110 protein-coding genes and 2 tRNA genes (1 of these 112 cut by a window edge) are annotated in these 112,744 nt (G+C 60.1%); 56 read left to right on the top strand and 56 right to left on the bottom strand.

Going from position 1 to position 112,744, the window contains the following annotated elements:
* The 4 genes in view from AC1DF8_RS07810 to AC1DF8_RS07795 are tightly spaced (at most 3 nt apart) and all read left to right on the top strand, a layout consistent with a single transcriptional unit that may run on beyond the window.
* A protein-coding gene (locus AC1DF8_RS07810; protein WP_477995606.1) for a formate dehydrogenase beta subunit crosses the window boundary here: on the top strand, positions 1-1,269 show its 3' portion. The gene continues 288 nt to the left of window position 1, outside the view; only the last 1,269 of its 1,557 coding nucleotides appear in the window; its start codon lies off the left edge, out of view; it ends in the stop codon at positions 1,267-1,269.
* A gap of 3 nt (positions 1,270-1,272) precedes the next feature.
* A complete protein-coding gene (fdhF, locus tag AC1DF8_RS07805) occupies positions 1,273-4,152 on the top strand; it encodes a formate dehydrogenase subunit alpha (protein WP_113206189.1) in 2,880 nt (959 codons plus the stop codon).
* Complete coding sequence (gene fdhD, locus AC1DF8_RS07800; RefSeq protein ID WP_477995603.1) at positions 4,152-4,979, top strand: formate dehydrogenase accessory sulfurtransferase FdhD; 828 nt, start codon at positions 4,152-4,154, stop codon at positions 4,977-4,979. Before fdhF ends, fdhD begins: the two co-directional genes overlap by 1 nt.
* Positions 4,969-5,214 carry a formate dehydrogenase subunit delta gene (locus tag AC1DF8_RS07795; protein ID WP_477995601.1) on the top strand — a complete coding sequence of 82 codons (246 nt, stop codon included), beginning with the start codon at positions 4,969-4,971 and terminating at the stop codon, positions 5,212-5,214. Before fdhD ends, AC1DF8_RS07795 begins: the two co-directional genes overlap by 11 nt.
* A 104-nt stretch (positions 5,215-5,318) precedes the next feature.
* Here AC1DF8_RS07795 and AC1DF8_RS07790 read toward each other — a convergent pair whose 3' ends face one another.
* From AC1DF8_RS07790 to rocF, 5 genes are all read right to left on the bottom strand, one after another.
* A complete protein-coding gene (locus tag AC1DF8_RS07790) occupies positions 5,319-7,079 on the bottom strand; it encodes a methyl-accepting chemotaxis protein (protein WP_477995599.1) in 1,761 nt (586 codons plus the stop codon).
* A gap of 308 nt (positions 7,080-7,387) precedes the next feature.
* A complete protein-coding gene (locus tag AC1DF8_RS07785; protein WP_029868938.1) occupies positions 7,388-7,864 on the bottom strand; it encodes a chemotaxis protein CheW in 477 nt (158 codons plus the stop codon).
* On the bottom strand, positions 7,864-9,654 hold the full coding sequence (locus tag AC1DF8_RS07780; RefSeq protein ID WP_112970849.1) for a methyl-accepting chemotaxis protein: 1,791 nt from the start codon (positions 9,652-9,654) through the stop codon (positions 7,864-7,866). Before AC1DF8_RS07780 ends, AC1DF8_RS07785 begins: the two co-directional genes overlap by 1 nt.
* Before the next feature lie 351 nt (positions 9,655-10,005).
* Complete coding sequence (gene rocD / locus AC1DF8_RS07775) at positions 10,006-11,205, bottom strand: ornithine--oxo-acid transaminase (RefSeq protein ID WP_477995598.1); 1,200 nt, start codon at positions 11,203-11,205, stop codon at positions 10,006-10,008.
* Positions 11,206-11,218: 13 nt separating this feature from the next.
* On the bottom strand, positions 11,219-12,154 hold the full coding sequence (gene rocF, locus AC1DF8_RS07770; protein ID WP_477995596.1) for an arginase: 936 nt from the start codon (positions 12,152-12,154) through the stop codon (positions 11,219-11,221).
* 131 nt (positions 12,155-12,285) lie between these two features.
* Between rocF and AC1DF8_RS07765 the strand changes: the two genes are divergently transcribed.
* Positions 12,286-12,714: an Lrp/AsnC family transcriptional regulator gene (locus tag AC1DF8_RS07765; RefSeq protein WP_029868942.1), complete on the top strand. Its 429-nt coding sequence runs from the start codon at positions 12,286-12,288 to the stop codon at positions 12,712-12,714.
* A 7-nt stretch (positions 12,715-12,721) separates the two neighbouring features.
* Here the strand turns inward: AC1DF8_RS07765 and AC1DF8_RS07760 are convergent, their stop codons facing one another.
* The 3 genes from AC1DF8_RS07760 to AC1DF8_RS07750 form a co-directional block, all read right to left on the bottom strand.
* Positions 12,722-18,829 carry a translocation/assembly module TamB domain-containing protein gene (locus AC1DF8_RS07760; RefSeq protein WP_477995593.1) on the bottom strand — a complete coding sequence of 2,036 codons (6,108 nt, stop codon included), beginning with the start codon at positions 18,827-18,829 and terminating at the stop codon, positions 12,722-12,724.
* 109 nt (positions 18,830-18,938) lie between these two features.
* Positions 18,939-20,864 carry an autotransporter assembly complex protein TamA gene (locus AC1DF8_RS07755; protein ID WP_477995591.1) on the bottom strand — a complete coding sequence of 642 codons (1,926 nt, stop codon included), beginning with the start codon at positions 20,862-20,864 and terminating at the stop codon, positions 18,939-18,941.
* A 173-nt stretch (positions 20,865-21,037) separates the two neighbouring features.
* Positions 21,038-21,292 (bottom strand): YMGG-like glycine zipper-containing protein, encoded by a 255-nt coding sequence (locus AC1DF8_RS07750; protein ID WP_007822262.1) that lies wholly within the window; start codon positions 21,290-21,292, stop codon positions 21,038-21,040.
* A gap of 333 nt (positions 21,293-21,625) precedes the next feature.
* On the opposite strand from AC1DF8_RS07750, the gene hemA reads away from it, so the two are divergent.
* The gene (gene hemA / locus AC1DF8_RS07745) at positions 21,626-22,840 is read left to right on the top strand and encodes a 5-aminolevulinate synthase (protein WP_029868798.1); all 1,215 of its coding nucleotides are present in this window, start codon (positions 21,626-21,628) and stop codon (positions 22,838-22,840) included.
* An 18-nt stretch (positions 22,841-22,858) separates the two neighbouring features.
* Here the strand turns inward: hemA and dxr are convergent, their stop codons facing one another.
* A complete protein-coding gene (dxr, locus tag AC1DF8_RS07740) occupies positions 22,859-24,034 on the bottom strand; it encodes a 1-deoxy-D-xylulose-5-phosphate reductoisomerase (RefSeq protein ID WP_477995589.1) in 1,176 nt (391 codons plus the stop codon).
* Positions 24,035-24,427: 393 nt separating this feature from the next.
* On the opposite strand from dxr, the gene AC1DF8_RS07735 reads away from it, so the two are divergent.
* From AC1DF8_RS07735 to AC1DF8_RS07725, 3 genes are all read left to right on the top strand, one after another.
* The gene (locus tag AC1DF8_RS07735) at positions 24,428-25,075 is read left to right on the top strand and encodes a hypothetical protein (protein ID WP_113115375.1); all 648 of its coding nucleotides are present in this window, start codon (positions 24,428-24,430) and stop codon (positions 25,073-25,075) included.
* 57 nt (positions 25,076-25,132) lie between these two features.
* Positions 25,133-25,423, top strand: a complete 291-nt coding sequence (locus AC1DF8_RS07730) for a BON domain-containing protein (RefSeq protein WP_112545570.1) — start codon at positions 25,133-25,135, stop codon at positions 25,421-25,423.
* A gap of 102 nt (positions 25,424-25,525) precedes the next feature.
* Complete coding sequence (locus tag AC1DF8_RS07725) at positions 25,526-26,314, top strand: class I SAM-dependent methyltransferase (protein WP_477995587.1); 789 nt, start codon at positions 25,526-25,528, stop codon at positions 26,312-26,314.
* Here the strand turns inward: AC1DF8_RS07725 and AC1DF8_RS07720 are convergent, their stop codons facing one another.
* Complete coding sequence (locus AC1DF8_RS07720) at positions 26,315-26,476, bottom strand: hypothetical protein (protein ID WP_183849500.1); 162 nt, start codon at positions 26,474-26,476, stop codon at positions 26,315-26,317.
* 104 nt (positions 26,477-26,580) lie between these two features.
* Positions 26,581-26,829 (bottom strand): hypothetical protein, encoded by a 249-nt coding sequence (locus tag AC1DF8_RS07715; RefSeq protein WP_477995585.1) that lies wholly within the window; start codon positions 26,827-26,829, stop codon positions 26,581-26,583.
* 144 nt (positions 26,830-26,973) lie between these two features.
* On the opposite strand from AC1DF8_RS07715, the gene AC1DF8_RS07710 reads away from it, so the two are divergent.
* Positions 26,974-27,483 (top strand): DUF2937 family protein, encoded by a 510-nt coding sequence (locus AC1DF8_RS07710; protein ID WP_477995583.1) that lies wholly within the window; start codon positions 26,974-26,976, stop codon positions 27,481-27,483.
* Between the two features lie 5 nt (positions 27,484-27,488).
* Here the strand turns inward: AC1DF8_RS07710 and AC1DF8_RS07705 are convergent.
* Both AC1DF8_RS07705 and AC1DF8_RS07700 read right to left on the bottom strand, forming a co-directional pair.
* Positions 27,489-27,565, bottom strand: a tRNA-Arg gene (locus AC1DF8_RS07705).
* Positions 27,566-27,637: 72 nt separating this feature from the next.
* Positions 27,638-28,801, bottom strand: coding sequence for a M20 aminoacylase family protein (locus tag AC1DF8_RS07700; RefSeq protein ID WP_477995581.1), 1,164 nt, complete (start codon positions 28,799-28,801; stop codon positions 27,638-27,640).
* 156 nt (positions 28,802-28,957) lie between these two features.
* On the opposite strand from AC1DF8_RS07700, the gene AC1DF8_RS07695 reads away from it, so the two are divergent.
* On the top strand, positions 28,958-30,091 hold the full coding sequence (locus tag AC1DF8_RS07695; RefSeq protein WP_112970868.1) for a D-alanyl-D-alanine carboxypeptidase family protein: 1,134 nt from the start codon (positions 28,958-28,960) through the stop codon (positions 30,089-30,091).
* A gap of 9 nt (positions 30,092-30,100) precedes the next feature.
* Positions 30,101-31,261 (top strand): CobW family GTP-binding protein, encoded by a 1,161-nt coding sequence (locus tag AC1DF8_RS07690; protein WP_477995578.1) that lies wholly within the window; start codon positions 30,101-30,103, stop codon positions 31,259-31,261.
* A 12-nt stretch (positions 31,262-31,273) separates the two neighbouring features.
* Here the strand turns inward: AC1DF8_RS07690 and AC1DF8_RS07685 are convergent, their stop codons facing one another.
* The 5 genes from AC1DF8_RS07685 to AC1DF8_RS07665 all read right to left on the bottom strand — a co-directional run bounded on the left by AC1DF8_RS07685 (position 31,274) and on the right by AC1DF8_RS07665 (position 35,075).
* Entirely contained in the window at positions 31,274-31,498 is a 225-nt protein-coding gene (locus AC1DF8_RS07685) for a sulfurtransferase TusA family protein (RefSeq protein ID WP_113144861.1), read from the bottom strand.
* A 5-nt stretch (positions 31,499-31,503) separates the two neighbouring features.
* Positions 31,504-32,730 carry a L,D-transpeptidase family protein gene (locus AC1DF8_RS07680; RefSeq protein ID WP_112545562.1) on the bottom strand — a complete coding sequence of 409 codons (1,227 nt, stop codon included), beginning with the start codon at positions 32,728-32,730 and terminating at the stop codon, positions 31,504-31,506.
* Positions 32,731-32,924: 194 nt separating this feature from the next.
* The gene (locus AC1DF8_RS07675) at positions 32,925-33,878 is read right to left on the bottom strand and encodes an acetyl-CoA carboxylase carboxyltransferase subunit alpha (RefSeq protein WP_112545561.1); all 954 of its coding nucleotides are present in this window, start codon (positions 33,876-33,878) and stop codon (positions 32,925-32,927) included.
* 62 nt (positions 33,879-33,940) lie between these two features.
* On the bottom strand, positions 33,941-34,894 hold the full coding sequence (gene xerD, locus AC1DF8_RS07670) for a site-specific tyrosine recombinase XerD (RefSeq protein ID WP_112545560.1): 954 nt from the start codon (positions 34,892-34,894) through the stop codon (positions 33,941-33,943).
* Between the two features lie 4 nt (positions 34,895-34,898).
* Positions 34,899-35,075 (bottom strand): hypothetical protein, encoded by a 177-nt coding sequence (locus tag AC1DF8_RS07665; RefSeq protein ID WP_183849492.1) that lies wholly within the window; start codon positions 35,073-35,075, stop codon positions 34,899-34,901.
* A 148-nt stretch (positions 35,076-35,223) separates the two neighbouring features.
* Between AC1DF8_RS07665 and AC1DF8_RS07660 the strand changes: the two genes are divergently transcribed.
* From AC1DF8_RS07660 to AC1DF8_RS07645, 4 genes are all read left to right on the top strand, one after another.
* Positions 35,224-35,814 carry a shikimate kinase gene (locus AC1DF8_RS07660; protein ID WP_113013246.1) on the top strand — a complete coding sequence of 197 codons (591 nt, stop codon included), beginning with the start codon at positions 35,224-35,226 and terminating at the stop codon, positions 35,812-35,814.
* Complete coding sequence (gene aroB, locus AC1DF8_RS07655) at positions 35,811-36,941, top strand: 3-dehydroquinate synthase (RefSeq protein WP_113144860.1); 1,131 nt, start codon at positions 35,811-35,813, stop codon at positions 36,939-36,941. The genes AC1DF8_RS07660 and aroB overlap by 4 nt, the downstream gene beginning before the upstream one ends.
* Complete coding sequence (locus AC1DF8_RS07650; protein ID WP_112970874.1) at positions 36,941-38,251, top strand: HlyC/CorC family transporter; 1,311 nt, start codon at positions 36,941-36,943, stop codon at positions 38,249-38,251. Before aroB ends, AC1DF8_RS07650 begins: the two co-directional genes overlap by 1 nt.
* Before the next feature lie 64 nt (positions 38,252-38,315).
* Positions 38,316-38,795 (top strand): DUF2938 domain-containing protein, encoded by a 480-nt coding sequence (locus AC1DF8_RS07645; RefSeq protein WP_112545556.1) that lies wholly within the window; start codon positions 38,316-38,318, stop codon positions 38,793-38,795.
* 3 nt (positions 38,796-38,798) lie between these two features.
* Here AC1DF8_RS07645 and AC1DF8_RS07640 read toward each other — a convergent pair whose 3' ends face one another.
* Entirely contained in the window at positions 38,799-39,080 is a 282-nt protein-coding gene (locus AC1DF8_RS07640) for a BolA family protein (protein ID WP_112545555.1), read from the bottom strand.
* A 105-nt stretch (positions 39,081-39,185) separates the two neighbouring features.
* Here AC1DF8_RS07640 and AC1DF8_RS07635 point away from each other — a divergent pair, with 105 nt between their 5' ends.
* The 5 genes from AC1DF8_RS07635 to AC1DF8_RS07615 all read left to right on the top strand — a co-directional run bounded on the left by AC1DF8_RS07635 (position 39,186) and on the right by AC1DF8_RS07615 (position 44,690).
* Complete coding sequence (locus AC1DF8_RS07635) at positions 39,186-39,806, top strand: J domain-containing protein (RefSeq protein WP_112545554.1); 621 nt, start codon at positions 39,186-39,188, stop codon at positions 39,804-39,806.
* A 311-nt stretch (positions 39,807-40,117) separates the two neighbouring features.
* Entirely contained in the window at positions 40,118-41,110 is a 993-nt protein-coding gene (cobS, locus tag AC1DF8_RS07630; protein WP_112545553.1) for a cobaltochelatase subunit CobS, read from the top strand.
* 12 nt (positions 41,111-41,122) lie between these two features.
* Entirely contained in the window at positions 41,123-43,024 is a 1,902-nt protein-coding gene (cobT, locus tag AC1DF8_RS07625) for a cobaltochelatase subunit CobT (RefSeq protein ID WP_477995572.1), read from the top strand.
* Positions 43,025-43,046: 22 nt separating this feature from the next.
* Positions 43,047-44,051: an esterase-like activity of phytase family protein gene (locus AC1DF8_RS07620; RefSeq protein WP_477995570.1), complete on the top strand. Its 1,005-nt coding sequence runs from the start codon at positions 43,047-43,049 to the stop codon at positions 44,049-44,051.
* Positions 44,052-44,126: 75 nt separating this feature from the next.
* Positions 44,127-44,690: an ATP-binding protein gene (locus AC1DF8_RS07615; RefSeq protein WP_478153148.1), complete on the top strand. Its 564-nt coding sequence runs from the start codon at positions 44,127-44,129 to the stop codon at positions 44,688-44,690.
* A gap of 159 nt (positions 44,691-44,849) precedes the next feature.
* Here AC1DF8_RS07615 and AC1DF8_RS07610 read toward each other — a convergent pair whose 3' ends face one another.
* Positions 44,850-45,485, bottom strand: coding sequence for a VUT family protein (locus AC1DF8_RS07610; RefSeq protein ID WP_112970876.1), 636 nt, complete (start codon positions 45,483-45,485; stop codon positions 44,850-44,852).
* A 125-nt stretch (positions 45,486-45,610) separates the two neighbouring features.
* Complete coding sequence (rpmB, locus tag AC1DF8_RS07605) at positions 45,611-45,913, bottom strand: 50S ribosomal protein L28 (RefSeq protein WP_112545549.1); 303 nt, start codon at positions 45,911-45,913, stop codon at positions 45,611-45,613.
* Positions 45,914-46,154: 241 nt separating this feature from the next.
* Here rpmB and AC1DF8_RS07600 point away from each other — a divergent pair, with 241 nt between their 5' ends.
* Positions 46,155-46,928, top strand: a complete 774-nt coding sequence (locus tag AC1DF8_RS07600) for a DUF3108 domain-containing protein (protein WP_112545548.1) — start codon at positions 46,155-46,157, stop codon at positions 46,926-46,928.
* Positions 46,929-46,969: 41 nt separating this feature from the next.
* A complete protein-coding gene (gene yddG, locus AC1DF8_RS07595; RefSeq protein WP_477995568.1) occupies positions 46,970-47,863 on the top strand; it encodes an aromatic amino acid exporter YddG in 894 nt (297 codons plus the stop codon).
* Here the strand turns inward: yddG and AC1DF8_RS07590 are convergent.
* A complete protein-coding gene (locus AC1DF8_RS07590; protein WP_112545702.1) occupies positions 47,860-48,282 on the bottom strand; it encodes a cupin domain-containing protein in 423 nt (140 codons plus the stop codon). The two genes, yddG and AC1DF8_RS07590, sit on opposite strands and share 4 nt — an antisense overlap.
* A gap of 18 nt (positions 48,283-48,300) precedes the next feature.
* Entirely contained in the window at positions 48,301-49,071 is a 771-nt protein-coding gene (gene gloB, locus AC1DF8_RS07585) for a hydroxyacylglutathione hydrolase (RefSeq protein ID WP_112545546.1), read from the bottom strand.
* A 54-nt stretch (positions 49,072-49,125) separates the two neighbouring features.
* On the opposite strand from gloB, the gene AC1DF8_RS07580 reads away from it, so the two are divergent.
* The 4 genes from AC1DF8_RS07580 to AC1DF8_RS07565 all read left to right on the top strand — a co-directional run bounded on the left by AC1DF8_RS07580 (position 49,126) and on the right by AC1DF8_RS07565 (position 52,445).
* Positions 49,126-49,902 (top strand): class I SAM-dependent methyltransferase, encoded by a 777-nt coding sequence (locus tag AC1DF8_RS07580; RefSeq protein WP_112545545.1) that lies wholly within the window; start codon positions 49,126-49,128, stop codon positions 49,900-49,902.
* A 100-nt stretch (positions 49,903-50,002) separates the two neighbouring features.
* Entirely contained in the window at positions 50,003-51,100 is a 1,098-nt protein-coding gene (hisC, locus tag AC1DF8_RS07575) for a histidinol-phosphate transaminase (protein ID WP_183881270.1), read from the top strand.
* Positions 51,079-52,023, top strand: a complete 945-nt coding sequence (locus AC1DF8_RS07570; protein WP_478153145.1) for a prephenate/arogenate dehydrogenase family protein — start codon at positions 51,079-51,081, stop codon at positions 52,021-52,023. The genes hisC and AC1DF8_RS07570 overlap by 22 nt, the downstream gene beginning before the upstream one ends.
* Positions 52,024-52,025: 2 nt before the next feature.
* Entirely contained in the window at positions 52,026-52,445 is a 420-nt protein-coding gene (locus AC1DF8_RS07565; RefSeq protein ID WP_113144853.1) for a GNAT family N-acetyltransferase, read from the top strand.
* Here the strand turns inward: AC1DF8_RS07565 and AC1DF8_RS07560 are convergent.
* Positions 52,442-53,458: a DUF2125 domain-containing protein gene (locus AC1DF8_RS07560; RefSeq protein ID WP_477995566.1), complete on the bottom strand. Its 1,017-nt coding sequence runs from the start codon at positions 53,456-53,458 to the stop codon at positions 52,442-52,444. The two genes, AC1DF8_RS07565 and AC1DF8_RS07560, sit on opposite strands and share 4 nt — an antisense overlap.
* 49 nt (positions 53,459-53,507) lie before the next feature.
* Here AC1DF8_RS07560 and AC1DF8_RS07555 point away from each other — a divergent pair, with 49 nt between their 5' ends.
* Entirely contained in the window at positions 53,508-54,041 is a 534-nt protein-coding gene (locus AC1DF8_RS07555; protein ID WP_112545540.1) for a gamma-glutamylcyclotransferase, read from the top strand.
* On the opposite strand, the gene AC1DF8_RS07550 is transcribed toward AC1DF8_RS07555, so the two are convergent.
* From AC1DF8_RS07550 to AC1DF8_RS07530, 5 genes are all read right to left on the bottom strand, one after another.
* Complete coding sequence (locus AC1DF8_RS07550; protein ID WP_112545539.1) at positions 54,038-54,835, bottom strand: lysophospholipid acyltransferase family protein; 798 nt, start codon at positions 54,833-54,835, stop codon at positions 54,038-54,040. The two genes, AC1DF8_RS07555 and AC1DF8_RS07550, sit on opposite strands and share 4 nt — an antisense overlap.
* Positions 54,836-54,923: 88 nt before the next feature.
* Entirely contained in the window at positions 54,924-55,637 is a 714-nt protein-coding gene (locus tag AC1DF8_RS07545; protein WP_112545538.1) for a YdcF family protein, read from the bottom strand.
* Positions 55,638-55,703: 66 nt separating this feature from the next.
* Positions 55,704-56,726 (bottom strand): cell division protein FtsX, encoded by a 1,023-nt coding sequence (locus AC1DF8_RS07540; RefSeq protein ID WP_477995563.1) that lies wholly within the window; start codon positions 56,724-56,726, stop codon positions 55,704-55,706.
* Positions 56,719-57,378: a cell division ATP-binding protein FtsE gene (gene ftsE, locus AC1DF8_RS07535; RefSeq protein WP_007825071.1), complete on the bottom strand. Its 660-nt coding sequence runs from the start codon at positions 57,376-57,378 to the stop codon at positions 56,719-56,721. Before ftsE ends, AC1DF8_RS07540 begins: the two co-directional genes overlap by 8 nt.
* A gap of 53 nt (positions 57,379-57,431) precedes the next feature.
* Positions 57,432-57,767, bottom strand: a complete 336-nt coding sequence (locus tag AC1DF8_RS07530; protein ID WP_477995561.1) for a hypothetical protein — start codon at positions 57,765-57,767, stop codon at positions 57,432-57,434.
* Between the two features lie 39 nt (positions 57,768-57,806).
* Here AC1DF8_RS07530 and AC1DF8_RS07525 point away from each other — a divergent pair, with 39 nt between their 5' ends.
* The 3 genes from AC1DF8_RS07525 (at position 57,807) to AC1DF8_RS07515 (ending at position 59,375) form a co-directional block, all read left to right on the top strand.
* Positions 57,807-58,244, top strand: a complete 438-nt coding sequence (locus AC1DF8_RS07525; protein ID WP_477995560.1) for a hypothetical protein — start codon at positions 57,807-57,809, stop codon at positions 58,242-58,244.
* A gap of 109 nt (positions 58,245-58,353) precedes the next feature.
* Complete coding sequence (hpt, locus tag AC1DF8_RS07520) at positions 58,354-58,896, top strand: hypoxanthine phosphoribosyltransferase (protein ID WP_112545535.1); 543 nt, start codon at positions 58,354-58,356, stop codon at positions 58,894-58,896.
* Positions 58,897-59,015: 119 nt separating this feature from the next.
* Positions 59,016-59,375: a response regulator gene (locus tag AC1DF8_RS07515; protein WP_112545534.1), complete on the top strand. Its 360-nt coding sequence runs from the start codon at positions 59,016-59,018 to the stop codon at positions 59,373-59,375.
* A 57-nt stretch (positions 59,376-59,432) separates the two neighbouring features.
* On the opposite strand, the gene AC1DF8_RS07510 is transcribed toward AC1DF8_RS07515, so the two are convergent.
* The 4 genes from AC1DF8_RS07510 to argH form a co-directional block, all read right to left on the bottom strand.
* A complete protein-coding gene (locus AC1DF8_RS07510; protein ID WP_477995558.1) occupies positions 59,433-62,069 on the bottom strand; it encodes a TIGR02302 family protein in 2,637 nt (878 codons plus the stop codon).
* A gap of 168 nt (positions 62,070-62,237) precedes the next feature.
* Complete coding sequence (gene lysA, locus AC1DF8_RS07505) at positions 62,238-63,506, bottom strand: diaminopimelate decarboxylase (protein WP_477995556.1); 1,269 nt, start codon at positions 63,504-63,506, stop codon at positions 62,238-62,240.
* Positions 63,507-63,518: 12 nt separating this feature from the next.
* The gene (lptM, locus tag AC1DF8_RS07500; protein ID WP_112545531.1) at positions 63,519-63,713 is read right to left on the bottom strand and encodes an LPS translocon maturation chaperone LptM; all 195 of its coding nucleotides are present in this window, start codon (positions 63,711-63,713) and stop codon (positions 63,519-63,521) included.
* A 145-nt stretch (positions 63,714-63,858) separates the two neighbouring features.
* The gene (gene argH, locus AC1DF8_RS07495; RefSeq protein ID WP_477995554.1) at positions 63,859-65,262 is read right to left on the bottom strand and encodes an argininosuccinate lyase; all 1,404 of its coding nucleotides are present in this window, start codon (positions 65,260-65,262) and stop codon (positions 63,859-63,861) included.
* A 26-nt stretch (positions 65,263-65,288) separates the two neighbouring features.
* Here argH and tlpA point away from each other — a divergent pair, with 26 nt between their 5' ends.
* A complete protein-coding gene (tlpA, locus tag AC1DF8_RS07490) occupies positions 65,289-65,951 on the top strand; it encodes a thiol:disulfide interchange protein TlpA (RefSeq protein ID WP_112545701.1) in 663 nt (220 codons plus the stop codon).
* A 178-nt stretch (positions 65,952-66,129) separates the two neighbouring features.
* On the opposite strand, the gene AC1DF8_RS07485 is transcribed toward tlpA, so the two are convergent.
* From AC1DF8_RS07485 to AC1DF8_RS07455, 7 genes are all read right to left on the bottom strand, one after another.
* On the bottom strand, positions 66,130-67,011 hold the full coding sequence (locus AC1DF8_RS07485) for a 3-hydroxybutyryl-CoA dehydrogenase (protein ID WP_112970886.1): 882 nt from the start codon (positions 67,009-67,011) through the stop codon (positions 66,130-66,132).
* A 147-nt stretch (positions 67,012-67,158) separates the two neighbouring features.
* A complete protein-coding gene (locus AC1DF8_RS07480; protein WP_477995551.1) occupies positions 67,159-68,088 on the bottom strand; it encodes an electron transfer flavoprotein subunit alpha/FixB family protein in 930 nt (309 codons plus the stop codon).
* Between the two features lie 23 nt (positions 68,089-68,111).
* Positions 68,112-68,861 carry an electron transfer flavoprotein subunit beta/FixA family protein gene (locus AC1DF8_RS07475; RefSeq protein ID WP_477995549.1) on the bottom strand — a complete coding sequence of 250 codons (750 nt, stop codon included), beginning with the start codon at positions 68,859-68,861 and terminating at the stop codon, positions 68,112-68,114.
* Between the two features lie 183 nt (positions 68,862-69,044).
* Complete coding sequence (locus AC1DF8_RS07470) at positions 69,045-69,830, bottom strand: rhomboid family intramembrane serine protease (RefSeq protein ID WP_477995547.1); 786 nt, start codon at positions 69,828-69,830, stop codon at positions 69,045-69,047.
* Between the two features lie 37 nt (positions 69,831-69,867).
* The gene (locus tag AC1DF8_RS07465; RefSeq protein WP_113204395.1) at positions 69,868-70,446 is read right to left on the bottom strand and encodes a cob(I)yrinic acid a,c-diamide adenosyltransferase; all 579 of its coding nucleotides are present in this window, start codon (positions 70,444-70,446) and stop codon (positions 69,868-69,870) included.
* Positions 70,447-70,460: 14 nt separating this feature from the next.
* Positions 70,461-70,664 carry a twin transmembrane helix small protein gene (locus AC1DF8_RS07460; RefSeq protein ID WP_037101578.1) on the bottom strand — a complete coding sequence of 68 codons (204 nt, stop codon included), beginning with the start codon at positions 70,662-70,664 and terminating at the stop codon, positions 70,461-70,463.
* Between the two features lie 17 nt (positions 70,665-70,681).
* Positions 70,682-71,515, bottom strand: coding sequence for an SDR family oxidoreductase (locus tag AC1DF8_RS07455; RefSeq protein ID WP_477995544.1), 834 nt, complete (start codon positions 71,513-71,515; stop codon positions 70,682-70,684).
* A gap of 68 nt (positions 71,516-71,583) precedes the next feature.
* On the opposite strand from AC1DF8_RS07455, the gene AC1DF8_RS07450 reads away from it, so the two are divergent.
* Positions 71,584-72,555: a YihY/virulence factor BrkB family protein gene (locus AC1DF8_RS07450; protein ID WP_112545523.1), complete on the top strand. Its 972-nt coding sequence runs from the start codon at positions 71,584-71,586 to the stop codon at positions 72,553-72,555.
* Here AC1DF8_RS07450 and gluQRS read toward each other — a convergent pair.
* Complete coding sequence (gluQRS, locus tag AC1DF8_RS07445) at positions 72,520-73,401, bottom strand: tRNA glutamyl-Q(34) synthetase GluQRS (protein ID WP_477995542.1); 882 nt, start codon at positions 73,399-73,401, stop codon at positions 72,520-72,522. The two genes, AC1DF8_RS07450 and gluQRS, sit on opposite strands and share 36 nt — an antisense overlap.
* Between gluQRS and AC1DF8_RS07440 the strand changes: the two genes are divergently transcribed.
* Entirely contained in the window at positions 73,400-74,086 is a 687-nt protein-coding gene (locus AC1DF8_RS07440) for a DNA-3-methyladenine glycosylase family protein (RefSeq protein WP_477995540.1), read from the top strand. The genes gluQRS and AC1DF8_RS07440 overlap by 2 nt on opposite strands.
* Positions 74,087-74,198: 112 nt before the next feature.
* Positions 74,199-74,756, top strand: coding sequence for an HNH endonuclease (locus tag AC1DF8_RS07435; RefSeq protein ID WP_112545520.1), 558 nt, complete (start codon positions 74,199-74,201; stop codon positions 74,754-74,756).
* A gap of 9 nt (positions 74,757-74,765) precedes the next feature.
* Here the strand turns inward: AC1DF8_RS07435 and AC1DF8_RS07430 are convergent, their stop codons facing one another.
* Together AC1DF8_RS07430 and AC1DF8_RS07425 are read right to left on the bottom strand one after the other, a co-directional pair.
* Entirely contained in the window at positions 74,766-75,281 is a 516-nt protein-coding gene (locus AC1DF8_RS07430) for a disulfide bond formation protein B (protein WP_477995537.1), read from the bottom strand.
* 22 nt (positions 75,282-75,303) lie between these two features.
* Positions 75,304-75,894: a YqaA family protein gene (locus tag AC1DF8_RS07425; RefSeq protein WP_112545518.1), complete on the bottom strand. Its 591-nt coding sequence runs from the start codon at positions 75,892-75,894 to the stop codon at positions 75,304-75,306.
* Between the two features lie 195 nt (positions 75,895-76,089).
* Between AC1DF8_RS07425 and AC1DF8_RS07420 the strand changes: the two genes are divergently transcribed.
* Complete coding sequence (locus AC1DF8_RS07420) at positions 76,090-76,392, top strand: hypothetical protein (protein WP_477995536.1); 303 nt, start codon at positions 76,090-76,092, stop codon at positions 76,390-76,392.
* Between the two features lie 33 nt (positions 76,393-76,425).
* On the opposite strand, the gene AC1DF8_RS07415 is transcribed toward AC1DF8_RS07420, so the two are convergent.
* The gene (locus tag AC1DF8_RS07415) at positions 76,426-78,168 is read right to left on the bottom strand and encodes a cation:proton antiporter domain-containing protein (protein ID WP_477995534.1); all 1,743 of its coding nucleotides are present in this window, start codon (positions 78,166-78,168) and stop codon (positions 76,426-76,428) included.
* Positions 78,169-78,326: 158 nt separating this feature from the next.
* Between AC1DF8_RS07415 and AC1DF8_RS07410 the strand changes: the two genes are divergently transcribed.
* On the top strand, positions 78,327-78,629 hold the full coding sequence (locus AC1DF8_RS07410) for a hypothetical protein (protein ID WP_477995532.1): 303 nt from the start codon (positions 78,327-78,329) through the stop codon (positions 78,627-78,629).
* 110 nt (positions 78,630-78,739) lie between these two features.
* On the opposite strand, the gene AC1DF8_RS07405 is transcribed toward AC1DF8_RS07410, so the two are convergent.
* Both AC1DF8_RS07405 and AC1DF8_RS07400 read right to left on the bottom strand, forming a co-directional pair.
* Positions 78,740-78,824: transfer RNA gene (locus AC1DF8_RS07405), tRNA-Leu, on the bottom strand.
* 85 nt (positions 78,825-78,909) lie between these two features.
* On the bottom strand, positions 78,910-80,205 hold the full coding sequence (locus AC1DF8_RS07400; protein ID WP_112970896.1) for an MFS transporter: 1,296 nt from the start codon (positions 80,203-80,205) through the stop codon (positions 78,910-78,912).
* Positions 80,206-80,329: 124 nt separating this feature from the next.
* On the opposite strand from AC1DF8_RS07400, the gene AC1DF8_RS07395 reads away from it, so the two are divergent.
* Positions 80,330-80,908: a TetR/AcrR family transcriptional regulator gene (locus tag AC1DF8_RS07395; protein ID WP_477995530.1), complete on the top strand. Its 579-nt coding sequence runs from the start codon at positions 80,330-80,332 to the stop codon at positions 80,906-80,908.
* A gap of 53 nt (positions 80,909-80,961) precedes the next feature.
* Here the strand turns inward: AC1DF8_RS07395 and AC1DF8_RS07390 are convergent, their stop codons facing one another.
* Together AC1DF8_RS07390 and AC1DF8_RS07385 are read right to left on the bottom strand one after the other, a co-directional pair.
* Entirely contained in the window at positions 80,962-81,756 is a 795-nt protein-coding gene (locus AC1DF8_RS07390) for a class I SAM-dependent methyltransferase (RefSeq protein WP_477995528.1), read from the bottom strand.
* Positions 81,757-81,942: 186 nt separating this feature from the next.
* Complete coding sequence (locus tag AC1DF8_RS07385; protein WP_112545511.1) at positions 81,943-82,923, bottom strand: aldo/keto reductase; 981 nt, start codon at positions 82,921-82,923, stop codon at positions 81,943-81,945.
* Positions 82,924-83,145: 222 nt separating this feature from the next.
* Here AC1DF8_RS07385 and AC1DF8_RS07380 point away from each other — a divergent pair, with 222 nt between their 5' ends.
* Entirely contained in the window at positions 83,146-84,783 is a 1,638-nt protein-coding gene (locus AC1DF8_RS07380) for an AMP-binding protein (protein ID WP_477995526.1), read from the top strand.
* Here AC1DF8_RS07380 and AC1DF8_RS07375 read toward each other — a convergent pair.
* The 3 genes from AC1DF8_RS07375 to secA form a co-directional block, all read right to left on the bottom strand.
* Positions 84,780-86,057 carry a GNAT family N-acetyltransferase gene (locus tag AC1DF8_RS07375; protein WP_112545133.1) on the bottom strand — a complete coding sequence of 426 codons (1,278 nt, stop codon included), beginning with the start codon at positions 86,055-86,057 and terminating at the stop codon, positions 84,780-84,782. The two genes, AC1DF8_RS07380 and AC1DF8_RS07375, sit on opposite strands and share 4 nt — an antisense overlap.
* The gene (locus AC1DF8_RS07370; protein ID WP_477995525.1) at positions 86,058-87,473 is read right to left on the bottom strand and encodes a lipopolysaccharide biosynthesis protein; all 1,416 of its coding nucleotides are present in this window, start codon (positions 87,471-87,473) and stop codon (positions 86,058-86,060) included.
* Positions 87,474-87,632: 159 nt separating this feature from the next.
* Positions 87,633-90,350, bottom strand: coding sequence for a preprotein translocase subunit SecA (gene secA / locus AC1DF8_RS07365; protein ID WP_113144836.1), 2,718 nt, complete (start codon positions 90,348-90,350; stop codon positions 87,633-87,635).
* 248 nt (positions 90,351-90,598) lie between these two features.
* Here secA and AC1DF8_RS07360 point away from each other — a divergent pair, with 248 nt between their 5' ends.
* From AC1DF8_RS07360 to AC1DF8_RS07335, 6 genes are all read left to right on the top strand, one after another.
* Positions 90,599-91,483, top strand: a complete 885-nt coding sequence (locus AC1DF8_RS07360; RefSeq protein WP_113204405.1) for a peptidylprolyl isomerase — start codon at positions 90,599-90,601, stop codon at positions 91,481-91,483.
* A gap of 112 nt (positions 91,484-91,595) precedes the next feature.
* Complete coding sequence (argJ, locus tag AC1DF8_RS07355) at positions 91,596-92,837, top strand: bifunctional glutamate N-acetyltransferase/amino-acid acetyltransferase ArgJ (RefSeq protein WP_477995524.1); 1,242 nt, start codon at positions 91,596-91,598, stop codon at positions 92,835-92,837.
* Positions 92,818-93,624 carry a GNAT family N-acetyltransferase gene (locus AC1DF8_RS07350; RefSeq protein ID WP_112545137.1) on the top strand — a complete coding sequence of 269 codons (807 nt, stop codon included), beginning with the start codon at positions 92,818-92,820 and terminating at the stop codon, positions 93,622-93,624. Before argJ ends, AC1DF8_RS07350 begins: the two co-directional genes overlap by 20 nt.
* Positions 93,621-94,034: an 8-oxo-dGTP diphosphatase MutT gene (gene mutT / locus AC1DF8_RS07345; RefSeq protein WP_112970903.1), complete on the top strand. Its 414-nt coding sequence runs from the start codon at positions 93,621-93,623 to the stop codon at positions 94,032-94,034. Before AC1DF8_RS07350 ends, mutT begins: the two co-directional genes overlap by 4 nt.
* Before the next feature lie 126 nt (positions 94,035-94,160).
* On the top strand, positions 94,161-94,499 hold the full coding sequence (locus AC1DF8_RS07340; protein WP_112545139.1) for a hypothetical protein: 339 nt from the start codon (positions 94,161-94,163) through the stop codon (positions 94,497-94,499).
* Positions 94,500-94,568: 69 nt separating this feature from the next.
* Positions 94,569-94,736 (top strand): Flp family type IVb pilin, encoded by a 168-nt coding sequence (locus tag AC1DF8_RS07335; RefSeq protein WP_112545140.1) that lies wholly within the window; start codon positions 94,569-94,571, stop codon positions 94,734-94,736.
* A 15-nt stretch (positions 94,737-94,751) separates the two neighbouring features.
* On the opposite strand, the gene AC1DF8_RS07330 is transcribed toward AC1DF8_RS07335, so the two are convergent.
* Entirely contained in the window at positions 94,752-95,636 is an 885-nt protein-coding gene (locus AC1DF8_RS07330; RefSeq protein WP_477995520.1) for a methyltransferase domain-containing protein, read from the bottom strand.
* Between the two features lie 193 nt (positions 95,637-95,829).
* Here AC1DF8_RS07330 and AC1DF8_RS07325 point away from each other — a divergent pair, with 193 nt between their 5' ends.
* Genes AC1DF8_RS07325 through AC1DF8_RS07305 form a run of 5 tightly spaced genes read left to right on the top strand, consistent with a single transcriptional unit; the run spans position 95,830 to position 98,753 of the window.
* A complete protein-coding gene (locus AC1DF8_RS07325; RefSeq protein WP_409564437.1) occupies positions 95,830-96,591 on the top strand; it encodes a ComF family protein in 762 nt (253 codons plus the stop codon).
* A 32-nt stretch (positions 96,592-96,623) separates the two neighbouring features.
* A complete protein-coding gene (grxC, locus tag AC1DF8_RS07320; protein WP_112545142.1) occupies positions 96,624-96,881 on the top strand; it encodes a glutaredoxin 3 in 258 nt (85 codons plus the stop codon).
* A 9-nt stretch (positions 96,882-96,890) separates the two neighbouring features.
* Entirely contained in the window at positions 96,891-97,748 is an 858-nt protein-coding gene (locus AC1DF8_RS07315) for a carbon-nitrogen hydrolase family protein (protein WP_183849445.1), read from the top strand.
* On the top strand, positions 97,745-98,173 hold the full coding sequence (locus AC1DF8_RS07310) for a DUF1178 family protein (RefSeq protein WP_112545144.1): 429 nt from the start codon (positions 97,745-97,747) through the stop codon (positions 98,171-98,173). The genes AC1DF8_RS07315 and AC1DF8_RS07310 overlap by 4 nt, the downstream gene beginning before the upstream one ends.
* Before the next feature lies 1 nt (position 98,174).
* A complete protein-coding gene (locus AC1DF8_RS07305; protein ID WP_477995517.1) occupies positions 98,175-98,753 on the top strand; it encodes a DUF3291 domain-containing protein in 579 nt (192 codons plus the stop codon).
* 10 nt (positions 98,754-98,763) lie between these two features.
* Here AC1DF8_RS07305 and ubiG read toward each other — a convergent pair whose 3' ends face one another.
* On the bottom strand, positions 98,764-99,510 hold the full coding sequence (gene ubiG / locus AC1DF8_RS07300) for a bifunctional 2-polyprenyl-6-hydroxyphenol methylase/3-demethylubiquinol 3-O-methyltransferase UbiG (RefSeq protein WP_183849441.1): 747 nt from the start codon (positions 99,508-99,510) through the stop codon (positions 98,764-98,766).
* 167 nt (positions 99,511-99,677) lie between these two features.
* Positions 99,678-100,163: a BA14K family protein gene (locus AC1DF8_RS07295; RefSeq protein ID WP_477995515.1), complete on the bottom strand. Its 486-nt coding sequence runs from the start codon at positions 100,161-100,163 to the stop codon at positions 99,678-99,680.
* 403 nt (positions 100,164-100,566) lie between these two features.
* Between AC1DF8_RS07295 and AC1DF8_RS07290 the strand changes: the two genes are divergently transcribed.
* The 6 genes from AC1DF8_RS07290 (at position 100,567) to clpB (ending at position 110,216) form a co-directional block, all read left to right on the top strand.
* Positions 100,567-101,841: an aspartate kinase gene (locus tag AC1DF8_RS07290; protein ID WP_477995513.1), complete on the top strand. Its 1,275-nt coding sequence runs from the start codon at positions 100,567-100,569 to the stop codon at positions 101,839-101,841.
* 90 nt (positions 101,842-101,931) lie between these two features.
* Positions 101,932-104,199, top strand: coding sequence for a phosphoenolpyruvate--protein phosphotransferase (gene ptsP, locus AC1DF8_RS07285; protein ID WP_112545149.1), 2,268 nt, complete (start codon positions 101,932-101,934; stop codon positions 104,197-104,199).
* Positions 104,200-104,227: 28 nt separating this feature from the next.
* Positions 104,228-105,307, top strand: coding sequence for a peptide chain release factor 1 (gene prfA, locus AC1DF8_RS07280; protein WP_477995511.1), 1,080 nt, complete (start codon positions 104,228-104,230; stop codon positions 105,305-105,307).
* Positions 105,304-106,173: a peptide chain release factor N(5)-glutamine methyltransferase gene (gene prmC / locus AC1DF8_RS07275; RefSeq protein ID WP_112970913.1), complete on the top strand. Its 870-nt coding sequence runs from the start codon at positions 105,304-105,306 to the stop codon at positions 106,171-106,173. The genes prfA and prmC overlap by 4 nt, the downstream gene beginning before the upstream one ends.
* 346 nt (positions 106,174-106,519) lie before the next feature.
* Entirely contained in the window at positions 106,520-107,227 is a 708-nt protein-coding gene (locus AC1DF8_RS07270; RefSeq protein ID WP_477995509.1) for a DUF4167 domain-containing protein, read from the top strand.
* Between the two features lie 385 nt (positions 107,228-107,612).
* Positions 107,613-110,216: an ATP-dependent chaperone ClpB gene (clpB, locus tag AC1DF8_RS07265; protein WP_477995507.1), complete on the top strand. Its 2,604-nt coding sequence runs from the start codon at positions 107,613-107,615 to the stop codon at positions 110,214-110,216.
* A 68-nt stretch (positions 110,217-110,284) separates the two neighbouring features.
* Here the strand turns inward: clpB and AC1DF8_RS07260 are convergent, their stop codons facing one another.
* Positions 110,285-112,228 (bottom strand): peptidoglycan DD-metalloendopeptidase family protein, encoded by a 1,944-nt coding sequence (locus AC1DF8_RS07260; protein ID WP_477995505.1) that lies wholly within the window; start codon positions 112,226-112,228, stop codon positions 110,285-110,287.
* Between the two features lie 295 nt (positions 112,229-112,523).
* Positions 112,524-112,744, bottom strand: a 221-nt coding sequence (locus tag AC1DF8_RS07255; protein WP_477995503.1) for a hypothetical protein, incomplete at its 5' end; no start/stop codon positions are given.

Here is a 112,744-nt window from a genome sequence, read left to right as displayed (position 1 = left end):
CCGTTCCTGAAAGGCCAGACCCGTCTCACCTTTGCCCGCTGCGGCATTACCGATCCGCTTTCGCTTGACGATTATGAGGCCCATGGCGGGCTTGCCGGCCTTCGCCGCGCCATTTCGATGCAGCCTGCCGATGTCGTCAAGGAAGTGACCGATTCCGGTCTTCGTGGTCGTGGCGGCGCGGGCTTTCCGACCGGCATCAAATGGAAGACGGTGCTCGATGCGGCCGGTTCTCGCAAATATATCGTTTGCAATGCAGATGAGGGCGACAGCGGCACCTTCGCCGACCGGATGATCATGGAAGGCGATCCTTTCGTGCTCATCGAAGGCATGGCAATTGCCGGGCTTGCGACGGGAGCCACGAAAGGCTTCGTCTATACGCGCTCGGAATATCCGCATGCGATCGCCACGATGACGGAGGCGGTGGAGATTGCCCGCAAGGCCGGCATTCTGGGCGCTTCGGTGCTCGGCTCCGGCAAGACCTTCGACATGGAGATCCGCACCGGTGCAGGCGCCTATGTGTGCGGCGAGGAAACGGCGCTGCTCAACAGCCTGGAAGGCAAACGGGGCATCGTGCGCGCCAAGCCGCCGCTGCCGGCCCATAAGGGATTGTTCAACTGTCCGACCGTCATCAACAACGTGATCTCGCTCGCATCCGTGCCCGTGATCATGGACAAGGGGGCGGCCTTCTATCGCGATTTCGGCATGGGCCGGTCGCGCGGCACCATTCCGCTGCAGATTGCCGGTAATGTGAAATATGGCGGGCTCTATGAAACCGCCTTCGGCCTGTCTCTCGGCGATATCGTCGAGAAGATCGGCGGTGGTACGGCATCGGGACGGCCGGTGAAGGCGGTGCAGGTGGGCGGGCCGCTTGGTGCCTATTTCCCGCGGGCTCTCTTCGACACGCCATTCGACTACGAAGCTTTTGCGGCCAAGGACGGATTGATCGGCCATGCCGGCCTCGTCGTTTTCGACGATACCGCCGATATGTTGAAACAGGCGCGCTTCGCCATGGAGTTCTGCGCGGTGGAAAGCTGCGGCAAGTGCACGCCCTGCCGCATAGGCTCGACGCGCGGCGTCGAAACGGCGGACAAGATTGCCCAGGGCATAGAGCCCGAGAAGAACCGGGAACTGCTCGCCGATCTCTGCAATACGATGAAGTTCGGCTCGCTCTGCGYGCTCGGCGGGTTCACGCCCTATCCTGTCATGAGCGCCATGACGCATTTTCCGGAAGATTTTGCTCCGGTCCCTCTCATTGAAGCGGCGGAATAGGCCATGTCTCTCATTCATGAAATCGATTACGGAACGCCGGCTTCGAAATCCGAAACGATGGTGACGCTGACCATTGACGGCCGGCAGGTTACGGTTCCCGAGGGAACCTCGATCATGCGCGCCTCCATGGAGGCCGGCATTCAGGTGCCGAAGCTCTGCGCGACCGATATGGTCGATGCCTTCGGTTCCTGCCGTCTCTGTCTGATCGAAATCGACGGCCGCAACGGAACGCCCTCCTCCTGCACGACACCGGTGGCGTCCGGCATCGTCGTCCATACGCAGACGGAGCGGCTGAAGAATATCCGCCGCGGCGTCATGGAGCTTTATATCTCGGACCATCCGCTCGACTGTCTGACCTGCGCGGCCAATGGCGATTGCGAGTTGCAGGACATGGCGGGCGCCGTCGGCCTGCGCGATGTGCGCTATGGCTACGAGGGCGACAACCACGTCAAGGCGCGCAACAGCGGCGAGATCAATCTGAAATGGATGCCGAAGGACGAGTCCAATCCGTACTTCACCTATGATCCGTCGAAATGCATCGTCTGCTCCCGGTGCGTTCGTGCCTGCGAGGAGGTGCAGGGCACCTTCGCGCTGACGATCGAAGGGCGCGGGTTCGGCTCGCGTGTTTCGCCCGGTATGCACGAGCATTTCGTCGATTCCGAATGTGTTTCCTGCGGTGCCTGCGTGCAGGCTTGCCCGACGGCGACGCTGACGGAAAAATCGGTCATCCGCATCGGTCAGCCGGAACATTCGGCTGTCACGACCTGCGCCTATTGCGGTGTGGGCTGCTCCTTCAAGGCGGAAATGCGCGGCGAAGAGCTGGTGCGCATGGTGCCGTGGAAGGATGGTCAGGCAAACCGCGGCCACTCTTGCGTCAAGGGCCGCTTTGCCTATGGATATTCGACCCACAAGGACCGCATCCTCAATCCGATGATCCGCGAGAAGGTGACGGATCCCTGGCGCGAGGTGACCTGGGACGAGGCCTATGCGCATGTCGCTTCCGAGTTCCGCCGCATCCAGTATCAGTATGGACGTGAAGCGATTGGCGGCATCACATCGTCCCGCTGCACCAACGAAGAGACTTACCTTGTCCAGAAGCTGATACGCGCCGGCTTCGGCAACAACAATGTCGATACCTGCGCCCGCGTGTGCCATTCGCCGACAGGTTACGGGCTGGGCCAGGCTTTCGGCACCTCGGCCGGCACACAGGATTTCGACAGCGTCGAGCATTCCGATGTGGTCATTATCATCGGTGCCAATCCGACCGATGGTCATCCGGTCTTCGGTTCGCGCCTGAAGAAGCGGTTGCGGCAGGGCGCCAAGCTGATCGTTATCGATCCGCGTCGCATCGATATCGTCCGCTCGCCGCATGTCGAGGCCTCCTTCCATCTGCCGCTGAAGCCTGGCACCAATGTTGCCGTCATGACGGCGCTGGCGCATGTGATCGTGACCGAAGGCCTCTACGACGAGAAGTTCATCCGTGAGCGTTGCGACTGGTCGGAGTTCGAGGATTGGGCGGCTTTTGTGGCCGAGCCGCAGCATAGCCCTGAAGCTGTCGAGAAGTTTACCGGCGTGAATCCGGAAGACGTGCGCGGCGCTGCACGGCTTTTTGCGACCGGCGGCAATGGCGCCATCTATTACGGTCTGGGCGTCACAGAACACAGCCAGGGCTCGACGACCGTCATGGCAATCGCCAACCTTGCCATGGCAACCGGCAATATCGGCCGTCCAGGCGTCGGTGTGAATCCGCTGCGCGGCCAGAACAACGTGCAGGGTTCCTGCGACATGGGGTCCTTCCCGCATGAGCTGCCGGGCTATCGCCATATCTCGGACGATGCGACGCGCGATATTTTCGAAAAGCTCTGGGGCGTGAAGCTCAACAACGAGCCGGGCCTGCGTATTCCGAACATGCTGGATGCCGCCGTCGATGGCTCCTTCAAGGGGCTCTACATTCAGGGTGAGGATATTCTTCAGTCCGATCCGGACACGAAGCATGTCGCCGCCGGCCTTGCCGCCATGGAATGTGTCGTGGTGCAGGATCTCTTCCTGAACGAGACTGCGAACTATGCGCATGTCTTCCTGCCGGGCTCTACTTTCCTGGAAAAGGACGGCACCTTCACCAATGCCGAGCGCCGCATCAACCGCGTGCGCAAGGTCATGACGCCGCGCAACGGCTATGCGGACTGGGAAGTGACACAGAAGCTTGCTCAGGCAATGGGCCTCGACTGGCACTATACGCATCCGTCCGAGATCATGGACGAGATTGCCGCAACGACTCCGAGCTTCGCATCGGTCTCCTACGACTATCTCGAAAAGATGGGCTCGGTTCAGTGGCCCTGCAACGAGACACATCCGCTCGGGTCGCCGATCATGCATGTGGATGGATTCGTGCGCGGCAAGGGCAAGTTCATCCGTACGGAATATGTAGCGACCGACGAGCGCACCGGCCCGCGCTTCCCGCTGCTACTCACGACCGGCCGCATTTTGAGCCAGTATAATGTCGGTGCGCAGACACGCCGTACCGACAACGTCGTCTGGCACTCGGAGGACCGGCTGGAGATCCATCCGCATGATGCCGAACAGCGCGGTATCCGCGATGGTGACTGGGTGAAGCTCGGCAGTCGCTCGGGCGATACCACACTTCGCGCATTGATTACGGATCGCGTGGCGCCCGGGGTCGTCTATACGACCTTCCATCATCCGGATACGCAGGCAAACGTCATCACGACAGACTTCTCCGACTGGGCCACGAACTGCCCGGAATACAAGGTGACGGCAGTGCAGGTTTCGCCCTCCAACGGCCCGTCGGAATGGCAGGTCGAATATGACGAGCAGGCCCGCCAGTCCCGCCGCATCGCCAGCAAGATGGAGGCGGCGGAATAATGACGGAACGGCCGACCCGCATAAGCGTGACGGAAGTCGCCCGGAGAGGCGGTATCATGGCGCGGGGCGAGCGTATCGTGCCCGAGGAAGTGCCGATCGCCTTTTCCTATGGCGGCAGTTCGCATGCGGTCATGATGGGCACGCCCGATGATCTCGAGGATTTCGCTGTCGGCTTCAGCCTGACCGAGGGTATTATCAGTGATCGCAGCCAGGTCGCCGGTATCGAACTCCTGGAAGACGAGAAGGGTATCGACGTCCAGGTGACCCTCCTCGACGACGTCGAGGATGCACTGCGAAGGCGCAGGCGGAGCATGGCCGGACCCGTCGGTTGCGGCCTCTGCGGTATCGAGTCGATCGAGCAGGCGGTCCGCACCGTACCGGACGTGTCCAAGGCTGAGCTGTCGCTGTCGCATGCCGATATCGTCCAGGCGGTTGCGTTGCTCAATGAATCTCAGCCGCTGCATCGCGAGACGCGGGCCGTTCACGGCGCCGGCTTCTACATTCCTGGCAAGGGATTGATCGCCGTGCGCGAGGATGTCGGCCGGCATAATGCGCTCGACAAGCTTTGCGGCGCCGTTATCAGAGCCGGTGAAACAGGCGCTTCAGGCGCCGTTGCCGTCACAAGCCGCCTGTCCGTCGAGATGGTTCAGAAGACGGCGATCCTTGGTGCTCCCGTGCTGATCGCCATATCCGCGCCGACAGCACTTGCCATCCGCACGGCGGAGGAAGCCGGCATGACGCTTGTCGCTCTCGTGCGCGGAGAGGATTTCGAGATTTTCACCCACCCACATCGCTTGTCGCCCGGAAGCATCGCCGATGTCGCATGATACCAAGACCAAGCTTGTCTATATGGCAAACCAGATCGCAACCTTTTTCAAGACGCAGCCCGAAAGCGAAGCTGCGCAGGGAGTTGCGACGCACATCAACAAATTCTGGGAGCCGCGCATGCGGCGGCAACTCTTCGAAATTCTGGAAAAGGAAGAGAACGGCCTCGACGCACTCGTGCTGCAGGCTGTGCCCCTGATTCGCAAACCGGAACCGGCGGAACATCCAGTTCGATAGACCAATATCAGAGGGGCCGTTCTTCCCGGCGTCGGCCAAGGGTCATGATCATAAAGGGCTCGTGCCGCTCTTGCGGCGGCACGAGCTATCCGAATGAGGCCTGATCAGAATTCTACCCAGCTTTCGGCAGACGTCACCGCTGCGCCACGGGTTCTTGCAGTGCGGGCGACAAGATGCAGGGCCGGAGAAGTAGCTGGCTTCGTCAGATGCCTTGTCGCGGCGATATTGCCGCCGGGGAGTTGGAACTGCGAGACCAGCGTTCGCAGTGCATCGGCTTCCGCGGCAAGGTTCTGGCTGGCGGCCGTGCTCTCCTCCACCATGGCGGCGTTCTGCTGCGTTGCCTGATCGAGGCTGTTGACGGCCTGATTGATCTCCTTGAGGCCGGTCGCCTGTTCCCGGGAGCCTTCGACGATCGCTGCGACGTTTGAATTGATGCTGGCAACCTGAACGACGATTTCCTCCAGCGCCCTGCCGGTCTGTCCTACCAGTTCGACGCCGTTTTTCACCAATTCGCTCGATGTATTGATCAGCGCCTTGATCTCCTTCGCTGCTCTGGCAGAACGCTGTGCGAGTTCGCGGACCTCCTGGGCGACGACGGCAAAACCCTTGCCGGCTTCACCGGCACGAGCCGCTTCGACGCCGGCGTTAAGCGCCAGCAGGTTGGTCTGGAAGGCGATATCGTCGATGACGCCGATGATATTGGTGATCTCGCGGGAGGATTGCTCGATCTGGTCCATGGCCGAAACTGCCTTGCGCACGACCGTGCCGGATTGTTCCGCACTGTGTTTTGTCTGTCCGACCAGGCGGCCCGCCTCGTCGGCACGCTGGCTGGAATCGTTGACCGTGGTGGTGATCTCCTCCAGAGCTGCCGCCGTTTCCTCGACCGAAGCGGCCTGCTGTTCCGTCCGCTTGGAGAAAGAGTCTGCCGAGGAACCGATCTCGCGGGAACTGTCGGCGATAGCGGTGGCATTCTCACCAATGGTCTTCATCGTCCTGGAGAGTTTGTCGATCGTCGCATTAAAATCGTGGCGCAACTGCTCCATCGAAGGGACGAAGGCCGTGTCCAGCGTCCGCGTCAGATCGCCTTCTGAGAGCTGCCGCAGGGCCGTGCCGAGAAGGGAAATTGCGCTCATGCGCTGTGTCACGTCGGTTGCGAACTTAACGACCTTGTAGATCCTGCCATCCGCGTCGGCGATCGGATTGTAGGCGGCTTGGATCCAGATTTCCTTGCCGCCCTTACCGTAGCGGACGAATTCGTTGGCGATGAACTCGCCCTTTGCCAGCCGCGGCCAGAACTGATTGTATTCGTCGCTTCGCGCATAGGCTGGATCGCAGAACATGCTGTGATGCTTGCCAACGATCTCGGACAGCGAATAGCCAAGACCATTGCAGAAGTTCTCGTTGGCCGTGAGGATGTCGCCTGCGGGGGTAAATTCGATGACGGCCTGCGAACGTGAAATTGCCTCGAGCTTGCCGGCGTCCTCGACGGCGCGTTTCTTGGCCTCGGTGATGTCGGAGGCGATTTTCACGACCTTGAAAGGTTTGCCATGCTTGAAGACAGGGTTGTAAGAGGCCTGTATCCAGATCTCGCGACCGCCTTTTGCCAGGCGTTTATAGGCGCCGGCATCATATTCGCCACGGCCTAGGCGGGTCCAGAAATCCCGGTAGCTGGCGGTTGCCGCGTGGGCCGGTTCGCAGAACATGCTGTGATGTTTGCCGGCAATCTCGTTGAGATCGTAACCGAGCGCTTTGCAGAAATTCTCATTTGCCGTGAGAATGGCTCCGGTCAGGTCGAATTCGATAATCGCCTGTGACTTCGAGATAGCATTGAGAACATATTTCGAATTGGGTGATAGACCAAGCATTCCCGTCCCCTCTGAAATAGGACGCAGATATTCGCGCCCAACCCCTGAATTGAAGACCAAACAAGCATGGGTTCGCGGCGTGAAAATACGGCCGGGCAACAACCGTTATTTTCACCTATCACAAATCGTATCTTCTTGATGCTTCACAACCGATGATGATGGTGGACGGTAAATTTTCTGTATAAAAGGCAATACTAATAAATATATATTTTCGAGAGAAAATTACACGTTCAGATCGCATCGGATATGAACAAAAAACCGCCCGTGTGGGGCGGTTCTTGTCTCGGTCAAACTGCCTGGCGTGGCGATCAGGCGGCCAGTTCGTCCGTCTCGTTTTCCTTGAACATTTTTGCAAGATTCAGGAAGCAGATCATGCCATTTTCAGAAGCGATGATACCTTCGCAGAAAGCGCGGTCGAAGGACGCGGTCACTTCAGGAACGGGTTGCACCTGGCTGGAAGAAATCGTCAGGATATCGGAAACCCGATCGACCAGCATGCCGATGACCATATTGTGCACTTCGGCAACGACGATGGCGCTGCGCTCATTGGCAACAGTGCTCTTCATGCCGAGCTTGTAGGCGAGGTCGATGATCGGGATGACCGAACCGCGCAGGTTCATGACACCGATGACGTCGGCCGGAGAGTGCGGGATCGGCGTCGATGGCGCCCAGCCACGGATTTCGCGGATGGTCGTGGTCTTGACGCAGAATTCCTGATCATGGAGGCGGAAGGCAATGATTTCGAGCGTATCGCCGCTGAAGCTAGTGGAATTGATCGTGGCCATTAGAATTCTTCCCAACTGTCATAAGCCAGGGCAGAAGCGGATGCGCCCCCATTAGCGCGGACGAGCTTTGCCTTCACACCATACGATGGCTTTGCACCTTGCGAAGCATCGTTACGGTTATGGATGACATTAACGGAAGAGTGTTGCGCAAATCTAAACTGTGCAACGAGATTGCGGAGGTTTTCAGTCTCGGACGAAAGCCGGGCACTTGCCGCCGTCGTCTCCTCCACCATGGCGGCATTTTGCTGCGTGCCCTGATCCATGATGTTGACGGCCTTGTTGATTTCGACCAGTCCGGTCGACTGCTCTCGGGAGGACTCGACGATCGCTGCGACATTGATGTCGATATTGCCGACCTGCGTAACGATGCGTTCGAGCGACTGGCCGGTCTGACCGACAAGATCGACACCGCTCTTCACATGCTCCGAGGAAGCAGTGATGAGCGCCTTGATTTCCTTGGCGGCGCTGGCCGAGCGCTGTGCAAGTTCGCGAACCTCCTGGGCGACGACGGCAAAACCCTTGCCGGCCTCACCGGCACGCGCCGCCTCGACGCCGGCATTCAGTGCCAGCAGGTTGGTCTGGAAGGCGATCTCGTCAATCACGCCGATGATATTGCTGATCTCGCGTGAGGATTTCTCGATCTGGCCCATGGCGTCGACCGCCTTGCGGACGATGCTGCCGGAATGTTCCGCACCGCGTTTCGTTTCCGCAACGAGGCTGCCCGCATCGGCGGCGCGTCCGGCGCTGTCGGCAACGGTCTGGGTGATTTCATCGAGTGCGGCAGCGGTTTCCTCTACTGTCGCCGCCTGCTGTTCGGTGCGTTTGGACAGCACGTCGGCTGCTTCCTTCGTTTCGCGCGCACCGCTGGCGATCGCCTCGGCATTGAGGAGGACCGTGCGCATGGCGCTGCCGAGCTTGTCGATCGCGGCATTGAAATCGGTGCGGACCTTTTCCAGCGCGGGCGGGAAAGGATTTTCGACCCGCTTCGTCAGATCGCCTTCGGCAAGTGCGGTCAGGCCAGTGGCCAGATCATCGACGGCGCGGACACGCTCGGTGACGTCGGTCGCGAATTTGACGACCTTGAAGACGCGGCCGCTCATATCGAAGATGGGGTTGTAGGATGCCTGGATCCAGACGACCTTGCCGCCCTTGCCGATGCGCATAAACTCCGCGGCGACGAACTGGCCGGCGGCAAGCTTCTTCCAGAACTCCTTATAGGCGTCCGAGCGCACATAGGCCGGGTCGCAGAACATGCCGTGATGCTTGCCGCGGATTTCCTCCAGCCGGTACTCCATGACCGAGAGGAAATTCTCGTTCGCCTCCAGGATCTCTCCGTCAGGAGTGAACTCGATGACCGCCTGAGCCCGCGAGAGAGCGTCGATCTTGCCTTCTGCATCAGCGGCTTTCAGCTTGACGGCGGTCACGTCGCTTGCCAGCTTGACGATCTTATAGGGTTTGCCGCCCGACATCAGCGGGTTGTAGCTCGCCTGGATCCAGACTTCGCGGCCATCCTTGCCAATGCGCTTGTATTCACCGGTATCGAATTCGCCTCTGCCGAGCTTCTGCCAGAATTCCCGGTAGGCCGGGGAGGCAACATAGTCCGGCTCACAGAAAATACTGTGATGCTTGCCGACAATGTCGCTCAGCTTGTAGCCCAGCGCGCGGCAGAAATTCTCGTTCGCATTCAGGATTTTTCCCTGCAGGTCGAATTCGATCGTCGCCTGCGACTTCATGAGAGCTGTGACAATCGCGCGTGAATCCGGCGTCGCACCCAGCGAAAACAATGACATTCCGACCCTCCGATGTGTGGTTGCTACCAGCCGATCTCTCGGAGAATGGACCGGATTTGAGTAATGCGGACCTGCCACAACATCGCAGTATATCCGACAGTACTTGGAGTCTGTCCTGCTTCACAAACGAGGTGAATCGGTATCAATGTTATCGTGAATCTCGATCCTTGGCGCCAAGGCTCAGGATTATCTACATTCACATCGATTAAGTATGATTTTCAGGATTAATAATGAGTAACCAAATCCAGATTTAATCGGATTCTTGCGCCACTTTTACAAATTTTTATGGAGGAGAATTAGTTTTTCTCCTCCGGTAGATAGTAATGGTTGTAAGATAAATCTGGTTTTACTTTAGGTTATCGACTTTTCGATTTGCGAGACGGCCCAATCGACCTCTTCCCTGGTGATGACCAGCGGCGGCGCGAATCGTATCGTATGGTCGTGCGTATCCTTGGCGAGCAGGCCGCGATCTTTCAAGGCGTAGCAATATTGCCGGGCGCCACCGGCTTCCGGCTCCAGTTCGATCGCGAGCATAAGACCACGTCCGCGCACCTCCTTGACGATGTTGGAGCGGATCGAGCGAAGACCTTCGAGGAAATAGTTGCCCATCGTCTCGGCGTTCTCGATCATCCCTTCTTCGGTCAGCACTTTCAGCGCCGCGCGGGCGACCGCGCAGGCCAGCGGGTTGCCGCCGAAGGTCGAGCCGTGCTGGCCGGGCTTGAGCACGCCGAGGACTTCCGAATTCGAAAGCACGGCCGAGACCGGATAGAAGCCGCCGGAAAGCGCCTTGCCGATGAGCGTCACGTCGGCTTCAATGCCTTCGTGTTCTTCGGCGAGCAGCTTGCCGGTGCGCCCGAGACCGGTCTGGATTTCGTCGAGGATGAGCGTGACGTTGTTTGCCGTGCAGAGTTCACGCACGCGGGTGAAGTAACCAGCCGGAGGGATGATAACGCCAGCCTCGCCCTGGATCGGCTCGATCAGTGCCGCGACGGTATTCGCATTGATGGCCGTTTCGAAGGCCTCGGCATCGCCGAAGGGAACAATGCTGAAGCCCGGTGTATAGGGCCCGAAGCCGGTACGGGCATCAGGGTCCGTCGAAAAGCTGATGATGCTCAGCGTACGGCCATGGAAATTATTGGCGCAGACGATGATCTCCGCCTTGCCTTCCGGCACACCTTTTACCTCATAACCCCATTTGCGAACCGCCTTGATGGCGGTCTCTACGGCTTCCGCGCCGGAGTTCATCGGCAGGATCTTGTGGGAGCCTGTGAGTGCAGCCAGCTCCTCATAGAGATAAGCGAGCTGGTCGTTGCGGAAAGCGCGCGAGGTGAGCGTCAGACGGCCGGCCTGCTCGACCATGGCGGCAAGGATCTTCGGATGGCAATGACCCTGGTTGACGGCAGAATAGGCCGAGAGGCAATCGAGGTAGCGCTTGCCATCCGTATCCCAGACATGAACACCTTCTCCTCGCGTCAGCACGACATCGAGCGGCTTGTAGTTATTGGCTCCAAGACGCTGTTCGGTGGCGATGAGGTTCGACGAGATGTTCATGGCCGGTGCTCCCTTATGCGGCGCGTGTAGGACGATCGAAGATGCGGCGACCGAAGAGGCTTGCCGTCATCTCCACCATGATGCGGGCGCTCTTGCCGCGATCATCAAGGAAAGGATTGAGTTCGACGAGGTCGAGCGAGGAGACGAGGCCGCTGTCGGACAGCATCTCCATGATGAGGTGCGCTTCGCGGAAGGTGGCGCCGCCGGGAACGGTGGTGCCTACGCCGGGCGCAAAATCCGGATCGAGGAAATCGACATCGAAACTGACATGCAGCAGGCCGTTCGCCTTCTCGACCGTTTCCAGAATCTGGCGGAGGATCACGGCCACGCCCTGTTCGTCGAGAGAACGCATATCGAAGACATTGACGCCGTGCCTGCGGATTTCGACCCGCTCGGCCGCATCGACTGAGCGGATGCCCACCTGAAAGATCTTCTTCGGATCGACGAATGCGCGGTCCTTCGGCAGGATCTCTGCAAAATCCGCCAGGCCGCAGAAGAAGGCAACGGGCATGCCGTGAATATTGCCCGACGGCGAGGTCTCGGGCGTATTGAAATCCGAATGGGCGTCGAGCCACAGGACGAAGAGCGGGCGGCCTTTTTCGGCGGCATAAYGCGCCATGCCTGAGACGCTACCCATGGAAAGGCTGTGGTCGCCACCGAGGATCAGCGGGAAATGGCCGGCTTTCGCTGCGTCATATGTGGCTGCTTCGAGCGCGCGCGTGTAGGCGCCGACCACGCGGAGATTATGCGCTTTCGGATGATTGGGAAGGTCCCTGGCCGGGACGACGCTGAGATCGCCCGTATCGACGACCGTGTGGCCGAGCTCGGCCAGAGCCTTGTCGATGCCTGCGATACGCAATGCTGTCGGCCCCATGCCCGCGCCTCTGCGGCCGGAACCCTCCTCAAGGGGAACACCGATGAGGGCGACAGATTGAGATTGTACTTCCATTCGTAGGGCTCCGTTGTGAGGCCTGTTTTGGCCGATAGTGGGATAAAGACGCGGCGGCAAATAGATGGAAAAGTGTCAGAAATGGATTATGATTGCGCAGATTGATAAAGCTAATTTGACAAAGTGAAATCATGGACGACCTCGACAACGAGCTTTTGAGTGCGCTTCGGCACAATGCGCGAATCTCCGTTTCGTCGCTTGCGGCGCTGACCGGCGCTTCGCGTGCAACGGTGACTGCCCGCATCGACCGGCTCGTGGAAAACGGGACGATCGCCGGCTTTACCATCCGCACCGGTCATGAGACACGTTCGGCCGGCGTTCGGGCGATCGTCATGATCGAAGTGCATGGCAAGCTTGCCGACAAGGTTGCTGCCCAATTGCGTGGCCTGCCCCAGGTACGCGCATTGCACAGCACCAATGGCAAATGGGATTTCGTCGCCGAGCTCGAGGATCGGGACCTCGCCTCTTTCGATGAAACGCTGCGCCGGATACGTCTCGTCGACGGTATCAACACGACCGAAACCAACATTCTGCTCAAGACCAGCAAGACGAGCTTCTAGCCCGGCCTCAATACTCGTGTTCGTAGACGATCCCGGCTTCGCCCGATCCGTTGCCGCCGGCGGCACCGCGCAGCTTCACGCCGCGGCCGACATCGAGATTGATAATCGCCTTGGCACCGGCTTCTCCGCCCTGTTGCAGCTCGAAATAGGTCCGCTCGTTGAGATAGCGGCCGACGCTGACACTGGTCTGGCCCTTCGAGTCGGTGCTGATGTCGAGATCATCGACGCCGAGCTGGTTGCGCAGACCTTCGAAGAGCGAGGTCGAGCGGTTGCCGGCGAGCTGGCTGACGGCATCGGCAAGCTGGGCGATCTGCACCGGAGAAAGGCGTGACATGGACTGGCCGAAGATCAGCTGGGCCAGCACTTCATCCTGCGGCAGGGCCGGCGAGGAGGAGAAGGTGATAGCGGGGTCAGTCGCAAGGCCGGCAACATCGACTGTCAGCGTCGTGCTGCCAGAGGTGGAGGTTGCTTCCATGTCGAGGGCGGGCGTCAGGTCGCCGGCGAAAGTGATGCGGCTGCGGTCGGAGAAATCGAGGCGGCGGTTGAGGATCGTCAGACGCCCGCGGCGCATGGTGAAGGCGCCGGCAACTTCGGGTGCGGCAGCCGAGCCGCGGATCGTAATGTTGCCGCCGACTTCCGCGTCGATGCCACGGCCGCGCACGAAGATCTGCGAGGGCGCGTCGAGCTGGATATCCAGCATTATGGTCGAAGACTTTTCCCGTGGCTGCTGCTGCGCATTGTTTTTGAGCTGGGCAAGCACGGCAGGCGGCGCGTGGATGTGACGTATATCGATTTCGCGTAGCGACGTCGGCAGTCTCTCCGGCACGGTGATCGACGCCTTGTCGATGTGGAGCTTACCACTAAGCATGGGATTGGAGAGCAACGGTCCCTTTAGTCCGAGTGCCCCGTCCACGGTTGCGACAACCAAAGTGCCGTCGACATAGACTGCATGATCCAGACGAATGGAAAGGTCGGCGGGGAAGGTGCCGCTGATGCCGACCGAGCCGCTGGCCGAAATAGAGCCGCCGCTTGCGAGCCTGCCATTCAGCCGAGAAATGACGGCCTGCTGGCCGTTGAAGGTAATGGTCGCGCCGAGGCCTTCGAGGGCGAGGTTGCGGCGCACGTCGATCAGCTTTGCGCCATCCGTGGTGACCGTGCCGTTGATAACAGGGGCGGCCGTCGTACCGCTGACTTCCAGGTTCACATTGGCGACGCCTTCGGCAACGAGACCTTGCTGGGCGAGTTGTGCGCCGAGAACGGCGAAGGGAAGGCTGCCGTTGAAACGCATCGACATGGCGCGGTTGCCTGTCATTGCGAGATTGCCGCCGCCTCTCAGCGACAATCCGCCGTCGCCGGCAAGGCTGGTGTCGACCGTCAGGCGATTGTCGGCCAGCTTGCCGCTTGCGCCGATGGTGAGCGGGGCAAGGCCGGCGCTCCTCGTCTGGCTCGTTTCGGCATTCTTCCAGTCGACCTTGAAATCAACCGAGGGAAGGGGAAGTGCGCCGGAAGCAGTTGCGGTTGCGGAGATGGCTCCGGCCGCACCAAGGTTCGGAACAAAACCGTTGGCTACGGCAGCCGGGAGATTGGTGACGTCGGCCTTGGCGTTGACGCCCTTGATGGTCGTTCCGGCTATATCGAGATTGCCGGATGCCTTCAGCGAGACGCCGCCGCTGCCGTTGAGATTGGCATCGAAATCCAGCCGATCCTTATTGAGTTTGCCCGAAGCGGCGAGCGCCAGGCCGGAGAGGCCGGCAGTTCTCGTCTGTTTCGTCCCGGCGTTTTTCCAGTCGATCTTGAAATTGGCCGTCGGGGCGGTCAGTGATCCTGAGGCCGTGGCCGTCGCTGTGATGATGCCTTCGGCACCAATATCGGGGACGAAACCATTGGCGACGGCGGCCGGCAGGTTGGTGATATCGGCCTTTGCATCGATGCCCTGGATCGTGGTGCCTGCCAGCGCGAGATTGCCGGCGGCTTTCAGCGACACGCCACCCTTGCCATTGAGATTGGCGTCGAAATCCAGACGGTTGGTGACATATTTGCCGGAAGCGGCAAGCGCGAGGCCAGAAAGACCGGCGCTCTTGGTTTGGCGCGTTGCCGCGTTCGTCCAGTCGAGCTTGAAATCGACCACCGGCTCCGTCGGCGTGCCTGAGGTGACTGCAGTGCCGGAGATTATGCCCTCGGCGCCAAGACCGGGCACGAAGCCATTGGCGAGGTTTGCGGGCAGTCCGGCAATGTCAGCGTTGACGGCGAGGTCGCGAATGGCGGTGCCGTCGATCGTTACCCCGCCCTTCGCCTTCAGCAGCGCGCCATTGCCACTGCCGAGATTGGCGTCGAAATCGACCCTGTTGTTTTCATATTTGCCCGTGGCCCGGGCGGAAAGATCGGTGAGGCCATTGCTCTTTGTCTGGCGCGTTGCCGCATTGGCCCAAGCGAGATCGAAGGTGACTGCCGGTGTCGGCAACGAGCCCGAGGCCGACGCCTTGCCGGAAATCGTTCCTTCAGCGCCGAGATCGGGAACGAAGCCGTTGGCGAGATTGGCAGGAAGGTTTGCCAGGTCGGCGTCGACCTTGAGATTGCGCACCGCCGCCCCCGCAAGCTCGATATTGCCCGCCGCCTTCAGCGATAAGGTTTTCGGTCCGGTGAGGCTGGCATCGAAATCGAGTTTCTGGTCGGCAAAATGGCCTGTTGCCGCAAGATCCAGTCCGGTCAGGCCGGCGGTCTTGGTGTGCCGTGTCGTGGCATCCTGCCAACTGAGCTTGAAATCCGCAGCCGGTGCGGCAAGCGTCCCCGATGCCGAGGCGGTGCCCGAAATCGTTCCGCTGGCGTCCAGATCCTTCACGAAACCATTGGCGATATTGGCGGGGACATTTGCAAGCTCGGCATCGACCTTGATGTTGCCGATCGTGGTTCCGGTAATCGCGACGTTGCCGAGAGCTTTCAGCGATAATTTGCCCTTGCCGGTGAGTGCCGTATCGAAATCGAGCTTGTTATCCGCAAACCTGCCGGATGCGTTGAGCGACAGACCGGCAAGTCCGGCGCTCCTTGTCTGGCTTGTCGCGGCGCCTTTCCAGTTCAGCTTGAAATCGGCCGCTGGTGCCGCGGGCGTGCCCGTCGCGGTGACCGTCCCCGAAACCGTGCCTTCGGCCGCAAGATCGGGAACAAAACCGTTGGCGAGCTTTGCCGGAAGACTGACGATGTCCGCGTTGATATTGAGAATTGGGCCGTTCGGATCCGCAAGGCCAACATCACCCCCAGCCTTCAGGGATAGACCGTCAGCGCCGCTAATGCCGCCCTCGAAAGTCAGCTTGTTTTCGGCGAACGTTCCTGATGTGGAGACGCCAAGAGGGGCGATGCCGGCGCCCTTCGTATGACTGGTGGCCGCATCCTTCCAGTCGAGCTTGAAATTGACGACGGGAGCGGCTGATGTGCCGGTCACGTTGACCGTCCCTGAAATCGCGCCGTCAGCGGCGAGATTAGGGACGAAGCTGTTGGCGAGACTTGCGGGCAGGTCGGTGATGACGGCGTCGAGCTTCAGTGTCTCACCGGCAGAACCGGTAACCGATACCGAGCCGCTGCCGGTCTTCACGGTCAGACCGTTCAGACTGGCAACTCCCTTGGTGACGTTGACCTGCGCCGGCGATGCCAGTTCGACCGGAATGTTGCGTGGCTTTGCGGCGAAATGGTCAAGGCTGAGATCAATCATGCCGCCTGCGGACTGCACACTGCCGCCCGCCTGCAGCGGATTGCCGTCATAACCTGCATTCAGATTGAAGTCGGTGCGGGTCTGCTGCTGGGCGAAATCAAGCGCAATGCCGGTAAGCTTGTTGGTACCGATGCCGAACTCGTCGGCCCGTATCGTGCCGTTGGCGGCAAAAGCCTGGACATCGCTGACGGTCACGTCGATCGCAGGCTTTGCGATCGTCAGCGTGTCGCGGCGAATGCCGTTGCCGTTGGCGGCAATCTTGAGGGCGATCTTGCCGTCATTGCCGGTGATATCGACAGAGCCCTTGAGGTCGCCTTCCGCCTTCTGGCCGCCGAGGGCTGCAAGCAGGCCGATATCCGGGAAGTCAAAGGTCAGCACACCCGCCGGTGTCATGCCTGAGGAAAGCGTGAGATTGCCCGTCAGGCGATTGCTGCCGACATCGGCTGTCAGCGCGGGGATAGAAATCGTTCCGTTTTCGGATCTGACATCGCCGTTGATGCCAATCGGCTGGCCGTCGATCGTGCCCGTTGCGGCTACGCGGCCCTGCGGAGCGGCGGGATCGGCAGAGCCCGTCAGGTCGATGTTGAGATTGCCCACCTTGCGATCGGCCATCTGCAGGCTGGCGGCTTTTACATTGGCGGTGAGCGCAAGCGCCGGAAGCGTGCCGCTGGCTCTGACGCTATAATCCGCTTCCCCACTTGTGCCCGAGAGCAGCTTGCCGATGTCGGGAAGCTTGCCGGCGAGATCGGCTGTCAGCACGTCATCCTCGAGCGCAACGTTGCCGCCTGCCTCGATGGTCGGAGATTTGATCGTGATGTTCGACAGCGCCACCTTTGAGGGGATAGTGCCGGCGACCTGGGTCTCGAGATTGATCGGCGCATCGAACTTTTCAGCGACGGCCGGCGGTAGCGCGGCCGGCTGTACGACAAATTTCGCATTGCCGGTCAGTGTATTGTCAGCCAGGCGATAGGAGCCATTGAGATCGGCGCCGATATTGGCGCTTTCGATCGTCGTGCCGTTGAAGCCGATGCCGTTGCGTGAAATCTGAAGCGGAGCGACGAGTGTGATCGGGCCGCGAACGGCGCGGTTGAGGTTGGGCTCGGTGAATGTCGCGTCGCCGGCGACGAGACGCAGCTGGATATCGCCGGCGCCATTGGCGAGATTGAAGGCATCGCTCTTGGCCGTCAGTTTGACGTTGCCGATGTCGGCTTGCGGCATTGTGGCGGAATCCAGCGATCCGCTCGCATTGATGCGCACGGCCTGCGCCTGTCCGGTCATCGCCAGGTTGAGGCCTGAAATCATGAAGCGTGCTTCGCCATCGGCAAGCGGCCAGCGGAAATCGACAGGACCCGAGGTGCCCAGCACATTGGCATTCAGGCTGTTGTTGCCGGCAGGATCGAGTGTGCCGGATGCGGCGATGACGACGCTGCCGGTGGCGAGATTGCCGGTCTGAATATCGATCTTGCCGTGATCGTCGAAGGTGGCGGATACATCGATATTCGTCTGGCCTGCAAAAAGCGGCCGGAATGCCATGGGGAGCAACGAGCTCACATCGCCGCCGCCCTTGAGGTCGAGATGATGCAGGCCGTCGGGCGTAATCGCATGCTTGCCTTCCAGTGAGGCGCGCTGCTGGCCATCAAGGGCTGCCTGCAGCTTGCCGTTCCAATCCGAAATCGGGCCTTCGCCATTGAGCGCTATGTTAACGGCCGGGCTGCCGGGCAGACCGAGAAAGCCAGCAAGCAGGCCGCCCTGCGGTTCGGCAAGCTGGGCATTCAGCCGGAGGTGGCTGTTTGCCGGGGTAAATGCAACATCGGCGGAGAGTTTGGCGTCGGGAACCTGATGGCGGTTGACGTTGATAGTTGCCTCGCCGCCATCGCCATCGGCTCTGAGATTGCCGGTAGCGGCAAGCGAGAAGGCGCGTCCGGTCAGGGGCGCCGCGWGTGAAATATCCGGCAGGGCGATATGCTCGATATCGATCTTTATAGGTAGCCGAAAACCACTGCTGCCTTGTTCCTCCGGGGGCGCCGGCCTGGAAGGCAAGGTGAGTACCGGTTTACGGCGCACATCGATGGAGGCAACAGAGACCTGTTTGGCGCTGAACGTTCCGGTCAACAGCGCCAGGGGATTCCAGTCGATGGCAATACCACGGACTTCTGCGAATGTGCCGCGCGTGTCCGAGAGGGTAATCTCGGCAGCGCGCAACCCACCGGTCAGCAGGCCTTCGGGTTCCCGTACTGAGATCGTCATATCGCGGTTGGAAAGTGCCGAAGCGACATTTTCGGTGATGATGCGGGCGCCGAATGAGGTGAAGCCGAAAATCGCGAGAGCAATGACGGCAAGGATGAGCGCAGCGCCGAGGCCGTACCCGACAAGCCGCATTATCCAGTTCATGATTTTCGCCAACATTTGCATAAGAGCGGACACTATCCCGTTTTCATGACAGCTCACAGGTCGGAAAACACTGCGAAATCGGCATTCCAAAGGCATTCCCGTTTCCGGTCACGGAAATACTCCATCATTTCTAGAATGACTGGCCTATGCCGGCATAAATTCCATATTCAGTTCCACCGTCGTACTTGTTCAGCGGTACGGCAAAATCAAGCCGAAGGGGACCGAAAGGCGTTGCATAGCGGATACCGGCGCCCGCACCGGCCCTGATATCGGAAAAATCAGGCGCAATACTGTCCGAAACCGTGCCGACATCGATAAAGGGCACGACGCCGATCGTATCGGTAATCCTGATGCGAGCTTCGAAGGAGCCGATTACATAGGAGCGGCCGCCAGTCGCCTCGTCGTTTTCGTTGTAGGGCGAGATTTCCTGATAACCGTAACCACGCACGGAACCGCCACCGCCGGCGAAGAAACGCTGGGTGGCAGGAATATCCTGAACGCCGTCGCCGCCGATCAGCGTGCCGGCTGCAAGCTTGCCGGCAAGTACGACGCCGTCTTCGGCGCCGAGACCGAGATAGCCTGATATCGAGCCCTCGAAGGCCGAATAGACCGTGCCGTTCATGAACTCATAGCCCGGCTTTGCCGACAGCGTGGCGTGGTAGCCCCCGGTCGGATTGAATTTGTCATCACGGGCATCGCGATCATAGGTGATCGGCAGCGTGAAGGTCAGATAATTGTTGTTGCCGAAAGCGTCGTCGTCATTCTCGAAGCTCACCTCGCCGGCTGCCGAGATGGTATCCTGATCCGTCAATTCATAAGAGAGGCCAAGCGAGGCGGTGATAAGCTTTGCATTATAGGCATCCGGATTCTGCGTCTTGGCGACGATTCCGGCCTTCAGCGTGGCGGACGGATGGATGAAGCCCGGTTTCGTGAAGAGGATGCCGGCGGAGTAATCGAGATCGCCGAGGTCGGACGCTTCGCCGAGGCGCGAGACGGCGCCTTCGATGCGCAGCGATTCGGCCCCGCCGAACAGGTTGCGGTGGCCCCAGTAGCCGTTGACGCCGAAACCGTCGATCGTCGAATATTGCGCGCCGATGCCGAGGTAGCGCCGCTTACCTTCGGAAACCTCGATTGTCATGGGCAAGGTACCATCGGAAGCCAGTGCGTCGCTTTCGTGGATCGTCACGCTGGAGAACACGCCAAGCGCGCGCAGGCGCTCGCCTGCCTTCCTCAGCGCCTCCGGCGAATAGGCTTCGCCCTTCTGCAGACGGGAGTAGCGCTGGATGAATTCCGGCTTGACCCTTTCCTCCCCGGTCACGCCGACGTCGCCGATCGGAGCAACCGGACCGCCTTCGGCAGCGAGAACGATATCGACGGTGTTCCTGCTGTGGTCGGCGACCACGCGCCGCTCGGTCAGCTTGGCAAAGGGCCTTCCTTCGCTCTTCAACTGGTCGACGATCGTATCGCCAGCCTTGATGACGGCGAGCGAGCCGGCTTGCTCGCCCGGCGCGAGATCGTAATCGGCGGGATTGCGGTGCGCAGCATCGCCGCCGAATTGGACCTCATCTACGGTGAAGACCGGACCAGGGGCTATATCCACTTTGACCGGAACCGGCTTCGAGCGATCAAAAGTCGGGTTGGGCGGGAGATCGTCTATGTTGCGGCCATCGATGGTGATCGTCACAACGCCGCCGTAACGTGCCTTTTCGTAAAGTGTCGCGATCAGCCTCTCGCGGTCGTCACGGGCTTTGACGACAATGCCAAGATCGCCTGAAACCGGCCTGCTCTTGTCACCGACAAGGCGAGAGCTGTTTTCCAGGGCCTCTTTCAGGTCGCTATCAGCTGTGCCGGTCTCAAGGTCGATGTCATAACGCACCGGATCGGGGACCTGCAGGTTTTCGTCCTCGTCCTTGCCGAATATGGTGATGCCGAAAAGCTTGAATGCGTAAGCATTGCCCACGAGGACTGGTGAAAATGCAGCCGCCGCTGCGACCACCACCATGGCGACTGCTCGATACGCAATACCCGTTCTCAGGCCCGTCCCTCTAATCCGCATCCGCCGCTTTTTGGTTACATTAAAATGAAGCTCTGCGTTGCCCAGCCGATAACAAGCTTAGCGGCAAAATCGCGCCACGTGTACCAATTTAAACTGTTGGCGCACTAATTTAGTACAAAAAAATCCCGGACGAGGGTCCGGGATTTCCATTTTTCCCATTCTGATTGCAGATCTCAGCGGCAATCATCGATGTAGCGGCGACCATACCGGTCTCGATAGTAGCATTGGCCGGGCTGCTCTGCGACCCTGCCGATCAATGCGCCTGAAACGCCGCCGATTGCTGCGCCGACTGCCGCGCCGCGCACGTCGCCGGTGACCACGCCGCCGATAACGGCACCAGACGCTGCGCCGATGCCGGCACCTTGTTGCGTGGGTGTGCAGCTTGCGATCGAAAGGCCGATCAATGCGAGTACGAGGACTTTTTTCATTCTTCTCTCCGAGGTTTTTGGCGCCCCAGCGGGCGGATGTCGTCCCTAACCTGTTTTTTCGCCAGGCTAGCCCGAAAACTATGTCGCAAGAAGGGCTTGTCCACCATGATCGAGCTTTTTTCGAAAGGCGCGGGTTTCTTTCCACGATTAAAAGCGAATTTTTTTGCCGGAATTGACGCCGATCAATTTCCCCGATCACGGCTCGCATATTTTTTATCTGGAATCATTCAAAAGTCTGCGCCTTTTGCCGCAGTTGATGTTAAATCAGGGACGTAAGGGTTGACGTGCGGTTGCGGTCTCAGCAAGAAACAGCCGTACGAACTGGAGCATATGATGGATTTCGAAGCGTTTTTCAAAAGCGAGCTGGACGGGCTTCACGCTGAGGGCCGTTACCGCGTTTTTGCCGATCTGGAGCGCCATCGCGGTAACTTTCCGCGGGCAACCCGTCACACGGCAAACGGCGAACAGGAAGTGACCGTCTGGTGCTCCAACGACTATCTCGGCATGGGCCAGCACCCCAAGGTGATCGAGGCGATGAAAGAAGCCATCGATCACTGTGGCGCGGGTGCGGGAGGCACCCGGAATATCTCTGGCACCAACCACTACCATGTTCTGCTTGAGCGGGAGCTTGCCGATCTGCACGGCAAGGAAGCCGCACTGACCTTCACGTCAGGCTATGTTTCCAATTGGGCAGCGCTTGGCACGCTCGGCGCCAAGATCCCTGGCCTCATCATCTTCTCCGATGCCTTCAACCACGCCTCGATGATCGAGGGCATTCGCTACGCCAAGTGCGAGAAGGTCATCTGGAAGCACAATGACGTGGCCGATCTCGAAGCCAGGCTCGCTGCTGCCGATCCCAAGGCGCCGAAGCTCATCGCCTTCGAATCCGTCTATTCCATGGATGGCGATATCGCGCCGATCAAGGAAATCTGCGATCTCGCCGACAAGTATGGCGCGATGACCTATCTCGACGAAGTGCATGCCGTCGGCATGTACGGTCCGCGCGGCGGCGGCATCGCCGAGCGCGAAGGCCTGATGGATCGTGTCACGGTTATCGAAGGCACGCTCGCCAAGGGTTTTGGCGTCATGGGCGGCTACATCGCTGCATCTGCGGCGCTCTGCGATTTCATCCGCTCTTTTGCATCGGGCTTCATCTTCACGACGTCGCTGCCGCCGGCGCTTGCTGCCGGCTCGGTCGCGTCGATACGGCATCTCAAGGCAAGCCCGTTCGAGCGTGCTCGCCATCAGGATCGGGTGCGGAAGCTGCGTATGCTGCTTGACCAGCAGGGCATTCCGCACATGCCGAACCCGAGCCATATCGTGCCGGTCATGGTCGGCGATGCCGCCAAGTGCAAGTGGATCTCGGATCTGCTGCTCGACAATTTCGGTGTCTACGTGCAGCCGATCAACTATCCGACGGTGCCGAAGAAGACCGAGCGCCTGCGCATCACGCCGACACCGCTGCATTCGGACGCGGATATCGAACATCTCGTCAGCGCGCTGCATTCGCTCTGGTCGCGCTGCGCACTTGCCCGCCACGTCGCCTGATTTTTCAGGAGCAGGTTTTTATTGGATCAGCCCGGCAGCCCGCTGCCGGGCTTCCTTGTCTGCGGCGAACACATCGTCCATCGTCGCGGCCGCTGGCAGGCTGAGGAGATCGTCCATCACCTTTTCGGTGATCTCGGCCATGGCGAGGAAGGGAAGGCGGCCGTCGATGAAGGCTTCGAGCGCCACTTCCTTGGCCCCGTTCAACACCGCTCCCTGGACGCCGCCGCGCGTCATCGCCAGCCGGGCAAGCCGCAGGGCAGGGAAGCGTTTTTCATCCGGAGCCTCGAAGTCCAGCCGCGCGAGCTTGGCGAAATCCAGCCGCTCGATTGGTAGATTCGCCCGGCGCGGATGGGAAAGGGCGTAGCCGATTGCGGTGCGCATATCCGGTGCACCGAGCTGCGCCAGCACCGAGCCATCCGTATAGCCGACCATCGAATGGATGACCGACTGCGGATGGACGATCACCTCCACCTGCTCGGGGCGCAGGCCGAAAAGATGCTTCGCCTCGATCATTTCGAGCGCCTTGTTGAACAGCGACGCACTGTCGATGGAAATCTTCAGGCCCATCGACCATCTCGGGTGAGCACGTGCGCTCTCCACCGTAACATTGGCCATCTCCTCCAGCGAGGAGGTGCGGAAGGGGCCGCCCGATGCTGTCAGGATCACACGCTCAACGGCATGGCGCTGGTTTTCCTCCAGCACCTGGAAGATCGCATTGTGTTCGCTGTCGACGGGCAACAGCTTGCCGCCGCCGTTCCTCACGGACTCGATGAAAAGATCGCCGGCCGAAACAAGACATTCCTTGTTGGCGAGCGCGATATCGGCGCCACGGCGTGCCGCGGCAAGGGTGGGTGCCAGCCCGGCCGTGCCGACGATGGCCGCCATTACCCAGTCAGCTTCGCAGTCTGCTGCCTCCATCAGGCCGGATTTGCCGGCAGCGACTGCAATGCCGCTGCCCGAAAGCTCGCTCTTCAGTGATTCGTAATGTCGGTCATTGGCGATGACGGCCCGCCGTGCGCCTGATGATTTCGCCTGCTGGGCCAGCAATTCCACATTGCCGTGGCCCGTCAGGACGGAAATTTCGAAATTGTCCCGGCCGCCCATATGGTCGATGACATTCAGCGTATTCTGGCCGATCGAACCTGTCGAACCGAAGATACTGAGGCGCCGAGGCGCGATTTTGCCCGTCATCATGGTCGATTTCGCAAGAAATTGCATATTCGGCATCGGCTCTACAGGGGATCGCGGGAGGCAGCAAGTGTGCGGTGCAGCAAATTTCAACCCCAGAGGGGTTTACATGCCCCTGCCATGATGTGATCCTGATAACAGTCCCCAAGGGGATGATCATTTGCTACGGCTGATTACGGTCGAAAAAGGCAAATCCGCTGGGCACTGATGTGTCCGACGAGCAACCGGCAATTTATGCCACTGGCCACGGGCCAAACAAAAACCGGGCCAACAAAAATCGAAGACTGAACCGGGATTGCGTGTCCGCGCCGTCCTTCATTGCGTTCGATGCGAGCGCTTCCACGTCTGCTCTGCGCCTGTCGGCGCGCCCGGCGTGCTAGTTCAAAACGATGCGATATTATGACGAAGATAAAGATTGCCTGCTTTGTTTTTGCCCTTCTGCCGCTGACCAATCCGGTATTTGCGGATGATCTGCTGATCTGGTCACCGGTGAAGGTGTCCACCCGTTCCTACAAGACGACGGTCGGGTTTCGCCTGCCGATGGAATGGGAGACAAGTGCCGGCGCCGATCTTGCGCTCGCCTCCAACAAGGGCGGCGCACCGCTGCCGGATTCCGGCCAGGCAATGCTCTGGGGCAAGCTGCAGAAGGTGAGCGTTACACCGGCCGGCCGCGCGCAGCAGGATGTGACGCTGCAGGTCGATACCTTGCGCGGCAGCGGTGCGCTTATGCTCAGCCGCTCGCGGAGCTGGATATTGTCTGACACACTCGACATGCAGACGACACGTGCGGTGAGCTTCGGTTACAACGCCGTCGATGCACGGCAGGCAACAGTATCTGCCTCGCAGGCGGTGAAGCTGATCTATCCATGGACCGGCACATCGATTTCGGCCGGCAGCAGCATCGGGGATGCGAGTGGCGACTTTTCCAGCACTGTTGCCGTCAGCCAGAATATCCTGCCCAATCTCGGGCTGAGTGCGTCCGTATCCGATCCGCTTTCGACGGGGCGGACAGGAAATGTCAATTTGAATTATCAGCTTCGCTGGTAGGCGAAACCAAAGCTCCTTCCTCTGCGTTTCTTCCTCACAGTCAAGGAGGAGAGAACGATGGTGTTCAAGGAACAGACATTTCACGGCCAACAGCCCGAAGCTGAGGCAGAATACGCCAACCGCGCGACGCTGGAATCTGCGGTCGCCAATGCGCTGGCGGTCGCTGGCGGTATCGACGCATCCGATGTCGAAGTTACTGCCGAAGGCGACGAAATCGTGTTGAGCGGCAATGTCGGTACTGTTGATGAAATCGAGCGGGCAACAGTCATCGCAAGAACAGTCGAGGGCGTGCATACGGTTCGCAACCGTATTTTGCTTGCGAACTCGATGGTTAATGTTCGCCATTAACTATTAACCGAACATTAACTTTATGTAAGTTTATCCGTGCCGACCCCTGACCTAGGTTTGGACCTATTCCAGCCCCCGAAGTCAGGTATTTCGATGCATCAGATGGAAATGATCAATCGCCGAACGTGGAGCAGCCCGCTCTCCCGGCGCGACTATCGCAATAGCAGCGGGTTCATCAATGAAGGCGAGCGTATGGTGCTTGGTATTGGGCTTGCCAATGCCAGGGGCGGTCGCGTGCTCGATATCGGTGTCGGCGGCGGCCGTACGGCTGCACTTCTCGCCGGGGAGGCCAGCGAGTATGTCGGCGTCGACTATACGGCAGAGATGGTGACCCTCGCACGCTCCAACCACCCGGGTTTTCGTTTTGAGAATATGGATGCGCGCGATCTTTCGGCCTTTGCCAACGGCTCCTTCGATCTCGTCGTGTTCAGCTATAATGGCATCGATTCTGTCGATGCCGATGGACGCAGATCGGTCCTTCGTGAAGTCTCGCGCGTGCTGAAGGCCGGTGGTACGTTTGCTTTTTCGACCTTCAATCGCAACTGGCACGGTTTCGGCGAGAACCGCGCCCGCTCGTCCATTATCTGGTCCAACCATCCGGTGAAGCTGAGTTTCCGGCTTCTCAAGCATGCAATGGGTCTGGTGCGGGAGCGTCGTTTTGCGCCGTTGGAGCAGCGCGACGGCGAACATGCAATCCTGCTGCATCGCGCCCATGATTTCGGCATCATGGTCTACGCCACGACACCCGGCCAGCTACGCTCGCAACTTACCGAAAGCGGTTTTAACAGCGAGCCACTGCTCTTTTCGGTCGATGGACGCCCGCTTGGCGGCGAGACGCTGGCAGACGAGGAATATTTCCACGTCGTCGCGCGCAAACCGTCGCTCAGTTGATCAGCCGAAACGTTCGGTCAGGAACCCGGCTGGAGCCTTTTCGCCAACGAGCCGATCGGTCTTATGTGCGGTGATGGAGCCTTGCGGCTGATAGCTGATGGCGATGAGCAGACCGCAAACGATTGCACAGCCAATTGCAAGCAGGGTCATTCGAATATGCATGATGGATACTCCTATTTACCGGTAAAACGCGGGAAAAATTCCGAAGTTCCTCATGCTTCAGAACACAAGACCCCAGCCGGTTTTCCGGCCGGGGTCTTCACATCTTAGCGGCAGACACGGGTCTTCTTGATCACGGTCTCGCCGTGGCTATGGATGCGTTCCGTGCGGGTGAAGCAATCATGCGAAACGCGGCGCGGCGGCAGGTGATGACGATAGTAGGGACGGTCCGTCATGCGATGGTGCCCGTATCCGCCGTTGTCGGTTGTGATGGTGACGCTGGCAGCCTGGGACGGCAGAGCGCCGGCGAGAATCGTGGCCGCAGCAAATGCGGAAGCAATGATAATATTCTTCATGACAAGCCTCTCTTTCTAAGTGGGTCGGGAGATGAACTCGGACGAAGCGTAATCAGTTCAATCACATAGCGTTACCAATTGTGTCACGGGCAACCTTTGCCCGTTCGAAATCGTTGTCGTGTCGGAACAGCCGGAGACATCGTGATGGGACAGATTGGAAGGGGCGTCATACTGGCCGTTGGACTGGCCGGCGGCACGCTTTTCTCGCAGGCGCCGGAATTCGCCCAGCAGTATCGGCAACGCATCGGCGGGGCGATCGACGAGCTCAGGATCATCGTCGACGATTTCACGAAACAGGCTGCCGACCATCATCTCGATCGCCAGCAGGCACTCGATGTCTATGCCCGTTCCCCCGACGATTTCCTGCGTGATCGCGGCCTTTCCATGCGCAGCACACTGGAACGCTACGAGCGCCTCATGACCCAACAGTCAGATCTCGGCCGCGCGGCGCCGGTCGCAAAGCCCTTCATTCTCATGCGCAATGCCGACGACGGTATCCTTGCCAGTACGTGGCAGGACTTCGTACCGGGGGTCCCCGTCAGCGTCGCCGGTATTGTGTGGGCGGCAATCGGGTTCGTCGGCGGATGGATCGTCGCGGCACTGCTGCGGGTTGGCGCAAAACGCGCTGTGCAGTGGCGACCTGGATATCGGTGAGAGAATGGTGATCCCGACGCGATTCGAACGCGTGACCCCCAGATTAGGAATCTGGTGCTCTATCCTGCTGAGCTACGGGACCACTTGGATGCCATGCATACAAAAGGCTTGGCATTAAGCCAAGCCTTTTTGCAGTCTCTCATGTCGTTTCGTTTCAGGCGCCGAGGCGCTGTTCGGCAAGGCGCACCCAGTAGGAAATGCCGTGGGCGATGGCCTCATCGTTGAAGTCATAGGCGGGGTTATGCAAGCCGGCGGTGTCGCCGTTGCCGATGAAGATGAAGGCGCCGGGGCGGGCGTTCAGCATGTAGGAGAAATCCTCGCCGCCCATCATCGGGTCAATTTCGGGATCGACGTTGGCTTCGCCGGCAATGTCGGTGGCGATGGCGACAGCGTGTTCCGTTTCATCCGCATGATTGAAGGTCACGGGATAGTTGCGGTGGAAATTGATGTCGGCTTCTGCGCCGTGTGCGGCGCAAATGCCTGTCACGACTTCGCGCAGGCGCGCTTCAGCCTGATCACGCACTTCGTCATCAAGCGTGCGGATCGTGCCGGCGAAGGTCGCATCGTTGGGGATGACGTTATGGGCGAAACCGGCATTGAACTTGGTGACGGAGACGAYGACCGAGCGCAGAGGATTGACGCTGCGCGAGGCGATCAGCTGCAGGTTTGTCACGATCTGCGAGCCGATGGCGATCGGGTCGATCGTACGGTGCGGCTGTGCCGCGTGGCCACCGCGGCCCTTGATGGTGACGGTGAACTCGTCGGTTGCCGCCATGATCGGCCCCTTGCGAGTGGCGAACTGGCCGACGGGAAGACCCGGCAGATTGTGCATGCCGTAGACCTCTTCGATGCCGAAGCGCTCCATCATGCCGTCCTTGACCATCAGATTGCCGCCACCGCCGCCTTCTTCGGCCGGCTGGAAGATGACAGCGACATTGCCGTTGAAGTTGCGGGTTTCCGCAAGATATTTTGCTGCGCCGAGCAGCATGGCGGTGTGGCCATCATGGCCGCAGGCGTGCATTTTGCCAGGTGTTTTCGAGGCCCAAGGCTTGCCGGTGATTTCGGTAAGCGGCAGAGCGTCCATATCGGCGCGCAGGCCAACCGTGCGGCTGCCTTCACCCTTGCCCTTGATGAGGCCGACGACGCCGGTGCGGCCGATGCCGGTGACGATTTCGTCGACGCCGAATTCCTTAAGCTTTTCAGCAACGAAGGCAGCCGTATTTTCGACCGCGAAGAGAAGTTCCGGCCGCGCATGGATGTGGCGGCGCCACTCTGCAACTTCGTCCTGAAGTTCGGCGGCTCTATTCAGAATCGGCATTCTTGGCTTCCTGTGAATGAAATGCGTGGGGCCTGTCTGAAAGCATCACAAGGGCGTGATGCCTTGGAAATAACTTAGTCAATGACCTTTGCCATGTCATAGCCATATAGGGTAAATAGGGGAAGGTTTCGAGATAATTCCCTGAAGGACGAGCACTTGTCGACGCGCCACGATCGTTTGTTCGCCGCTTTGCGGCCCTTTTCCTTTATAGCGACAGCAACAGCGGTTCTTGTCTCGTCCGTTACACTTGCTCACGCCAATCCGCATATTCTCGTCGACGTGCAGACCGGCCGGGTGCTGGAGCACGAGGAGGCTTTTCGCAAGTGGTATCCGGCTTCGCTGACCAAGCTGATGACCGTCTATACCGTGTTCGATGCGATCCGCTCCGGCCAGATCAGCCTCGACACGCCCGTCGTCATGAGCAAGCGGGCCGCGTCCGCGCCGCCGGCCAAGATGGGCTTCAAGCCGGGCCAGAAATTTACGCTCGACAGCGCGTTGAAGATCCTGATGGTGAAGTCGGCCAATGACATCGCCGTTGCCGTTGCGGAAGCGGTCGGCGGCACCCAGGAAGCTTTCGTCGTGCGCATGAATTCCGAGGCGGCGAAGCTTGGCATGTCGGATTCGCATTTCGTCAATCCGAACGGCCTGCCGGGTAACGGCCAGTATACAACGGCCCGCGACCTGGCGATCCTGACGGTGGCGCTGCGCCGCGACTTCCCGCAATATGCCGGTTATTTCTCGCTGGAAGGCTTCACGAATGGCAAGCAGAACGTCCCGAACATCAACATGCTGATCGGCCGCTTTGCCGGCGCCGACGGCATGAAGACCGGCTTCATCTGCGCTTCGGGCTTCAACCAGATCGGTTCTGCGACGCGTAATGGCCGGACGCTGATTTCCGTCGTGCTCGGCACCGACAGCCTGGCGGCTCGCGCCGACGCCACTGCCAATCTGCTGCAGAAGGGCTTCACCACGCAGTTTGCGGCAAATGATACATTGGGTTCGCTGAGGCCTTATGGTCCGGGGCAGGACCAGGTGAATGACATTACAGCCGACATCTGCAGCGCCAAGGGCGCGAAGATACGCAGCGAAACGCGTGACGAGGTCGGCCGCATGAAGGTGCAGTCGCCCTATATTCACGAAATGGACCACGAGCCGCAATTCGTGTTTGCCGGCCTCATTCCGGGGCAGGATCCGCAGCCAGTTGCGCAGAACGACAAGATCGCCAAGGGCGACGCGGTCGAGGCGCTTGCCAATGTGCCGGTGCCGCTCCCACGGCCGAAATCCTTCTGAGGAAACATCATGAGCACGTTCAGCGACAAGATCCCGGTCACCATCCTGACCGGCTTCCTCGGTGCCGGTAAATCGACGCTTCTGAACCGCATCCTCAAAGATCCTGCCATGAAGGATGCGGCCGTCATCATCAACGAATTCGGCGATGTCGGCATCGACCATCTGCTGGTCGAAAGCTCCGGTGATTCCATCATCGAGCTCTCCGATGGCTGCCTCTGCTGCACTGTGCGCGGGGAACTGGTCGATACGCTGGCGAACCTCATAGATGCCGTGCAGACGGGCCGGGTGAAACTGGTCAAGCGCGTGGTCATCGAGACCACCGGCCTTGCCGACCCGGCTCCCGTCATGCAGGCGATCATGGGCAATCCGGTCATTGCGCAGAATTTCGAGCTCGACGGCGTCGTAACCGTCGTCGATGCGGTGAACGGTCTGCAGACGCTCGATAATCATGAGGAGGCGCGCAAGCAGGCGGCTGTTGCCGATCGACTGATCGTCTCGAAGCAGAGCATAGCCCGCGGCACGGATGCACTGATGGCACGTCTGCATGGCCTCAATCCGCGCGCCGCCATCATGAATGCCGACAGCGATGAGGCAGGCTCAGCGCGTATTTTTGTCAACGGGCTTTATGATCCCGGTACAAAGATCGCCGATGTCCGCCGATGGCTTCATGATGAAGACGAGCATGAGCACGAGGGGCATCATCATCACGACCATGGGCACGATCACGGTCATCACCGCCATCATCATGATCATGGCCACGAGCATCAGGACCCGCACGACGTCAATCGTCACGATGCTTCGATCCGCTCTTTCTCGATCATCGAGGAGAAGGCAATCGATCCGATGGCGCTCGAAATGTTCATCGATCTCCTGCGTTCGGCGCACGGGGAAAAGCTTTTGCGCATGAAGGCGATCATCGCGACGTCCGACCGGCCGGAGCGACCGCTGGTGCTGCATGGCGTTCAGAGCATCTTTCATCCGCCGGTGCGGCTTCCAGCCTGGCCGGATCCCGAGGACCGGCGCACGCGCATGGTGCTGATCACGAAGGATCTGCCTGAGGCTTTCGTGAAGGATCTTTTCGATGCGTTCGTGGGCAAGCCGCGGATCGATACGCCGGATCGGGCAGCGCTCAGCGACAATCCGCTCGCCATTCCGGGGGTGCGGATCTAACTGCGAAAAACCCTATCCCTTGCGGATCAGGAAACGATGGCCGCGTTCGGTCTTTTCCGTGCTGACCAGTTCGTGGCCGTCCTCATTGCAGAAATGCGGGATGTCAATGACGGCGAGCGGGTCGGTCGTGTCGACGAGGATCAGCGCACCGCTCGGCATGGCCATCAGTTTCTTGCGTGTCCTGATAACGGGAAGCGGGCATTTCAACCCGCGCAGATCGTAGAGAACGGCGTCCAAGCCGGTCAGTTCCTGGCCCAGAACTTCCAGAACGGCTTCTTGGTTGCGTCAGCGGTTTCTTGCGGCGCGGGTTCGGGCGCTGCATAGGCCAGCGGGTTCTGCATCGGCACCGGAATATTGGCCGGCAGCGCGGCGGCAACGGTCGTGGCCTGCGCCTGTGTCGTCGGCGTCGCAGTCGCTACGGTCTTTGCAGCAACGCTCTTTGCGGCCTGATTGGCCATCATGTCTTCGAGTTCGGCAACCTTGACCATGCGGCCGGCCTCAAGCGACGTGCCGGTTGGAGCATAGGCGAGTTCACGACCCTTGCGCTGCTTGGCGACCACAGCCTTGCGTTCTGCTTCCGTCGGGTCGTACCAGGCAAGCCCGTCATATTTCTTCAGCGCTGTCTGATAATCGGCATCATAGGTCTTGCCATAGGAGGCGAGCGCTGCCGTCAGCGCCGGCGGTGTCGACATGGCCGGGCAGGCGCCGGCCGGATTGAAGCTGCCGCCGTTCGTGGCCTGCTGGTTGAAGACGTATTTCTTCTCGCAGACATTCACTTCCGGCGGACGCTTGGTAACTTCGAAATTGTCGTAGCCGACCTTCAGCATCTTCCAGAAATCGTAATTCTGATCGAGACGGTGCTTGACCATGTTCTCGGCGGTCATGCGGAAGGGGAAGGCCTGAAGCTGCACGCTTTCCTGGCCGCCCTTGAAGGCGTCACGGGCGAAGGCGTAGATTTCCAGAACCTGCTGGTCGGTCATCGAGTAGCAGCCGGACGACGAGCAGGCACCGTGGATCATCAGGTCGCTGCCGGTGCGGCCGTTGACAGCATCATAGCGGTTCGGGAAACCGGTGTTGATCGCCAGATAATATTTGGAATTGGGGTTCAGGTTGGCGCGGCTAAGGTTGTAGAAGCCTTCCGGCGCCTGCCGGTCGCCGGTCTTGACCTTCGGACCGAGCTTGCCGGACCAGGCGCAGATCTTATAACCGGCGATCTTCTCGAACCGATTGTCCGTCTTCGCCTTCCAGACTTCCAGCGCACCTTCTTCCTTGAAAATGCGGATCATGATCGGCGAGTTGCGGTCCATGCTCTTGGCGGACATGTCGGCAAGGATATGGGCGGGAAGCGGCTGCTCCACCTTGTTCTTGACGGTCGAAAGGTCGATGCCTTGAGCCGATTCCAATGCATCATTGCAGCCGGTCAAAGCCAGCGCCATGAGCGAAACATAGGCAAAATGACGTATGCGCATTCAATCAGCCCATTCAATAATGCGACCCAACCCGCTTACGGAAACCGGGCGTAGCGCGGAATCATAGGCGGCTTATACTTGATAAATCCTTACCAGCCTATGACTTGCGCGGACGTGTCCCGCAAGCGCAATGTTACAGATAACATTATTGTGGCCAAGATTTGGCCCCAATCAGCTCTATCGGCCTGTGGAATTTACAGATTGCGGCCCATGGCGAGGAATTTCTGGCGGCGGTCGTTGCGCAATTGTTCGCCGGAACGGGGAGCCATTTCGGCAAGCGCATTGGCGATGACATCGCCGGTTGCGGCGATAACGCTGTCGGGATCACGATGCGCGCCGCCGAGCGGTTCGGGGATGATGCCGTCGATGACACCGAGCCCCTTCAGGTCCTCGGCGGTGATCTTCATATTGGTTGCCGCTTCCTTGGCGCGGGTGGAATCGCGCCAGAGGATCGAAGCGGCGCCTTCCGGCGAGATGACACTATAGATCGAATGCTCGAGCATGTAGACGCGGTTGCCGGTGGCGATCGCAATCGCACCGCCTGAGCCGCCTTCTCCGATGACGATCGAGATCAGCGGCACCTTGACGCCGAGGCACATTTCCGTCGAACGGGCGATGGCTTCGGCCTGGCCGCGTTCTTCGGCACCGACGCCGGGATAAGCGCCTGCGGTATCGACGAGGGTGATAACAGGAAGCTGGAAGCGGTCAGCCATCTCAAGGATGCGGATCGCCTTGCGGTAACCTTCCGGGCGGGCGCTGCCGAAATTGTGCTTCAGGCGGCTCTTGGTGTCGTTGCCCTTTTCCTGGCCGATGACGGCGACCGGCTGGCCACGGAAGCGGGCAAGACCGGCCTGGATGGCGGCATCCTCGGAAAATTTGCGGTCGCCGGCAAGCGGCGTGAATTCCTGGAAGAGCGTCTTGGCATAGTCGACGAAATGCGGACGCTGCGGATGGCGCGCGACCTGCGTCTTCTGCCAGGCATTGAGCTTGGAATAGATCTCGACGATCGCCTCGCGGACGCGGACTTCGAGCCTGCCGACTTCGTCGGAGGTGTCGATGCTTTCGTCTTCCGTCGCCAGCTTCTTAAGCTCGATGATCTTACCTTCGAGGTCGGAGATCGGCTTTTCGAAGTCGAGATAGTTGTGCATGAGGTGCGTTTCCGTTCCTTGTGCTCGGGGCAGTTTCCTGGTTCCGCCCCTTGTCGCCGGTCCTATTCGTGCTTTTTCGCCTGTTTTGCAAGGGGGTGGTGCGTATGGACGAGCTGCTGCAGACGTTCTTCCAGAACATGCGTATAGATTTGTGTCGTCGAAATGTCCGAATGGCCGAGGAGTTCCTGCACGACACGCAGGTCCGCACCATTTGCCAGAAGATGGCTCGCGAAGGCGTGTCTCATGACGTGCGGCGAAATCATCGACGGTGTGAGACCCGCGCGGATTGCCAGATTTTTGAGATCGCGGGCGAAGACCTGGCGGGGCAGGTAACCTTCCTTCGAGGCGGCAGGAAAAAGCCAGGGACTGTCCTGAGGCTGTTTTGATGCTGCGTTCTCGACTGCCAGCAGGCGACCGTAGGCTTTCAGCGCGGCAATGGCGGATTGGGAAAGGGGTACCAGCCGCTCCTTGTTGCCTTTGCCGCGGATCATCAGAAAGCGGCCCTCCTGATCGAGAACGCGGGCGGGAAGCGAGACGAGTTCGCTGACGCGCATGCCGGTGGCGTAGAGCAATTCCAGCAGCGCCAGCATGCGCAGGCGATGAAGCTGGCCGGGGGCCGGGTCAGCTGCTTCGGCCTCCGCCTGGGTGAGCAGCTTCGTTACCTCGCCGACGCCCATGGTCTTCGGAAGCGCCCGGCCTTTCTTCGGCGCATCAAGAATGCCGGTCGGATCGTCTGTGCGCAGGCCCTCGGCATAGAGGAACTTGTAGAACTGGCGCATGGCGGCAAGCCGGCGAGCCTGCGAGGAGGGCTTGAAACCCTGCGCGGATAGCGAGGCGAGATAGGCGCCGAGATCACCCGAACCTGCCTCGGTCAATCGGATGCTGCGACCGTGCAGAAAAGAGCGTAGGTCATCCAGATCGCGTTCGTAGGATTGCAGCGTATTGACCGCTGCACCCCGCTCGGCGCTCATCATTTCCAGAAATGATTCCACATGGACGCGGCCGAGATCCTTCATCGCGTCATTTCTTCGTGGTGTTGATCGTGCCGGTCGAAGGCGGGTTCACCCGTTCGGAGGGAATGCGGATCGTCACGTCCCGCTCCTGCGGCTCGACGAAGGTGACGAGCGCCCACATCGCTCCATAGATCAGTCCGGCAATGACCGCCAGGACGGACAGGAAACGGATCAGGGTCGGCATCCGACTACTCCTTAGAACTCTGCTTCTGTTATAAGAAGCATATTTGCAAGCGCAAGAAGCGGCATGGGTGTCATGATTCCCTTGCCCGCGACTTGACGCTACACCCGCATTTGTCGATACCGTTTGCAAACAAAGTGTGAATGGACCGATGAGTGAACCGCCAGTTTCCGTTGCAGACAGCCTGAGAGACAGAGCTCGCGCCGCGCTCGGTTCACGCAATCTGATCCTCGTCGGCCTTATGGGAGCCGGAAAATCCTCGGTGGGCCGCCTCGTTGCGCACCAGCTCGGCGTTCCCTTCATCGACAGCGATATCGAGATTGAGCGCGTTTCGCGCATGACGATCACGGAACTTTTCGCTGCCTATGGAGAGGAGGAGTTTCGCGCTCTCGAAGCGCGGGTCATGAAGCGCCTGCTCAAGGGCGGTCCGCGCGTCGTCTCCACCGGCGGCGGCGCCTTCATCAATGCCCGAACGCGCAGACATATCAAGAAGGGCGGCCTTTCGGTCTGGCTGAAGGCCGATCTCGAGGTCCTCTGGGAACGGGTCAACAAGCGTGACACACGCCCGCTCCTGAAGACTGAAAATCCGAAGCAGACGCTCGAAAATCTGATGAATGCCCGCTACCCCGTTTATGCCGAAGCCGATCTGACGGTGCTTTCGCGCGACGTACGCAAGGAAGTCATGGCCGATGAAGTGCTGAGGGCCGTGGTCGAGGCGCAGAAGGAAAGTGCAGTATCATGAACGCGATAACCCCCGGTTCCGCTGTCCGCAAAGTGCATGTGCCGCTTGGCGAACGCGCCTACGATATTATGATCGGGCCAGGGCTGATCGCCGGCGCAGGTGCCGAGATTGCCTCGCGGCTCAAGGGGCGCAAAGCCGCCATCATCACCGACGAACATGTGGCGCCGCTTTATCTCGACGCTTTGAAGGCAAGTCTGGATGCTGCAGGCATCGCCTCGGCGTCAGTCGTCTTGCCGGCCGGCGAGAAGACCAAGAGCTTCGAGCATCTGATCAATGTCTGCGACAAGGTTCTGGAAGCGCGCGTCGAACGCAATGACTATGTCATCGCACTCGGCGGCGGCGTCATCGGCGACCTCTCGGGTTTTGCTGCCGGTATTATCAGGCGGGGTGTGCGATTCGTGCAGGTGCCGACCTCGCTGCTGGCCCAGGTGGATTCCTCCGTCGGCGGCAAGACCGGCATCAACAGCCGCCACGGCAAAAACCTCATCGGCGTTTTTCATCAGCCGGACCTGGTTCTCGCCGATACCGATGTTCTGAATTCCCTGAGCGAGCGCGAATTCCGTGCTGGCTACGCCGAAGTTGCCAAATACGGCCTGATCGACAAGCCGGATTTCTTTGCCTGGCTGGAGAACAACTGGCAGGCAGTCTTTGCCGGTGGCTCTGCGCGCATCGAAGCAATTGCCGTCAGCTGCCAGGCAAAGGCGGATGTCGTCGTCGCCGACGAGCGTGAAAACGGCCAGCGCGCACTGCTCAATCTTGGCCATACGTTCGGCCATGCGCTGGAGGCTGCGACCGCCTATGACAGCAGCCGGCTTGTTCATGGCGAAGGGGTTTCAATCGGCATGGTGCTGGCGCATGAATTTTCGGCGCGCATGAACCTTGCGAGCCCGGACGATGCCCGCCGTGTCGAGGCGCATCTGAAGGCGGTCGGCTTGCCGACCCGCATGTCGGAAATTCCGGGCACTCTTCCGCCGGCCGAAGCGCTGATGGATGCGATCGCGCAGGACAAGAAGGTCAAGGGCGGCAAGCTCACCTTCATTCTCACACGCGGCATTGGCCAATCTTTCGTCGCCGACGACGTGCCGGCTTCCGAAGTGGTCAGCTTTCTCAAGGAAAAACATCCCTGATGTCAGTCGAGGGCACCCTGGCGTTTTTGTCGGTCTACTGGCCGGAGATCGTTTCGATCGTGGCCCTGGTGCTGATGTCTGCGTTCTTTTCGGGATCCGAGACCGCGCTGACTGCCGTTTCGAGAAGCCGGATCCATACGCTGGAAGCCAATGGCGATGAGCGTGCCGGTCTCGTCAGAACCCTCATCGAGCGTCGTGACCGGCTGATCGGTGCGCTGCTGATCGGCAATAATCTCGCCAACATCCTGTCGTCGTCGCTGGCGACAAGCGTGTTTCTGGGGATCTTCGGCAATTCCGGCGTGGCACTGGCAACGCTTGCCATGACCATCATCCTCGTAATCTTCGCAGAGGTTCTGCCGAAGAGCTGGGCGATCTCCAAGCCGGAGCGCTTTGCGCTCAACGTTGCAATACCGACACGGCTCTTCGTCGCCGTGGTCGGCCCGCTCTCTTCCTTCGTCAATGCGATCGTGCGCAAGATCCTTGGTCTTTTCGGCATCAACCTGTCGCGCGAAGTCTCGATGCTGTCAGCCCATGAGGAGCTGCGCGGCGCCGTCGACCTGCTGCATCGCGAGGGTTCTGTCGTCAAGGCCGACCGTGATCGTCTCGGAGGCGTACTCGATCTCGGCGAACTCGAGCTTTCGGATATCATGGTCCACCGCATGGCGATGCGGGCGATCAATGCCGACGATCCGCCGGAAGCGGTGGTCCGGGCGATCCTCGAAAGTCCCTATACGCGCATGCCGCTGTGGCGCGGTACGATCGACAACATCATCGGCGTCGTACACGCCAAGGATCTGCTCAGGGCGCTGGCCGAGCCGAATATGGAACCGCAGCAGCTCGATATCGTGAAGATCGCCCAGAAGCCCTGGTTCGTGCCCGACAGCACCAATCTCGAAGACCAGCTCAATGCCTTCCTTCGCCGCAAGCAGCATTTCGCAGTGGTCGTCGATGAATATGGCGAGGTGCAGGGCATCGTGACGCTCGAGGATATTCTCGAAGAAATCGTCGGCGATATCTCCGACGAACACGATATCGACATGCAGGGCGTAAGACAGGAGGCCGACGGTTCGATCGTCGTCGATGGCGGCGTGCCGATCCGCGATCTCAACCGCGCACTGGACTGGAACCTGCCGGATGAGGAGGCGACGACGATTGCCGGCCTCGTCATCCATGAATCGATGACCATTCCCGAGGAGCGGCAGGCCTTCACCTTCTACGGCAAACGCTTCGTCGTCATGAAGCGGGAGAAGAACCGCATCACCAAACTTCGCATTCGTCCCGCCGAGGAAGACGAAACGAAACCCGCCTGACCAAAATTTCCGTTGCCGGGCATCTGGAGATCTCCTGATGCCGGCTCATTCCGCAGGATCTGACATGTTCGACATCATCTGGCGCTCCGTCGTCATCGGCATCGGGGCAACCATCCTCATGGATCTCTGGGCGATCCTGCTCGCAAAGCTCGGTGTGACGCCGTCGCCGAACTGGGCGCCGGCGGGCCGCTGGTTCTGGCATCTCGGCAAGGGCAAGGTCTTCCATGACAATATCGGTGATGCTGCGCCCTATGCCAGCGAGCTGGCCCTCGGCTGGATCGGCCACTATGTCGTCGGCATCCTCTACGGCATCCTGCTGGCGATCTTTGTCGGCCCGGCCTGGTTTGCCGCCCCGACGTTCCTGCCGGCCTGGATCCTCGGTATCGTCACCGTCGGAGCGGGCTGGTTTCTGATGCAGCCTGGCCTCGGCCTCGGGTGGGCGGCTTCGAAGACGCCGAACCCTACCAAGGTTCGCGTGCTTAATTTGCTGGCCCACACCGTGTTCGGTTTCGGCCTTTACGCGACCGCTCTGATTATTCGCTGAGGACTACCAGCGCGTCGGTTCGCCGGGCGCTGCCGGCTCGACGGCCAATGCGTGAAGCCCGGCATCCAGTTCGGGCTTCAGGAGGTCGGTGATCGCCCTATGCCGTTGCAACCGAGACATGCCGACGAATTTTGCAGAGACGATGCGCACACGCATATGCGTCTCGCCCGCGCCTGTGATGTCCGGCTGGTGGCCGGCATGCAGATGGCTCTCGTTGATGACGGAAAGGCGTTCGGGTGCGAAGGTCGCCTTAAGCTTCTCTTCGATGCTGGTCTGCAGTGTCATCACCGGGTCTTCTGAGTTGACGAAAAAGGTTCCCACCAAGCCAGCAACATTCCCGTTTGTCAATTCTTGTTGTCATCGGTCTGCAGCCCCATAATTAGCGCCGTCATGAGACTTGATTCCAAATACTTCGACCGTATCCGTACGCGCCGCAGGCGAGAGCAGGAGCCCGAGCAGGCGCCTCCAACTTGCCAGTGGGACGGCTGCGACAAAAAAGGCACGCATCGCGCTCCTGTGGGACGCAATGCGGAAGGCCAGTTCTTTTTGTTCTGTTTCGAGCACGTCAAGGACTACAACAAGGGATACAATTATTTCTCCGGCCTCTCGGACGGCGAAATCGCGCGCTACCAGAAGGAGGCGATAACCGGTCATCGCCCCACCTGGACGGTCGGTGTCAACAAGGATGCCAAGAACAGCCCGCTGCATGCCGAAGTTCGCTCCGGCTCCTATTCACGCGTGCGTGATCCCTTCGGCTTCGTGAAGGAAGGCGGCGGCAAGGGCAGCGGCCCGCGTTTCCCGCAGGCCCGCAAGCTGAAATCGCTGGAAGCCAAGGCTTTCGATACGATGGGACTTGCGGCGAACGCCACCTCCGCCGAGATCAAGAGCAAGTACAAGGAACTGGTCAAGAAGCATCACCCCGATGCGAATGGTGGCGATCGCGGCTCGGAAGAGCGTTTCCGCGCCGTCATCCAGGCCTATCAATTATTAAAGCAGAACGGTTTTTGTTAATTCCCGTCCTTGCTCTTAAGCTTCAATCGGGTATGGTCCTCATCGGCTGAGGCCGCAGGCAACCGCGGCATACATATTTGTGCGTTTTCCCGACATCGCCTCTGCCGACCTTCCGGACGCGGCGTTTCTTGTCCGGGACTCTTTCAAGAATGCTCGCCAGCGGTCATCATCCCGCCGAGGTTTCGTTTCAGTCCCGGAGAAGTATCGCCGACGTTCCAACCTGACGGGCGCGGGACAAATATCGCGGCGTCGCGGTTGTGAAATGGCCTGAGACAGTATGGTCGGGTGCCACCGCCCGCCTTGGAGACATGATGAGCAAGATCGAACTTGATATTTCCGAACTGCCCGATACCACCGTTTCGGTCCGTGAGGCCTTCGGCATCGATTCCGACATCCGCGTTCCCGCCTATAGCAAGGGCGACGCCTATGTGCCTGATCTCGATACCGACTACCTCTTCGACCGTGAGACGACGCTCGCGATCCTCGCAGGCTTTGCCCATAACCGACGCGTGATGATTTCCGGCTACCACGGCACGGGCAAGTCTTCGCATATCGAGCAGGTCGCCGCGCGCCTCAACTGGCCGTGCGTGCGCATCAACCTCGACAGCCATGTCAGCCGTATCGATCTCGTCGGCAAGGATGCAATCGTCGTCAAGGATGGCCTGCAGGTCACCGAATTCAAGGACGGCATCCTGCCCTGGGCCTACCAGCACAATGTCGCACTCGTTTTCGATGAGTACGATGCCGGCCGCCCGGACGTGATGTTCGTTATCCAGCGCGTGCTGGAATCCTCTGGTCGCCTGACGCTGCTCGACCAGAGCCGCGTCATTCGCCCTCACCCGGCCTTCCGCCTGTTTGCGACTGCCAACACGATTGGCCTCGGCGATACGACGGGCCTCTACCATGGCACGCAGCAGATCAACCAGGCGCAGATGGACCGCTGGTCTATCGTCTCGACGCTGAATTATCTGCCGCACGACCACGAAGTGAATATCATCGCCGCCAAGGTGAAGAGTTTCGGCAAGGACAAGGAAGGCCGTGATACGGTTTCCAAGATGGTCCGCGTCGCCGACCTGACACGCGCTTCGTTCATGAACGGCGATCTGTCGACCGTCATGAGCCCGCGTACCGTTATCACCTGGGCCGAGAATGCCGAGATCTTCGGCGACATCGCCTTCGCCTTCCGGGTAACCTTCCTCAACAAGTGCGACGAGCTTGAGCGTCCGCTGGTGGCCGAGCATTATCAGCGCGCCTTCGGCGTCGAACTGAAGGAAAGCGCAGCCAACATCGTGCTGGGGGCATAAGGCCAGTCGATCATGGCATCTCGTGGTGACAATTCGAAAGCAAAGCCCGGCGCGCCTGTCGATGTCGAGCCGTTGCGGCGTGCGATAACCGGTTGCGTGCGCGCAATCGCCGGTGACGACCAGGTCGAGGTGGCTTTTGCCAATGAGCGTCCCGGTATGACGGGCGAGCGTATCCGTCTGCCGGAGCTTTCCAAGCGGCCGACAGCGCATGAACTGGCGGTGACGCGTGGGCTTGGCGATTCCATGGCGCTTCGTATCGCCTGCCACGACGAGAAGGTCCATTCGACCATGGCGCCGCAGGGCTCCGATGCTCGGGCGATCTTCGACGCTGTCGAACAGGCGCGGGTGGAATCGATCGGTTCGCTGCGCATGGAAGGCATGGCTGCAAACCTGCGTTCCATGACGGACGAGAAATACGCGAAGGCGAATTTCACCGGCATCGAACGACAGGAAGATGCGCCGATCGGCGAGGCTGTCGCCATGATGGTGCGCGAGAAGCTCACCGGTCAGAAGCCGCCGGCCTCGGCTGGCAAGGTACTCGACCTGTGGCGTTCCTTCATCGAAGACAAGGCCGGCAGCGAGCTCGACAATCTCTCCGGCGTCATCAACGATCAGCAGGCTTTCTCGAAGGTCATTCGCAATATGCTCTCGGCCATGGAAATGGCTGAGGAATATGGCGATGACGACAGCAATTCGGATGACGACGATCAGTCCAACGACAATGATCAGCCGACCGGTGACGAGCAGAACGAGGACGAGGTCGACGAGGATGCCGGCAGCGATGCGGCACCTGTCGAGGACAGCGAAGTCTCCGATGAGCAGATGGAGGACGGCGAGACTGAAGGCGCCGAAATCTCCGACGACGACATGATGGAAGAGGGCGAGGACGATTCCGAGACGCCGGGCGAAACCCGCCGTCCGAATACGCCGTTTGCCGATTTCAACGAGAAGGTCGATTACCACGTCTATACGGAAGAGTTCGACGAAATCATCACGGCCGAAGAGCTGTGCGATGCCGCCGAACTGGAGCGCCTGCGTGCCTTCCTCGACAAGCAGCTGGCGCACCTGCAGGGCGCTGTCGGTCGCCTTGCCAACCGTCTGCAGCGCAAGCTGATGGCGCAGCAGAACCGTTCCTGGGATTTCGATCTCGAGGAAGGTTATCTCGATACGGCCCGTCTGCAGCGCATCATCATCGACCCGACGCAACCTCTCTCCTTCAAGATGGAGCGCGATACGCAGTTCCGCGATACAGTCGTGACGCTGCTGATCGACAATTCCGGCTCGATGCGCGGCCGGCCGATCACTGTTGCGGCGACCTGCGCCGATATCCTGGCGCGCACGCTCGAGCGGTGCGGCGTCAAGGTGGAAATCCTCGGCTTCACGACGAAGGCCTGGAAGGGCGGTCAGGCGCGCGAGAACTGGCTTGCGAATGGCAAGCCGCAGACCCCAGGCCGACTCAACGACCTGCGCCATATCGTCTACAAGTCTGCCGACGCTCCATGGCGGCGCGCGCGCAGCAATCTCGGCCTGATGATGCGAGAAGGCCTGCTCAAGGAAAATATCGATGGCGAGGCGTTGATCTGGGCGCACAATCGCCTGCTGGCACGGCGCGAACAGCGCCRCATCCTGATGATGATTTCGGATGGTGCGCCGGTCGATGATTCCACGCTGTCGGTCAATCCGGGCAATTATCTGGAGCGACACCTGCGCGCCGTGATCGAGCAGATCGAGACGCGTTCTCCGGTCGAGCTTCTGGCAATCGGCATCGGCCATGACGTCACGCGCTACTATCGCCGTGCCGTGACGATCGTCGATGCCGACGAGCTTGCCGGCGCCATGACCGAGCAGCTAGCCGAATTGTTTGAGGATCATGCCACACAGCCGCGCGGTGGCCGTCTGCGCCGCGCCGGTTGATATAGTCTCGGGGAAGCTCCGTATGGCGTTTGAAAACCTGTCTCGCGTGGCTCTGGTCGCCCTCTGCCTCGCGACAGGGTACTCAAGCGCGCAAGCGGGTGCGGGCGAGCCTGCGAAGATCGTCAGCCGCAAGATTTCGGATTTCCATATCGGTCGCGACGAAACCCGTTTCGGTCCGCTGGAGTTTATCGGCGGGCTGGAGATGGTGTCGAGCAATTCGCTCTTCGGCTCGCTTTCTTCCATCCGCATGCGCCCTGACGGCAAGAGTTTCGTTGGCGTTCTCGATACCGGGCACTGGCTGACGGGCAGCATCGAACGCGATGCCAATGGTAGGCTCTCCGGTCTTTCCGGTGTCGAGATCACGCCGATGCGGGATCGGGTCGGCCGGACCTATGAGGGTAAGGGACATATGGATGCCGAGGGCCTCGCGCTGGATGGCGACAGGCTTCTTGTGTCCTTCGAACAGTATCATCGCGTCGACGTCTATCCGGATCCAGGTTTTCTCGACTCACGATCCCTGTCGACGGTCGGGATCCTCGTTCCCCGCGATGAGATGCGGTCGAACCGTGGAATTGAAACTGTCGTCGTGGCCCCTGCCTCAAGCCCGCTGAAGGGCGCGCCCCTGATCGTGGCCGAACGTAGCCTGGATGAGGACGGCAACCGGCTTGCGGCTATTCTGGATGGTCCGTTGAAAGGGCAGTTTACCGTCGAGCAGGACGGCAGCTTCGATGTGACTGACGGCGCTTTCCTGCCGGACGGCGATCTGCTTCTTCTGGAGCGGCGCTTCAACATGGCCGAAGGCATCGGCATGCGGATCCGCCGCATCAAGGGGGCGGATATCAAACCTGGCGCCATTGTGAATGGGGAACTGCTCGTCGAGGGCAATTTCAACTACAATATCGACAATATGGAAGGGATCGATACCTTCCAGGCAGCCGATGGCACGACGCATGTCATCCTGGTGTCTGACGACAATCACTCCATCCTTCAGCGCAATCTGATGCTGGAGTTCAGACTCATCGATTGAGTGGCCGTCGAATGGCTGTCACAACTCTGCGCTATTCGGTCCGTCCCTTGCGGATATCACCCCTTACGAGAGCGTATCATGCACATCCATATCACGGGCGCTTCGGGCTCCGGCACGACCACGCTCGGCCTGGCGCTGGCCGACATACTCGGCATCCGCCATCTCGATACCGACCATTTCTTCTGGATGCCGACCGATCCGCCCTTCACGACGCAGCGCGAAGTGAGCGCTCGCGTCGCGATGCTCCAACAGGAGGCGCGGCCCGATGCTGGCTGGGTACTTTCCGGCTCGGCCCTGAAATGGGGTGCGGACTTCGAGCCGCTTTATGATCTGGTCGTTTTCCTGACGATCGATCCAGTCTTGCGCATGGAGCGCATCCGCATGCGCGAGGATACCCGCTATGGCGAGCGGATCAGGCCCGGCGGCGACATGGCCGTGCAGAGCCGCGCCTTCATGGAATGGGCCCAGAGCTATGATACGGCCGGACCGGACCACCGCAGCCTCGTTGGGCATGAAGAGTGGCTGAGGACAGTGACGAGGCCAGTCCTGCGCCTCGACTCATCGCGTCCCCTGGGAGATCTTGTTGCTGAAGTACTGAACCACCCGGTGGTGATTGCAAAGCGCCCTCGGGCTTCGTGAATCCGTGGCCGGTGTTGCTATCAGCGCTCGGACTGGCTGCAGCAAAGCCTGCAGCCAGTCCGTCCAGCATTCATGGTCAGAGCGTTTTCCTGGGTCGCTCGACCAGAAACAATGTCCATCCAAGCGGGAGCAAGGTGACGGCTGATTGTGCGGCGGTATTTACCGTGCCGCAGCGGACTGCATCGGACGCAACACGTTCATGAGTGCGCCGTAGGGCAGCAGCATCACCAGGCCGACAAGCATCTTCACCAAGAAATCACCCAGTGCCCAGGAGATCCAGCGTGGGGCTTCCGTTGAAAGGACACCGAGGATCGGTGCGTTTTCCAGCGCGAACGGTTCGTTCGGGCCAAGGAAGACAAAGAAGGCGGCGAAGGACAGCGAGAAGAACATCACTGTGTCCAGCGCCGAACCGATCAACGAGCCGACGAGCGGGGCGCGCCACCAGGCCTGACGGCGTAGACGGTTGAAGACGGCGATATCGAGAAGCTGGCCAGCAAGATAGGCCGAGCCGGAGGCGATCGCGATACGCGGAACCGAGGTGAAGAAGGAAAGGGCGACACCGACGACAAAGCCGGCGAAAACCACTTTACGCGCAGCCTGTGGGCCGAACTGGCGGTTCGTCAGGTCGGTGATCAGGAAGGCGATCGGATAGGAGAAGGCGCCCCAGGTCAGAATGTCGGCAAGATTGATACCGGCAATCGTGGCGTTCAGTGGAAACTGGACGAGGAAATTGGAGGCGACAACGACAAGCGTCATCAGGGCGACATAGGCCAACGTATAGCGGGTCTTCAGCATTTTTTTATCCTGGGTGATGCCACCAGTTGGAGTAAAATTTAGGCCTAGAGGCTGGCAAAGCAAAAGGCCTGTCCGGATGTTATCCGTGCAAGCCTTTTGAAGCTTTCGAAAGACGTCGTCGAAGCTTAGGCTGCTACAGCAGCGGCTTCAGCGGTCTTCTTGACGATCTGACGGCGCAGCAGACGAGCGCGCATCGAAAGTTCGTTTTCGCTAGCCTTCAGCAGGAAGGCATCGAGGCCGCCACGGTGCTCAACGGAACGAAGAGCAGCAGCCGAAACGCGAAGACGGTAACGCTGACCGAGCGCGTCGGAGATCAGCGTAACCTGGCACAGGTTCGGGAGGAACCGGCGCTTGGTCTTGTTGTTGGCATGGCTGACATTGTTACCAGTCAGGACTGCCTTGCCGGTCAATTCGCACATGCGGGACATGGAACACCTATTCTTGTTTTTCTCGGGCCATTGGATGACAATCCGGCAACAACCAGCTGCGCAATCCATCAGGCCATGATTGGAAAGTTGCGGTTCTATAGTCAGACAGGCCGCGCCCGTCAAGCCAAACCTTGGCCTTTCCCGCAATTCTGTCAAAAAGCTGCTGTTTTCTTCGCGTTGCGGCAGGATTATAGACCGCAATGCAAGGGCGCAAGCGGCCCAGCAAGACAAGGCTCTCACTATGGCTCATCTCGGCAGACGAATAACGGCTTCGGCATTTGCGGCGCTTCTGGCATTGCCAGCGGGTGCAAGCGAGATACAGCACCGTACGGAGTACAAGGTCGCCCTTGCAGGGCTGACGATCGCGCGGGCAGCCTTCCTGACCAAGATCGAAGACGATCACAGCTACAATATTGACGGCGATATCAAATCGGCCGGTCTTGCCGATCTCGTCACCGATATCCTTGCCAAGACCAGTGTCAGCGGCGTGGTACGAAACGACCGCCTGCAGGCAGCAAAATACGTTCTCTATTACAAGACCGGCAAGAAGGTGCGGACCTATGAGGTCAGCTATCGCAACGGCAATATCGTCTCTGCTACCACCACACCCGAGCCGCGGCGGCCAAAGAACTGGATTCCGGTGACGCAGGGCGACATGCGCTCCGTGCTCGATCCGATTTCGGGCCTGATCTTCACTGGCGATACCAATGTGTGCGCCCAGAAACTGCCCATCTTCGACGGCGAGACGCGGATGGACCTCGTGCTTTCGCCGAAGGGCGACGAGGATTTCTCGACGGATGGGTTCAAGGGCAAGGCGACCGTCTGCAGCGTGCGCTTCATTCCGCGCTCCGGCTACAAGAAGGGCCGCAAGGATCTCGACTATCTCAGCAAGAGCAATCGTATGGAGATCTGGTTTGCCAAGGCTGAGGCGGCGAATGTATATGCTCCGGTCTACGTCCGCATTCCCACGGAATACGGAACGGTGACAATCACGGCGGTGAAGTACGGCGTGTGAGCAACTGACGGAGCTTTGACAAGTCTCCGCAAGGGGGACAGGTGAAACTTCGGGCAACGCTGATCGGTTTTACGGCCATTCTGATGTGGTCGTTCCTGGCACTCTTTACGGCCGCCTCCGGCAAGATGCCGCCGTTCCAGCTTTCCGCCATCTGCTTTGCCATCGGCAGTATTCCCGGCATTATCGTGCTCGCCTTCAACCCGTCGCGAATCGCGCTCCTGAAGCAGCCGGCAAAGGTCTGGATAACAGGCATTGCCGGTCTGTTCGGCTACCACTTCCTCTACTTCACTGCACTGAGAAATGCGCCGGCGGTTGAGGCTGGCCTGATTGCCTATCTGTGGCCGCTGCTGATCGTCGTCGGTTCGGCGCTGCTGCCGGGCGAGAAGCTGCGCTGGTACCACATCGTCGGCGCTCTGGCGGGTCTGTGCGGCACCTTCCTGATCGTCGGGCGCAACGGCATCGATTTCGACGGCGCATATGCGGTCGGTTATGGCGCGGCCTTCCTCTGTGCCTTCACCTGGTCCGGCTATTCACTGCTGACGCGGCGTTTCGATGCTGTCTCGACCGATGTGGTCACCGGCTTCTGCCTTGCGACATCAATTCTTTCGCTGCTCTGCCATCTGGGACTGGAGACGACGGTCTGGCCGCAAACGGGTTTCGAATGGATTGCGGTGGTCGGTCTCGGTCTCTTTCCGGTCGGCGCGGCCTTCTATGCCTGGGATCATGGGGTCAAGAACGGTGATATCCAGATTCTCGGCGCTGCAAGCTATGCCGCACCGCTGCTTTCGACGCTGATACTGACAGTCTTCGGAATTGCCGAACCGAGCTGGCGTATTGTGCTCGCCTGCCTGCTGATCACGGGCGGTGCGGTGCTCGCCGCACAGGAGATGTTCGGCCGCAAGCCACAAATGCAGCCTGTGGCGGAGCAGATCTAGGAACCGGGCTTCCAGTCCGGCGGCGCCATTTCGAATTTGGAGAATTCGAAGCCGGGCGCAACCGTACAGCCGACCAGCGTATAGTCGCCCAGGGTTTCGGCCGATTGCCACCAGTTGGCGGGAATGATTGCCTGCGGTCGCTCGCCGCCGGCGATATCCGTGCCGAGTTTCAGCGTCTCGCTGCTGCCACCATCTTCGGAACGATGGAGCGCCAGCGGCGCGCCGGCATAATAGTGCCAGACCTCTGCCGCGTCATGCACGCGATGCCAATGCGAGCGCTGCCCTTTGGCCAGCAGATAATAGATCGCCGTCGAATGGCCGCGCTCGCCGCCATTCGTGTCGCGGAAGGTCTGGACATACCAGCCGCCTTCGGGATGCGGCTGCATGCCGAGCTCGCGGATAATCTCCTCGGGTGACAGGTCCGTGCCAGCCATGTCCTAGAAATTGTCCTTGCGCTTGCGGATTTCGGCGAAGACCTCTTCGTTGGTCTTTCCTTCCATGAGCAGATTGCGGCGGATGGCAGGATCGGCGGCGCGCAGGAAGGGGTTGGTTTCCTTTTCGAGCCCCAGCGTCGTCGGAATGGTGAATTTGCCTTCGGCCCGCAGCGCTTCGATTTCTGCGGCGCGGCTCTTCAGGCGCTCGTTGTCAGGGTCGATGGTGACCGCAAAACGGGCGTTCGAGAGCGTATATTCGTGGCCGAAATAGACGGTGGTCTCATCCGGAAGGACGGCAAGCTTCTGCAGTGAGTGCCACATGTCGGCGGCCGGCCGTTCGAACAAGCGGCCACAGCCGAGCGCAAAGAGCGTATCGGCTGCGAAGAGCAGCTTGTCGTCGGGGAAGTGGTAACAGATATGGCCTGCCGTGTGGCCGGGCGTTTCGATGACATTGACCGTGTGGTCGCCAAAGAGGAAGCTGTCGCCGTCGCCCATCGTCTTGTCGAGGCCTGGAATGGCCACAGCCTCGTTAATCGGGCCGATGATCTCAAGGCCGTATTGTTCTTTCAGCGCCAGATTGCCTTCCACATGGTCGATGTGGTGGTGGGTCGTGAAGATATGGGTGATGTTCCAGCCGCGGCGCGCAGCAGCGGCTTCGACAGCTGCCGCATCGGGCGCGTCGATCGAAGCCGTCTGCCCAGTCTCCGTGTCATGGATCAGAACACCGAAATTGTCGCTGCGGCAGAGAAAAACATCTAATTCCAAAGGTTTCATCGCTCAAATAGTCCCTTATCCCTCGAACTGACCGGGAATGTAGAGGTTCCGGCCTTGAAGTCCAACCGGTCATTGATAACATTTGAGATAATGCACGCCGATATCGTCGATCTTCGCCAGTTCTATCATTCCGAGCTTGGGCGCATGGCCGAGCAGTCGATTGCCATGGCGCTATCATCGCTGTGGGTCCGGCTGCCGCAGGAACGGCTTGTGGGCATCGGTTATTCCGTGCCCTTCCTCGACCGGTTCCAGGCCGATACGGAACGCACCTTCGCTTTCATGCCGGCCGGGCAGGGGGCGGTGAACTGGCCTGTCGGCTCGCTCTCCTCCACAGCGCTGATCTTCGACGAGGAGTTGCCGCTGCCGGATTCTTCGATCGATCGCGTGCTGATGGTGCATTCGCTGGAATTTGCGGAAAGTCCGCGCGAGACCCTGAAAGAGCTCTGGCGGGTGCTGGCGCCCGGCGGACGGCTTGTTATCGTCGTGCCGAACCGGCGCGGTGTCTGGGCACGGATGGAGCATACGCCTTTTGGTTCGGGCCGGCCCTATTCGCGCGGTCAGCTGACCCATCTGCTGCGCGAGACCAATTTCACGCCAGGCGCCACGGCCGAGGCTCTGTTCTTCCCGCCGTCGAAACTGCGTGCCGTCTTGCGCCTGCGTCGCGGTTTCGAGCGGATCGGCCGTGCACTCTGGCCGGCTTTTTCCGGCGTCATCATCGTCGAGGCACAGAAGCGGCTTTATCAGGGCCTGCCGGTTGCTGCCCGCGCGTCCCGACGTGTCTTCGTGCCGGTGCTCGCGCCGCACGGCGTGCCGACGACGCGCAGCCGCTAGCACACCGCAGTACTCGACAAAAACGCCATTCCGCATTAATGCCACTCGAGTCTTTCGCCGGCTTTCCGGCGATTTCGAAGGTCGATCCATGAGCATTGAGATGAGCAAACCCGTTCCGCGTCCCGGTATTCTTGATATCGCTGCCTACGTGCCGGGCAAGGAGCATGCGCCGGGTGTCGCCCGCGTCTACAAGCTCTCCTCCAACGAGACGCCGCTCGGCGCGAGCCCCAAGGCAATCGAGGCATTCAAGGCAGCCGCAGGCAATCTCGAGCGTTATCCGGATGGACAGGCTCGTGAGTTGCGCGAGGCGATCGCTTCAGTGCATGGCCTCAACCCGGCAAATATTCTGTGCGGCAACGGCTCCGATGAGCTGCTTGCGCTGCTCTGCCATGTCTATCTCGGCTCCGGCGACGAGAGCATCGTCACCGAACACGGTTTCCTCATCTACAAGATCCAGACCATGGCGGCGGGAGCGACGCCTGTCGTGGTCAAGGAAAAGGATCATACGGTCGATGTCGACGCGATCCTTGCGGCGGTGACTGAGAGGACGAAGATCGTCTTCATCGCCAATCCCGGCAATCCGACCGGAACCTATGTCCCGGTCAGCGAAATCCGCCGCCTGCAGGCTGGGCTGCCGCAGCATGTCATGCTCGTGCTCGATGCGGCCTATGCGGAATATGTCCGTCGCAACGATTACGAATCCGGTATCGAGGTCGTTTCCTCGAATGCCAATGTCGTGATGACCCGCACGTTCTCGAAGGCTTATGGCCTTGCTTCCTTGCGTATCGGCTGGATGTACGCGCCGGCGGCGATCGTCGATGCACTGGACCGCGTGCGCGGGCCGTTCAACATGAATGCGCCGGCCATTGCTGCAGGGGCCGCGGCGATCCGCGACCAGGCTTTCATTCAGGAGGCCGTGTCCTTCAACCGGATGTGGATCGAGAAGCTGACGGATGCATTTCAGGCGCTCGGCCTCAAGGTTACGCCCTCGGTGACCAATTTCGTTCTCATCCATTTTCCCGATGTGGATGGAAGGCGCGCAGCGGATGCCGATGAATTCCTGACCAGCCGCGGTTATATTCTGCGTGCGGTGCGCGGCTATGGCTTCGCTAATGCGCTGCGCATGAGCGTCGGTCCGGAAGAGGCCAATCGCGGCGTCATCGAAGCACTTGGCGAATTCATGGGACGCAAGGCATGACTGTGCAGTTTGATCGCATCACCCTCATCGGCATCGGCCTGATCGGCTCCTCACTCGCCCATGACATCAAGCGTCTGGGATTGGCCAAGGAAGTGGTCGTCGCCACGCGCAGTGCCGAGACGCTGAAGCGCGCCGAGGAGCTTGGTCTTGGAAACCGCTATACGACCTCCTCGGCAGACGCGGTCAAGGATGCCGATCTCGTCATCGTTTCGGTGCCGGTCGGTGCCTCCGAAAGTGTGGCGAAGGAAATTGCCGGCACGCTGAAGCGCGGCGCCATCGTCACAGATGTCGGCTCGACCAAGGCGTCTGTTATCGCGCAGATGCAGCCGCATATGCCTGACCACGTGCATTTCATTGCTGGTCATCCGATTGCCGGTACGGAAAAGTCTGGTCCGGATGCCGGATTTCCGGGCCTTTTCGACGGGCGCTGGTGCATCCTGACGCCACTCGAAGGAACTGATCCGACAGCGCTGAAGACGCTACGCAATTTCTGGGAAACACTTGGCTCCCGAGTAGACGAAATGGACGCCCAGCATCACGACAAGGTGCTCGCCATCGTCTCGCATCTCCCGCATCTCATAGCTTACAATATCGTTGGCACGGCCGACGATCTGGAGACGGTGACGGAATCGGAAGTCATCAAATATTCCGCCTCCGGATTTCGCGATTTTACCCGACTTGCTGCATCCGACCCGACGATGTGGCGCGATGTCTGCCTGCATAATCGCGACGCGATCCTGGAAATGCTGGCGCGATTCTCGGAAGACCTCGCCTATCTGCAGCGGGCAATCCGCTGGGGTGAGGGCGACAAGATTTTCGAATTGTTTACTCGCACCCGCGCCATCCGCCGCTCGATCGTCCAGGCAGGCCAGGATGTGGATGCGCCGGACTTCGGCCGCCCGCACCCGCTGGAAAAGAAATAGTCATGGTGGAGATCGCCAAGGCTGGCCAGTCGGACAAGGAATGGCTGCTACGCGAGGATCATCGCGTTGGCGAAACCTGGGTTTCGCGTTGCATCGACCTCGGCGAATATCTGATTGCCCGCGAAGAGGGCGAGATCGTCGGCTTCCTGCGCTTCTCCCGCTTCTGGGGCAGGATCCCCTATATGGAGATGATCCGCGTTCTGGATGGCCATCGCCGGTCCGGCGTCGGCACGGCGCTGTTTCTCATCTGGGAAAAGGAAATGCGTGATAGTGGTGCTCGCCTTTTGATGACCTCGAGCGAGTGCGATGAAAGCCGTCCGCAGGATTGGCATCGTCGCAACGGCTTTTCTGAAACCGGGTCGATCGAACTGCCCGGCATTCAACTGGTGCCCGAGGTCTTCTTTCTCAAGAAGCTCGATTAAACCGGTGGGATCTTGCCGAGAGGGATAAAGCCGCTCACCGTCGCATTTCCGTGATCGACGACGAGATCGACCGACACCTTGTCGCCTCCACCGGCAAGCGCCTTCAGCAGCTTGGTTGCGGTATCGACCGTCGAGGCGATATCGGGGAAGGCCTCTTTGATGGTCTTACCCCAGGGACCGAGCTGTTCGATCTCCAGCTTGAACTTGCCGGACAGGAAGCCGTTCTCGTCGAAGGTGAACGGGCCGGAGACGGTCATCACCTTGCCATCGCCGATGTCGGCGACGATGCGGCGGAGTTGGCCCTGAGAGCCGTGGATGCCTTGTTCGTCAGTGCCGTCGATCATGCCGGCCTTGCCAATCAGCGTCAGGTCGGCGCTGGCGGAGAATTTCGGGAAGATCTGCGGCCAGTCCTTGAGGATCGCATTGGCGTTTTCGACCGAGATCGCGCCGTCAAGATCCGCTCCGTTCTGCCGCAGGTGGATTTCGGTGCGGGCGGCATCGAAATTGACGGTCTGTCCGGTAAAGGACGAGATGGTGACGGCCTTCAGCCCGTTGATGACGGTCGAGGTGCGGTCGATGCCCTGCGCCTTGGTGACGAGGCTCGATTGCAGATTGTCCCATTGGGCATTGATGGTCAGGCCCTGCGCGGTGCGGATTTCAGCCGGCGAGTCGAGTTCCCAGACGATATGGCCGGGGGCATAGACCTGGGCAGCAGAACGAAGCGCGCCGAAGGTGGCCGAGATGCCGTTGACGTTGTCGTCCACATCCACCTTGGAGCAGAAAAGTCCGATGCGGAAGGGAAAGCCGCGGAATTCGATATCGGAGCACTCGCCGCTGACGCCCGTGTCTGCGCGGGGAGCAATCGCGCTCAGCACTGTCTGTTTCAGCGCAGAGGCTGCATAGAACCAGCCGCCCGTATAGAGAGCGATCACCAGAAGGATAGCGCCGCCCAGGAACCAGAATTTCTTACCGCTGTTATATTGGCCGCTGCCGGATTGGCTTGACGCTGCCATGATGTTCTCCAATGGTGAGAGCGAAATCTGATTTGATCTGGCGTGCGATATGGACGAATTTTGGGTATTTGGCTACGGCTCGTTGATGTGGAATCCGGGCTTCGAATTCGTCGAGCGATCGCAAGCCCTGGTTTACGGCTATCGGCGCTCTCTTTGCGTCCGCTCCTTCGTACATCGCGGCAGCCGGGAAACCCCCGGTCTCGTTCTCGGCCTCGATAGAGGCGGCGCCTGCCGCGGCATGGCTTTTCGCGTGGCGCCGGATAAGTGGGATGAAGTGATCGACTACCTGCGCGCCCGCGAACTCGTCACCAATGTCTATCTCGAACGGCATCTGCCGCTGCAGCTTCCGGACGGCCGTAGCGCGCGCGCTGTCGCCTATGTGGTCGATCGCGCCCACGAGCAATATGCCGGCGCACTCGACGCATTCGCTGCGGCACGTGTCGTCAACGTCTCGGTTGGCCAGTCAGGGCCGAACGATGCCTATGTCTTCAACACGCTCGCGCATCTCAAGGAGATGGGCATTCGCGACCAGTGGCTGGAGCAGGTGGCAGAGGAAGTCACACGGCTGCGGGCTGCAGCTTAAGCCGTGACCGCTTTTGCCTTGCGCAACTCGGCCAGCCGTTCTGCCGCTGTCGGCGGCAACGGCACATGCGGGTTGCGTTCGACCGTGTCGATCAGGAGCTGATCGCTGGCGCTTTCCGTCACGTCGATCAGATGGGCGAAGAAAGCGTCAGGATCCATGCCGGGCATGATGGGCGGCAGGATCTGTACCTTGAAGTGACCGGGATAGCGCATGGTGCTGCGGCGCGGCCAGAACAGACCAGGATGCATCACGATGGGTACGACCGGCAGCTGCAGGTCGCGGTACATGCGGGCGATGCCGTATTTGTACAGCGGCTCGGCACCTGGCGGGCGGCGTGTTCCCTCGGGGTAGATGATGAGCTGGCGGCCGGTGGCAAGCTCTTCCTTGGTGCGTTTCAGAACCTCGACCATCACCTTGCCGCGGGCGCCGCGGTCGACCGGGATCATTCGCTGCTTCTTGGCGTACCAGCCGAAGAGCGGGATCCACATGAGTTCGCGCTTGAGGATGTAGACCGGATCGTCGAGGTTGGGCAGCAGCGCATATGTATCCCAGAAGGACTGATGCTTCGGCGAAATGATGTAGCTGCCATGAGGCAGGTTCTCGATGCCCTCGATCTCGAAGGTCGTTCCCACGATCACCCGCATCAGCCAGTGGTTCGAGCGCGCCCAGTTCTTGGGAACGCTGTAGGCGAGCTTGCGCGGAATGATGAAGTAGATCGGGGAGAGCACGATCATCCGCAGGATGAGGTTTGCATAGAAGATCGTGTTGAACAGAACGGAACGCAGGGCGATCATGAAACTTTCCCGAGGCACGGTCACGGGACCGGCCTACACGATATTGCCCGTCGGAAAAAGCGTCTGATTGCCTGAGCGCGCAAAAGTCTCAGCTTTGGCCCGCCAGGCTGGCGGAACGCAGGCCCGTATGGCGCAGGCCGACAATGTTGCGTGCACCGGCCAACAGTACCTTGGCGTATTCGGCCAGCATGACGCGCAAGGCGTTCGGATCAGTGAACCAATCGCGTGTCTTCAGATCGGAATTGACGACAGGATAGGCGATGAATTGGGTGTCGGGATCGACATAGGCGAGTTCGGCGAGGCTGCGCGGCATGTGGTAGTTGTTGGTGACGACGAGGATGCTCTTATAGCCCCTGGCATGAATCCAGTTCGACGCCTCCTCAGCATTGCCGATCGTATCGAGCGCGTCGTAGCCTATGTCGACACAGCAGGAAAAGAGATCGGCAGAGCCTTGGGTCATCCTGCGGATCTGCGCTGGCGTGGTGGAGGGATGCGCGCCCGAGATCAGCAACCGCTTGCCTGCACCTTTCTGCAGGAGCTCGACGGCTTGATCGATACGCTGGTAGCCCCCGGTCAGCACGATGATCGCGTCCGCCCGCGGCTCGGCGGGAGGCTTCAGGGTCGTCACCGAATCGGCAAAACGCAAAAAACCGCCGAAGATCAGCGCAGCAATCAACACGCAGGAAAAGCCCGTCCAACGCAAGACGCGACGGATCGGGCTACGCCGCGCCGAGACGCTCTCGGGGCGTTCAATCTCCGGGTCCGGGCGAATCGGATTGCGTGTCGTATGGCCCATCGTCATGAGTCGTGATTATACGCTGATTGCGGCGCAGAACAGACGCTTTCATGGCAAATCGGCATGCTGCGACTAATTCACGATGCCGTCCGCGCGCGTCGGATCGGAACGCAATGTATCGATTTCATAGATCGTGCGCATGACAGTGAGCCGCGCCGTCAACGTCGTGAGCAACGCAATCACGATCATCGTTGCCAAGATGCCGAGATAGCCGAGGGCACCGACCGAAAAAGTGCCGAAGAGGGCCGTTGCCTGATCGGTCTCTGGCGTGGCGATCGTCTTGCTCTGCAAGAAGCCGGCGCCGGCAAAAAAGAGCGCGGCCAGCGCACTGCCGATTGCTGAACCCTTGAGGCTGATTTTCAGGAAATGCTTCTGGAATTCCGTCGCGACGAACGAGCTCTCGGCACCGACGAAATGCAGGACTTCGACGATGTGGCGATTGCCGGAAAGTACGCCGCGCGTGGCAAAGACCACCGTCAGTACCATGGCGGCGAAAACGAGTAGCAGAATGCCGGTGCCGATCATGACCGTCGTGCGGGCCATGGCAACCAGCCGGTCGACCCAGGTACGGTGGTCATCAAGGAAGGCTTGCGGAATACTTTCCTTCAGAAGGTCGCGCATCGCCGCAAAGTCGGGTGGATGGCTCTCGTCGATGGTGATGATCACCAGACGCGGCACGGGAAGTTCCTTGATGTCCAGACCGCTGCCGAGCCACGGCTCCAGAAGGCGAGCAGTGGCGGCTTCATCGACGATTTGACCGCTCTTCGTGCCAACGAAGGTGAGCGCGATATCGCGGGCCTGAACGAGGGCCTTTTCCATGTCCAAGCTATCGTCGGGCTTGATCTGGATGGTGACTTCGCGGGAGATCTGGCTTTCCCAGCTTGCTGCAGTCGAACGGACCATGCTGACGCCACCGAGTGTCAGGCAGGCAAGGAATGCCATGATGGCGATGACAACCGTCAGTGCATTGCCCTGGATGTTCGATGGCGGCAGGATCGGTGCCGTGGGGCGCACGCGCATCTCCGGCCGCTTGGGCTGCTGGGCAGGGGCAGCGGCGGGCGCCTTTGCGCGGGTCCTGGTGGGCGGTTTAGTCATAAATATCGAGATGCCCTTCCGAGAGGATCATGCGGCGGGCTTCCACCTGGTCCATCAGCGAGAGATCGTGAGTGGCAATCACCACCGCGGTGCCCAGGCGATTGAGCTCCATGAAGAGGTTCAGCAGGCGCTTGGCCATCGGCGGATCGACATTGCCGGTCGGTTCGTCGGCAAGCAGCACTTCCGGCCGGTCCATCAGTGCGCGGGCGATTGCTGCGCGCTGCTTCTCACCGCCCGAGAGCACTGGTGGCAACACGTTGATGCGTTCGCCGAGGCCGACCCATTTCAAAAGTTCCAGCACATCGGTCTTGTAGGTGCTCTCATCCTTGCCACGCACGCGAAGCGGCAGGGCCACATTCTCATAGGTCGTCAGATGGTCGAGAAGGCGGAAATCCTGAAAGACGATGCCGACCCGGCGGCGCAGCAGCGGCAGCTCGGGCCGCGGGATCTCGGATATGTCGCGTCCGAACATGCGGATGAGGCCGCGGGTCGGCTGCAGCGACATGAAGAGCAGGCGCAGGAGCGTGGTCTTGCCGGCGCCGGACGGGCCAGTCAGAAATTGGAAGGACTTTTTCGGGATGTCAAAAGTCAGGTCCCGGAGGATTTCCGGGCCCATACCATATCGCAAACCGACATTCTCGAAGTGGATCAACGGGGCAGCTCAGTCTTTCGTGGTTTCACCGCATGACTTGTTAACCAACACCGTTAACAGCGGGTAAATTTTGCCGGAAAGACGCCCGTTTGATGGCGATCTTTGCGAAGCATTAACCATTGAAATTTACGACTGGGCTGGATTCGTTTCAATGCCAAGATTGTCTTGGGCAGCGAAACCATGTGGACATCCGAGAGGTCGCCACCATGGAAGCATCCTACTTCAGAAGACAGGCCGCCGGCCAGACCTATGATTTTCTGCCGCCGGATCCGGTTATTCGCCAGCCTCGGCGCATGCCGCGCAGAGATGACGTTGCCGATGCCGAGTTCGTTGTTGTCGGCAAAGCACGGCAGCAGGGTGGGTCCGGCAATGCCCGCGATACGACCCACAATCCCCGTCGCAGCGTCCCGCCCAGGGACCAAGCTCCAATGCCGCTTGCTACCGTCACCGCGATCGTGCGCAACATTGAGGTCTGGCTACAACAGGCGTCGCTGCAGGGCTTTGCTGCACTGGTCGCCTCGCTCTTCGTGCTGGTGTTCGGACTTGCCGGTGGATTTTCGTTTCTTTCGGAAAGTGGAGGGCCGCCGGCTGCTGCGCTTCACTTCTCGCATGTGACGATTACCCCACGCGACGCCAATGGCATGCGCATCCTGCTGATCAATGGCATCATCGAGAACGACAGCGGCGTGACGCAGCAGGTCAAGCCGATCCGCGCCGATCTCGTCGCCGACGACAGATTGACCGCCAGTATCGTCATCGAGCCACCGGCCGATGCCATTTATGCAGGTCAGAGCCGTGGCTTTTCAGCCCGTGTGCAGCATGTCGGCGGCAAGGTGCCGGATCTGCGGCTTTCCTTCATGCCCTGAGCGCCAAGGGCGTTTTTGGGTTGATCGACGGGAAAACCTGCTTCTGCGGGGTGTTTCGCCGGGATTAATGTGCTAACGGCTTACCCTTCATTTTACGGAGCAAGCCTTTATGCCTGTCGTGCGCGGAAAAAACATCGAACCGCTCTTCACTGCCGAGCAGATCGCCGAGCGCAATCATTCCCTGGCGCAGGATATCGCAGCCGGTCCGACCAAGGACCTGCTGGTCATCGCCGTGCTCAAGGGTTCCTTCATTTTTGCGGCCGATCTGCTGCGCGCCCTCCATGATACCGGCCTTGCTCCCGAGGTCGAATTCATCACGCTTTCGAGCTATGGCGCGGGCACGGTTTCGCAGGGCGTGCGTATCGTCAAGGATATCGACAGCGACGTGAAGGACCGCGATGTCCTGCTGATCGACGACATTCTTGAATCCGGCCGTACGCTGCGGTTTGCCAAAGAGCTGCTCTATGAGCGCGGTGCGCGCAACGTGACGATCGCCGTGCTGCTCGACAAGCGCGTGAAGCGCAAGGAAGAACTGGAAGCGGACTATGTCGGCTTCGAATGCCCCGACTATTTCGTGGTCGGCTACGGCATGGATGTCGCCTATGCCTTCCGCGAGCTGCCCTTCGTCGGCGTGGTTACCGGTGACGCATAAGCCGTCCTGCTTCAAGACGGCTTGTTAACCATTCCGTCGATCGGCCTGACATGTTTACCGATCGAAAAGGAACCGCATGCGATCTCCGTCGCGGGGCATGACGACGGAGCAATGCACAGATGGCAAAAATTCTGATCACGGAAGACGAGGATTCCCTTCGTACTTTCGTAGCCCGGGCACTACGCCTTGACGGTCATGAGACCGATGAAGCCGCCGATGGGGCGGAAGGGCTGGAAAAGCTGAAGGGCGGCAGCTACGACCTGCTGCTTTCCGATATCCGGATGCCGGTCATGGACGGCATCGAACTGGCTCATCAGGCGAAGGATGCCTTTCCGGCGCTGAAAATCCTGCTGATGACGGGTTATGCCGAACAGCGCGAACGCGCTGACGACCTGGCTGAGAAAATTATCGATGTCGTGCCGAAACCGTTCGCCTTGCCTGACATCCGCAAGGCCGTGGCGCGCGCCCTGGTCGCATAACATATTGCGGCGCGGCGTGCCCAAAAGGCACGCCAACTACCCTCACTCCTCTCAGCATCACTGAATATCCAGCAGCCGCTCGAGATATTGACGCTCGATCGCCTGGGTCGGATTGTTCCCGAGCTTTTCGCGGATGGCGTCGAGAATCYCCCGGGCGCGCTGGACGTCGATCTCGTCGGGTATCTTCACATCGTTGTTCATATCGGGGCCGAGATCGGTCTGGCGCGGGCGCCCGAGCGGATCGCGGCCGTTCTGGTTGCCCTGGCCGAGTTGGCCGTTGGGCCCCTGTTGTCCTTGCTGACCCTGCTGTGCCTGCATCATCTGGCTCATCATGTCGCGCGCGCCCTGCCGCAGGGCTTCTAGAGCCCGTCCCTGGCCTTCCACAGCGCTGCTGCCGTTGCCCTGGCCGAGGTCGCGGCCGGCGCCTTCCATTTCCCGCTGCGCCTGACCGAAGCCTTCGCCAGGCTTCATACCCATATCGCTGAGGCTCTTCTGCAGTTCCTGCAACTGCTTGCCGAGCGCATCCTGCTGGGAGCGCAACTGCTTCAATGCTTCACGCAGTTGCTCGGCCGTCATCTGGTCACCGGGCTGCTGACCTTGCTGCTGCTCCTGCTGGCCCTGCTGCTGTTGCTGCTGGCCTTCCTCGCCCGGCATCATGTCGTCCATGTTGGGGTCACCGCGCTGCATGCGGTCGCGAAGCTGCTGGTCGAGACGGAAGGTCTCGTCCATCAGCTTCTGCTGGTCGCGCAAGATCTTGCCGAGCTTGTCCATCTGCTGCGTCAGTTGGCTGTTTTCCTGCTGCTGGCCGCGTTGCGGGCGGGCTGTCTGCAGATTGTTCATCAGCCGCTGCAGTTCTGACAGCATCTGCTGGGCGGCATCACGATTGCCGGAGCGCGCCAGGTTTTCGATCTGGTCCATCATGCGCTGCAGATCCTGCTGGCGGAGGAAATTCTGGGCATTCTGGTTCGGCTGCATCGGCATGTTCTGCAGGCGCTGGGCGAGCTCGTTCATGTAGTCCTGCATCGCCTTGCGCAGTTCATCCATCAGCTTCTTGATTTCGGCATCAGGAGCATTGCGGTTCAGCGCATCGGCAAGGTTCTGCTGGGCGTCGCGCAACCGCCGTTCGGCCAGCGAAAGATCCCCTTCCTCGATACCGAGGGCGATGTCCCAGAGATATTGGGCGGTATCCTTGAGCTGCTCATCACCTTTGGCGATTTTCATGCGGGTCAACGCGGACTCTATCAGCAGGAAATGGGTGGTGTTCGGGATCGTCTCCTCGGGCCGGATCGTCAGGGCTTCGTTGAGCGCGATTGCTTCCTTCATCTTGCGAGTATCGAGAGCAAACGTCTGGCGCTCTTCGGCGACGGCTGCAGCCAGCGGCTCGCTGAAGGGTCGCGACGGCATGATCATCTCATAGGGCGGGCTGCGGCCCGTCTGTCCGGCGGCATCCTTGGCGGCGAGCGTGATGCGCACGCGTTTGCCGGCCAGCGGATGCTCGGTCAGGTTCTTGCTCGTCAGGCCCTTGCCGTCACGCGCATTGCGGCGAGGAATGTCCAGCCGGAATTCCGGCAGCGGATAGAGCGGGGTCGCGGCCGGATCGGATTCGACCGGCACGATCTCGGCATGAGCTTCTTGCACGCCGTAATCGTCCTTCACCGTAAAGCCGATCTCCAGAGCACCATTGACGGCGCGGCGCGGCATGCCGTCGAAGGCGATTTCCGGGGCCTTGTCGGGCAGCACGTCGAAATTCCAGGTGCGGCCGTTCGCCTGCAGCGCGCCGTTCTCCTCGAGCTTCATGATGTGCGTCTGCGCGATCAGTTGAGGTGCGACCGGCGCGCCGCCCGAGGGCTGTTCGGTATTGGGATTTGCGGCCGGTTGCGGCCGGGTGTCTTCCTGAACAGCAATTTCGTGGCTTTCGCCATTGGCCTTCCTGAACAGCACCTTCTCGTCCGATTGACCGCCGCTGACGCGCACCGTCAGGCTGGAAAACTGCGGAACGCCGATCGGTGTCTGTTCACTGCCATCGGCCGTCAGATAGATCGGCGCGCGGCCGGTATACGAAGGTGGGGTCACCCAGGCGTCGATACGCACGGCCGGATTGCTCGTAACCTGCGCGGGCGCAGGCTCAAATGCATCGGCGACGGAGCCGCCGTTGATGGACAGCGAATAACCGAAAGCGGTAACGACAAGCAGTGCCGGAATGGCGCGCAGTGCGAAGCGGTCGTGCCGCGCGATATCGGGTCGCGGCAGACCGGCGTCCAATGTCGCGATCTTCCGCGCCATGCGCGTCTGGTGTTCACGCCACAGGGCGCGGGAGAAGGGTGTGTCGAAGGCGGGCTCATCCTCCTGCACCATGACCGGCTGATGCGGCAGGCCATTGCGCTCTTCCAGCATGCGGTCGGCGTCGACAACGCGGGGCCAGCGAAGATTGCGGAACGGCAGGAGGGAAACGAGGAAGCCTGCAGCAAAGACGGTCAGGAAGAGGATGCGCAGCCAGTCCGGTACGATGCGGAAGAAGCCGAACCAGGAGACCGAGAGATAAATCGCCACAACCGAAAGGGCGGGTACCAGCAGCGGAAGAACCTGCTCGGCAAGAAGCACGATCCTGGCGAGGAGACGTTTTGCTGCCACAAGCCGCGCAAGAGAGGGTTGAAGCGCGAATGCGCCTTTCTTCTGCCTTGCGGGGCTTGTCATCAATCCGGTCTCCGCGATCTGGCGTTCAGGGAACAGAGGGCGCTTCCGGCGATTGCTGGGCAATACGCTCACGAAAGAAAAGGATAACACTCTTTGTGGCGAAGGCGAGGGCGAGGGCCCTTCAATACCGGTTTTTCACGTGTGGTCGCCAAAAAGTGATTGCGACCTTTAGTCCAGCCAGGCCGGGACGGAATCGAGACTGATCAGCTCCGAATAGGTGCGGCGGGGGCGAATCACATGGAACTCGTCGCCCTTGACCAGAACTTCAGGCACGAGAAGGCGGCTATTATAGGTGCCCGCCTGGACTGCGCCGTAAGCGCCGGCCGTGCCGATGGCCAGGAGGTCGCCCGGCTTCGGGGTCGCCATTTCGCGGTCAAGCGCGAGGTAATCGCCGGTCTCGCAGACGGGGCCGACAACATCGGCCCGGATGCGCGGCGCGTTGGCAGCCGAAATCACCACTGGACGAACCTCATGATAGGCCTCGTAGAGTGTCGGGCGGATGAGGTCGTTCATCGCGCCGTCAACGACCACGAAGGTCTTTTCGCCGCCGTCCTTCAAATAGATGACCTCGGTGACGAGGATACCGGCATTGCCGACGAGCAGGCGGCCCGGCTCAGTGACGATCTTGCAGTTCAGAGAGCGAAGCTGGTTCTTGACGACAGCGGCATAGGCTTCCGGCGAGGGCGGCGGGTTGTTGTCGTCCTTATAGGGGATGCCGAGACCGCCGCCGATATCGACGTGATGGATATCGTGACCATCGGCGCGCAACGTGTCGACCAGATCGTGCAACAGCTTGAACGCATCGTCGAAGGGCTGCAGCTCAGTGATCTGGCTGCCGATATGCATGTCGATGCCGGTAACCTCGATCCCGGGCAGGCTGGCGGCGCGAGCATAGATCGTGCGGGCGCGCTCCCAGGAGATGCCGAACTTGTTTTCCTTCTTGCCTGTCGAAATCTTCGCATGGGTACGGGCGTCGACATCCGGATTGATGCGGAAGGAAACAGGCGCCTTCTTGCGGGCGCGCACGGCACGCTGGTTGAGAACTTCGAGTTCCGGTTCGGATTCGACATTGAAGCAGTAGATACCGGCTTCGAGTGCGTAGTCCATCTCATTCGGTGTCTTGCCGACGCCGGAGAACATGATGCGGTTGGCGGGAATTCCCGCGGCAAGCGCGCGGCGCAGTTCGCCTTCGGAAACCACGTCGATGCCGGCACCGAGCCGGCCGAGCGTTTTCAGCACGGCCTGGTTAGAATTGGCCTTCATTGCGTAGCAGACCATGGAATCGACATCGCCGAAGGCGTCGGCGAAGACGCGGTAATGGCGCTCGAGCGTTGCAGTCGAATAGACGTAGAAGGGCGTACCGACCGCTTTGGCGATCTCGGGAACGGGAACGTTCTCGGCGTAGAGAATGCCGTCGCGATACTGGAAATGGTTCACTGGAGTCCGGCCTTAGAGAAGGGGATCGAGAATAAAGGGCTTGTCGACGGAGCCTGGCCGTTGCGTCGGTTTGGAAACATCGCCGCCCTTTGTCGCGTTTGCGCTCGGCGGATCGAGGTCACCCTTGCGGCCGCACCCGGCAACGGCGAGGCCGATGACGGCAAAAACCACCGTAAGGCGGATGAAATGCGGCAAGCTGGTCTGCATGGATATCCTCGTATCGGACACTGGGCGGGCACTGACTGGCATCTTCATAGCGAAGTTTGACAGCCTTGTGCACCCCGATTGTTGACGCTTTGTCCAGTGCGTGTTTCCGGGCGGGAGACCGTTCTCCATTTCGCCCGGAAATGCCTTAATTGCGCGCGCGCCAATAGGCGATCTGCTTCCTGACTTCCGAAGGTGCGGTGCCGCCAAAACTCTTGCGACTGGCGACCGAAGCTTCGACCGTCAGCACGTCATAGACCTTGTCGGTAATGGCAGGATTGATCCCCTGCAGATCGGCGAGCGGAAGCTCCGACAGATCGCAGCCCTTGCTTTCGGCAAGGGCCACGGCGCGGCCGGTGACATGGTGGGCGTCGCGGAAGGGAAGACCCGCCTCGCGCACCAGCCAGTCGGCGAGATCGGTTGCAGTCGAATAGCCCGAGCCAGCCGCCGCTTTCATTTTGGTAGTGTTGATCGTCATGTCGCGTACCATGCCAGTCATGGCGGCAATCGCAAGTTCCAGGCTCTCGGCTGCGTCGAAGACCTGTTCCTTGTCTTCCTGCATGTCCTTGGAATAGGCGAGCGGCAGGCCCTTCATGATCGTCAGCAGGGCGATCAGCGAGCCATTGATGCGGCCGGTCTTGGCACGCACCAGCTCGGCCGCATCCGGGTTCTTCTTCTGCGGCATGATCGAGGAGCCGGTCGAGAAGGCGTCGGAGAGACGCACGAAGCCGAATTGCGGCGTCGACCAGATGACGATCTCTTCTGCAAGACGCGACAGATGCACGGCGCAGATTGCGGCAATCGCCAGGAACTCGATGGCAAAATCACGGTCGGAAACGGTGTCGATCGAGTTGCGGGTCGGCTCACGGAAACCGAGAGCCCTTGCCGTCATGTGGCGGTCGATCGCATAGCCGGTGCCGGCGAGCGCTGCCGCACCGATCGGGCTTTCATCGAGATGTTCGATTGCGTGGCGAACACGCGAGCGGTCGCGGCCGAACATTTCCACATAGGCCATGCAATGATGGCCGAAGGTCACCGGCTGGGCTGTCTGCAAATGCGTGAAGCCAGGCATGACGCTGTCTGCATGTTCCTCGGCGCGATCGAGGAAGGCTGCGATCAAATCGGTCAGCATGGCCTCGGTTTTTTGCAGTTCTTCCTTCACCCAGAGGCGAAAGTCGAGCGCTACCTGGTCATTGCGTGAGCGGGCCGTGTGAAGGCGGCCGGCCGCTGGGCCGATCAGGGTCGCAAGCCGGGCCTCGACGTTCATGTGAATGTCTTCAAGCTGGCGGGAAAATTCGAAATTACCGCTTTCGATTTCTGACAGGATCGTGTTTAGCCCGTGAACGATCTTGTCCTTATCGTCGCCGGAAATTATGCCCTGATGGGCGAGCATCGTGGCGTGGGCGATCGATCCGCGGATGTCCTGGGCAAACAGCTTCTTGTCGAAATCGATCGAGGCATTTATCTCCTCCATGATCGCATCGGGGCCGGAGGCAAAACGTCCGCCCCACATCTGGTTGGAGGATTTGGTGTCCGTGTTGTCCTCGGCCATGGAAGATGCCCGTCCTGGAGAATGAAATGACGACGAAAAAACCCTTCGGCCTGCCGTCCGTGAAACTGATCGCAATCGCTGCCGTTGCTGGCATCGTTGCCGGTGCGGCAGCGGTATACGTGAAGGAGACGGGCATTGGCAATGGTATCGGCGATACGGCTTCGGCCGAGTGCCCGCTGACGAAGGAGCGCAGTGCCAACCTGAGCTCCCTCATGAAAGGCCAGGTTGCCGCCATGGTCGCCGCCAACCAGCCGAAGAAACTTCAGACAGTCGCGTTCAACGGCCCTGACGGCAAGCCGATGACGCTTGATCATTTCGCCGGCAAGACCGTGCTTCTCAATCTCTGGGCCACATGGTGCGTGCCCTGCCGCGAGGAGATGCCGGCACTGAACGCGCTGGAGAAGGATATGGGCAGCGACAAGTTCCAGGTCGTGCCTGTCAATATCGATAGTGGTGACGATGAGAAGCCGAAGGCGTTCCTGAGCGAAATCGGTGTCGATGCGCTGCAGCTTTACCGGGACAATACGATCGGCGTCTTCAATAGCCTGAAAAAGGAAGGACTTGCCTTCGGTCTTCCGGTCACGCTGCTGCTCGACGAAAAGGGTTGCCTGATCTCGGCCATGAACGGTCCGGCCGCATGGGATAGCGACGATGCCAAGGCGCTGATCAAGGGGGCGATCGGGTCGTAAGGACGCGGCTCAGGGGTCACCGGCGCCGCGGATGAGGAATACACCTGCCAGTCCGATCAGGACGCAGCACTGCAGCAGAAACATCGGCAATTCGCTCGACATGTTTTTTCCTCCCATTCACGGCAGGAAAGCATGTCGCGAGCCTTTGTTCCATTCGCCTATTTTAGTGATCAGGGACTTATCGGGTCGGAACCGGGGTTTCGCCGCGATAGTCATAGAAGCCGCGGCCGGATTTGCGGCCGAGCCAGCCGGCCTCGACATATTTCACCAGAAGCGGGCACGGGCGGTATTTGCTGTCGGCGAGGCCGTCGTGCAGCACCTGCATGATTGAAAGGCAGGTATCGAGGCCGATGAAATCGGCAAGCTGCAACGGTCCCATCGGATGGTTGGCGCCGAGCTTCATGGCGGTATCGATGGCATCGACCGTGCCGACGCCTTCGTAGAGCGTATAGATCGCTTCATTGATCATCGGCAGCAGAATGCGGTTGACGATGAAGGCCGGGAAATCCTCGGCGACCGTAACGGTCTTTTCCAGCGATGCGACGAATTCCCTGGCGGCGGAAAAGGTTGTTTCCTCAGTCGCGATGCCGCGCACCAGTTCCACGAGCTTCATGACCGGAACCGGGTTCATGAAGTGGATGCCCATGAAACGCTCGGGACGGTCGGTCGCGGCTGCAAGACGCGTGATCGACAGCGAGGAGGTGTTGGTGGCAAGGATCGCTTCCGGCTTCAGTACCGGACAGACCTGAGTATAGATCTTGCGCTTGACGCTTTCATCTTCGGTTGCCGCCTCGATCACGAGATCAGAGGGGGCGAGATCGTTGACATTGGCCGAGCCGGTAATATGGGAAAGCGCTGTGCTGCGCTCTTCATCGGTCATCTTGCCGTTCGTCACCTGACGCGCAAAATTGCCGTTGATGGTGGCAAGGCCGGACTCGATACGGTCTTGCGACAGATCGTAGATATGAACCTTGTATCCTGCGGCGGCCGAAACATGCGCGATGCCGCAGCCCATCTGGCCCGCACCAATGATACCAATATTCTTCAACACCGCGCTCATCTCCAACCCCCGCCCGGCATACACCCCCGCGCCGCCGGTATTTTTATATGAAATTGCCGGACGAAAGATCGCCCGGCAAAAGTAGTAGACCGATAGAAGACAATTTTCCAGTCATTCGCAAGTGCGAAAAGAAGGCAATCTGACCGATCAGAGGGCTTTTTCGAGCTCCGGCAGGACGTCGAAGAGATCGGCGACAAGTCCATAGTCGGCGATCTGGAAGATCGGGGCCTCTTCGTCCTTGTTGATCGCGACAATGACCTTCGAATCCTTCATGCCGGCGAGATGCTGGATGGCGCCCGATATGCCGCAAGCAATGTAGAGCTGCGGGGCGACGACCTTGCCGGTCTGGCCGACCTGCCAGTCGTTCGGGGCGTAACCGGCGTCGACGGCGGCACGCGAGGCGCCGACGGCTGCACCGAGCTTGTCGGCGACCGGCAGGATGACTTCCTTGAACTTCTCGGCGGAGCCGAGCGCGCGGCCACCGGAGATGATGATCTTGGCGGAGGTCAGTTCCGGACGTTCGGAGGCCGAGAGCGCGTCGGACACGAAGTTCGAAAGGCCCGGATCGGAGACRGCGGGGATTGCTTCGACGGCGGCCGCGCCGCCCTCGGAGGCGGAGGTGAAGGAAGCGGTGCGCACGGTGAGGACCTTCTTGGCGTCGGTCGCCTGCACCGTCTGGATCGCGTTGCCGGCATAGATCGGGCGCTTGAAGGTATCCGGCGAAATCACTTCGGTGATTTCTGAGACCTGGGCGACATCGAGGAGAGCGGCGACGCGCGGCATGACATTCTTGCCAGTGGAGGTCGCCGCGGCGACGATCGTGTCGTAGCTGCCGGCCAGAGAGACGATCAGGTCGCCAAGCGGCTCAGCAAGATTGTTGGCGAGCTCATCGCTTTCGGCGAGCAGCACTTTGGAGACGCCGGATAGCTTGGCAGCCGCGTCGGCGGCGGCCTTTGCGCCCTTGCCGGCGACGAGAACGTGGATGTCTCCGCCAATCTGTGCGGCAGCCGTCAGGGCCTTGGCGGTCTGGTCGGAAAGGGTTGCGTTGTCGTGGTCAGCCAGAAGAAGAATGGCCATGGTCGTAATTCCTTTCTCGAACTTTAGAGGACGCCGGCTTCGTTCTTGAGCTTGTCGACAAGCTCGGCGACCGACTTCACCTTGACGCCCGCCTTGCGGCCGGACGGCTCTTCCGTCTTCAGCACCTTGAGGCGTGGAGCGGTGGAAATACCGAAATCGGCCGGGCTCTTCTTGTCGAGGGGCTTCTTCTTCGCCTTCATGATGTTCGGCAGGGTGGCGTAACGCGGCTCGTTCAAGCGCAGGTCGGTCGTGACGACCGCGGGTAGCTTGACCTTGATCGTCTGCAGGCCGCCGTCGATCTCACGGGTAACGGTGGCATTGTCGCCCTCGATCGCGATCTTGGAGGCGAAGGTCGCCTGGGCGGAGCCGAGAAGGGCTGCCAGCATCTGGCCGGTCTGGTTGGAATCGTCGTCGATCGCCTGTTTGCCGACGATGATCAAGCCCGGCTTTTCGGCGTCGGCAACACCCTTGAGGATCTTTGCCACGGTGAGCGGTTCGACGGCGTCATCGGTTTCGACGAGGATGGCGCGGTCGGCGCCCATGGCGAGCGCGGTGCGGAGCGTTTCCTCGGCCTTGGCCGGGCCGATCGAGACGACGATCACTTCCTCGGCCTTGCCGGCTTCCTTCAGGCGAAGGGCCTCCTCGACCGAAATCTCGTCGAACGGGTTCATCGACATCTTGACGTTGGCAAGGTCGACGCCCGATCCATCCGGCTTGACGCGGATCTTCACGTTGTAATCGACAACGCGCTTGACTGGGACGAGAATTTTCATGGGGTCCTTCCTTCGAGCAGAGATGGGCCTTCAACAGAGACTTCTGGGAAAATGCGCGCTTGGGCGCCGCTCCGATTGTCGAATGGCGACATGGATACGCGTTTTTCCTCCAAATACAACGCTTCCGTGACGCAGCCGGTCGATTTGGATGGTAATATATTAACGTTTACGTTCACGTCAATATTAAAGCTTGTCCCGGCCCCAGGGCAGGCGCGGTGGCACGGGCATGCCCGAGGCAGTGACGCGAATGGGGATCGGCCGATCCTTGACGGCGCGCGGCGTCACGATCTGCCGGTCGAACAGCGGCACGCCTGGGCGGCGCATGACGAAAATGAGCAGGGCACCCGCGATGATGCCTCCGACATGGGCGCCCCACGAGACATTGCCGTCGGAATCGATCAACAGCATGAAGAACTGCTGGCCGACCCAGAGCAGGAGCGGGATGAAGGCGGGTAGCGGCAATGGCACGCGGAAAAAAACCAGCACCCAGACCCGCACGCGCGGATGCAGCATCAGATAGGCCGCCACCACACCTGAGATCGCCCCGGATGCACCGACGAGCGGGGCTTCCGATGTCGTCGACAGCAGGCCGTGGCAGAGGGCACCGGCGGCGGCGCAGGCGAGGTAGAAGATGAGGAAGCGCAGATGCCCCATTGCATCCTCGACATTATCGCCGAAGACCCAGAGGAAGATCATGTTGCCGGCAAGATGCCAGAAGCCCGTATGGATGAAGGAATAGGTGATGTAGGTGGCGGCTTCCGGCACGATCTCCAGTCCCGGCGCCAGCATCGCATGGCCGAAGATGATAGCCGGGATATAGCCGAGGCCGACGGTTGCGGCCTGGGCGACCTGCTCGCTTTCGACAGCCGTGAAGATCCAGGCGGCAATGTTTGCCGCCATCAGGCCGAGCGTGACCCACTGAACCCTGATGTGCTTCAGCGTATTGGCATCGTGCAGCGGTATGAACATGAAGGCCTGCCCCCGGGCGATCGTGACGGCTGCGAACCTACCTGTTTTTTCCGGGAACCCAAAGCACATCCGTCTTGCCGCCATCATTTGCATGGCGGGCCGCAACGAACAGGAAGTCGGAGAGACGGTTGACATATTTGAGGGCCGCGACGCCCACGATCTCTCCCTCGCCGCGGGCAAGTGCAACCATCAGCCGTTCGGCACGGCGCGCCATCGTCCGGGCAAGGTGCAGATGAGCGGCGGCAGGGCTGCCGCCGGGCAGCACGAAGGATTTCAGCGGGTCGAGATCGGCATTCAGCCTGTCGATATCGCGTTCCAGCCGGGTGACCTGGCTTTCCACGATGCGTAGCGGCTCATAAGCCGGCGGCTCGTCGGTTTCAGGCGTAGCCAGATCGGCACCGAGGTCGAAGAGGTCGTTCTGGATCAGCATCAGCATGGCATCGAGTTCGGGCAGGTCCGCCGTATGCAGCCTTGCGACGCCGATTACCGAATTGGTTTCGTCGATGGTGCCGTAGGCTTCGACACGCAGGTCATGCTTGGCACGTCGCGGGCCGGAGACGAGCGCGGTCGTGCCGTCATCGCCGGTTCTGGTGTAGATCTTGTTGAGCTTTACCATTGACGGCTTTCGGATCAGCTCGGGCGTCCGCCACCGGTCAACCAGAGCGTCAGCATGATCAGGATGACGGCGATTGCCTGCAGCAGCACGCGCAGCTGCATCAGCTTGTTGGAAAGGTTCGGATCGCCACCCTTCATCATGTTGAACAGGCCGCGGATCAGCACGAGGGCGACGAGACCCATGACGATGATCGCAATGACGTAGGTGACTGTGGACATGGCAGTCTCTTTTCTTTTCAGTCCGTCCAGCGCATCAGGCGGTAGAAGAGGTCGGACGGAAGCAGCCTCTTCAACAATATGCCCTGTTTAGCCGGAGTCGTTACGGGATAATGTGGCTTCGGATTTTTCGAGTTCAATGCACGTGTCAATACTGCGTAGACCGCCTCGGGGCCAAGCTTGTGGCGGTTGACCGGGCCTGAGCCTTCAAGGCGGGCGAGTTGCCGGCGGTATTCGACCGCATGGGGCGAGTTTTCCAGGTCGATATGTTCTTTGATCTTCGCCAGCGCGTTTGTGGTGAAGCGGCTGGTGATCGGTCCCGGCTCAATCAGGCTCACATGAATGCCGCTTCCCTGCAGCTCCATGCGCAGGGTGATGCTCAGGCCTTCGAGCGCGAATTTCGAGGCCGTGTAAGCGCCGCGATAGCGGTAGGGCACGAGGCCGAGGATCGAGGAGCATTGGACGATGCGACCCTGGCCGCGCCGGCGCATGAAGGGAATGATCAGCCTGGTCAGTTCGTGCCAGCCGAAGACATTGGTCTCGAACTGGTCGCGCAGGGCCTGCGTGGAGAGATCCTCGACTGCGCCGGGCTGCCCATAGGCGCCATTGTTGAACAAGGCATCGATCCTGCCGCCAGTGCGCTCGGCCACTGCGTCCACCAGCGCCGAGATCGTTTCAGGCTGCGTGTAGTCCATCAGCACGGCTTCGATGCCGTCTGCTTCGAGCGACGACAAATCCTCCGCCTTGCGTACTGTGGCGAAGACACGCCAGCCGTCGGCTTTCAGGGCGCGCGAGCAATAAGCGCCGATGCCGGAAGAGCATCCGGTCACGACGATGATGCGCGGGTCAGCCATTCAATGATTCCTGTACAAAATGGGACTCGTTTCCCATATTCGCGGAAAGGATACAATTGGGAAGCAGAATGCCGAAATTCCTGCGCACGTTCTACGATGTGGTGTACGACGCCATCTGCCACCTCATCGAGGACGATGGCTTTGCAATGGCAAGCCATGTGGCGCTTTCCACCCTGCTTGCAGTCTTTCCCTTCCTGATCTTCGGCACGGCGCTTGCCAATTTTCTTGGTGCCGACCAGTTTTCCACCACGGCCATCCATCTGATCTTCGATACGTGGCCTGAAGCGATCGCCAAGCCGCTGGCCGACCAGGTGGTGGAGGTCTTGACGATCCCGCGCGGCGGGCTGCTGACCATCTCCGTGCTTGCGGCTGCCTATTTCGCCTCGAACGGTGTCGAGGCACTCAGGATCTCGCTCAATCGCGCCTATCGCGTGCAGGAGACGCGCCCTTGGTACTTCACCCGCCTTGCGAGCCTCGGTTATGTCCTCATCGCCGTGATCATCTTTGCGGTCATCAGCATTCTGCTCGTGGCAGTCCCTGTCGGTCTTGATTATGCCCGCGACTGGCTGCTGCACAACGACTCGCTCGAATGGCTTCCCGTCACCATCCGCCAATGGCTGCCAGCCATCGTCGACACACTCGAAATTGTCTTCAGCTGGCGCATCTACGGCACGCTCGTCATGCTGACGATTGCCCTGCTCGTCGTCCATCTCTGGCTGCCCTCCGGCAAGCGTCGCGTATTCGACGTCGTCCCGGGCGTGTTCCTGACCTTGATATTCTGGCTCATCGGTGCGCTGATCTTTGCCTATTATCTTGCGACCTTCGCCAACTACACAGCCACCTATGCCGGTCTGGCGTCCGTCATGATCGTGCTGATCTTTCTCTATATGGTGGGTGTCATCTTCATCGTCGGCGCAGAGATCAATGCGGCGCTCATGAAGTTCCGGGTGTTGCGCAATTTCTCGCGAACCTTCTCGGTGGTCGGACGTGACCACGCCGCCGATTCAAAGCCCGACAAGACTGCGAATATCGGCGGCTGACAGCCCCCTGGCACGCAGTTCCGCAAGGCCGGTATCGCCTTCACTCTTGGAAAGTTTGCGGCCCTCTGCATCCACGATGAGACGGTGATGGTGATAGACGGGCTGCGGCAGGTCGAGCAGCTCCTGCAGCAGCCGATGCACCGAGGTGGCGTGGAAGAGGTCGAGGCCGCGCACGACGTGGGTCACGCCCTGCAGCGCATCGTCGATGACGACGGAGAGATGATAGCTCGAGGGCGCGTCCGAGCGCGAGAGAACGACGTCGCCCCAGGCGACGGGCTCGGCCAGGATTTCGCCCTTACGCTCATCGCCTGTCTCCATCCAGAACAGCGGTTCACCGATCAGGTCCAACGCCCTGCTCATGTTCAGCCGCCATGCATGTCTGAGACCTGAGCCCAGCATCGCGTCGCGTTCTTCCTCGCTGCGGTCACGATCGTCGGCTGGATAATGCGGCGTGCCATCCGGATCGCGCGGCCAGGGCTCGCCCATCCGCTCATAGGCGGTAACGCGTGCCTTGACCTCACCGCGCGTCAGAAAGGAGGGATAGACCAGCCCGCGTTCGATCAGCGAATGAAGGGCTGCCTGATATTCGGAAAAATGTTCCTGCTGGCGACGGACCGGCTGTACCCATTCAATGCCCAGCCACCTGAGGTCGGCGAATATGCCGGCCTCGAATTCTGGTGTGCAGCGGGTCAGGTCTATGTCTTCGATACGCAGCAGCAGCCGACCATCTGCGGCCCTGGCCATGTCGTTGTTCAGGAAAGCCGACAACGCGTGACCGAGATGCAGCTGCCCATTGGGGCTCGGAGCGAAACGGAAGACGGGTTTTTGACGCGGAGTCGTGATCATGCTTTCTTCTGGCATGGATTTGAAACGATCGCGAGGCAAGGTGCGGGTCATCAGCAATGAAAAGGATATTGAGGAGGGGCTTGCCGCTCTCTTTGTTCTCGATCCGCGGCTCGTGGCAATTGCCAGGCAGGCAGGCCCCGTTCCGCTCCGGCTGCGCGAGCCAGGATTTGCCGGCCTTGCCCATATCATCGTTTCGCAGATGGTATCGCGGGCGAGCGCCGAGGCGATCTGGCGGCGGATGCAGCCAGAGAGCGGAATGCTGAGCGCGCAATCTTACATATTGCTTCATCCCGATGCCTGGCGCGAGTTCGGTCTCTCTCGCGCCAAGGCCGATACACTGACGCGGATTGCGCAAGCGGTTGCTTCAGGACGAATCAATCTGGAGGCCATGATCCAAAAACCGCCCGGCGAAGCCCTCGCGGAACTGACGGCTCAGAAGGGAATCGGGCCATGGACGGCGGAGGTCTATCTGATGTTCTGCGGCGGTCATGTGGATGTGTTTCCAACTGGCGACGTGGCGCTTCAGGCGGCGGTCGCTGCGGCATTCGGTCTCGCTGAACGCCCGCAAGCCAAAGTCCTTGCAGGGCTTGCGGAAATCTGGTCGCCATGGCGTTCGGTCGCAGCCCGGCTTTTCTGGGCTTATTACGCTGCAAAAATGCGTCGGGACGTGCTGCCGGTCGCCTGACTGACCCCCTCCCTCAATTTGCCTTTATCCCCTGAATTTATTGGACTTCACAATCCTGTAACAACCGGCCTAATATACAAGTGCAGATGCCGAATCGATCCAGGAGGGCTCCTTGACGATTGCAGTCTCACCACAGGCCCTGCCAGCGCTCGTCCTGAACGCTGACTACCGGCCGCTGAGTTATTACCCCTTGTCGCTCTGGTCCTGGCAGGACGCGATCAAGGCGGTATTTCTCGACCGTGTGAACATTATCGCAGAATATGAGCATGAGGTTTCCTCACCGAGCTTCTCGATGCGGTTGCCGAGTGTCGTGTGCCTGAAGACTTACGTTCAGCCGTCCCGCAATCCCGCCTTCACCCGCTTCAACGTCTTCCTGCGCGACAGGTTCGAGTGCCAGTATTGCGGCGCTCACGACGATTTGACTTTCGACCATGTCATCCCGCGCGCTCACGGCGGCGAGACAACCTGGGAGAATGTCGTGGCAGCCTGTTCTCCCTGCAATTTGCGCAAGGGCAGCAAGCTTCCGAAGCAGGCTGGCATGCTCCCGGCGCAAAAGCCTTATCAGCCGACCGTGCAGGACCTGCACAATAACGGTCGGCTCTTCCCGCCGAACTACCTGCATGACAGCTGGCTCGACTACCTCTACTGGGACACCGAGCTGCAGCCCTGATCGAACCGACTATGCAGTCTTCTTCACGCTCCACAAGGCGAAGGCTGCGAGGACCAGGCTTGCGATCACATTCCAGCCGGCGAAGGACAAGCCCAGGACCCGCAGCGCTGCATCCGTGCAGGACGGGCCCTTGATCGTATTCAGTTCGCCCAGGAGATCGCCGGCATTGGTGGTCATGCTGCTGGCCGTGGTCGAGCAGGTGGCTGGACCGGGCCAGAAATGCCACTCGACGCCGGCGTGATAGACGCCCATGCCGGCGCCCACCAGCATGAGGATGCCGACGGCGAGGATGATGGCGCGCGTCATCCAGTTCGGCAGGCCGACGAGAGCCGCAACAGCGCCGACTACAGCGATTGGAATGCCATAATAATAGGGCTGGCGCTGCAGCAGGCAGAGCGCACAGGGAATATAACCGCCGATATACTGGAAGCCGAGCGCCGTGCCGACGACCACTGCCATGGCAATGGCGAGCAGCAGCGAGAGGGTGAAGCCCGGGCGGGCAAGCGGCGAGGTGGGGGCATTCATGGCGGAACTCCGCGAAGTTGGCTCAGTGGGCAAAATATCTGTAGGCTAGATATAGCACGATCACGACCGCCGCGCCGACGCCGACGATCTGGCCGAGGCGCTTCTCGATGAAGTGGCGGATCGGCTCGCCATAACGGCGCAGCAGCCAGGCAAGGAAGAGGAAGCGGGCGCCGCGGGCGATGATTGCCGAAACGATGAAGAGCGGCAGGCTGACGTGGATGACGCCGGATAGAATCGTGACGATCTTGATTGGCGGAAGGTGCGCCAGACCCGATGTGACGAGAAGCAGGAGGATCGTCTCGTAGGTGACGTAGGACTTCATCTGCTCGAATTGATCGAGCTTTCCATAGAATTCCAGCACCGGGCGCGCGACAGCCTCGTAGGCATAATAGCCGAGCGCCCAGCCGGCGATTCCGCCCAGCACCGATGCGATGGTAGCGACGATCGCGTAGCGATAGGAGCGTTCGGGCTTGGCAAGTGCCATCGGCAGGAAGAGCACGTCCGCGGGAACCAGAAAGACGGAGCTTTCGACGAAGGCGATGACGGCGAGCCAGACTTCGGCCGATTTCTTCGAGGCCAGAGACATGGTCCAGTCGTAAAGTCTGCGGAGCATCCGTTTCCTTTCCTTGTTGCGACGCACAAAGCATTAGGGGGCGATCGTGACGCTGTAAATGCTTGGTCTTCGGCTTGACGACGTTCGCGTTGAAAATTTTCGTGATCGACCTGGTCCCCTCCCAAGATTTAGCAGGATGGCAAGGGGGCGAATCTGCGGCAAGCTACCGGCAGATCGAAATACTGACGGCACCCCATGAGATTGAAGGTCATAGACGGCGGGCTCAGCGCCGCCAAAGAATGGAACAAGGAAGCGGAACACCGCCGGCCGGAACATGAGGATGTTCGGCGCGAGGCCGAGCGGCGTCTCGGTGCCAGCGGATATCACCGGTCACGGGTCATGGAATTTGCCATTGGTGTGCCGATGCCGTCATCACTCAGATACCTCGCCATGCAGATCGAATATGCTGCCGAGGCAATGTGCCGTCTCGATCGTATTCCAGCTGATTTCGATTCAGACCTGTACTGGCCGGCGCTGGATAGCACTACGACAGCGTGACAGGGGTTTGGCAACGACTAGCCCCCGGAGCGCTTACGACAGGTCCATGGATTTTTCCCACTGCTGGCGCATGACGTTCATTTCGGTGCGCTTCTGGGCCATTTCGCTGACGATGGCACGTAGGTTCGGATGACGCGACATGAACATGTTGAAATCGCGGCGCTCCAGCACTTCGAACTGGCAGAAATCGACGGCGATGACGTCAGCCGTACGGCGGCCGCCGCTGAGTAGCGCCATTTCACCGAAGAAGGCGCCGGGCTCCAGGCGAACCGAACCGCTTGCCAGCCTCACTTCGACCGCGCCGGAAGAAATGAAATACATGCTGTCGCCGCGGTCGCCGCGTCGGATCACACGTTCACCGGGTGGAGCAAGTCTAGCCTGGAAGAGCAGCAGCAGTTCCTCCAGTGCATCCTCGTCGACCTCTGAAAAGAGCGGGAAAGTATCGATCAGTTGCTGGATGCGCAGATGGTGTTGGCGTTCACGCTCCTCGCCGATTGCACGGATCTTCTCGAGTTCGCGGCTGAGAGTGTCCTGATTCTTGCGGCCGTACGTGTCGTAGACACGCGGCCATTTCGTCCTGATATGGCGGTTCAGGTTTTCCGCTACGAAGATGACCAGCGGATTAAGGGTGATGGAGAGGATCGCTGCAGCGAGGATCAGATCCTGCCCCTCATGCGGCAACAGACCGAGGGAGACACCGAGTCCAGCGAGGATGAATGAGAATTCGCCGATCTGAGCAAGGCCACCGGCGGCCGTCAGGCCCATGCCGATCGGATAGCGCAAGAAAGTTACGATGCCGAAGGCGATAATCGCCTTGCCGATGATAATCAGCGCCAAGGCACTGACGACGGCAAGCGGCTGCTTCACGATGATCGATGGATCGAAGAGCATGCCGACCGAGACGAAGAACAACACCGAGAAAGCGTTCTGCAACGGCAGGGAATCGGCTGCTGCTCGATGGCTGAGATGGGATTCGCTCATGACCACGCCGGCAAAGAAGGCGCCGAGCGCGAAGGAAACGCCAAAGATCGCCGCCGAGCCAAAGGCGATGCCAAGTGCGATGGCAAGCACCGCAAGAGTAAAAAGCTCACGCGAGCCGGTGCGGGCAATCAGCGTCAGAAGCCAGGGCACGATACGCGGGCCGAGGAAGATCGCCATGGCGGCAAAAGCTGCGACCTTCAGCAAGGTCAGCGCGATCGTGGCCCAGAGAGGCAGGTCGAGGCCGTGCCAGGCTTCACCCGCATGGCCACCCAAAAGCTCGGCCAGTGCCGGCAGAAGCACGAGCGCCAGCACCATTGCAAGATCCTCGACGATCAGCCAGCCGACGGCAACACGCCCACCGGCGGTGTTGACAAGGTTGCGTTCTTCCAGCGCCTTCAGAAGTACGACGGTACTGGCAACCGAAAGGCTGAGGCCGAAGACGATGCCGGCGCCGAGGCTCCAGCCCCAGAGTTCTCCGAGGCCGATGCCGAGCAGGGTGGCAAGGAGAATCTGGCCAATGGCGCCGGGTATTGCGATGCCGCGCACGGCAAGAAGATCGGATGCCGAGAAATGAAGGCCGACGCCGAACATCAGCAGGATCACGCCCATTTCGGCAAGCTGGCTCGCAAGCTCGGTATCGGCAACGAAGCCCGGCGTAAACGGCCCCATGACGACCCCGGCGGCAAGATAGCCGACAAGTGGCGGCAGCCTCAACCTGTCCGCGCCGTAGCCAAGAATTACTGCAAAGACGAAGCTTATGGCTACCGTCGCAATGAGTCCCGTTTCCTGGTGCATCAGCCCTCTCAAAATGCCGCAAGGCCGGCACTTTAGGACGAAGCGTCGGCAAAGTTAAAGAGTTGATTTGAATAGAATTGGCTTAAAGCGCTGCCTTTTTGGGCGGAACCACGAAGCTCCTGGGTCGTTGCCTATGCATGAAGACGAGGAGAAGAGATATGCGAAAGATCATCATCAACTGTGCAATCGCTGCCCTTGCCCTGGGCTCGGCTGCGGCGCCTGCGATGGCAGGCAGCGTTACAGTCACACGCGAGCGCGCCTATGACGGTTATGATCGTTACGACCGTGACCGAGACCGGGTCCGACCCGGCGTTACCATCAGTGATCGCGGCATTACGTTCGGCGCGGTGCGCGAACGTGATCGTTATCGCGATCGGGACCGTGACCGCTGCTACACGCGTAGCGTGAGCCGCGAGACTGAGGAAGGAACGGTGACAAAAACGGTCAGACGGTGTGACTAAACAGCCGGCTGAGGTCCTGCACTTCGTGGAACTTCAGCATCGTCGGCCATGGATGGTGCCTCGCCCTTCAGGGCGGGGCAAATATACTAGATCTGATATTTAGAGATATTTGGTGCCCCATGCCGGGGTCGAACCAGCACTTCTTTCGAAACTCGATTTTGAGTCGAGCGCGTCTACCAATTCCGCCAATGGGGCAGCGAAATACGAGGCGGCTGTCTAACATGCGTTCGCCCGCGCGTGCAAGACGGCGGGCGAAGTTTAGCCGCTTCGAATTTTGTGTTTAGTGGGCCACAGTTGCGCTTGCGCCGGTTAGGCCCGATTTCTTCAGCGTGATCGCCAGAACCGAGGCGAGCAGACAGAAGGCACCGGCAATGAAGAATGCCGGCAGGTAGCTTTCCAGCGCCGTACGCGACAGGCCGGCGCCGTAAGCAGCGGTTGCAGCGCCAAGCTGGTGGCCGGCGAAGACCCAGCCGAAGACGAGACCGGCTTTTTCACGGCCGAAGCGGTCAGCGGCAATCTTGACGGTCGGCGGCACCGTGGCGATCCAGTCCAGGCCATAGAAGACGGCGAAGATCGACAGGCCGTAGAACGAGAAATCGCTGAAGGGCAGGAAGAGCAGCGAGAGGCCGCGCAAGCCGTAATACCAGAAAAGCAGCCAGCGATTGTCGAAGCGGTCGGAAAGCCAGCCGGAGCCGATCGTGCCGAAGAAATCGAAGATGCCCATGACGGCAAGCACGCTGGCGGCTGCGACCGGCATAATGCCGTAGTCACCGCAAAGGGTCACGAAATGCGTCTGGATCAGGCCGTTGGTGCTGAGACCGCAGATGAAGAAGGTGGCAAACAGGATCCAGAAGGTCGAAGTCGTCGAGATTTCCCTGAGAACCGTGATCGGCGTTGCAAGGGCGGCGGCGAGTGTGCCGCGGGCGGGGGGCGGCGTCACCTGAGTTTCGCCGACCGAGGGCAGGTTTACGTCCGAGGGGCGGTCACGCATGAAAAGCAGCACGAGAAGAGCAGCAACCATGATCATCGCGCAGACGAAGAAGACCGTGGCGCGCCAGCCGTAGCGTTCGGTCAATTCCGCCATCAGTGGCAGGAAGACGAGCTGGCCGGTCGCCGAGCTTGCCGAGAGCATGCCGACGACAAGGCCGCGATGCTTGACGAACCAGCGGGTGGAAACCGTGGCCGCCAGCACCATGGCAGTCAGCCCGGTTCCGAAGCCGACGACGATGCCCCAGAGCGCCAGCAGATGCCAGAGCTTGGTCATGAACAGCGAGCCGACGAAGCCCGCGCCGATCAAGGCAAGGGCGAAGACAATGACTTTGCGGACGCCGAAATAATTCATGAAGGCGGCCGCAAACGGTCCCATCAGGCCGAAAAGGATCAGGCGGATGGCAAGTGCGGAGGAAATCTGCGAAGTTTCCCAGCCGAACTCGTTCTGCAGCGGCTTGATAAGCACGCCCGGCGCGCCCATTGCGCCGGCAGTTACCAGCATGGTCAGGAAGGTGGCTGCGACGACAACCCATCCATAGTGGATGTTTCGCCGGGCAAGGGTTGAAGCAAGTACAGCAGAGACCATGGGCAAATTCCGTTTGTGACGTCGGGACCATACAAGGCCGATTTACATGACGACCATCATATTTGTTGCATATTGATGATGGACATCATATAAATTGTCAAGCGACCATTTCCGGAGACGAAAAATGCGGGTTACCCGCGAGAAATTTGCAGAAAACCGCGAGAAGATCTTGACGGCAGCCAGCGTGCTCTTCCGCGAAAACGGGTTCGACGGCGTCGGCGTTGCGGACATCATGAAAGCCGCGGGTCTGACGCATGGCGGGTTCTACGGTCATTTCGAATCGAAGGACGATCTTGCCTTGGAGGTGAGCCGCAAGCTGATCGAGCGGGTGGAGGAACGCTGGCGTGAGTTGATTGTCGGCCATCCAGACCGTCCGCTTCAGGCGCTGCTCGATCATTACATCCATTGGCGCACGGTCGACGATCCCGGTGGAAGCTGCGTCTTTGCGTCGCTGATCCAGGAGGTCAGCCGCAGCGAAGGGGCGGTTCGTGCGACCTTCAGCGAGGGCTTGTCCACGCTGGTCGATGTGCTGAAGGAAGTGGTGCCCGGCGCGACTGAGGAAGAGCGCCGTGCCAATGCGACGACAACGCTTTCATCGATGATGGGGGCCGTCATTCTTGCCCGCGCGGTCGAGGACCGGGCGCTCGCCGAGCAATTTCTGGTCACGATGCGCCGCAGGCTCGATCCGGCGCAACCATCCTAGGTCATTCGCGCATTCCCGTTGCAAAACGGCTCCGCGCTTTTGCTGGAGTTGCTTCAGTCTCGGAAGGCGATCATCGCAAGGCCTTCGACGATTTCAGTAAAGGTGCCGTTCGGCGAGAGCGCTGCGAGTTCGCTGCGGAAGGCCGTCTCGAATTCTTCTGTCTTGTCGCCCAGCGCCTGTGGAGAGGTGACGGACATGGAGAAGGCGCGGCCGATTATGTCCTCCGTCCCGATTATCCGTTCGTTGACGATGCCGATGCGTTCGAGGTTGCGGAAGGGGGAGCGCAGCAGGACCGTCTCGTGGGGTCCGAATTCCGGCGCGCGGCGCAATTTGCGTTCGGCGTTTTTTTCCGGCGAATAGGTTTCTGACAGCTGATGCAGGACATCACGCCAATCCGGTGCGGCCGCGATATGCCTGTCGGAGAAGAGAACGACAGCGCCATCGCGAGCGATCAGCTTATCGAGTGCGGCAAGCGTTGTCGGGCGGTCCATCCAATGGAAGGCGCGGCCCATGACTGCAAGCTTCAACGGCGCCAGATCCTGGCCGAGATCGTAAGAGGAACCCTGGATAAGCCTTATAGTGACCGCGGCTTCGGACGCATTCTCGCGTGCTGCATCCAGCATTTCCGGCTCGGGATCAATCCCGATTACATCGGCGCCGGCGAGGCGTGCGAAGGCGATGCCGAGCGGTGCCGGGCCGCAGCCGAGATCAAGCAGACGATCACCGGGTTTCAGGCCGGTTCGTTCGGTAACACGTTCGATCAACCTGTCCGGATAGGGGACGCGGAAGCGGCTATAGTAGGTAGCGGTGGTGCGGAAGCGGCGAGCTTCGTAGGGAAAGATGGTCATGCGGCGGGCCCTCTGTTTGCCCGAAACGGCTAAGGCCTAAGTGTGACCGGCTCGTGATGATCTGCCTCAATGGTCGTGACCCAGCTGAGCACTGATATTCCATGCGCGGCGCTCGCCTGAAAGTCCCGACTTTGGAAATTGAAAGGGTCTCCCTCCGCACCAGCAGAGGGAGATTGCCGGCGCGTGTTATTTAAAGCCCGCAACATTGTGCGGGATATAGGGGGCTTCGAGTGCGGCAATGTCTTCGGCGCTGAGTTTCACGGTCAGCGCGCCGACGGCATCCGTGAGGTGTTGCGCCTTGGATGCGCCGATGATCGGCGCGGTGACGGCACTTTTCTGCAGGATCCAGGCGGTGGCGACCTGCGCGCGGGAGATGCCATGGCCCTTGGCAATTTCGGCAACCTTCTCGACGATCTTGCGATCGGCATCTTCAGCCTGCTTGTAGAGCGTCTTGCCGAATTCATCGGTCTCGCTGCGGTTGGTCTTATCGTCCCAGTCACGGGTCAACCGGCCGCGGGCAAGGGGACTCCAGGGAATGACGCCGATCTTCTGGTCTTCACAGAAGGGCAGCATCTCCCGTTCTTCCTCGCGGTAGAGCAGGTTCAGATGGTCCTGCATGCTGACGAATTCCGTCCATCCGTTGAGGCGGGAGGTATAAAGCGCCTTGGCGAACTGCCAGGAATACATGGAGGAGGCGCCGATATAACGCGCCTTGCCGGCTTTCACGACATCATGGAGAGCTTCGAGCGTTTCCTCGATCGGTGTCGTGTAGTCCCACCGGTGAATCTGGTAGAGGTCGACGTAATCGGTTCCGAGACGACGCAGGCTGTTGTCGATCTCGTCGAAGATCGCCTTGCGCGAGAGGCCGGCGCCGTTCGGGCCGGGGCGCATGCGATTGAAGACCTTGGTGGCGAGAACAATATCCTCACGCTTGGCGAAATCCTTGATGGCGCGGCCGACAATCTCCTCGGAGGACCCGTTGGAATAGGTATTGGCCGTGTCGAGGAAATTGATCCCGAGTTCAATCGCTTGCCGGAGCAATGCGCGGCTTCCTTCTTCAGGCAGGCTCCAGGCGTGGTTTCCACGGTCCGGATCGCCATAGGTCATGCAGCCGAGGCAGATCTTCGAGACTTCGAGACCGGTTTTCCCGAGTTTTACATATTCCATAAAAGTGCTCCGTGATGAATTTCAGCGGCTCCCCAGGCGCATGCGCATGATGTAGTGCAGAAATTGCCGAAGTCTCAGTGAGTACGCGGAGAATGTCTTCTGCAGTTAGCGCAATAATACGTGATGGGCAGGCGGGATGTCGTCCTATGCTTGCGGATTACAATGCTTGCACATTCGACCGGTGAGGTGTTAGCTGGTGCAGCATTTTACTGGATCATGCCTATGAAACTGCCGCCCGGCGATCGATATGACACGCTCTACCGCGATTTTTCCTGGCAGATATCAAAGGATTTCAATATCGGCCGTGCCGTCAGCGACGATTGGGCCGCGCGTGATCCGGATCGCGTCTGTCTCGAACATTTCAGTCCCGACGGCCACCATCTGTCTTTGACATATGGCGAGCTTGCCGCCCGCTCCTCATCCTTCGCCAATGCGCTGTCAGCACTTGGCATCGACAGGGGGGATCGGGTCGCGCTACTCCTGCCGCAATGTTTCGAGACGGTCGTTTCGCATGTCGCGATCTACAAGATGGGCGCGATCGCGCTGCCGCTGGCGCTGCTCTTCGGGGTCGAGGCCCTGGAATACCGGCTGAAGGCTGCGGGCGCGACAGCCGTCGTCACCAACGGCTTCGGGCTTGCACGCATCAACCAGATCCGCGACCGGCTGCCTGACGTCAAGCACGTCGTCTCGATCGAGGGAGAATCGGCTGGTACGCTCGGTTTTGCCGAGCTGGTCTCTGCCTATTCTTCCGCTTTCGAAATTGTGTCGTCAGGCCCGGACGAGCCAGCGCTGATGATCTTCACGTCGGGCACGACGGGGCCGCCGAAGGGCGCATTGCATGGTCACCGGGTTGTCGCCGGCCATATTCCCGGCATGCAGTTTGCCCATGAAGGTTTTCCGCAGGCCGGAGACAAGGTCTGGACGCCGTCAGACTGGGCCTGGGCGGGCGGGCTGCTCAATGCGCTGCTGCCGAGCTTGCTGCTCGGCGTGCCTGTCGTCTCCTCGCCGGCCCAGAAATTCGATGCCGACATGGCCTATCGCATCATGGCCGAGATGAGTGTGCGTAATGCTTTCATTCCGCCGACGGCGCTCCGGCTCCTGAAATCCGTCGAGGAGCCGCGCTCGAAATACGATCTCGTGCTGCGCACCATCGGTTCGGCGGGTGAATCGCTGGGGCGCGAAACCTACGAGTGGGCGCGCCGCACGCTTGGCATTACCGTCAATGAATTTTACGGGCAGACGGAGTGCAATTTCGTGCTGTCTTCGAGCTCTGCCTTCGGGGTGACCAAAGCTGGCGCGATCGGGCGAGCCTCGCCCGGCCACAGGGTTGCTATTGTCAGTGACGAAGGTGACGAACTGCCGGTCGGAGAGCAGGGGCAGATCGCAATCGCCAGCCCTGATCCAGTAATGTTTCTCGGTTACTGGAACGATCCCGATGCGACAGACAGGAAATATGCCAAGGGTTGGCTGCTGACCGGCGATATCGGCCGGCAGGACGCAGAGGGCTATGTCACCTTTGCGGGCCGCGACGACGACGTCATCACCTCATCTGGCTACCGTATCGGGCCTGCAGAGATCGAGGACTGTCTCATCGGCCATCCGGCCGTACAGCTTGCTGCCGCCGTCGGAAAGCCCGATGCGCTGCGCACGGAGATCGTCAAGGCCTATATCGTGCTTTCGCCGGGCTACAGCTCGAGCGCGGAACTGGCGGTGGAGATCCGGGACTGGGTGAAAACCCGGCTTTCGATGCACGAATATCCGCGCGAGGTCGAATTCGTCGATGCTCTGCCGCTGACGACGACGGGCAAGGTCATCCGGCGCCTGCTGCGGGAAAAGGCTGCGGCGGAAGCTAAAAGCTAACCGCGGCCGGCGAGCGACATGATCTTCTCGCGTAGCATCTTCGCCATGTTGCGGGTGCTGCGGTACATGTGAAGCTGAGCCGCGACCTGTCGCATGTCGCGGTCACCGTTCTGGGTGAGGCCGATCACCAGTGTGCCCATCTCCTCGCGTTCCTGCCAGAAGCGGCTCATGATCGGATGATCCGAGACCGCRCAGGAATCCGAGCGTACGACATTGGCGTCGTCGAGATGCCATTCGGTCAGTTCGCTCATTAGCAGCTTGCCTGGCGAATAGCGGGAGTAGCTCTCGTCGTAGGCAGTCTTCCAGGTATAGGCCTCGCCACCCATCATCAGTACGACCACGGCAGCAATCGCCTTGCCGTTAATGTCGATCGTGTGGATGCGGACGGCATCGACTTCCGCCAGATTGGAGACGGCCTCGCGGGCGAACGCGGTGTGATAGCGGTCGGTCACCAGCGCACTGCGGCGCTTGCCCTTCCAGCCGCCGGCCTCCAACGCGAGGAATTCCTCGAAGCGAAGGTGGATTTCGCGTGGCTGGCGGGCAACGGTGTGGACGACATTACCGAGTTCTTCGAGAAGCCGCCACTGACGACGCATCTCGCGCTGGTGAGAGGAGGATATGGTGCGGCCGAGATAGACCATGGCGTCGTCATCGCTTTGCAGCATCGGCCGCTCATAGGGATTGGCAACTGTCAGCGGCAGGTTGCGGCTGAGGGCCACCGCCTTTGCCATGCGCACGAAGATGCCGTTCAGCCGTACATCCGGCAGCACCAGTGTGCCCGGCAGGCCGAGGTCCGGCGTGACAAGACCTTCGAAGAGGTTGTCGAGCGTCTCCGCCGCTTCCTCTGCATCAACCAAGGGCGTGCCGAGCGGACCGAAACTGTTTGCCCAGCCGCGGATGATCGACGGGCCGACGGCAAAGCCGGGCTTGTCGACCGAGAAGGGCATGAGCAGGCGCATGCGGCTGCGATGTTCGTTCTCGTCGCGGATGATGGCGAAATTCACCTGCCGGTCTTCCAGACGCGGCATGGCAGGCGCCAGGAAACGGCCGCTGAAAAAGACGTTCGGTTCCATCGCGCGGTTGGAGAGGAAGTCCAATTCTTCCTGCAGATCGTAACCCAGCCTGCCGGGGTAAAGGCAGAGCTCGCGCCCCAGCCGGCCGATTTCGATCCGTGCTTCGGCCTGCGGCGCCTCGAACTTGAGCGCGGCGAGATCGTGAACCATGCGGTTCGCGTTGCTGTCGGTGCTCTCGGTGATGGGTGGTACACGTACCATCTATCGGGCTCTCATTTCTGGCGTTGCGATGGAAGGGGTTGCGAAGGCAAAAAGTGCGAAGCCGAGCGCACGACGGACAAAGACATGCAGCAGGATCGCTTCCACGGCCATGGCGGAGGCCGTGGCGATTGCCGTGCCGACAATGCCGTAGTGAGGGATCAGCAGGAGATTGAGGCCGACATTGGCGGCGAGTGCTCCGGCGTAAAGGGCGACACAGAGGTTCTGCTTACCCGCCATCATCAACAGCGTCTCGGCGGGACCGATCAGCGCCTTGGCAAGAATACCAGCCAGCAGGATCGCCATCAGCACATAACCGGCTGTAAAGGCGCCTCCGAAGAGCGACAAGAGCATATGACCGGCGGCCAGCACCGCGAGACCGGCGCCAAGCGCCGGCCAGAAAGTCCAGCGCGCGGCATCGATAGCCGCAACTGCGAGATCGGCTCGGTTGCCCTCGGCAATGATCGAGGAGAAGCGCGGGCCGGCGGCGGCCTTTACCGAGAAATTGATGAAATGTACCAGCGCCATGGTCTTGGCCGCTGCGAAATAGATCGCAACGTCGTGCGGCTCCAGAAAGATGCCGACGACGACGACATCGGAATTGGTCAGCAGGAAGCTCACGCCTTCGATGAGGAAGATCGGAAATGCGACACCGAGCCATTCCACGAAATCGACCTTGCGCGGGCCGGCATCGTAATGCTTGCGCATCCGATAGAGGGTTGCGGCATATTGGCCGAGTGCCGTGACGAAGGTCGCCGCGAGCGCTGCCTGCATGGCGGTGACTGCCGTATGCGGCGCGTCGAAGAAAATCGCAGCCAGCATGAAGAGGATGATGAGGATCGGCCTGACAATATAGACCGGGCTCAGCGCCATGACGGGCCAATGATTGGCCCGCGACGTGCCCTCGAGGATGTCGCCGAGCGCGATCATCGGCATCGCCATGAGGCCGAGGAAGATCGGAACCAGATAGTAGCTCTCGATCCTGTCGCCGAAGAAATGCAGGCCAAGCATGCCGGCGATGAGAACGGTCGTGCCCGAGACCATTGCAAAGATGCGCGCAATACCCGTCAGGCCGCGGATTTCGGCGAAGGCGCCGGCAGCGCGATATTGCGGCAGGAAGCGGACAATCGCGGTGTGGAAACCGAGGCAGGAAAGATCCCCGCATAGAACGACCAGCACCCAGACGAAAACGAAGATGCCGTATTCATATTCGCCCATCAGCCGGGCAAGTATGATCTGCGACAGGAAGGCGAGGGCCGCACTCAGAATGCGGATCGAAAAGGCGATCAGCGCCATACGCTGGGCGGCGGCCTTGTCGCCCCGTTCGGTCAGGACCGCGGCAAGCATGCGCCGCGCCCGGCCGGCGATCGGCCGCAGCCCCGCGGGCAGCATCTTTTCCGCTGTTTCTATGACCGCCATTCTGAACACGCAAAACTCTAAGGGCAGGGCATTCGCATGGCCAAGTCTTGCCAGACCAGGGTTAAGAAACGGTATGCCCTGCGAGGAGGTCTTGCCTGTGGCGGTGATCCATAATTGGGCGGAACTACCGAAGAAAAATGGCGCCCGAGGGCGCCATTCTCAAACCTGTTCGAAAGCACCGTGGCAGTGCTTGTATTTCTTGCCCGAGCCGCAGGGGCAGGCTTCGTTGCGGCCCACCTTACCCCAGGTCTGGGGATCGTCAGGATTGCGATTTTCCGGCGCCACGATCACTTCCTCTGCCTGGTAAGTCGTGTTGGCGAACTCGTCCTCGCCCGTCGTCGGGTCGAGGTGATGCGCCTGCATCAGCGGCGGTTCCGGCTGCGGCGGAGCCTGCTGCACCAGCTCGACGCGCATCAACTGCGCGGTCACAGCCTGGCGCAGATTGTTGAGCAGCGATTGGAAGAGCTCGAAGGCTTCAGACTTGTATTCCTGCAGCGGGTCGCGCTGGGCGTAACCACGGAAGCCGATGACCGAACGCAGGTGATCGAGATTGACGATGTGCTCGCGCCACAGATGATCAAGCGTCTGCATGACGACCTGACGCTCGACATAATGCATGATGTCGGGGCCAAAACGCTCGACCTTCTCGTTGAAGGCGGCGTTGGTGGCTTCCGTCAGGCGCTCGCGAATATCGTCCTCGCCGATCCCTTCCTCCTTCACCCAGTCCTCGACCGGCAGATCGAGATTGAGGATGTTGGTGACCTGTGTCTTCAGGCCTGCGGCATCCCACTGTTCGGCATAGGCGCGCTCGGGGATATGGGTGGTCACGAGATCGTCGACGACTTCGCGGCGCATATCGGACACAGTCTCGGAAATGTTCGGCGCTTCCATCATCTCGACACGCTGTTCGAAGATGACCTTGCGCTGGTCGTTCAGAACGTCGTCATATTTCAAGAGATTCTTACGAATATCGAAGTTGCGGGCTTCGACCTTCTTCTGCGCGCGTTCCAGAGCCTTGTTGATCCAGGGATGGACGATCGCCTCGCCATCCTTGAGGCCCAGCTTCTGCAGCATGCTGTCCATGCGGTCGGAGCCGAAGATGCGCATCAGGTCGTCCTGAAGCGAAAGATAGAACTTGGAACGGCCGGGGTCGCCCTGACGGCCGGAACGGCCGCGCAACTGATTGTCGATGCGGCGGCTTTCATGGCGCTCGGTGGCGATAACGTAGAGACCGCCGGCGGCAAGCGCCTTTTCCTTGAGCGCCTTGATTTCTTCGCGGATCGCCTCGACTTTCGCGTCGCGCTCGGCGCCCGGCTCGATTTCGGCGAGCTCATGCTCGAGACGCATGTCGAGGTTGCCGCCGAGCTGGATGTCGGTACCGCGGCCGGCCATGTTGGTGGCGATCGTCACCGCACCCGGCACGCCGGCCTGGGCGACGATATAGGCTTCCTGTTCATGATAGCGGGCGTTCAGAACTTGGAAGTTCGTGAAGCCCTGCTTGCGCATCAGCTCGGCCAGGAATTCCGACTTTTCGATCGAGGTCGTACCGACAAGCACCGGCTGGCCGCGCTTGTGCGCGTCCAGGATCTCGGTGATGATCGCCTTGTACTTCTCCTCGACGGTCCGGTAGACCTCGTCGTCTTCGTCGATACGCTTGATCGGCAGGTTGGTCGGCACCTCGAGAACGTCGAGATTGTAGATGTTGCCGAATTCTTCCGCTTCCGTCTGGGCCGTGCCGGTCATGCCGGCAAGCTTGGCATACATGCGGAAGTAGTTCTGGAAGGTGATCGAAGCCAGCGTCTGGTTTTCCGGCTGGATTTGCACCTTTTCCTTGGCTTCCAGCGCCTGATGCTGGCCTTCCGAATAGCGGCGGCCCGGCATCATGCGGCCGGTGAATTCGTCGATGATGACGATCTCGCCGTTGCGGACGATGTAGTCCTTGTCGCGCTGGAAGAGCTTGTGAGCCTTCAGCGCATTGTTGATGTGGTGAACGATCGCGACGTTTTCGATGTCGTAGAGCGAGGCGCCCTTCAGGAGGCCGGCCTGCTTCAGCAGGTTTTCCAGCTTCTCGGTGCCGACTTCGGAGAAGTTCGCCGAACGCTGCTTTTCATCGATCTCATAGTCTTCCGGCGTCAGTAGCGGAATGTAAGTGTCGATGGTGTTGTAAAGGTCGGAGCGATCGTCGAGCGGGCCGGAGATGATGAGCGGTGTGCGCGCTTCGTCGACCAGGATCGAGTCCACTTCGTCGACGATCGCGAAGTTATGGCCGCGCTGGACCATCTGGTTCGTCTCGTACTTCATGTTATCGCGCAGATAATCGAAGCCGAGTTCATTGTTGGTCGCGTAGGTGATGTCGCAATTGTAGGCGTCACGGCGCTCCTCGTCGGAAAGGCCATGGACGATGACCCCCGTTGTCAGGCCGAGGAAGCCGTAGAGACGGCCCATGGTCGCTGCGTCGCGCTGAGCGAGGTAGTCGTTGACGGTGACGACATGCACGCCTTTGCCGGCGAGTGCGTTCAGATAGACCGGCAGGGTCGCGACCAGCGTTTTACCTTCGCCGGTCTTCATTTCGGCGATGGCATTGGAATGCAGGATCATGCCGCCGACGAGCTGTACGTCAAAAGGTCGCATGCCGAGAACGCGGCGCGAGGCTTCGCGAACGACCGCGAAGGCCGGAATCAGGATGTCGTCCAGTGACTTGCCTTCTGCGAGGAGCGCGCGGAACTCCACCGTCTTTGCGGCAAGCTGCTCGTCCGTCAGCGCCTTGGTCTTCTCTTCAATAGAGTTGATTGCGGCGACGTTCGGCTGGAAGGACCGCACGCGGCGATCGTTGGCTGAGCCAAATAACTTGCGGGCAATACCGCCAAAGCTGACCATATGACTGGTCCTTTCTGAATATTCTTCCCCGACGTTTCTTATTCGCCACCCAGCCGAAAAACAGGCGCACGCTTGAAAACGCCCGGAAACTGTTCTGGACGCGAGGTTGCGTGACAGATAAGAGGGGGGGCAAATGATGTCAACGGATTTGGCTGATATAGAAAGGCCACATTCCGGTGTTGAAGGCTGTTTTCGGGCTGGATTCACGAAAGCTGAAGCCGGCGGCTATAATTGTGAAGGGTTATTTGATGTTGAGCAGTAAAAAACTTGCCGCGCTGGCGTTTACCGCCCTCGTGGCGTTTCAGGCTCCCGCCTTTGCCGATGACGCTGTCGTCGCCAAGGTCGGCAATCTGGAAATCCATCAGTCGGAACTCGATCTGGCTGTCGCCAATCTCGACCCACAGCTCGCGCAGCTTCCCGATGACCAGAAGAAGGTCGCCGCACTTTCGGCCGCCATCGACGTGAAGCTTCTGGCTTCCGACGCGACCGCCGAGAAGCTCGACCAGACCGACGACTTCAAGAAGCGCATGCAGTACCTGACCGACCGCGAGCTTCACAACGCCTACTTCAAGAAGCATGTCGTCGATACCGTGACCGATGCCGACGTCAAGGCGCGCTACGACAAGGAAGTTGCCGCCCTGCCGAAGCAGGAAGAGGTTCACGCCCGCCACATCCTCGTCAAGACCGAGGACGAGGCCAAGGACGTCATCAAGCAGCTCGACGCCGGCAAGGATTTTGCCGAGCTCGCCAAGGAAAAGTCCACCGATCCGAACAAGGATGACGGCGGCGACCTCGGCTACTTCACCCGCGGCCGCATGGTCAAGGAATTCGAGGATGCTGCTTTCTCTCTCGAAAAGGGCACCTATTCCAAGACACCTGTGAAGACCGACTTCGGTTATCATGTGATCAAGGTCGAGGATAAGCGCGACGCTCCGCCGCCGCCGTTCGAACAGGTACAGGACCAGGTTCGTCAACTCGTCATGCGTGACAAGTATCTTGCGCTTCTGAACGATGCGAAAGCCAAGGCCAAGGTCGAGATCATGGACGAAACGCTTCGCAAGGGTTACGAAAACGCGAACAAGCAGCCAGAGCCGGGCGCCGAGCCCGTGCCGGCACCGGCGCCGCAGCAGTAATCATCAGCATTTGGGCCCGGTTCTTCCGGGCCCTTCACTATCATCGTCGCATTTCCGGATGGCGGACCGGCTTCCACTTCGCCTGGAAATGCATATTGGCAGGTCTCATTCTATGTCCGCTACCGTTTCTCCGCTTGCCCCGAAAACCTTTGCCTCGCTGCCCGCGCTTCGCGGCGTGCGCATGGCGACCGCTTCCGCCGGCATCAAATACAAGAACCGGACGGATGTGCTGATGATGGTCTTTGATGCGCCGGCTGCCGTTGCCGGCGTTTTCACCAAGTCGAAGTGCCCTTCCGCTCCGGTTGATTTCTGCCGGACCAACCTGCCGCACGGGACGGCACGCGCCGTTGTCGTCAATTCCGGCAATGCCAACGCCTTTACCGGCCTGAAGGGCCGCGCCGCGACCGAGCTCACGGCAAAGTCCGCCGCTGCCGCCGTCGGCTGCCGCGAAAATGAAATCTTTCTCGCGTCGACCGGCGTCATTGGCGAACCGCTCGACGCCAGCAAATTTGCCGGTGTGCTCGACAAGATGCACGCCGATGCGACGGGCGATTTCTGGTTCGAGGCCGCCAAGGCGATCATGACCACCGACACCTATCCGAAGGTCGCGACCCGGACGGCTGAAATTGGCGGTGTGAAGGTGACGATCAACGGTATCGCCAAGGGAGCCGGCATGATCGCGCCCGACATGGCGACCATGCTCTCCTTCGTCGTTACCGACGCTGCGATCGATTCCCCCGTACTGCAGTCGCTCTTGTCTGCCGGCGTCGAACCGAGCTTCAATTCCATGACGGTTGATAGCGACACCTCGACCTCGGACACGCTGATGCTGTTTGCGACAGGTGCAGCAGCGACCGACGGACAGGCTCGGATCACAAGCGCGGACGATCCGCAGCTCGGCGCATTCCGTTCGGCGCTCAACGACCTTCTCAAGGACCTGGCAATCCAGGTTGCCCGCGACGGCGAGGGGGCGACGAAGATGCTCGAGATCACCGTCACCGGCGCCGAGAGCGATGCCGCCGCCAAGACGATCGCCCTTTCCATCGCCAATTCGCCGCTGGTCAAGACTGCTGCTGCCGGCGAAGATGCCAATTGGGGCCGGATCGTCATGGCTGTCGGCAAGGCCGGCGAAATGGCCGATCGTGACCGGCTCGCCATCTGGTTCGGTGATGTGCGTGTTGCCGTCAATGGTGAACGTGACCCCAGCTATTCCGAGGATGCTGCCTCGGCTGTCATGAAGAAGCAGGATATTCCTGTGAAGGTCGACATTGGCCTCGGCTCCGGCAAGGCCACGGTCTGGACCTGCGACCTCACCAAGGAATATGTTGCGATCAATGGCGACTACCGGAGCTGATCGTTCGTTGATGCAGGCATCCCTTCAGAAGCAGAACCTGCCGCTGGTCCGGCGGCTGGAGGCCGTGGGCTTTCGCGCCTGGCCGGCCGCTTCCGTGCAATATGACGGAAGCTGGCAGGTTCGCCTAACCGCCGGCCATCCCTCCAACCGCCTGAACTCCATCGTGCCGCTCGATCCGTCCGACCATCGTGACGTCGAGATCAGGCTGGAGAAGGCAAGCCGTAAATTCGAGGCCTATGGCCGCTCCGCCGTGCTGCGCGAGACACCGCTTGCATCGCCTGTTCTGATCGACATGATCAAGGAACAGGGTTGGAAACGTTTCGATGAGACGGCCGTCATGGTCTGCGATCTCTCGCAGGCCGATCTGCCCGATACGCTCGATCACCTTCCAACACATGACGTTGGCCGGTTCGTCGATGCCAATCTCGCCGTCGACCAGGCGTCACCTTCGATGAAGCCAGCGCTTGCCGAGATCATTTCTGCAATCAAGCCGCCGTCCGGTCTCTTCATGATCGAGGATACAATCCAAGGCTCGCTGGCAACGGTCCTCTGCGTGCAGGACAATGATCTTGCCGGCATTATGTCGCTGTCGGTCGCCGATAGCCATCGCCGCAAGGGGCTTGGTATCGAGATCCTGACGTCGGCTTTGCGCTGGGCGCGGATGCGCAGCGCTCGTACAGCCTGGCTGCAGGTGAAACTCTCCAATGCGCCGGCAATCGCGCTCTATGAGCGTCTCGGCTTCCGTGATGCCTATCACTATTGCTATTGGCGGGAGCGTTGCGAATGAGCGAAGCCGGAAGGAAATTGCTCCTGGTCGCAGCCTGTGCGCTGATCGATGCGGATGGGCGGATCCTTCTGGCGCAGCGGCCGGAGGGCAAGTCGCTTGCCGGCCTGTGGGAATTTCCAGGCGGCAAGGTCGAACCCGGCGAGACGCCCGAGGAAACGCTGGTGCGCGAACTGAACGAAGAGCTCGGTATCTCGACGAAGGTGCCATGTCTTGCGCCGCTGACCTTCGCAAGCCACAGCTACGATACGTTCCACCTGCTTATGCCGCTCTATGTCTGCCGCCGCTACGAGGGCATTCCGCATGGTCGTGAGGGCCAGGCAATCAAATGGGTGCGCCCGCAGGCACTGCGCGATTATCCGATGCCGCCGGCCGATGAACCGCTCATTCCGGTGTTGCAGGATTTACTTTAGCTTTTGTTGATTATTGGGACGAAACGTCGATTTCGCCTGTGGATATTAATCGATCATTTAGCACCTTCTGGCAATGATCGGCCTCACTCAAGCAACTGGCGTGTGTGTATTTAAGGGCTTGACGTCATGGACGACGATTTCTGGAAAGCTGTGCGCGAAAAGGAACGCGCTTCTTCGTCTGCTTCACGCAGGACGGGGGCGCTCAATATTGCCCTTCTCTTCGGTACCGCTGTAGTGGCGCTGACCCTTATCCTGACGCCTATGCTGGCGGATTCTTCCAAGAAGAGCGTGCTTGCCAGCGCGCCGGCCGATTTCGACACGATCACCACCGGTTCCATTCCGAAGGTGGAGAATGGCGCGAAGAGCGAGAACGGCAAGCGCTATACAATCCGTCGCAGCGTGCTCCAGGATACGCCTGGCTCTGTCTGTGTCGTCCAGGGCTACGGTGTCGGCGCCGGCTGCTGAGGAAATCAGGCTTCCGTCGCCGGGGCTTGCGAATGTCGTTGCTGTCTTGCGTGCAAAAGGGTTGGGTTGATGGATTTGCTGAAGAAATTTCTGACGGACAGAAGCGGTGCGACGGCTATCGAATATGGATTGATCGCAGCGCTGATGGCGGTTGCCCTTATTGGAGGCCTGGGTGTGTTCACCGATGGCCTGCGCGGCGTGTTCAATACCGTCGAGAATAACCTGACAATCAACTGAGCTATCCGTCAGGCCTCACTGCCTCAGTTTCTGCTCTTCCACCTTCAATGCGTCAGCCAGCCTTGCCTTGGCCGATCCCGGTTTCAGGGGCTTCTGCTGGCTTTCATGCGGTGCCCATCCAGACACATAGATTATTGAAAATGTTGCGCGGATACGGCCGTCCGGGTCCGAAAAGCGCTCGGCATAGATTTCCGCTGCGCGCAGGAAGAAGGCACGCGTCAGCGGCTTGTGGCTGCGAGCAGACAGCGGATTCGTCATGCCCATCGCTTTCAGGTCACGCATCAGCGGAAACAGTGAATCATAGCGGACAGTGTAATTCTCCGCATCGATGACGGGCAGCGCAAAGCCTGCTCGCTGCAGCAAACCGCCGACATCGCGCACATCGGCGAAGGGGATGACGCGTGGGCTTGCCCCACCGGTCATCTCGATTTCAGTTGCGAGCAGCACCTCGCGCAGTTCCTGCAGCGTGCCGGCGCCAGGAATGGCGGCCAGGAACAAGCCGTCCGGTTTCAACGCGCGGCGAATCTGGATGAAAACACCGGGTGTGTCGTTGGTCAGGTGCAGGTTGAGTGGTGCAATCACCAGATTGGCTGATTGGGGCGCGAGCGGCACGTCTTCGAGCGGTGCTTCGAGAAAAGATTCACCGGCCGCGACATAGCGGATGTCGCTTTCCACGCGGGTGAGGCTGCCGACCTTGCCGGTCGCGATCGCCGCATGGGCGGCCGCACCCGTCGTGCCGTGCAGTTCTACCGCATGTTCGAAACTGCGCTCCACGACGGCGAGGCGGTCTGCCAGTTCCTCGGCGGCGATATCGAGCAGGAAGCCTGCTTTCGGGTCGTTGTTTGCGAGCGCGCGCCGACGGTTTGCGGCGATCTGCGCCTTGTCGAAGATGATATCCATGGCGATGTCCATATTCCCCCGTCCGGCAGGCGGCAAGGCGATTTTCCTTTGGCGCGACGCGCCAGTGCGTCTCGCGGCTCTTGAGCTCGGCCTGCCACGCTTTGGGTCTTCGTTTTATGCATGTCACTCTCGCAAAACCGCTACACACTTTTGTGCGACATGCTCTAGTCTGCCTCATATGGGGACGATCGAGATGAAAAGTGAGGCGGTGCGGATATGGGCGCAGTTTCTGCAGCCGTTTTCGATGCTTGCCGATCTTGTCTATCCGCCGGCCTGCGCGGCTTGTGGTGTTTCGACAGGCGGTCACCGCGGGCTCTGTGCCAAATGCTGGTCCGAGGTCCGCTTCATCGAGCGCCCTTATTGCGAGGTGCTCGGCCTTCCCTTTTCTCATGATCTCGGCGCCGGCATCCTGAGTGCTGAAGCGATCGCCAATCCACCTCCCTTCGATCGACTGCGTTCAGCAGCCACCCTCGATCACGCCGTTCGAACCTTGGTCCATGGTCTGAAATACCGCGATCGTACGGATCTCGCACCGATGATGGCCGCCTGGATGCTGCGCGCCTCGGACGGCATGGTCGAACGCTGCGACGCCATCATTCCGGTTCCCCTCCATCGCACCCGCATGGTTTCGCGCAAATTCAACCAGGCCGCAGAGCTTGCCCGACATTTGGCCGGGCTTGCCGGAAAGCCGCTATTGCCGGCAACGCTCCTGCGTGTGAAGCGGACCAGTCAGCAGGTCGGTCTTGGCTTGCGGGCGCGCGAAGACAATGTCCGTGGCGCTTTTGCAGTTGCCGCGGGCAGGGAAAGCGATGTCTTCGGAAAACGCATCGTGCTTGTCGACGACGTCTTTACGACAGGAGCGACAGTTGGTGCGGCAACGCGCGCGCTGCGCAAGGCGGGGGCCTCCGATATAACGGTTTTGACCTTTGCAAGGGCTATCGCAGAAACTATATGACAGAAAGAAAACAGCACTGTCTGGAGAGCTTCATGGTACCCGTTACCATTTATACGCGCCAATTCTGCGGCTATTGTGCACGCGCCAAATCTCTTCTTGAAGAGAAGGGGGTCGATTATGTCGAACATGACGCCACCTTCTCGCCCGAGCTTCGCCAGGAAATGCTTGGCAAGTCGAACGGCCGCACAACATTTCCGCAGATTTTCGTCGGCAGCACGCATGTCGGCGGTTGCGATGATCTCTACGCGCTCGATCGGGCAGGCAAGCTCGATCCGCTGCTGGCAGCCTGAGGAAGAGCGATGAGTTTCACGGCTGCCGCCATTCAGATGTGTTCCGGTGTCGATCCGGAGCGGAATGCCGCTTCGATGGCGCGTCTCGTCCGAGCAGCTGCCGCGCAGGGCGCCACCTATGTGCAAACGCCGGAAATGACCGGCATGCTGCAGCGTAACCGGGCTGCTGCAAAAGAAGTGCTGCGCGACGAGAGCAATGACATCATCGTCAAGACCGGCTCGGCGCTTGCGGCTGAGCTCGGCATCTATATGCATGTCGGCTCGACGGCGATTGCGCTCGATGACGGCAAGATGGCCAATCGCGGTTTCCTCTTCGGACCTGACGGAAAGATCCTGAACCGATACGACAAGATCCATATGTTCGACGTCGACCTCGACAACGGCGAGAGCTGGCGCGAAAGCGCCGCCTACCGGCCGGGGTCCGAAGCGCGCGTTCTGTCTTTGCCTTTTGCCGAGATGGGTTTCACTATCTGTTATGACGTGCGTTTCCCGCAGCTTTTCCGTGCGCAGGCGGTTGCCGGTGCCGAGGTGATGACCGTTCCGGCCGCTTTTACGAAGCAGACCGGAGAGGCGCATTGGGAGATCCTGCTGCGGGCGCGTGCCATCGAAAACGGCGTCTTCGTCATCGCGGCAGCGCAGGCTGGCCTGCACGAGGACGGTCGGGAGACATTCGGTCATTCCATGATCATCGACCCCTGGGGCAAGGTGCTCGCGGCGGCCGGCCCGACTGGCGAGGCCGTCATTTTGGCAGAGATCGATCCGGCGGCTGTGAAGGCCGCACATGACAAGATTCCAAACCTTAAGAACGGACGGGAGTTTTCCATCGAGAGGATTGCGGGGGGAATCTCGGGAGGCGTCGCAGCTTGATCCGCTATTCCCTCATTTGTGAGAATGCCCATGAGTTCGAAGGCTGGTTTTCAGAAAGCGCGGATTTCGACCGGCAGGTCGCAAGCGGGTTTCTGACCTGTCCCGTCTGCAATTCCGCCTCCATCTCGAAATCGCTGATGGCGCCGTCGGTCTCGACTGCACGCAAGAAGGACGAGATACAGTCTGTTGCCATGGACGTGGCTCGCCGCGAAGCCTTCCTGAAGCTCAAGGAAGCGGTTGCAGCGGTCAAGGCGAATTCGGAGGATGTCGGGACGCGTTTTCCCGAAGAGGCCCGCAAGATCCATTATGGCGAGGCGGATGCTCGCGGCATTATCGGCCAGGCGACACCCGATGAAGCGCAGTCGCTGGTCGAAGAGGGCATCGAGATTGCTGCCCTGCCGATCCTGCCTGAAGACGTGAACTGATATGGAGACTGCGCGGCTGGCCTTCTATAATTTCGGCCTGCATGTCGCACCTTCTGACAGCAGGGCCGTCGAAGGCTTCGTTCTTCGTGAACCTCCGAATTTCGAAGCTGCCGCCCGGGCGTGCGGCTTCATTGGCCGCTCAGGCTATCCCGGATATCCCGGCCCCAGAAGCTGGGGGCCGCAGGTTTTTCCGCGTTACATCGAGGGCAGCGGTTTCACCTCTGCGCCATCTTCCCTGTCATTATGGGCCGATATCGAGTCTCTGATGGCTTTCACCTATAATGGTGTTCATGCCGACGCCCTGAAACATGCCCGCAACTGGAATGTGAAGCAGACTTGGCCGCCGCTCGTCCTATGGTGGGTTTCAGTCTATCATCGGCCGGACTGGCAGGAAGGTGTGGAGCGTCTCGAATATCTTGCCGACCACGGCGCAAGCCCTAAGGCCTTCAACTTCAAACAGCCCTTTGGGCCTGACGGGGCGGAAATTGTGATCGATCGCGACCACGTCAAAGAGCTTGCCGCGCGCAATGCCGAGACGCAGAAGGATCTGCTCGCTTTCGTCCAAACTTTGAAGGTCTAGACCGTCGCGATCAAGCCGGCCGCTTTGCCAGCAACATGTAGTTCACATCCATGTCTTTCGACAGGTTCCACTGGTTTGCCAGCGGATTGAAGAAGACGCCTGTGCGGTCGATGATTTCGAGGCCGTTTGCGACGAGCGGTTTTTCCAGCTCTTCGGGGCGCACCAGCTTTTCATATTGATGCGTGCCGCGCGGCAGCCAGCGCAGGACATTTTCGGCGGCAAAAATGGCAAGCGCGGCCGCCTTCATGGTGCGGTTGATGGTGGCGACGAACATCAGGCCGCCCGGCCGGACCATGCCGGCGCAGGTATTCATGAAAAGCTCGACATCGGCCACATGCTCCACCACTTCCATGTTGAGCACGATATCGAAGGCCTCACCGGCCTCGGCGAGCTGCTCTGCGGTGACGGCCCGATAGTCGACCGTAACACCCGATGCCTTGGCATGGGTTGAAGCGATGCCGATGTTTTTTTCGGAGGGGTCCGCGCCGACTACTTCGGCCCCCATACGGGCAACCGGCTCCGACAGAAGGCCGCCACCACAGCCGATATCGAGCACGCGCAGGCCTTCAAGCGGTTTGGCACTCTTTGGATTGCGAGAGAAATTCTCCGCTGCCCTGTCGCGGATATAGGCCAGGCGAACAGGATTGAACTTGTGCAGCGGCTTGAACTTGCCGGTCGGGCTCCACCACTCGGCTGCCATGGCGGAAAAGCGATCGACTTCGCTCTGGTCGATTGTTGTTTTGGCCGCTTCGTTCATCTGCCGCTCCTTCATGTCCTGTCAGTGAAGTCGGATGATCGGTGCGATAAGTCAAGGGCGCTCAAGCCGCACCGGACGCTTGGTATACATCTTAACAAAACGAGCGAGCCTCAAGACATTAAAAAACCCCGCGTCTTCGCGGGGTTCGTATCAAAGGTCATGCAGATTCAGCGGCACTGACGGCGCGGGCCGTATGTGGGCTGGTAGGTGTTGTCATACGCGCGGTATGAGCGATAGCGGCTGTAGCAGTAATCGGCATGCGAACTGCCCGTCTGCACGCGCGGCTGCGAGGCTATAATGCCGCCGATGATTGCGCCGGCGGCCAAGCCCCCGATAATGGCGCCGGTGTTGTCATGGTGCCGATAATACCGGTCGCGGTAATAGCGGTCGCCATAATAGCGGCGGTCCCTGTCCCATCCGCGATCATAGCGATAACGGTCCGAATAGCGGTAATTGCGGCCCCAACCTTGATTATAACGAGGGCATTTCGTGAAGTTGTTGCAGCCCACCTGGAGAAGCTCGGCCTGGTCGCCGGCGGCTTGGGGTTGCACTGCCGACTGGACAGGGTTTGCCGTATAGGCCGGGCCCGCCCAAGCGGGCATTCCGGAGAATGCGGTTGCTATCGACAGTGCAAATATCGCTAATCTTCTCATTCTGCTCACCAGCTTTCTTGACGTATCTATTGCTGTTTAAACGCATTTCCGACCACTAAGTTCAATCGCCTTCATGCTCCGGTTTGACGGATATAGCGAAAGAGATGTTTTGCGTGGGCGGCGCGGACCGTTTCCGGCGAACTCCTGCCGTCTCCATTTCACCCTTTCCCCGCCCTTGCCACCCCTTGCCAAACTCGCTAAGAGACGCGCCAACTTTCGTCCTTGGTTGGCGGGGCCAGAAGCGTTCCAGAAACCAGTATTTCCGGGCTCTTCGGCCATTCGGCAGCCGGGGTTTTCTGATGCCCGGGAGGGCAATGCGTCTCCCGGCGGTTTGTGAACGCGTGGCGTACCGGAGAAGCAAATCCCGTTTCCGGCAGTGGCGCGCGGGTCGTGGTAGAGGCTTATGGCACGCATCGTTATGAAATTCGGCGGAACCTCCGTCGCTGATCTGGACCGCATCAAGAACGTTGCCCGCCATGTGAAACGTGAAGTCGACGCCGGCCATGAAGTGGCAGTCGTCGTTTCCGCCATGTCCGGCAAGACCAATGAGCTGGTTGGCTGGGTGCAAGGCACGCCGAAAGTGATCGGCGCCAACTCGCCTTTCTACGACGCACGCGAATATGACGCCGTGGTCGCCTCAGGTGAACAGGTCACGTCAGGCCTTCTGGCGATCGCTCTGCAGAGCATGGGCATCAACGCCCGTTCCTGGCAGGGCTGGCAGATTCCGATCCGCACAGACAACGCGCATGGCGCCGCGCGCATCATGGAGATCGACGGCACCGATATCATCAAACGCATGGGCGAGGGTCAGGTCGCGGTCGTTGCCGGCTTCCAGGGGCTTGGCCCCGATAACCGCATTTCGACGCTCGGGCGCGGCGGATCGGACACGTCGGCAGTGGCGATCGCGGCCGCAGTGAAGGCCGACCGCTGCGACATCTATACCGACGTCGACGGCGTCTACACGACCGATCCGCGCATCGAGCCCAAGGCCCGGCGCCTGAAGAAGATCGCCTTCGAAGAAATGCTGGAAATGGCGTCTCTCGGCGCCAAGGTTCTCCAGGTGCGCTCGGTGGAGCTTGCCATGGTGCACAAGGTACGCACCTTTGTGCGTTCGTCTTTCGAGGATCCCGATGCTCCGGGCATGGGTGACCTCTTGAACCCGCCCGGAACGCTGATTTGTGACGAGGATGAAATCGTGGAACAGGAAGTAGTCACCGGCATCGCCTATGCCAAGGATGAGGCTCAGATCTCGCTTCGCCGTCTTGCCGACCGGCCGGGCGTTTCCGCCGCGATCTTCGGGCCGCTTGCCGAAAGCCACATCAACGTTGACATGATCGTCCAGAACATCTCTGAAGATGGTTCGAAGACGGACATGACCTYCACCGTTCCCTCGGGAGATGTCGAGAAGGCCATCAAGGTCCTCTCCGACAACAAGGCGAAGATCGGCTACGACGTTGCACAGAGCGAATCGGGGCTGGTGAAGGTCTCGGTCATCGGCATCGGCATGCGCAGCCATGCGGGTGTTGCGGCGACCGCCTTCCGGGCACTTGCCGAAAAAGGCATCAACATCAAGGCAATTACAACTTCGGAGATCAAGATTTCGATCCTGATCGACGGTCCTTACGCAGAACTCGCTGTCAGAACTTTGCATTCCTGCTACGGTCTGGATAAGAATTGATTCCCAGCGGGCGGCCTGCCCCTTCAGGTTGAAGATGCGGCCGGTTCTTCTGTCCGCACCAAGCGTTTGTTTCGGGGAGCTTGAGACGCAATGAGAGACCTTTCCGGCGGTCCGCGCGTATTGCTCAAGCGGCTGCGCGAATTGATGGCGGAGCCGCTGGAGCCGCAGGAGCGACTCGACCGGATCGTGCGCCAGATCGCCAGCAACATGGTGGCAGAGGTGTGCTCCGTCTACGTGCTGCGGGCCGACGGCGTTCTCGAGCTCTATGCGACCGAAGGTCTCAAAAAAGAAGCCGTCCACCTTTCGCAACTGAAGATGGGGCAGGGTCTCGTCGGCACGATCGCCGCATCGGCCCAGCCGCTCAATCTTTCCGACGCACAGTCGCATCCGGCCTTCCGCTACCTGCCGGAAACGGGTGAAGAGATCTATCATTCCTTCCTCGGTGTACCGATCCTGCGGACCGGCCGCTCGCTCGGCGTTCTCGTCGTGCAGAACAAGGCGAGCCGCAATTATCGCGACGAGGAGCTGGAGGCGCTCGAAACGACGGCGATGGTTCTCGCCGAGATGATCGCGACCGGCGAACTCAAGAAGATCACCAAGCCGGGTCTCGAACTCGATCTCACCCGTTCGGTCACAGTCGACGGCGATACCTATAATGACGGCATCGGCCTTGGTTACGTCGTGCTGCACGAGCCGCGCATCGTTGTTACCAATCTCCTCAATGAAGATGCGGAGAAGGAAATCCGGCGGCTGGCGGAAGCCATGGGCTCGCTCAGGATCTCGATCGACGACATGCTGTCGCGCCGCGATGTCTCCATGGAAGGTGAGCACCGCGAGGTGCTCGAAACCTATCGCATGTTCGCCCATGACCAGGGCTGGGTGCGCAAGCTGGAAGAAGCGATCCGTAACGGCCTGACGGCGGAAGCGGCGGTGGAGAAGGTCCAGAGCGACACCAAGGCGCGCATGATGCGCCTGACCGATCCGTATCTTCGCGAGCGGATGCACGACTTCGAAGATCTGGCGAACCGGCTGCTGCGCGTATTGACCGGTTATACGGGTCGCACGACGGCTGAAGGCTTTCCGACCGACGCGATCATCCTGGCGCGTGCCATGGGGGCGGCGGAGCTTCTCGACTACCCGCGCGCCAATGTGCGCGGTCTGGTGCTGGAAGAAGGCGCGGTGACGAGCCATGTGGTGATCGTTGCACGCGCCATGGGCATTCCGGTCATCGGCCAGGCGGCGGGTGTCGTCGCTCTTGCCGAAAATGGCGATGCCGTCATTATCGATGGTGACGAAGGGCATGTGCATATCCGACCGATGCCGGAGCATCAGCGCTCCTATGAAGAAAAGGTTCGCTTCCGCGCCCGCCGGCAGGAGCAGTTCCGGGCATTGCGTTCCGTTGAGCCGGTCACCCGGGATGGTCAGCGCATTCAGCTTCTGATGAATGCCGGCCTGCTGGTCGACCTTCCGCAGTTGGCGGAATCGGGTGCGGAGGGCATCGGTCTCTTCCGCACAGAACTTCAATTCATGATCGCATCAACCATGCCGAAGGCGGAAGAGCAGGAGATGTTCTACCGCAATGTGCTGAAGCAGGCGGCGGGCCGTGTCGTGACTTTCCGTACGCTCGATATCGGTGGCGATAAGGTCGTTCCTTATTTCCGCGGCCACGAGGAAGAGAATCCGGCGCTCGGCTGGCGGGCAATCCGCCTGTCGCTTGACCGTCCGGGGCTGTTGCGTACCCAGCTGCGCGCCATGCTGAAGGCTGCGGCAGGCGCCGAGCTGAAGCTGATGGTGCCGATGGTGACCGAGGTTTCTGAGCTCAGGCAGGTGCGCGAACTTCTGCAGAAGGAAGTGCAGCATCTGTCGCGTTTCGGCCACGGTCTGCCGCGCAAGCTGCAGTTCGGCGCGATGCTGGAAGTGCCGGCGCTGCTCTGGCAGCTCGACGAGCTGATGGATGCGGTCGATTTCGTCTCGGTCGGTTCCAACGATCTCTTCCAGTTCGCCATGGCGGTCGATCGCGGCAACGCGCGGGTGTCGGAGCGCTTCGATCCACTGGAGCGGCCGTTCCTGCGGATTCTGCGCGATATCGTGCGCGGTGCCGATCGCAATAAGACACCGGTGACGCTCTGCGGCGAGCTGGCAGGAAAGCCGCTTTCGGCCATGGCGTTGCTGGGCGTCGGTTTCCGCTCCATCTCCATGTCGCCGGCTTCGATCGGACCGGTCAAGGCGATGCTGCTGGGCCTCGATGCCGAGGCTCTCACTAAGGCCGTTAACGAGGCGCTGGACGACCGGAATGCGACCGTGCCGATGCGCGAAGTGCTTGCCCGCTTCGCCGAGAGCCACAATATTCCCCTTTAGACATATATAAGAAGAATTGGAGCAAGGGGTGGCGAAGCTTCCCATTGAAAAGATGCGCGAGCTTGAGCGCCGGTTCGGCGAGATCGAAGCGCGCATGTCGGCCGGCCCTTCGGCCGATGTTTATGTAAAGCTCGCGTCCGAATATTCAGAGCTGCAGCCGGTCGTCACAAAGATCCGTGCCTATCAGAAAGCACTCGGCGAACTTGCCGATCTGGAGGTGCTGCTCGAGGACAAGTCCGTGGATCGCGACATGCGCGAGCTCGCCGAACTCGAGCTGCCTGACGTGAAAGAGCGGATCGAGGCGCTGGAGAACGAAATCCAGATCCTGCTGCTGCCGAAGGATGCGGCCGATGAAAAGAGCGCGATCCTGGAAATCCGCGCCGGCACCGGCGGCAACGAGGCTGCGCTTTTTGCCGGTGACCTTTTCCGCATGTACGAGCGCTACGCGTCGACACATGGCTGGAAGGTGGAAGTGCTGTCGTCAAGCGAGGGCGAAGCCGGCGGCTTTAAGGAAATCATCGCTACAATCACCGGCAAAGGTGTCTTTGCCAAGCTGAAGTTCGAATCCGGCGTGCACCGTGTGCAGCGTGTGCCGGAGACGGAAGCCGGCGGGCGCATCCACACATCGGCGGCGACGGTTGCGGTTCTGCCCGAGGCCGAGGAGATCGATATCGAAATCCGGCCAGAGGATATCCGCATCGATACGATGCGCTCGTCGGGTGCGGGCGGCCAGCACGTCAACACGACGGACTCGGCGGTGCGTATCACGCACTTGCCGACAGGTATCGTTGTGACCAGCTCGGAAAAATCGCAGCACCAGAACCGCGCCAAGGCCATGCAGGTGCTTCGGTCGCGTCTTTACGATGCCGAGCGGCAGAGGGCCGATAGCGAACGGTCTGCCGACCGCAAAAGCCAGGTCGGATCCGGCGACCGTTCTGAGCGCATCCGCACCTACAATTTCCCGCAGGGTCGTGTGACCGACCATCGTATCAACCTGACACTTTATAAACTCGACCGGATAATGATCGGCGAGATCGACGAAGTGGTGGATGCGCTGCTTGCCGATTATCAGGCGAGCCAGCTCGCGCAGCTTGGCGAACAGCAATGACCGCATCCGGGCCGACGGTTTCCGAAATGCTTGCCGAGGCCCGGCGCCGTTTCACGGAAGCCGGCATAGCTGATCCGCAGACCGATGCGCGGCTGCTGATTTCGGGATTGTTGAAGCTCTCGCCGACCGAGATGCTGACCGCAGGCCGTGACGTGGTTTCGGAAGAGCAGGCGGGAACCATCGGTCGGGCGATCGAAAGGCGGTTGAAACACGAGCCGGTGCATCGCATTCTCGGAGAGCGGGAGTTCTACGGCCTGCCGCTTTCGCTGTCCGCCGGCACGCTGGAACCGCGACCGGATACGGAAATCCTCGTCGATACGATCATTCCTTATCTGCGCGACCTTGCAAAGACGGAGGACAATCTCCACATCCTTGATCTAGGAACCGGGACCGGAGCGATTTGTCTTGCGCTCCTGAGTGAATGCCCGGAAGCATCAGGCATCGGCAGCGACATTTCGACCGATGCACTTGAGACGGCAAGATCAAACGCAGAAAGAAACGGATTGCAGGATCGATTCACGACCATTCGGTCGAACTGGTTCGAGAACATCCACGGGACGTTTCATGCGCTTGTCTCAAATCCGCCCTATATTGCTTCCAATGTTATTCACGATCTCGCTCCCGAAGTGACGAAATTTGATCCAGCTGCAGCTCTGGACGGCGGCTCGGATGGGCTTGACGCCTACAAAGCCATAGCAAAAGATGCCGGAAGGTTCGTACGGCCAAATGGGATCGTCGGACTTGAAATAGGCTATGATCAGCGAAACGATGTGACGGCGATCTTTGAAGCGGAAGGCTTCAAGTGCCTCAAATCCGTGAAAGACTATGGTCAGAATGACAGAGTGCTCGTGTTCTCGCCGGCATGACCGGCGACAAATTGCAGCATCGAACTGGACATTGTTGCTATTGCGAAGAAAAAGGCTTGGATTTCCCGAGGAAGCAATATAGGTTGCCCTCACGCGTTGGGCGCATAGGAATGAACGAGATTCGTTCGGTACTTGCTCAGCTTCGGGGGTCTGCTCTTTTAAACGAGAGTTTCAAAAGTTGAACACGACCCAATGCGTGAATCAGTCAAACTGACTTGAAGACAAGCGGCAGGTCGGCGCGAAGGCGCACTATGCTTGCGGCACGAAGGCCCTGATCCGGATAGACCGGTCTTGGCGGTTGGTGCCATGTATCCAATCACAAACAGAGAATTCAGGTGAACGATCGATGAGGCCAGGACAGCAGAACAAGCGCGGTCGAGGGCGTGGCAATAACAATAATAACAATGGCGGCGGCGGAAATAACAATAACAACAATTTCAACCGCAAGGGCGGCAATCCGCTGACCAGGACTTATGACAGTTCCGGTCCCGATGTGAAGATCCGCGGCACTGCCCAGCACATCGCTGAGAAATATGCGCAGCTCGCCCGTGACGCTCAAAGTTCCGGCGACCGCGTCATAGCTGAGAACTATCTGCAGCATGCCGAGCACTACAACCGCATTATTGCTGCCGCACAGGCGCAGATGCAGGAACGCTTCCAGCGCGATGATCGCCAGGACTTTAACGATCGCGATAATGCGGACCGTGACGGCGACGAACTGGATATGGCGGACAGCGACGACGTCGTCATCGTTCAGCCGCCCCATCAGCAACAGCGCGAACAGAAGCGGCCAGCTGCTGCAGCACCGGCACCCGCCCAGTCTGAGGCGGAAGTGATCGACGGCACCGGCCCGCAGCCGGACATCGAGGGCATCCCTGCCGAAGTCGCGATGGAAGAGGAAGGCTCTGCTGCGCCGCAGCGCGAGCGACAGCCCCGCCGCCGCAATGCTGGCAGCCGCCCGCGCCGTCCGCGTCGCGGTGCTGAAGGTGAGGCCACCGGCGAGGAAGGTGCTTCCGCCGAAGCGCCGGTTCTGGCTGAAGCTGCTTCCGAATAAGTTCGGTTCATATGTGGAACTTGAAAGGCTGCCCTCTCGGGCGGCCTTTTCTTTCTTGCGCAGTCGCGTTGCCTTTCGCGGCGTGGGGCCTGGAAGGCGTCATGAGGTTCCTTGCCTACGGTGCGGCCGAAGGCGACTTCAGCAAGAAATAGGTGCGGCCGGACGTGGAGCCGCGGCCAAATAGCGTCTGCGAAGCAAGCGCTTTCGGGCGGCAGTTTTCCGGTGCCTCACCCCTTTAAACTCTCCGGATTCTCCACCATATCCTGCCCAGGTTGTTTGCCGCGAATCTCAATGGCGACAAACAGGGGCTTGCCTTTTGAGGGAGCTCAATCTCAATCATCGGTCTGTGCCTTATGAAGGGCAGGGCGATTCATGGAGGTAACATATGAATATCGAGAAATACTCCGAGCGGGTGCGCGGTTTCGTTCAGTCCGCCCAGACCTATGCGCTTGCGCAGGGGCACCAGCAATTCACTGCAGAACATGTGCTCAAAGTCCTGCTCGATGACGATCAGGGCATGGCCGCTTCGCTGATCGAGCGCGCCGGCGGTGATGTAAAAGCCGCGCGGCTCGCCAATGATGCCGCGCTTGCCAAGCTGCCGAAGATTTCCGGCGGCAATGGTAACATCTATCTTGCCCAGCCGCTTGCCAAGGTCTTCTCCACTGCCGAAGAAGCTGCAAAAAAGGCCGGCGATAGCTTCGTGACGGTCGAACGTCTGCTGCAGGCACTGGCGATCGAAACCTCTGCCTCGACCTATCAGTCGCTGAAGAATGCCGGTGTGACCGCGCAGGCGCTCAATCAGGTCATCAATGAAATCCGCAAGGGCCGCACCGCCGATACAGCCAGCGCCGAGCAGGGTTTCGACAGCCTGAAGAAATATGCACGCGACCTGACAAGCGATGCCCGCGAAGGCAAGCTCGACCCGGTTATCGGCCGCGACGATGAAATTCGCCGCACGATCCAGGTTCTCTCGCGCCGTACCAAGAACAATCCCGTTCTGATCGGCGAGCCGGGCGTCGGCAAGACCGCGATCGTCGAAGGGCTTGCGCTGCGTATCGTCAATGGCGACGTGCCTGAGAGCCTGAAGGACAAGAAGCTGATGGCGCTCGACATGGGCGCCCTGATTGCCGGCGCGAAGTTCCGCGGCGAGTTCGAGGAACGCCTTAAGGCGGTGCTGAACGAGGTCCAGTCTGAAAATGGCGAGATCATCCTCTTCATCGATGAAATGCACACGCTTGTTGGCGCCGGCAAGGCTGACGGCGCGATGGATGCCTCGAACCTGCTGAAGCCGGCTCTTGCCCGCGGCGAACTGCATTGCGTCGGTGCGACGACGCTCGACGAATATCGCAAACATGTCGAGAAGGATCCGGCTCTTGCCCGCCGCTTCCAGCCGGTCATGGTCGAAGAGCCGACGGTCGAGGATACGATTTCGATCCTGCGCGGCCTGAAGGAAAAATATGAGCAGCATCACAAGGTGCGCATTGCAGATGCCGCGCTGGTTGCCGCTGCGACCCTTTCCAACCGTTATATCACCGACCGTTTCCTGCCGGACAAAGCGATCGACCTGATGGACGAGGCGGCTGCCCGCCTGCGTATGCAGGTGGACTCCAAGCCGGAAGAGCTCGATGAACTCGACCGTCGCATCATCCAGCTGAAGATCGAACGCGAGGCGCTGAAGAAGGAAACCGATGTGGCGTCCGCGGATCGGCTCAAGCGGCTGGAAGGCGAGCTTTCCTCGCTCGAGGAAGAAGCGGATGCGCTGACAGCCCGCTGGCAGGCGGAAAAGCAGAAGCTCGGTCTTGCCGCTGACCTGAAGAAGCAGCTCGACGATGCCCGCAACGAATTGGCGATCGCCCAGCGCAAGGGTGAATTCCAGCGCGCTGGCGAGCTTGCCTATGGCGTGATCCCGGGTCTCGAAAAGCAGCTTGCCGATGCCGAAAGCAAGGAAGACAACAGCCGCAACGCGATGGTCCAGGAGGTCGTGACCCCCGACAATATCGCCCACGTCGTCTCCCGGTGGACCGGCATTCCTGTCGACAAGATGCTGGAAGGCGAACGCGACAAGCTGCTCAGGATGGAAGACGATCTGGCGAAATCGGTGATCGGCCAGGGCGATGCGGTTCAGGCTGTATCCCGTGCCGTGCGTCGTGCCCGCGCAGGCCTTCAGGATCCGAACCGGCCGATCGGCTCGTTCATCTTCCTCGGCCCGACCGGTGTCGGCAAGACGGAGCTTACCAAGGCGCTTGCCCGCTTCCTTTTCGACGACGAGACGGCAATGGTGCGCATGGATATGTCCGAGTATATGGAGAAGCACTCCGTTGCCCGGCTGATCGGTGCGCCTCCCGGCTATGTCGGCTATGACGAAGGTGGTGCGCTGACGGAAGCCGTCCGCCGCCGGCCCTATCAGGTCGTGCTGTTCGACGAGATCGAGAAGGCGCATCCCGATGTCTTCAACATCCTGCTGCAGGTCCTGGACGAGGGTCGCTTGACCGATGGYCAGGGCCGGACGGTCGACTTCCGCAACACGATGATCATCATGACCTCGAACCTCGGTGCCGAATACCTGACGCAGTTGCGTGAGGGGGAGGACAGCGAGACTGTTCGCGAGCAGGTGATGGACGTGGTTCGCGGTCACTTCCGGCCGGAATTCCTGAACCGTATCGACGAGATCATCCTCTTCCATCGCCTGAAGCGTGAGGAAATGGGCGCGATCGTCGATATTCAGCTGAAGCGGCTGATTTCGCTGTTGTCCGAGCGCAAGATCGTGCTCGACCTCGATGAGGACGCCCGCAACTGGCTGGCGAACAAGGGATACGATCCGGTCTACGGCGCGCGTCCGCTGAAGCGGGTGATCCAGAAATTCGTCCAGGATCCGCTTGCCGAGCAGATCCTCTCGGGCCAGGTGCCGGACGGATCGACGGTGAAGATCACCAGTGGATCGGATCGCTTGCTGTTCCGGTCGAAACAGTCGGTCAGCGAAGCGGCGTAAGGCTGCGTTCACGAGAATTGAAAATGGCGGCTTTCGGGCCGCCGTTTTTGTTTCTGCAGACGGGAGGATTACTTGCTGGCGACCTGGTCCGAGGCGGGCTGGTTGTTCAGCAGCGTGTCGATGCGTTTGCGCTCGTCCTCGAACTTGGCGAGTGCATCGCCCTGGAGCGACTTGCCGCCCGGCAGGCGGATGCGAAGCGGGTCGACCTTGGTGCCGTTGACGATCAGTTCGTAATGCAGATGCGGGCCGGTGGATTCGCCTGTCGTGCCCACCCAGCCGATGACCTGGCCCTGTCGCACCTTTGCTCCGGGCACGATGCCTTTGGCGATGGCGCTCTGGTGGTTATAGGAGGATTCATAGCCATTGGCATGGCGGACGATCGTTTGGTTGCCGTAGCCGCCGGAGTCCCAGCCGGCCTTTTCGACCGTACCATTACCGGCTGCGATGATCGCCGTTCCGCGCGGCGCTGCCCAGTCTACACCCGTATGCATGCGCGCGAAGCCGAGGATCGGATGGCGGCGCATGCCGAAGCCGGACTTGAAAATACCGTTCGGGACAGGATTGCGCAGCAGGAACTGCCGGATGCTCTTACCCTCCTGATCGAAGTAGTCGATCGTGCCGTCTTCCGGGTCCTGAAAGCGATAGAAGCGCGTCAACGTGTCGCCGAAGCGGGCGTTGACATAGAGAAGGTCGGAATCCTCGGTCGCCTGGCCGTTGCTGTCAGCCACCGAGAAGAAGGCTTCGAGGTAGTCCGTCGGCTTCAACTGCGCCTGGAAATCGACATTGGCGGCAAGCAGCTTGATGATCAGCGCGGTCATATCCTTGGTCATGCCGTAGGAAAGGGCTGCGCGGTAAATGCCGTCGTAGACGCGCGGCAGATTCTGGCCGGCGGGCGGAGCGAAGGAATTGTCTTCGAAAGCGGTGGCGATCGCATCCAGCATCGGTGGTTCGCTGCCGGCCACGAAGCGGCCCTTGTCATCGAGGGCGACAGTGATGAGATGGCGCGTATTGCGATAGATGCTGGCCCGAATGATCTTCGCCTGCTCGCCCTTCTGAATGATACCGATGCGCAGGACGTCGCCCTTGGAAAGCGTATCGGTGCCGAGCACCGGGGTGATATAACCGGACATGCCATCTGCCTGTGGCTGCGGATAGCCGGAATCGGCGAGCGCCTTGGCAATTGTCGTGTCCTGGCGCACCGGCAGAATATCGTCGGCGAATTCCTCGGTCTGCGGTGTGATGGATTCCGGTGCCGAGACGGTCATATTCTGTTCGAGCACGCGTGCGGCAAGGCCGGCCGTCAAATCGACGTCATTGTCCTCGGCGGAGAAGCGGCGCGGATCCACATAGTAAAGGGCCGCGAGCTGGGCATTTCCATCCGTCAGAACGGATCCGTTGGAGCGGACGTTTTCCTCAACCTCGTCAAGCGACAGGCCAGGGGCCATGTTGAAATTGGATTTGCCGGTGGGGAAGGGGACGGTCTTCAATGCCACTTCGGATTCGACATCGGAGCCGTAGATTGCGCCGGTACGGCTTTGCGGTGCCGGCTGGGGCTCGTCGGCCGAGAAGATCGCCAGCGGATCGAAGTCCGGATAATCCTCAGTTGCCACGTGATTGGCAGCCAGCATCATCTTCACATGAGAGAAGGGCTGGCGGCGCACGACTTCCTTCTCGCCGTCATGGACAACGGTCGAGACCTCCATGATGGCGCGGTCGGATGGTTTGGCGGCGATGACGGGGGCGATCAGACGACCGCCGCGGGTAACAGATGTATCCTGATGTGCGTCTGCCGATGCGCTTGCATAGGCTTCGGCCGGGATTGCCAGCTGCTGCCTGCCGTCGAGCGCAGCAAAGAGTGCGACACCCATGAGGATGGAAGAGGTAATGCCGGTGAGGAACGTGCCCGAAAGCCAGCGAAGCGAAACTTCGCGTCGGTCGGGCGCGCGTCGCCCGTCTGCCAGAAGCGGAGGCTCGCTGCCGAGCGAGCGGATCATCATTTTCTCCGTCATCATGGCAGTGGAGTTCGCATCCTTACATTCGATGTCGTTCTGAGCATCCGCGGGCCATCCTGGCTGGGGCGAAAGATGTGCATATTTTGGGCACTGAAGTCAAATCACACCGGGAATGGCACCTTACGTGCGCATGCCTGCGTGAATCCTACGTGTTTCCTCTCACCAGCAGAATGTGATGATGTCGGGGCGAAGAGGAGCAAAATCGCATCTTCCACAACAAAACCGACAAACAGTCATGTTTTTCAGGCTTTCCAGCGTGATCAGAATCCGGGAAATCGACGAATTCCAATGGCCTCTATAAAATCTCGTGAGAAAACAACATGATACGAGAAAGATGATTTTTTTGAAAAAGGCCTGTTGACTGTTTCGGTGTGTGAGGATTATAAGCCCACTCACTGACGAGGGCGGCGGCGCTGCTGGCGACGAAGTCTCTCGTTCTAAAGAAATCAAGCGGATTGGCTGATGCTGGTTTGTTGCTCTTGGCGGAAGTTAGGGGCGTTGATTGGGGCGTTGATT

It is taken from the genome of Rhizobium sp. 05N49, from assembly GCF_056396805.1.
The sequence above is the reverse complement of the archived record's forward strand: the minus strand, read 5'-3'. Positions and strand labels throughout refer to the sequence as shown.

Coding starts and splice junctions, on each gene's coding strand:
- AC1DF8_RS07765 (WP_029868942.1), top strand. CDS start 12,286: ATGGACGACCTCGACAACGAGCTTTTGAGTGCGCTTCGGCACAATGCG.
- AC1DF8_RS07795 (WP_477995601.1), top strand. CDS start 4,969: ATGTCGCATGATACCAAGACCAAGCTTGTCTATATGGCAAACCAGATC.
- AC1DF8_RS07790 (WP_477995599.1), bottom strand. CDS start 7,079: ATGCTTGGTCTATCACCCAATTCGAAATATGTTCTCAATGCTATCTCG.
- AC1DF8_RS07640 (WP_112545555.1), bottom strand. CDS start 39,080: ATGACACTGCAGACCAGCATCGAAGAGAAGCTTAAGGCGACCTTCGCA.
- AC1DF8_RS07680 (WP_112545562.1), bottom strand. CDS start 32,730: ATGCGCATACGTCATTTTGCCTATGTTTCGCTCATGGCGCTGGCTTTG.
- AC1DF8_RS07730 (WP_112545570.1), top strand. CDS start 25,133: ATGGTGTTCAAGGAACAGACATTTCACGGCCAACAGCCCGAAGCTGAG.
- AC1DF8_RS07385 (WP_112545511.1), bottom strand. CDS start 82,923: ATGGAATATGTAAAACTCGGGAAAACCGGTCTCGAAGTCTCGAAGATC.
- AC1DF8_RS07755 (WP_477995591.1), bottom strand. CDS start 20,864: ATGCGGATTAGAGGGACGGGCCTGAGAACGGGTATTGCGTATCGAGCA.
- AC1DF8_RS07610 (WP_112970876.1), bottom strand. CDS start 45,485: ATGCTGAAGACCCGCTATACGTTGGCCTATGTCGCCCTGATGACGCTT.
- hisC (WP_183881270.1), top strand. CDS start 50,003: ATGAGCAAACCCGTTCCGCGTCCCGGTATTCTTGATATCGCTGCCTAC.
- AC1DF8_RS07340 (WP_112545139.1), top strand. CDS start 94,161: ATGGACGACGATTTCTGGAAAGCTGTGCGCGAAAAGGAACGCGCTTCT.
- mutT (WP_112970903.1), top strand. CDS start 93,621: ATGAGCGAAGCCGGAAGGAAATTGCTCCTGGTCGCAGCCTGTGCGCTG.
- AC1DF8_RS07390 (WP_477995528.1), bottom strand. CDS start 81,756: ATGACCATCTTTCCCTACGAAGCTCGCCGCTTCCGCACCACCGCTACC.
- AC1DF8_RS07270 (WP_477995509.1), top strand. CDS start 106,520: ATGAGGCCAGGACAGCAGAACAAGCGCGGTCGAGGGCGTGGCAATAAC.
- AC1DF8_RS07350 (WP_112545137.1), top strand. CDS start 92,818: ATGGCGACTACCGGAGCTGATCGTTCGTTGATGCAGGCATCCCTTCAG.
- grxC (WP_112545142.1), top strand. CDS start 96,624: ATGGTACCCGTTACCATTTATACGCGCCAATTCTGCGGCTATTGTGCA.
- AC1DF8_RS07725 (WP_477995587.1), top strand. CDS start 25,526: ATGGAAATGATCAATCGCCGAACGTGGAGCAGCCCGCTCTCCCGGCGC.
- AC1DF8_RS07400 (WP_112970896.1), bottom strand. CDS start 80,205: ATGGTCTCTGCTGTACTTGCTTCAACCCTTGCCCGGCGAAACATCCAC.
- hemA (WP_029868798.1), top strand. CDS start 21,626: ATGGATTTCGAAGCGTTTTTCAAAAGCGAGCTGGACGGGCTTCACGCT.
- AC1DF8_RS07550 (WP_112545539.1), bottom strand. CDS start 54,835: ATGATCGCCCTGCGTTCCGTTCTGTTCAACACGATCTTCTATGCAAAC.
- secA (WP_113144836.1), bottom strand. CDS start 90,350: ATGGTCAGCTTTGGCGGTATTGCCCGCAAGTTATTTGGCTCAGCCAAC.
- AC1DF8_RS07675 (WP_112545561.1), bottom strand. CDS start 33,878: ATGCACAACTATCTCGACTTCGAAAAGCCGATCTCCGACCTCGAAGGT.
- AC1DF8_RS07750 (WP_007822262.1), bottom strand. CDS start 21,292: ATGAAAAAAGTCCTCGTACTCGCATTGATCGGCCTTTCGATCGCAAGC.
- AC1DF8_RS07600 (WP_112545548.1), top strand. CDS start 46,155: ATGGCTCATCTCGGCAGACGAATAACGGCTTCGGCATTTGCGGCGCTT.
- AC1DF8_RS07465 (WP_113204395.1), bottom strand. CDS start 70,446: ATGGTAAAGCTCAACAAGATCTACACCAGAACCGGCGATGACGGCACG.
- AC1DF8_RS07660 (WP_113013246.1), top strand. CDS start 35,224: ATGAGTGAACCGCCAGTTTCCGTTGCAGACAGCCTGAGAGACAGAGCT.
- AC1DF8_RS07325 (WP_409564437.1), top strand. CDS start 95,830: ATGAAAAGTGAGGCGGTGCGGATATGGGCGCAGTTTCTGCAGCCGTTT.
- AC1DF8_RS07395 (WP_477995530.1), top strand. CDS start 80,330: ATGCGGGTTACCCGCGAGAAATTTGCAGAAAACCGCGAGAAGATCTTG.
- ubiG (WP_183849441.1), bottom strand. CDS start 99,510: ATGAACGAAGCGGCCAAAACAACAATCGACCAGAGCGAAGTCGATCGC.
- AC1DF8_RS07525 (WP_477995560.1), top strand. CDS start 57,807: ATGCCGCTTGCTACCGTCACCGCGATCGTGCGCAACATTGAGGTCTGG.
- AC1DF8_RS07785 (WP_029868938.1), bottom strand. CDS start 7,864: ATGGCCACGATCAATTCCACTAGCTTCAGCGGCGATACGCTCGAAATC.
- AC1DF8_RS07515 (WP_112545534.1), top strand. CDS start 59,016: ATGGCAAAAATTCTGATCACGGAAGACGAGGATTCCCTTCGTACTTTC.
- argH (WP_477995554.1), bottom strand. CDS start 65,262: ATGGCCGAGGACAACACGGACACCAAATCCTCCAACCAGATGTGGGGC.
- AC1DF8_RS07485 (WP_112970886.1), bottom strand. CDS start 67,011: ATGAGCGCGGTGTTGAAGAATATTGGTATCATTGGTGCGGGCCAGATG.
- AC1DF8_RS07380 (WP_477995526.1), top strand. CDS start 83,146: ATGAAACTGCCGCCCGGCGATCGATATGACACGCTCTACCGCGATTTT.
- AC1DF8_RS07645 (WP_112545556.1), top strand. CDS start 38,316: ATGTTCGACATCATCTGGCGCTCCGTCGTCATCGGCATCGGGGCAACC.
- aroB (WP_113144860.1), top strand. CDS start 35,811: ATGAACGCGATAACCCCCGGTTCCGCTGTCCGCAAAGTGCATGTGCCG.
- fdhD (WP_477995603.1), top strand. CDS start 4,152: ATGACGGAACGGCCGACCCGCATAAGCGTGACGGAAGTCGCCCGGAGA.
- cobS (WP_112545553.1), top strand. CDS start 40,118: ATGAGCAAGATCGAACTTGATATTTCCGAACTGCCCGATACCACCGTT.
- AC1DF8_RS07710 (WP_477995583.1), top strand. CDS start 26,974: ATGGGACAGATTGGAAGGGGCGTCATACTGGCCGTTGGACTGGCCGGC.
- dxr (WP_477995589.1), bottom strand. CDS start 24,034: ATGATGACGGGCAAAATCGCGCCTCGGCGCCTCAGTATCTTCGGTTCG.
- AC1DF8_RS07720 (WP_183849500.1), bottom strand. CDS start 26,476: ATGCATATTCGAATGACCCTGCTTGCAATTGGCTGTGCAATCGTTTGC.
- AC1DF8_RS07330 (WP_477995520.1), bottom strand. CDS start 95,636: ATGGATATCATCTTCGACAAGGCGCAGATCGCCGCAAACCGTCGGCGC.
- lptM (WP_112545531.1), bottom strand. CDS start 63,713: ATGCAGACCAGCTTGCCGCATTTCATCCGCCTTACGGTGGTTTTTGCC.
- AC1DF8_RS07450 (WP_112545523.1), top strand. CDS start 71,584: ATGCCGAAATTCCTGCGCACGTTCTACGATGTGGTGTACGACGCCATC.
- AC1DF8_RS07560 (WP_477995566.1), bottom strand. CDS start 53,458: ATGGCAGCGTCAAGCCAATCCGGCAGCGGCCAATATAACAGCGGTAAG.
- AC1DF8_RS07690 (WP_477995578.1), top strand. CDS start 30,101: ATGAGCACGTTCAGCGACAAGATCCCGGTCACCATCCTGACCGGCTTC.
- AC1DF8_RS07410 (WP_477995532.1), top strand. CDS start 78,327: ATGCGAAAGATCATCATCAACTGTGCAATCGCTGCCCTTGCCCTGGGC.
- AC1DF8_RS07415 (WP_477995534.1), bottom strand. CDS start 78,168: ATGCACCAGGAAACGGGACTCATTGCGACGGTAGCCATAAGCTTCGTC.
- AC1DF8_RS07470 (WP_477995547.1), bottom strand. CDS start 69,830: ATGTTCATACCGCTGCACGATGCCAATACGCTGAAGCACATCAGGGTT.
- AC1DF8_RS07420 (WP_477995536.1), top strand. CDS start 76,090: ATGAGATTGAAGGTCATAGACGGCGGGCTCAGCGCCGCCAAAGAATGG.
- AC1DF8_RS07545 (WP_112545538.1), bottom strand. CDS start 55,637: ATGACGATGGGCCATACGACACGCAATCCGATTCGCCCGGACCCGGAG.
- tlpA (WP_112545701.1), top strand. CDS start 65,289: ATGACGACGAAAAAACCCTTCGGCCTGCCGTCCGTGAAACTGATCGCA.
- gloB (WP_112545546.1), bottom strand. CDS start 49,071: ATGAAACCTTTGGAATTAGATGTTTTTCTCTGCCGCAGCGACAATTTC.
- AC1DF8_RS07260 (WP_477995505.1), bottom strand. CDS start 112,228: ATGATGACGGAGAAAATGATGATCCGCTCGCTCGGCAGCGAGCCTCCG.
- rpmB (WP_112545549.1), bottom strand. CDS start 45,913: ATGTCCCGCATGTGCGAATTGACCGGCAAGGCAGTCCTGACTGGTAAC.
- AC1DF8_RS07335 (WP_112545140.1), top strand. CDS start 94,569: ATGGATTTGCTGAAGAAATTTCTGACGGACAGAAGCGGTGCGACGGCT.
- gluQRS (WP_477995542.1), bottom strand. CDS start 73,401: ATGATCACGACTCCGCGTCAAAAACCCGTCTTCCGTTTCGCTCCGAGC.
- AC1DF8_RS07650 (WP_112970874.1), top strand. CDS start 36,941: ATGTCAGTCGAGGGCACCCTGGCGTTTTTGTCGGTCTACTGGCCGGAG.
- AC1DF8_RS07360 (WP_113204405.1), top strand. CDS start 90,599: ATGTTGAGCAGTAAAAAACTTGCCGCGCTGGCGTTTACCGCCCTCGTG.
- AC1DF8_RS07715 (WP_477995585.1), bottom strand. CDS start 26,829: ATGAAGAATATTATCATTGCTTCCGCATTTGCTGCGGCCACGATTCTC.
- AC1DF8_RS07370 (WP_477995525.1), bottom strand. CDS start 87,473: ATGGCGGTCATAGAAACAGCGGAAAAGATGCTGCCCGCGGGGCTGCGG.
- hpt (WP_112545535.1), top strand. CDS start 58,354: ATGCCTGTCGTGCGCGGAAAAAACATCGAACCGCTCTTCACTGCCGAG.
- rocD (WP_477995598.1), bottom strand. CDS start 11,205: ATGAACATCTCGTCGAACCTCATCGCCACCGAACAGCGTCTTGGAGCC.
- AC1DF8_RS07430 (WP_477995537.1), bottom strand. CDS start 75,281: ATGAATGCCCCCACCTCGCCGCTTGCCCGCCCGGGCTTCACCCTCTCG.
- AC1DF8_RS07635 (WP_112545554.1), top strand. CDS start 39,186: ATGAGACTTGATTCCAAATACTTCGACCGTATCCGTACGCGCCGCAGG.
- ptsP (WP_112545149.1), top strand. CDS start 101,932: ATGAGAGACCTTTCCGGCGGTCCGCGCGTATTGCTCAAGCGGCTGCGC.
- AC1DF8_RS07620 (WP_477995570.1), top strand. CDS start 43,047: ATGGCGTTTGAAAACCTGTCTCGCGTGGCTCTGGTCGCCCTCTGCCTC.
- AC1DF8_RS07540 (WP_477995563.1), bottom strand. CDS start 56,726: ATGACTAAACCGCCCACCAGGACCCGCGCAAAGGCGCCCGCCGCTGCC.
- AC1DF8_RS07460 (WP_037101578.1), bottom strand. CDS start 70,664: ATGTCCACAGTCACCTACGTCATTGCGATCATCGTCATGGGTCTCGTC.
- AC1DF8_RS07665 (WP_183849492.1), bottom strand. CDS start 35,075: ATGCCGACCCTGATCCGTTTCCTGTCCGTCCTGGCGGTCATTGCCGGA.
- AC1DF8_RS07475 (WP_477995549.1), bottom strand. CDS start 68,861: ATGAAAATTCTCGTCCCAGTCAAGCGCGTTGTCGATTACAACGTGAAG.
- AC1DF8_RS07295 (WP_477995515.1), bottom strand. CDS start 100,163: ATGAGAAGATTAGCGATATTTGCACTGTCGATAGCAACCGCATTCTCC.
- AC1DF8_RS07555 (WP_112545540.1), top strand. CDS start 53,508: ATGGACGAATTTTGGGTATTTGGCTACGGCTCGTTGATGTGGAATCCG.
- AC1DF8_RS07315 (WP_183849445.1), top strand. CDS start 96,891: ATGAGTTTCACGGCTGCCGCCATTCAGATGTGTTCCGGTGTCGATCCG.
- AC1DF8_RS07565 (WP_113144853.1), top strand. CDS start 52,026: ATGGTGGAGATCGCCAAGGCTGGCCAGTCGGACAAGGAATGGCTGCTA.
- AC1DF8_RS07455 (WP_477995544.1), bottom strand. CDS start 71,515: ATGGCTGACCCGCGCATCATCGTCGTGACCGGATGCTCTTCCGGCATC.
- AC1DF8_RS07780 (WP_112970849.1), bottom strand. CDS start 9,654: ATGTCATTGTTTTCGCTGGGTGCGACGCCGGATTCACGCGCGATTGTC.
- argJ (WP_477995524.1), top strand. CDS start 91,596: ATGTCCGCTACCGTTTCTCCGCTTGCCCCGAAAACCTTTGCCTCGCTG.
- fdhF (WP_113206189.1), top strand. CDS start 1,273: ATGTCTCTCATTCATGAAATCGATTACGGAACGCCGGCTTCGAAATCC.
- xerD (WP_112545560.1), bottom strand. CDS start 34,894: ATGAAGGATCTCGGCCGCGTCCATGTGGAATCATTTCTGGAAATGATG.
- AC1DF8_RS07440 (WP_477995540.1), top strand. CDS start 73,400: ATGCTTTCTTCTGGCATGGATTTGAAACGATCGCGAGGCAAGGTGCGG.
- prmC (WP_112970913.1), top strand. CDS start 105,304: ATGACCGCATCCGGGCCGACGGTTTCCGAAATGCTTGCCGAGGCCCGG.
- AC1DF8_RS07425 (WP_112545518.1), bottom strand. CDS start 75,894: ATGCTCCGCAGACTTTACGACTGGACCATGTCTCTGGCCTCGAAGAAA.
- AC1DF8_RS07305 (WP_477995517.1), top strand. CDS start 98,175: ATGGAGACTGCGCGGCTGGCCTTCTATAATTTCGGCCTGCATGTCGCA.
- AC1DF8_RS07735 (WP_113115375.1), top strand. CDS start 24,428: ATGACGAAGATAAAGATTGCCTGCTTTGTTTTTGCCCTTCTGCCGCTG.